The sequence below is a fragment of the Marivirga sp. genome, from assembly GCF_051117495.1.
Classification (GTDB): domain Bacteria; phylum Bacteroidota; class Bacteroidia; order Cytophagales; family Cyclobacteriaceae; genus Marivirga.
The window spans coordinates 1-111,735 of sequence record NZ_JBNPEF010000007.1 but is presented as its reverse complement, the minus strand read 5'-3'; the positions used below and the strand labels follow the sequence as shown (position 1 = coordinate 111,735).

The 111,735-nt window shown below is 35.1% G+C and carries 87 protein-coding genes; 49 read left to right on the top strand and 38 right to left on the bottom strand.

Annotated elements, in window-relative coordinates; genetic code table 11:
• The first annotated feature begins 299 nt into the window (after positions 1-299).
• Entirely contained in the window at positions 300-1,214 is a 915-nt protein-coding gene (locus ACFE0M_RS05260; protein ID WP_434544698.1) for a zinc-binding dehydrogenase, read from the top strand.
• Between the two features lie 24 nt (positions 1,215-1,238).
• Here the strand turns inward: ACFE0M_RS05260 and ACFE0M_RS05255 are convergent, their stop codons facing one another.
• Together ACFE0M_RS05255 and ACFE0M_RS05250 are read right to left on the bottom strand one after the other, a co-directional pair.
• Positions 1,239-1,397: a hypothetical protein gene (locus ACFE0M_RS05255; RefSeq protein WP_434544697.1), complete on the bottom strand. Its 159-nt coding sequence runs from the start codon at positions 1,395-1,397 to the stop codon at positions 1,239-1,241.
• A gap of 59 nt (positions 1,398-1,456) precedes the next feature.
• Positions 1,457-2,179, bottom strand: coding sequence for a tetratricopeptide repeat protein (locus ACFE0M_RS05250; RefSeq protein WP_434544696.1), 723 nt, complete (start codon positions 2,177-2,179; stop codon positions 1,457-1,459).
• A gap of 296 nt (positions 2,180-2,475) precedes the next feature.
• Here ACFE0M_RS05250 and ACFE0M_RS05245 point away from each other — a divergent pair, with 296 nt between their 5' ends.
• From ACFE0M_RS05245 to bshB1, 13 genes are all read left to right on the top strand, one after another.
• Complete coding sequence (locus tag ACFE0M_RS05245; protein ID WP_434544695.1) at positions 2,476-2,868, top strand: hypothetical protein; 393 nt, start codon at positions 2,476-2,478, stop codon at positions 2,866-2,868.
• A 58-nt stretch (positions 2,869-2,926) separates the two neighbouring features.
• Entirely contained in the window at positions 2,927-5,419 is a 2,493-nt protein-coding gene (locus ACFE0M_RS05240; protein ID WP_434544694.1) for a PIG-L family deacetylase, read from the top strand.
• Positions 5,420-5,572: 153 nt separating this feature from the next.
• The gene (locus tag ACFE0M_RS05235; RefSeq protein ID WP_434544693.1) at positions 5,573-6,022 is read left to right on the top strand and encodes a MarR family winged helix-turn-helix transcriptional regulator; all 450 of its coding nucleotides are present in this window, start codon (positions 5,573-5,575) and stop codon (positions 6,020-6,022) included.
• Between the two features lie 40 nt (positions 6,023-6,062).
• Positions 6,063-6,422 (top strand): DoxX family protein, encoded by a 360-nt coding sequence (locus tag ACFE0M_RS05230; protein ID WP_434544692.1) that lies wholly within the window; start codon positions 6,063-6,065, stop codon positions 6,420-6,422.
• A gap of 10 nt (positions 6,423-6,432) precedes the next feature.
• Complete coding sequence (locus tag ACFE0M_RS05225) at positions 6,433-7,434, top strand: alpha/beta hydrolase (protein ID WP_434544691.1); 1,002 nt, start codon at positions 6,433-6,435, stop codon at positions 7,432-7,434.
• Between the two features lie 74 nt (positions 7,435-7,508).
• Positions 7,509-8,813: an LVIVD repeat-containing protein gene (locus tag ACFE0M_RS05220; protein ID WP_434544690.1), complete on the top strand. Its 1,305-nt coding sequence runs from the start codon at positions 7,509-7,511 to the stop codon at positions 8,811-8,813.
• A complete protein-coding gene (locus tag ACFE0M_RS05215; RefSeq protein ID WP_434544689.1) occupies positions 8,800-9,399 on the top strand; it encodes a hypothetical protein in 600 nt (199 codons plus the stop codon). The genes ACFE0M_RS05220 and ACFE0M_RS05215 overlap by 14 nt, the downstream gene beginning before the upstream one ends.
• Positions 9,400-9,624: 225 nt before the next feature.
• On the top strand, positions 9,625-11,244 hold the full coding sequence (locus tag ACFE0M_RS05210) for an LptF/LptG family permease (protein ID WP_434544688.1): 1,620 nt from the start codon (positions 9,625-9,627) through the stop codon (positions 11,242-11,244).
• 72 nt (positions 11,245-11,316) lie between these two features.
• A complete protein-coding gene (gene rpsO / locus ACFE0M_RS05205) occupies positions 11,317-11,592 on the top strand; it encodes a 30S ribosomal protein S15 (protein ID WP_434544687.1) in 276 nt (91 codons plus the stop codon).
• A 146-nt stretch (positions 11,593-11,738) separates the two neighbouring features.
• On the top strand, positions 11,739-13,880 hold the full coding sequence (pnp, locus tag ACFE0M_RS05200; RefSeq protein ID WP_434544686.1) for a polyribonucleotide nucleotidyltransferase: 2,142 nt from the start codon (positions 11,739-11,741) through the stop codon (positions 13,878-13,880).
• Between the two features lie 103 nt (positions 13,881-13,983).
• A complete protein-coding gene (locus ACFE0M_RS05195; RefSeq protein ID WP_013452378.1) occupies positions 13,984-14,847 on the top strand; it encodes a sigma-70 family RNA polymerase sigma factor in 864 nt (287 codons plus the stop codon).
• A gap of 121 nt (positions 14,848-14,968) precedes the next feature.
• Positions 14,969-15,937, top strand: coding sequence for a thioredoxin-disulfide reductase (trxB, locus tag ACFE0M_RS05190; protein ID WP_434544700.1), 969 nt, complete (start codon positions 14,969-14,971; stop codon positions 15,935-15,937).
• Between the two features lie 96 nt (positions 15,938-16,033).
• Complete coding sequence (bshB1, locus tag ACFE0M_RS05185; protein ID WP_434544699.1) at positions 16,034-16,753, top strand: bacillithiol biosynthesis deacetylase BshB1; 720 nt, start codon at positions 16,034-16,036, stop codon at positions 16,751-16,753.
• A 298-nt stretch (positions 16,754-17,051) separates the two neighbouring features.
• Here the strand turns inward: bshB1 and ACFE0M_RS05180 are convergent, their stop codons facing one another.
• Complete coding sequence (locus ACFE0M_RS05180; protein ID WP_434544685.1) at positions 17,052-17,639, bottom strand: transposase; 588 nt, start codon at positions 17,637-17,639, stop codon at positions 17,052-17,054.
• A gap of 397 nt (positions 17,640-18,036) precedes the next feature.
• Here ACFE0M_RS05180 and ACFE0M_RS05175 point away from each other — a divergent pair, with 397 nt between their 5' ends.
• Positions 18,037-18,291, top strand: a complete 255-nt coding sequence (locus ACFE0M_RS05175; protein ID WP_434544684.1) for a hypothetical protein — start codon at positions 18,037-18,039, stop codon at positions 18,289-18,291.
• A 410-nt stretch (positions 18,292-18,701) separates the two neighbouring features.
• On the opposite strand, the gene ACFE0M_RS05170 is transcribed toward ACFE0M_RS05175, so the two are convergent.
• Both ACFE0M_RS05170 and ACFE0M_RS05165 read right to left on the bottom strand, forming a co-directional pair.
• Positions 18,702-20,732: a glutamine--tRNA ligase/YqeY domain fusion protein gene (locus tag ACFE0M_RS05170; RefSeq protein ID WP_434544683.1), complete on the bottom strand. Its 2,031-nt coding sequence runs from the start codon at positions 20,730-20,732 to the stop codon at positions 18,702-18,704.
• 158 nt (positions 20,733-20,890) lie between these two features.
• Positions 20,891-21,550: an NUDIX hydrolase gene (locus tag ACFE0M_RS05165; RefSeq protein ID WP_434544682.1), complete on the bottom strand. Its 660-nt coding sequence runs from the start codon at positions 21,548-21,550 to the stop codon at positions 20,891-20,893.
• Positions 21,551-21,756: 206 nt separating this feature from the next.
• Here ACFE0M_RS05165 and ACFE0M_RS05160 point away from each other — a divergent pair, with 206 nt between their 5' ends.
• The 10 genes from ACFE0M_RS05160 to ACFE0M_RS05115 all read left to right on the top strand — a co-directional run bounded on the left by ACFE0M_RS05160 (position 21,757) and on the right by ACFE0M_RS05115 (position 37,294).
• Entirely contained in the window at positions 21,757-24,210 is a 2,454-nt protein-coding gene (locus ACFE0M_RS05160) for a glycoside hydrolase family 3 N-terminal domain-containing protein (protein WP_434544681.1), read from the top strand.
• Positions 24,211-24,456: 246 nt separating this feature from the next.
• Positions 24,457-25,185, top strand: coding sequence for a hypothetical protein (locus tag ACFE0M_RS05155; protein ID WP_434544680.1), 729 nt, complete (start codon positions 24,457-24,459; stop codon positions 25,183-25,185).
• A gap of 193 nt (positions 25,186-25,378) precedes the next feature.
• Positions 25,379-29,209, top strand: coding sequence for an HYR domain-containing protein (locus ACFE0M_RS05150; protein ID WP_434544679.1), 3,831 nt, complete (start codon positions 25,379-25,381; stop codon positions 29,207-29,209).
• A gap of 71 nt (positions 29,210-29,280) precedes the next feature.
• Positions 29,281-30,210, top strand: coding sequence for a PorP/SprF family type IX secretion system membrane protein (locus ACFE0M_RS05145; RefSeq protein WP_434544678.1), 930 nt, complete (start codon positions 29,281-29,283; stop codon positions 30,208-30,210).
• 89 nt (positions 30,211-30,299) lie between these two features.
• Complete coding sequence (locus ACFE0M_RS05140) at positions 30,300-31,865, top strand: hypothetical protein (RefSeq protein ID WP_434544677.1); 1,566 nt, start codon at positions 30,300-30,302, stop codon at positions 31,863-31,865.
• Positions 31,858-33,942, top strand: a complete 2,085-nt coding sequence (locus ACFE0M_RS05135) for a sensor histidine kinase (RefSeq protein WP_434544676.1) — start codon at positions 31,858-31,860, stop codon at positions 33,940-33,942. Before ACFE0M_RS05140 ends, ACFE0M_RS05135 begins: the two co-directional genes overlap by 8 nt.
• A 148-nt stretch (positions 33,943-34,090) precedes the next feature.
• Positions 34,091-34,342 (top strand): hypothetical protein, encoded by a 252-nt coding sequence (locus ACFE0M_RS05130; RefSeq protein WP_434544675.1) that lies wholly within the window; start codon positions 34,091-34,093, stop codon positions 34,340-34,342.
• An 87-nt stretch (positions 34,343-34,429) separates the two neighbouring features.
• Complete coding sequence (locus ACFE0M_RS05125) at positions 34,430-35,320, top strand: hypothetical protein (RefSeq protein WP_434544674.1); 891 nt, start codon at positions 34,430-34,432, stop codon at positions 35,318-35,320.
• A gap of 106 nt (positions 35,321-35,426) precedes the next feature.
• Positions 35,427-36,665, top strand: a complete 1,239-nt coding sequence (locus ACFE0M_RS05120; protein ID WP_434544673.1) for an NAD(P)/FAD-dependent oxidoreductase — start codon at positions 35,427-35,429, stop codon at positions 36,663-36,665.
• 137 nt (positions 36,666-36,802) lie between these two features.
• A complete protein-coding gene (locus ACFE0M_RS05115) occupies positions 36,803-37,294 on the top strand; it encodes a ribonuclease HI (protein ID WP_434544672.1) in 492 nt (163 codons plus the stop codon).
• 58 nt (positions 37,295-37,352) lie between these two features.
• On the opposite strand, the gene ACFE0M_RS05110 is transcribed toward ACFE0M_RS05115, so the two are convergent.
• The 3 genes from ACFE0M_RS05110 to ACFE0M_RS05100 form a co-directional block, all read right to left on the bottom strand.
• Positions 37,353-37,928 carry a fasciclin domain-containing protein gene (locus ACFE0M_RS05110; protein ID WP_434544671.1) on the bottom strand — a complete coding sequence of 192 codons (576 nt, stop codon included), beginning with the start codon at positions 37,926-37,928 and terminating at the stop codon, positions 37,353-37,355.
• Between the two features lie 139 nt (positions 37,929-38,067).
• The gene (locus ACFE0M_RS05105) at positions 38,068-38,430 is read right to left on the bottom strand and encodes a response regulator (protein WP_434544670.1); all 363 of its coding nucleotides are present in this window, start codon (positions 38,428-38,430) and stop codon (positions 38,068-38,070) included.
• Positions 38,431-38,799: 369 nt separating this feature from the next.
• Complete coding sequence (locus ACFE0M_RS05100) at positions 38,800-39,351, bottom strand: DUF2911 domain-containing protein (RefSeq protein ID WP_434544669.1); 552 nt, start codon at positions 39,349-39,351, stop codon at positions 38,800-38,802.
• A 194-nt stretch (positions 39,352-39,545) separates the two neighbouring features.
• Between ACFE0M_RS05100 and ACFE0M_RS05095 the strand changes: the two genes are divergently transcribed.
• From ACFE0M_RS05095 to ACFE0M_RS05070, 6 genes are all read left to right on the top strand, one after another.
• A complete protein-coding gene (locus ACFE0M_RS05095) occupies positions 39,546-40,214 on the top strand; it encodes a TIGR02594 family protein (RefSeq protein ID WP_434544668.1) in 669 nt (222 codons plus the stop codon).
• 2 nt (positions 40,215-40,216) lie between these two features.
• Complete coding sequence (locus ACFE0M_RS05090; RefSeq protein ID WP_434544667.1) at positions 40,217-41,182, top strand: hypothetical protein; 966 nt, start codon at positions 40,217-40,219, stop codon at positions 41,180-41,182.
• A gap of 2 nt (positions 41,183-41,184) precedes the next feature.
• On the top strand, positions 41,185-41,637 hold the full coding sequence (locus ACFE0M_RS05085; RefSeq protein ID WP_434544666.1) for a hypothetical protein: 453 nt from the start codon (positions 41,185-41,187) through the stop codon (positions 41,635-41,637).
• Positions 41,638-41,645: 8 nt separating this feature from the next.
• Positions 41,646-41,975 (top strand): hypothetical protein, encoded by a 330-nt coding sequence (locus tag ACFE0M_RS05080; protein ID WP_434544665.1) that lies wholly within the window; start codon positions 41,646-41,648, stop codon positions 41,973-41,975.
• A 4-nt stretch (positions 41,976-41,979) separates the two neighbouring features.
• Positions 41,980-43,203 (top strand): patatin-like phospholipase family protein, encoded by a 1,224-nt coding sequence (locus tag ACFE0M_RS05075; protein ID WP_434544664.1) that lies wholly within the window; start codon positions 41,980-41,982, stop codon positions 43,201-43,203.
• A gap of 74 nt (positions 43,204-43,277) precedes the next feature.
• Positions 43,278-44,261, top strand: a complete 984-nt coding sequence (locus ACFE0M_RS05070) for a hypothetical protein (RefSeq protein WP_434544663.1) — start codon at positions 43,278-43,280, stop codon at positions 44,259-44,261.
• Positions 44,262-44,305: 44 nt separating this feature from the next.
• On the opposite strand, the gene ACFE0M_RS05065 is transcribed toward ACFE0M_RS05070, so the two are convergent.
• Positions 44,306-44,488 (bottom strand): hypothetical protein, encoded by a 183-nt coding sequence (locus ACFE0M_RS05065; RefSeq protein ID WP_434544662.1) that lies wholly within the window; start codon positions 44,486-44,488, stop codon positions 44,306-44,308.
• A 72-nt stretch (positions 44,489-44,560) separates the two neighbouring features.
• On the opposite strand from ACFE0M_RS05065, the gene ACFE0M_RS05060 reads away from it, so the two are divergent.
• The 12 genes from ACFE0M_RS05060 (at position 44,561) to ACFE0M_RS05005 (ending at position 57,484) form a co-directional block, all read left to right on the top strand.
• Complete coding sequence (locus ACFE0M_RS05060) at positions 44,561-44,908, top strand: helix-turn-helix domain-containing protein (RefSeq protein ID WP_434544661.1); 348 nt, start codon at positions 44,561-44,563, stop codon at positions 44,906-44,908.
• Positions 44,895-46,535: a DNA cytosine methyltransferase gene (locus tag ACFE0M_RS05055; RefSeq protein ID WP_434544660.1), complete on the top strand. Its 1,641-nt coding sequence runs from the start codon at positions 44,895-44,897 to the stop codon at positions 46,533-46,535. The genes ACFE0M_RS05060 and ACFE0M_RS05055 overlap by 14 nt, the downstream gene beginning before the upstream one ends.
• 117 nt (positions 46,536-46,652) lie before the next feature.
• The gene (locus ACFE0M_RS05050) at positions 46,653-47,264 is read left to right on the top strand and encodes a BglII/BstYI family type II restriction endonuclease (protein ID WP_434544659.1); all 612 of its coding nucleotides are present in this window, start codon (positions 46,653-46,655) and stop codon (positions 47,262-47,264) included.
• A 237-nt stretch (positions 47,265-47,501) separates the two neighbouring features.
• On the top strand, positions 47,502-47,933 hold the full coding sequence (locus tag ACFE0M_RS05045; protein WP_434544658.1) for a hypothetical protein: 432 nt from the start codon (positions 47,502-47,504) through the stop codon (positions 47,931-47,933).
• A 3-nt stretch (positions 47,934-47,936) separates the two neighbouring features.
• Positions 47,937-48,731, top strand: coding sequence for a hypothetical protein (locus ACFE0M_RS05040; RefSeq protein WP_434544657.1), 795 nt, complete (start codon positions 47,937-47,939; stop codon positions 48,729-48,731).
• Between the two features lie 15 nt (positions 48,732-48,746).
• Positions 48,747-49,094, top strand: a complete 348-nt coding sequence (locus ACFE0M_RS05035; RefSeq protein ID WP_434544656.1) for a hypothetical protein — start codon at positions 48,747-48,749, stop codon at positions 49,092-49,094.
• Positions 49,091-50,362: a hypothetical protein gene (locus ACFE0M_RS05030; RefSeq protein WP_434544655.1), complete on the top strand. Its 1,272-nt coding sequence runs from the start codon at positions 49,091-49,093 to the stop codon at positions 50,360-50,362. The genes ACFE0M_RS05035 and ACFE0M_RS05030 overlap by 4 nt, the downstream gene beginning before the upstream one ends.
• Before the next feature lie 55 nt (positions 50,363-50,417).
• On the top strand, positions 50,418-51,848 hold the full coding sequence (locus ACFE0M_RS05025; RefSeq protein WP_434544654.1) for an L-histidine N(alpha)-methyltransferase: 1,431 nt from the start codon (positions 50,418-50,420) through the stop codon (positions 51,846-51,848).
• A gap of 474 nt (positions 51,849-52,322) precedes the next feature.
• Positions 52,323-53,567, top strand: coding sequence for a DNA cytosine methyltransferase (locus ACFE0M_RS05020; protein WP_434544653.1), 1,245 nt, complete (start codon positions 52,323-52,325; stop codon positions 53,565-53,567).
• Positions 53,567-56,053, top strand: a complete 2,487-nt coding sequence (locus ACFE0M_RS05015) for an ATP-binding protein (protein ID WP_434544652.1) — start codon at positions 53,567-53,569, stop codon at positions 56,051-56,053. Before ACFE0M_RS05020 ends, ACFE0M_RS05015 begins: the two co-directional genes overlap by 1 nt.
• Positions 56,050-56,736 (top strand): hypothetical protein, encoded by a 687-nt coding sequence (locus ACFE0M_RS05010; protein WP_434544651.1) that lies wholly within the window; start codon positions 56,050-56,052, stop codon positions 56,734-56,736. The genes ACFE0M_RS05015 and ACFE0M_RS05010 overlap by 4 nt, the downstream gene beginning before the upstream one ends.
• Before the next feature lies 1 nt (position 56,737).
• Positions 56,738-57,484, top strand: coding sequence for a hypothetical protein (locus tag ACFE0M_RS05005; protein ID WP_434544650.1), 747 nt, complete (start codon positions 56,738-56,740; stop codon positions 57,482-57,484).
• A 263-nt stretch (positions 57,485-57,747) separates the two neighbouring features.
• Here the strand turns inward: ACFE0M_RS05005 and greB are convergent, their stop codons facing one another.
• Both greB and ACFE0M_RS04995 read right to left on the bottom strand, forming a co-directional pair.
• Positions 57,748-58,281: a transcription elongation factor GreB gene (gene greB / locus ACFE0M_RS05000; RefSeq protein ID WP_434544649.1), complete on the bottom strand. Its 534-nt coding sequence runs from the start codon at positions 58,279-58,281 to the stop codon at positions 57,748-57,750.
• 564 nt (positions 58,282-58,845) lie between these two features.
• Positions 58,846-59,469: a CatB-related O-acetyltransferase gene (locus ACFE0M_RS04995; RefSeq protein ID WP_434544648.1), complete on the bottom strand. Its 624-nt coding sequence runs from the start codon at positions 59,467-59,469 to the stop codon at positions 58,846-58,848.
• 301 nt (positions 59,470-59,770) lie between these two features.
• Between ACFE0M_RS04995 and ACFE0M_RS04990 the strand changes: the two genes are divergently transcribed.
• Both ACFE0M_RS04990 and ACFE0M_RS04985 read left to right on the top strand, forming a co-directional pair.
• Positions 59,771-61,228 carry an NAD(P)/FAD-dependent oxidoreductase gene (locus ACFE0M_RS04990; protein WP_434544647.1) on the top strand — a complete coding sequence of 486 codons (1,458 nt, stop codon included), beginning with the start codon at positions 59,771-59,773 and terminating at the stop codon, positions 61,226-61,228.
• A 13-nt stretch (positions 61,229-61,241) separates the two neighbouring features.
• Positions 61,242-61,388, top strand: coding sequence for a hypothetical protein (locus tag ACFE0M_RS04985; RefSeq protein WP_434544646.1), 147 nt, complete (start codon positions 61,242-61,244; stop codon positions 61,386-61,388).
• A gap of 227 nt (positions 61,389-61,615) precedes the next feature.
• Here the strand turns inward: ACFE0M_RS04985 and pbpC are convergent, their stop codons facing one another.
• The 4 genes from pbpC to ACFE0M_RS04965 all read right to left on the bottom strand — a co-directional run bounded on the left by pbpC (position 61,616) and on the right by ACFE0M_RS04965 (position 71,483).
• Positions 61,616-63,955 carry a penicillin-binding protein 1C gene (pbpC, locus tag ACFE0M_RS04980; protein WP_434544645.1) on the bottom strand — a complete coding sequence of 780 codons (2,340 nt, stop codon included), beginning with the start codon at positions 63,953-63,955 and terminating at the stop codon, positions 61,616-61,618.
• A gap of 795 nt (positions 63,956-64,750) precedes the next feature.
• Positions 64,751-65,353, bottom strand: coding sequence for a transposase (locus tag ACFE0M_RS04975; RefSeq protein ID WP_434544644.1), 603 nt, complete (start codon positions 65,351-65,353; stop codon positions 64,751-64,753).
• Positions 65,354-65,980: 627 nt separating this feature from the next.
• Complete coding sequence (locus ACFE0M_RS04970; protein WP_434544643.1) at positions 65,981-67,750, bottom strand: alpha-2-macroglobulin family protein; 1,770 nt, start codon at positions 67,748-67,750, stop codon at positions 65,981-65,983.
• The gene (locus ACFE0M_RS04965; protein WP_434544642.1) at positions 67,713-71,483 is read right to left on the bottom strand and encodes an alpha-2-macroglobulin family protein; all 3,771 of its coding nucleotides are present in this window, start codon (positions 71,481-71,483) and stop codon (positions 67,713-67,715) included. The genes ACFE0M_RS04970 and ACFE0M_RS04965 overlap by 38 nt, the downstream gene beginning before the upstream one ends.
• 169 nt (positions 71,484-71,652) lie before the next feature.
• On the opposite strand from ACFE0M_RS04965, the gene ACFE0M_RS04960 reads away from it, so the two are divergent.
• Positions 71,653-71,994: a phage holin family protein gene (locus tag ACFE0M_RS04960; protein WP_434544641.1), complete on the top strand. Its 342-nt coding sequence runs from the start codon at positions 71,653-71,655 to the stop codon at positions 71,992-71,994.
• A 77-nt stretch (positions 71,995-72,071) separates the two neighbouring features.
• Here ACFE0M_RS04960 and ACFE0M_RS04955 read toward each other — a convergent pair whose 3' ends face one another.
• Positions 72,072-74,108 (bottom strand): carboxy terminal-processing peptidase, encoded by a 2,037-nt coding sequence (locus ACFE0M_RS04955; protein WP_434544640.1) that lies wholly within the window; start codon positions 74,106-74,108, stop codon positions 72,072-72,074.
• Positions 74,109-74,178: 70 nt separating this feature from the next.
• Entirely contained in the window at positions 74,179-75,498 is a 1,320-nt protein-coding gene (locus ACFE0M_RS04950) for a serine hydrolase domain-containing protein (protein ID WP_434544639.1), read from the bottom strand.
• Positions 75,499-75,707: 209 nt separating this feature from the next.
• On the opposite strand from ACFE0M_RS04950, the gene ACFE0M_RS04945 reads away from it, so the two are divergent.
• Complete coding sequence (locus tag ACFE0M_RS04945; RefSeq protein ID WP_434544638.1) at positions 75,708-76,856, top strand: lycopene cyclase family protein; 1,149 nt, start codon at positions 75,708-75,710, stop codon at positions 76,854-76,856.
• 162 nt (positions 76,857-77,018) lie between these two features.
• Here ACFE0M_RS04945 and ACFE0M_RS04940 read toward each other — a convergent pair whose 3' ends face one another.
• From ACFE0M_RS04940 to ACFE0M_RS04905, 8 genes are all read right to left on the bottom strand, one after another.
• Entirely contained in the window at positions 77,019-78,191 is a 1,173-nt protein-coding gene (locus ACFE0M_RS04940) for an ATP-binding protein (RefSeq protein ID WP_434544637.1), read from the bottom strand.
• Positions 78,192-78,652: 461 nt separating this feature from the next.
• Positions 78,653-79,984: a signal recognition particle protein gene (gene ffh, locus ACFE0M_RS04935; protein WP_434544636.1), complete on the bottom strand. Its 1,332-nt coding sequence runs from the start codon at positions 79,982-79,984 to the stop codon at positions 78,653-78,655.
• Positions 79,985-80,174: 190 nt separating this feature from the next.
• The gene (locus tag ACFE0M_RS04930) at positions 80,175-81,194 is read right to left on the bottom strand and encodes a tetratricopeptide repeat protein (RefSeq protein WP_434544635.1); all 1,020 of its coding nucleotides are present in this window, start codon (positions 81,192-81,194) and stop codon (positions 80,175-80,177) included.
• A 642-nt stretch (positions 81,195-81,836) separates the two neighbouring features.
• A complete protein-coding gene (locus tag ACFE0M_RS04925; RefSeq protein WP_434544634.1) occupies positions 81,837-82,952 on the bottom strand; it encodes a DEAD/DEAH box helicase in 1,116 nt (371 codons plus the stop codon).
• 16 nt (positions 82,953-82,968) lie between these two features.
• A complete protein-coding gene (locus ACFE0M_RS04920; protein ID WP_434544633.1) occupies positions 82,969-84,186 on the bottom strand; it encodes a DEAD/DEAH box helicase in 1,218 nt (405 codons plus the stop codon).
• Positions 84,187-84,260: 74 nt separating this feature from the next.
• Positions 84,261-86,102 (bottom strand): PAS domain S-box protein, encoded by a 1,842-nt coding sequence (locus ACFE0M_RS04915; protein ID WP_434544632.1) that lies wholly within the window; start codon positions 86,100-86,102, stop codon positions 84,261-84,263.
• A 133-nt stretch (positions 86,103-86,235) separates the two neighbouring features.
• Positions 86,236-87,552 carry a TldD/PmbA family protein gene (locus ACFE0M_RS04910; RefSeq protein WP_434544631.1) on the bottom strand — a complete coding sequence of 439 codons (1,317 nt, stop codon included), beginning with the start codon at positions 87,550-87,552 and terminating at the stop codon, positions 86,236-86,238.
• Between the two features lie 70 nt (positions 87,553-87,622).
• The gene (locus ACFE0M_RS04905) at positions 87,623-89,263 is read right to left on the bottom strand and encodes a TldD/PmbA family protein (protein WP_434544630.1); all 1,641 of its coding nucleotides are present in this window, start codon (positions 89,261-89,263) and stop codon (positions 87,623-87,625) included.
• Between the two features lie 116 nt (positions 89,264-89,379).
• On the opposite strand from ACFE0M_RS04905, the gene dinB reads away from it, so the two are divergent.
• A complete protein-coding gene (gene dinB, locus ACFE0M_RS04900) occupies positions 89,380-90,459 on the top strand; it encodes a DNA polymerase IV (protein WP_434544629.1) in 1,080 nt (359 codons plus the stop codon).
• Positions 90,460-90,513: 54 nt separating this feature from the next.
• Here the strand turns inward: dinB and ACFE0M_RS04895 are convergent, their stop codons facing one another.
• The 10 genes from ACFE0M_RS04895 to ACFE0M_RS04850 all read right to left on the bottom strand — a co-directional run bounded on the left by ACFE0M_RS04895 (position 90,514) and on the right by ACFE0M_RS04850 (position 108,452).
• Entirely contained in the window at positions 90,514-91,416 is a 903-nt protein-coding gene (locus tag ACFE0M_RS04895; protein WP_434544628.1) for a caspase family protein, read from the bottom strand.
• 19 nt (positions 91,417-91,435) lie between these two features.
• Positions 91,436-99,409, bottom strand: a complete 7,974-nt coding sequence (locus ACFE0M_RS04890; RefSeq protein WP_434544627.1) for a LamG-like jellyroll fold domain-containing protein — start codon at positions 99,407-99,409, stop codon at positions 91,436-91,438.
• A gap of 17 nt (positions 99,410-99,426) precedes the next feature.
• Complete coding sequence (locus tag ACFE0M_RS04885; RefSeq protein ID WP_434544626.1) at positions 99,427-100,185, bottom strand: hypothetical protein; 759 nt, start codon at positions 100,183-100,185, stop codon at positions 99,427-99,429.
• A gap of 545 nt (positions 100,186-100,730) precedes the next feature.
• Entirely contained in the window at positions 100,731-101,276 is a 546-nt protein-coding gene (msrA, locus tag ACFE0M_RS04880; protein ID WP_434544625.1) for a peptide-methionine (S)-S-oxide reductase MsrA, read from the bottom strand.
• Positions 101,277-101,358: 82 nt separating this feature from the next.
• Complete coding sequence (locus ACFE0M_RS04875) at positions 101,359-102,519, bottom strand: tetratricopeptide repeat protein (RefSeq protein ID WP_434544624.1); 1,161 nt, start codon at positions 102,517-102,519, stop codon at positions 101,359-101,361.
• A 51-nt stretch (positions 102,520-102,570) separates the two neighbouring features.
• Positions 102,571-105,090: a DNA gyrase subunit A gene (gene gyrA, locus ACFE0M_RS04870; protein WP_434544623.1), complete on the bottom strand. Its 2,520-nt coding sequence runs from the start codon at positions 105,088-105,090 to the stop codon at positions 102,571-102,573.
• 75 nt (positions 105,091-105,165) lie between these two features.
• Positions 105,166-106,167 (bottom strand): hypothetical protein, encoded by a 1,002-nt coding sequence (locus ACFE0M_RS04865; RefSeq protein ID WP_434544622.1) that lies wholly within the window; start codon positions 106,165-106,167, stop codon positions 105,166-105,168.
• A 317-nt stretch (positions 106,168-106,484) separates the two neighbouring features.
• Positions 106,485-107,081: a hypothetical protein gene (locus tag ACFE0M_RS04860; RefSeq protein WP_434544621.1), complete on the bottom strand. Its 597-nt coding sequence runs from the start codon at positions 107,079-107,081 to the stop codon at positions 106,485-106,487.
• A gap of 91 nt (positions 107,082-107,172) precedes the next feature.
• Positions 107,173-107,838 (bottom strand): hypothetical protein, encoded by a 666-nt coding sequence (locus tag ACFE0M_RS04855; protein ID WP_434544620.1) that lies wholly within the window; start codon positions 107,836-107,838, stop codon positions 107,173-107,175.
• Complete coding sequence (locus ACFE0M_RS04850; RefSeq protein ID WP_434544619.1) at positions 107,835-108,452, bottom strand: TlpA family protein disulfide reductase; 618 nt, start codon at positions 108,450-108,452, stop codon at positions 107,835-107,837. Before ACFE0M_RS04850 ends, ACFE0M_RS04855 begins: the two co-directional genes overlap by 4 nt.
• A gap of 105 nt (positions 108,453-108,557) precedes the next feature.
• Between ACFE0M_RS04850 and ACFE0M_RS04845 the strand changes: the two genes are divergently transcribed.
• Positions 108,558-109,721, top strand: a complete 1,164-nt coding sequence (locus ACFE0M_RS04845) for an iron-containing alcohol dehydrogenase (protein WP_434544617.1) — start codon at positions 108,558-108,560, stop codon at positions 109,719-109,721.
• 268 nt (positions 109,722-109,989) lie between these two features.
• On the opposite strand, the gene ACFE0M_RS04840 is transcribed toward ACFE0M_RS04845, so the two are convergent.
• The 3 genes from ACFE0M_RS04840 to ACFE0M_RS04830 form a co-directional block, all read right to left on the bottom strand.
• Positions 109,990-110,838 (bottom strand): hypothetical protein, encoded by an 849-nt coding sequence (locus ACFE0M_RS04840; protein ID WP_434544616.1) that lies wholly within the window; start codon positions 110,836-110,838, stop codon positions 109,990-109,992.
• Between the two features lie 35 nt (positions 110,839-110,873).
• Positions 110,874-111,356 carry a hypothetical protein gene (locus tag ACFE0M_RS04835; protein WP_434544615.1) on the bottom strand — a complete coding sequence of 161 codons (483 nt, stop codon included), beginning with the start codon at positions 111,354-111,356 and terminating at the stop codon, positions 110,874-110,876.
• Positions 111,357-111,421: 65 nt separating this feature from the next.
• Positions 111,422-111,592: a hypothetical protein gene (locus tag ACFE0M_RS04830; RefSeq protein WP_434544614.1), complete on the bottom strand. Its 171-nt coding sequence runs from the start codon at positions 111,590-111,592 to the stop codon at positions 111,422-111,424.
• Between the last annotated feature and the right edge of the window lie 143 nt (positions 111,593-111,735).

The following is a 111,735-nucleotide window of genomic DNA, read 5'->3' as shown; positions in this document are numbered from 1 at the left end:
CGCCTGCCGCGGGCTCCTCGAAATTTAAGTAGCGATTTTTACAAAATCACTCCCTAAATTTCCGAGGTCATAAAACTGTTTCGTAAGCTCTATTTTAGAACTTACACAGTTTATGAGATACTCCCTTTTATTTCCTAAGAATGAAAATAAATTCCCCCATCGTTTCCTATTTTTGAAAAAAAATATCTCCAAATGCTTATCAGAAAATCCTATCGCACCAACAAAGCAGGTTCCATCAACAGACTAAAGTTAGTCGAAGAAAAACTAGGTGACCCCTAGAACATGAAGTCCAAATTAAAGTGAAAGCCATAGGGCTCAATTTTGCCGATGTTTTTGCCATTTTGGGCTTGTATGGAGCCACTCCAGAGGGAAGTTTTATTCCAGGCTTGGAGTATTCAGGAGAAATTATTGCTATTGGCAGTCAGGTACAAGATATTCAAATGGGCGATAGGGTTATGGGAGTAACACGCTTTGGAGCCTATACTTCTCACCTTAATATAGATTCGGATTATGTCAATAAAATACCTGAAAATTGGACTTTTGAAGAAGTTGCCTCATTTCTGGTTCAGGCTTTAACGGCCTATTACGGACTTTTCCATTTAGGAAATTTAAAAAAGGGAGATACCGTTTTGATTCATTCTGCAGCAGGAGGAGTGGGTTTGTTAGCTAACAGAATGGCACAAAAAATGGGAGCTTTTACTATTGGAAGCATTGGTTCTGCATCAAAAATTGATCTTTTGAAAAAAGAGGGATATCAAAAATACATAGTTCGTTCCAATCGCTTTAAATCGGATTTGGAACAGGCTTTGAAAGGCCGAGAATTAAATTTAATTATGGAATGTATAGGAGGGAAGATATTTAAAATCGGTTATGATATGTTGGCGCCTCAAGGCAGGGTGATCAATTATGGTTCAGCCCGATACGGTGATACTCATAACTCTCCTAATTGGCCAAGGTTGGCATGGCTGTACCTTACCCGACCTAAAATAGATCCACAAAAAATGATAGAGAGCAATAAGGGTGTTTTAGGCTTTAATTTAATTTGGTTATATGACAGAAAAGAATTGATGAAACAAATCCTGAAGGAATTGGAAGCCCTGAAAATGGATGCACCTTATATTGGTCATCAATTCAAGTTTGAAGAAATGCATAAAGCCTTAAAACTTTTCCAATCCGGTAAAACCATGGGAAAAGTGGTTTTATCCTTAAAATAGTGTTTTTTTTATGATAAGCAACTTTTACCCGTTTTTTAGAATAAATGTAAAGCCAAAGCCGTGCCTTGACTTTAAACAACCAAAACGGTCAATACTATTTACGGATCGACAAACTTCCAACTTCCAACTTCCAACTTCTAACTTCCAACTTCCATCTTCTAACTTCCATCTTCTAACTTCCATCTTCTAACTTCCATCTTCTAACTTCCATCTTCTAACTTCCATCTTCTAACTTATTACTTCTAACCACCAAAGATTTTCCCTTTCACAAACCCCCAAAATTCTTTTCTTTCATCGGCAGAGGTTATCAATGATTTTAAAGTATTGCCAAAAGTGGGCTTTTCTTGCTTGTTTTTATCATTTTTTATATTTGGTAGAGGAGCTGGTTCAGGCTTGGGTTGAGGGGTTACATCAGCCTTTTCTTCAGTGGATTTACTCATCCCAAAATTTTTAGGATCAATTTTTTCGGCATCTTTATAGTGCTGTTCCGCTTTTTTATGATTTCCCATTTTCCCCAAGACTAGACCAAGGTTATTATGGGAAATAGCATCTTCAGGATCCAATTCCAATGCTTTTTGATAGTCTTTTTTAGCACCTTCCAAATCATTTAGGTGATCTTTAATAAAAGCTCTGCTGGCATATCGAAAAGGGTTTTCAGGCTCCATTTCCACTGCTGTATTAAAATCTTGCATGGCGGCATCCTGCTGTTTGGCCATATAATATACCAAACCTCTTTCAGCATAGAGCTCGGCACTTTCAGGTTTTAATTTTATAGCTTTGCTCATATCTGATTGTGCTGCTTGATAATCCTTTATTTTAAAATAAGCTTTCCCTCTTTGATAAAATGCCACGGGATTTTGATTGTTTTGGGTGATATATTGAGAGTACAAATGAATCCCTTGTTTGAAATCTCCCTTTTGGCAGTAGGATGAAGCAGTTTCTAAAAGTATATTGATATTTTGCATGCTAAAATTCTATAATCTTTTTAAGGATGACAAAATTACTAACTATTTTACATCATGTCTGTTTCATTTTTCATAAAAGTCATTCCTTTTTCTAATTCTTTTAGCCCTACTTTGTCAAGTTGGTACTGATGCTACCGATTTGTGCCTGCCTGCAGACAGTTCCTCACAAATAGAATTTTTAGCTGTTTAGCGCTGTAATGACACATCTCTTGGCGATGATTGAGGAATATGACAAAATAGGATTAGGCTTTAATTCTTAATTCTTATATTTTTGATATTTATAAACTCATAAAGTAATGATACAAGCTTGGATGCGAGGAGTCTTATTGATTGCCTCAGTGTATAATGTAGCATGGTCTGTATTCCTTTTTTGGAGCCCCAATAGTTATATTAAATGGATGACAGAAGGCATACAAACTGAAAACCAATGGGTTTTTTATCAAGCTATCGGTATTTTGGTAGTTGCCATTATGCTATTTATGGGTTTTCTTAAGCCTCTAAAATTTAAATGGTTTATTTTATTTTCTTTTCTTGCCAAATTATTGGGAGGTTTTGCGGTTTATTTATTGATCATGGAATCAGAATTCACCAAAAAATTTATTTTTCATTTACTAATGAATGACTTAGTTTGGTTACTGCCTTTACTTGCGATTGTCAGGGCAGCATTCAAATCAGAAAAAAGCCGTTGAACTACAATGATTTGGTCTTCACTACTTTTTTAATTAAATCGCTTTAAAAATTAATTAAATGAGATTTATTTTATCAATTTTTCTACTGACTTCTTTTTTAGCCTCCTCAAAAGCACAATTAAAGGAACCCGTACCTGCTTCAGAGATTTTGCATCAGATGCAAAAATTACAGCATACCACCAGGGTTCTGTATGTGGCCGCTCACCCAGATGATGAAAACACCCGATTTATTGCCTATGTAGAAAATGGTAAAAAATTCGAAGCTGCTTATCTATCGCTCACCAGGGGAGATGGCGGACAAAATGTTATCGGGCCTGAATTAAGAGAAGGATTGGGCTTAATTCGTACTCAGGAATTATTGGCCGCCAGAAAAATCGATGGTGGAGAACAGTTTTTTACCCGTGCCAATGACTTTGGTTATTCTAAAAATCCGGATGAGACTTTTAATAAATGGGGCAAGGAAGAAGTTTTATCAGATGTGGTATGGACTATCCGCAATTTTCAACCAGATATTATTGTTACCCGATTTAATCAAACTCCTGGCATAACGCACGGACATCATACTGCCTCTGCTATATTGGCGGATGAAGCTTTTAAATTGGCAGGAGACAAAAATGCTTTTCCAGAGCAGTTGGAATATACTAATACATGGCAACCTAAAAAAATCTATTGGAACACTTCTTCATGGTTTTTTAGAAGGAATGAGGACTTTGATAGATCAAAATACGTAACCGAGAATGCTGGTGGCTATTCTCCGCTCTTGGGAATTTCTTATACAGAAATGGCCGCATTAAGTAGAAGCCGGCATAAATCACAGGCTTTTGGTACCGCTGGTAATAGGGGAGATGAAATAGAATATTTTGAATATTGGAACGGACCTGAAAATGAAAAGGCTATATTTTCGGGCATAGATCATTCTTGGAGTGAATTTAAAAATGGTAAGGCTATTCAAAAAGCCATTGCTCAATTACTCAATGAATTTCAAGCCACCGCACCTGAGAAATCCATTAATCAATTATTTGAGATAAAAGATTTAATTGAAAAACTTGAGGATTCAGCAGTTAAAAGGGATAAATTAGATGCTATTAATGAGTTAATTCTTAATTGCGCAGGCTTCTACCATTTACTTTTTCATGACAATCCTTATGCTGCACCAGGAGACCAAATTAATGTGAATTTAGAGTTGGTAAACCGATCAGATGCTACAATAGAGTTATTGTCCGCCAAAATTATAGAGTTGGAAAAAAATATACCTATTTCAGGGGATTTGAAAAATAATCAGGTAAAACTAGAAGGCTTTGCTTTAAACATTCCTGATGAATTTCCTTTTTCAAATCCATACTGGTTAAATAAATCATCAGCAAATGGACTTTATGAAGTTGAAAATCAGCAGCTAATCGGAAAAGCGGAGAATCCTCCTGCAATTGAAGCCCAAATAAATCTCAAGATCAATGGTAATGATTTTAGTTTTAGAAGCCCTTTAAAATATAAAACATCTGATCGTATTAATGGAGAGATTATTCAGCCATTATATATTTTACCTTCAGTATCAGTGGAATTTGGAGAAGAGGTATCTATTTTTACTTCAAATAACCAAGAAAAAGAGTTAACTGTTAAGGTAAAAGCACTAAAAGATAATGTGACGGGTGATCTTAACTTAAAATTACCTGAAGGTTGGGAAGTCATTGAACTGGAAAATAATCTAGTATTCGAAAATCTTCCGAAATCAAGTACAAAGGAATTTAAGATTAAAATAGCCTCAGGTGAAGAGAGTGGTAAATTTGATTTGATTGCTTCTGTAAGGATGAATCGAGTCATGTATTCGGCACATAAAGTACAGGAAATTCAATATGACCATATTCCCAATCAAGTTATTTTACGAAAAGCCCAACAGCAATTGGTATTGGCGGATGTAAAAATTAAAGGTGAAAAAATTGGATACATAGAAGGTGCTGGCGATGCTGTGGATGAAGCCTTAAAAGCTATGGGTTATGAAGTTGATTTTATTGATATAGAGAACATATCAATTGATGAATTAAAGCAATATGATGCTGTAATAGCGGGAATCAGGGCATATAATGTAAATGCTGGCTTGCAAATTCATTACAAAAAAATGAATGAGTATATGAATTCAGGAGGTGTTTATATGGTTCAGTATAATACGACCTATAGTTTACCTGACACCGATTTTTGGCCATATCCTTTAAACTTATCCAGAGATAGGATTACTGTGGAAGAATCTCCTATGGAATTTATTAATCCCGATCATCCTACTTTAAATTATCCCAATAAAATTTCTGAAGATGATTTTAATGGATGGGTACAGGAAAGAGGTCTTTATTTTCCTGACCAGTGGGATAAAGCTTATACACCTATCTTAGTGGGTAATGATCCAAATGAAACACCTAAAAAAGGAGCTTTATTGATAGCTGAATACGGAAAAGGAAAATTTGTATATACCGGTTTAAGTTTTTTCCGAGAGCTTCCAGCAGGTGTTCCGGGTGCTTATCGTTTGCTTGCTAACTTATTGGCTACAAACCCAAATCCTTAATTATATATACCCATTTATCAAAAATATTTGATAGTTGGTCGATTAAATGTTCAAACATGGAAACAAAAAGCATACATTCGTGTTTAATGTATTAACAATACACATAATAGTAATATTTAGTTAATGCAAATAAGGATTTAAATTAAAATTAAAATGAAGTTAGAAGAAGAAATTAAGCAGTCGAAATTTGAAAACGAAAGACAAAAAGCCATTTTAAACGTGATCTACACAGCCAATTGGATTGGCTCTGTTCAACACAAAATATTCAAAAAACATAAATTAACTTCTCCTCAATATAATGTTTTAAGAATATTAAGAGGGAAATTCCCTGAGCCACTTACTGTTTCATCTATACAAGAAAGAATGCTTGATAAGATGTCCAACGCATCTCGTTTGGTTGATAAATTAGTAGAAAAAGGCTGGGCAGAGCGTTCTACTTGCATGTACGATAGAAGACAAGTGGATGTGGTCATCACCACTGCCGGTCAAAAGCTATTAAAGGATATTGAACCAGAACTATCGGGCTTTCATAATGAGGAAATGGTTTTGTCTGAAGAAGATGCAGCTGCAGTTAATAAAGCATTAGATAAAATAAGAGGATAATATTTTTTATATTGGGTTGTTTTAATCAAATTCTATTAAGATGAACCTAATAGCAAATATTGGAAGATTTCTTTTTGCCATTCCTATGGTAATTTTTGGGGTATTTCATTTTGTAAACACAAGGTCTTTACAAAATGTGGTACCCTCTTTTATTCCCGGTCAAACTTTTTGGGTATATTTAACAGGAGCGGCTTTGATTGCAGCAGGTATCAGTATATTGATCAAGAAGCAAATTCAATTAATATCCAATCTTTTAGCCATTATGCTTTTAACCTTTGCTATATTCGTGCATGCTCCCATGGCTTTTGAAGGGGATCAACTAGCTGCTAGCTCCTTATTAAAGGACATCGCACTAGCCGGTGGAGCGTTTATATTAGGACATTATTTTAAAGATAAATAGGTAAATTCGTATGAAGGTATTCAAAAGGATTTTTATTGGCTTGATCATACTGCTTAATGCTATAGCTGTGATTTATTTCTTAGGGCCAAAACTGGAGAGACCTCAATTCGCGCAAGATTTGCCTGAAATTCCTGCAGATATTATCACCTTGGAAAGCTGGGTCAATGAAAGAGAGCAAAATAAACCAAATATAAAACCTAATAATCAAGCACAAGTAATCTGGTTTGATGACAAACTTAATCCAACTGAATATTCTGTGGTTTACCTTCACGGATTTGGGGCAAGTCATCAGGAAGGCTACCCAGTGCACAAAAACCTAGCGGACAGTTTAAAAGCAAATCTTTATTTAGCTCGTCAAATAGGTCACGGACTATCATCTGAGAACTCATTTAAGGGGATCACTGCCGAATCTTATATGATGTCTGCCATGGAAGCATTATCCATTGGTCGGATTCTAGGCGAAAAAATTATTTTAATAGGAACATCAACTGGCGCTGCCCAAGCAATATGGCTTGCGGCTCAATTTCCAGATGAAGTGGAAGCATTAATTTTGTATTCGCCCTATATTTCATTAAAAAATTCGTCAGATGAAAAATTGGTCTTGGGCCCCTGGGGTACTACATTCACCAAATGGGTAATGGGAGGTGAAGTGAACCAAGAAATCAGGCCGGATTCCGTGGCGGCCTATTGGTCAGAATATTACCATTTAGATGCATATTTCTCACTTTTTAGTATGATCCATGAGAGTATGAAAGCAGAAACCTTTGAAAAAGTAAATTGTCCTGTTTTTATGGCTTATTACTATAAAGATGAAGATAATCAGGATGAGGTAGTTTCAGTATCTGCTATGAAAGAGATGTTTGAACACTTACCTTCTGAACATAAAAAGGCCATTGCATTCCCCAATACTGGCAATCATGTTATTGCCTCTGATTTGCGTTCCAAAGATTGGCTTGGGGTGAGAGATAGTAGCTGGGTTTTCATTAAAGAAGTCATACTGGGTTCAAATTAATTTTATCATCTATTAATCCAACCGTTGAAGGAAAAGTAGTGTCTATGAATTAGGGATTTCTAAATATTATAGACATGAAAAAAACTATCAAACTACCGTTATTTTATTTTCTAGCATTCTTGGGCATCACATTTTTAAGTAGCTGCGAAGATCAATGTGAGCAGGAAAGTGTTTATTACTTATATCAGCCTATATTTGAAACAGTAGAAGTTATTCGTGAATCTGTTGAAATTAAAGAGCCAAGACCTATCAATAATCTTGGTAAAATTTACTTCAAAGACGGATATTTATATCTTAATGAAGTGGATAAAGGAATTCATGTAATTGATAACCGAGATCCGGCCAATCCTCAGAAAATAGCATTTATCAATATTCTGGGTAATTTTAGTTTAGCGGCAAAAGACCATGTGTTATATGCCAATAGCTACATGGATTTATTGAGCTTCGACATTAGTAATCCAAATGACATAAAAGAAATTGACAGACTAGAAGAAGTTTTTATGAACTATAGTTACTACTCTTCTTCTTTTTATCAAAATGAAAGACAGGTAGTGGTAGATTGGGAGTTTGTAGAGGAAAGAACTATAAGAGAACTTGACTGTAAAAATGCCTATGGTCATGACGGCATGGTGATTGATGGAATGTATGCATTTTCAAGTATGTCAGAAGCTCGTGTTTCCGGAAATGGAACGGGAACGGGTGTAGGCACGGGAGGCTCTATGGCCACATTTACTATATATGATGAATTTCTATATGGTATAGATAATGATAATATAATTCTTGCCAATATCTCAAATGTTGAAATGCCGGCTCTTCACAGTAAAATTAGAGTGGGGTGGGGAATTGAAACCCTGTTTCCTTATGGAGATAAGTTATTTATAGGAGCCAATGATGGAATGTATATTTATGACAATGAGGAACCTTCCAACCCTCAATTGATTAGTAAATATCAACATATCAATAGTTGCGACCCAGTTGTGGTGCAAGGTGATTATGCTTATGTAACATTAAGATCGAGTACTCAGTGTCAAGGTTTTTCTAATCAATTGGAGGTAGTTGATATTTCTGATTTACAGACCCCTACGCTCGTAAAAGAGTATCCGATGTATAATCCACATGGTTTGGGAATTGACGGCAATGCATTATTCATTTGTGACGGACAAGCCGGATTGAAAATTTACAATGCGGAGAATATTAATCAAATTTCAAACAATCTTATCAAGCAGTATCGAAATATCAATCCTATCGATGTTATCCCATTGGGAAATGTATTGATGATGATTAGTGAGCAGGGTTTGCATCAATATGATTATTCAAATTTAGAAGATATAAAGTTGATTAGCAGTATCTTAATTGAAGAGCCAAATGCTGAGCAGTAAAGTTCAATACATATTCCTCTTTTTGGCAGGATTCCTGTTTTGTTTTGACAGTAATGCCCAGCAAAATCGACCTGATTCATTAATTGATGTAAGTGATCAAATATCATTGCATAAAAGGATTTCTGTTGGGCTATCAGCCGGAAAAAGGACTGATGACTTATCATTGAATTTGGGTTTGCAATTTTTGACATACGTAAACTGGAAAAAAATTGATTTGGGGTTAGGAGTCAATTATGAAGATGAAAATTATTTTAATCTGATTCCTGCTTATGCCCACATTGCCTATAATCCTATTCCAGATGAAAACCATGCTAAAATGTTCTTTCAATCAGGTTTGGCTTTTAATATTCCAGGCACAGTGGATTATGATTATGGAAAACCCGGCATCTTATTGGGAGGTGGAATTGAGCAAGAATTCATGTTGTTTAAAAGATTGTCTTCTGTCTTTCAAATCATGTATAGGTATCAAGAAACCTCAACTGTAAGGGAATGGCCTTCCAATCAACAAGGCCAAGATGATATGAATTCAGAAAAAATCAAACACTCCATGCATCGGGTCATGATAGTATTCGGGCTAAATTTTTAATTGGATGTTATCGTCATTTGGATTTTGCTTATGCTTAATGCAGTTAATAATTTATTTCCGCTAGAAAACCTAATTTTATTGTTGATTATCAATTGATTAAGTAGAATTTCAGATTAATCACTTAATAGGTTTTATTTAAATTTAAAACTTTAGCATAATTCTTGTTTATTTGCATTTCGAATTTAAATTATTGTCGTTTAAACATTGAAATTCATAATTTTTTGAATGAAGAAAATAGATAAATTAATACTTAGGTCATTTATTGGGCCCTTCTTAATCACCTTTTTTGTAGTGGTTTTCATATTATTGACCCAATATATGCTCAAATATTTTGATGACTTTGTGGGGAAGGACTTAGGCTTTAATGTATTTGCCGAGTTAATTGCCTATTTCAGTATTAATATGACACCCATTGCATTCCCACTGGCAGTATTGCTTTCTTCGCTCATGACATTTGGTAATTTGGGAGAGCATTTTGAGCTTACTGCTATTAAAAGTGCTGGTATTTCTTTGGTTCGGGTACTACGGCCACTATTTGTATTTGTAGTCTGTTTAAGTGCGTTGGTATATTCTTCCAATAATTTTATTGTGCCTAAAGCAAATTTAGAGGCATATAGTTTACTTTATGATATCAAACAAAAGAAACCATCTATTGATATAAAAGAAGGAGCATTTTATGGCGGAATCCCGGGCTATAGTATTAAAGCAAACAAAAAGTATGAAGATGATAAATCCCTAGGCGACCTTATCATATATAATCATTCCGATAAAAAGGGGAATACCGAAATAATTCTAGCAGATTCAGCTCTGATGTACACCATTTTAGGTGACAAATATCTTGTAATGGAGCTCTTTGACGGCAAAAGTTACACAGAAGATGAAGCAAATAAACCTAATAAGCCAGCTAATTATGTCCGAAATATTTTCCAGCATAATAAAGTGGTATTTAGCTTGGCTTCATTTGAAATGGAAAGAACTGATAAAGAATTGTTCTCATCCAATCGTTTGATGAAAAACGAAAGAGAATTAAGGAATGATGTGGATTCAATGAAAAATGATATCATCAAGTCAAAAAGAACCATTTACAGATATACTCCTAGATTTTTCAATATGCATTTGCAAGATGTGGAAGAAATCAAGCCTCGCACTGTTGAAATGTGGGAAAAAATGAAAGAGGATACCGCATCAGTCAATTCCGATTCAACTGATCAAGAAGAGGAGCAATTAACAAGTTCGGATGCTATACCCATAAAAAATGCTAATAAAAGCCTTTCAGAAAAGAAGGCTAAAGGTGGCTTAAAAATTCAGGAACAAAAGCAACCAACTGAAATTGAAAAAATCACTACCTACGATTCGGCCATAATAGCTAGAGCGGACAGTGTCTATATGAATAGAAATAGAGGTAACAATAATATTGTGGATAAACCGAGGTTTGCCAAAAATAGGTTGAAAGGAGAAAATACCAGAATTGAAAGAAGAGAATTCGAGAGCAATGTTTATGGCATTGAGGCCAATTCGAAACTATCACAAGCCGTAGCCTGCATTGTCATGTTCCTTATTGGCGCACCTTTGGGGGCTATTATTAAAAAAGGTGGATTAGGTTTTCCTGTTATAGTTTCTATATTATTTTTCATTATTTCCTATGTAATCAATACTACAGGAATAAAATTAGGTAGGGCAGGGGATATTAATAATTTTTTGGCTGTTTGGGCTTCCAATTTTATTTTACTTCCTTTTGGCTTATTCTTTTTAAGACAAGCACGAAATGATTCCCGATTATTTGAAACAGATTACTATGCTGTCAAAATCGCCTCATTTTTCAAGTTATTTAAAAAGGAAAAATAAATAGGTTTTTTGTTCACAAAAAAATATGCGTATATTTGCGGCTGTTTTAAAATAATTTAATAAACGCTAACTATGTATTTAGACACAGAAAAGAAAAAAGAGCTGTTCAAAAATCATGGTCGGTCAAAAGCAGAAAATGATACAGGTTCGGCAGAATCTCAAATTGCGCTTTTTACTTACCGAATCGGTCATTTGACGCAGCATTTAAAAGTAAACAAAAAAGATCACTCATCAAGAACCGGTCTTTTGAAATTAGTAGGTAAAAGAAGAAGATTGTTGGACTATCTTTACAAAAACGATATTGAACGATATAGAGCAATTATTGCTGAATTAGGTTTAAGAAAATAATTACATTTCATTTATAAAAAGGGAATCTTATGGGTTCCCTTTTTCCATTATTATCACCTCATTACGAATACCACATCTTATATAGGACGTGTATAGCAAATGCGGAAAATTAACAACAAGACGAGAAAACAGTAAAAAAATTATTTATGGCTATACCAAAAGCGATTAAAAAAACATTCAACCTACCTGATGGCAGGGAAATTAGTATAGAAACAGGCAAATTAGCAAAACAAGCAGACGGAGCTGTAGAAGTAAGAATGGGTAATACCATCTTATTAGCCACAGTCGTTTCCAATAAGGAAGCAAGAGAAGGAGTTGATTTCCTTCCCATGTCAGTAGATTACCAAGAAAAATTTGCTTCATCAGGCAAAATACCTGGTGGGTTTTTGAAAAGAGAAGGGAAACTTTCTGATTATGAAGTATTGACTTCCCGCTTAGTGGACAGAGCTTTACGTCCATTATTCCCATCTGATTATCATGCTGAAACACAAGTAATGATTCAGTTATTTTCATTAGATGAAGATGATTTACCAGATGCTTTAGCTGCCTTAGCAGCATCTGCGGCCTTAACCGCATCCGATATTCCATTTGCTGGCCCTATCTCTGAAGTTAGAGTTGGACGAATCGATGGAAAAATGATGATCAACCCTACTTCAAAGCAATTAGCTGAGTCTGATATAGACATGATTGTTGCCGCCACCATGGATAATATCATGATGGTAGAAGGTGAAATGAAAGAAATTTCGGAAGCAGAAATGGTAGAAGCCATTAATTTTGCCCACGAATCCATTAAAATTCAATGCCAAGCTCAATTAGATTTAGCAAAAGAGGCTGGAAAAACTGAAAAGCGTGAATATAATCACAAAGAAGAGCCAGATGCTGAATTGGAGAAAGAAATCAACGATAAGTTTTACCAACAATTTTATGATATAGCTGCAAAAGGTTTAGCTGACAAGGCAGAGCGTGCTAGGTTGTTTTCTGAAATAAAGGACAGTTATATCGATTCTTTACCAGAAGATACTGAAATTAGTATTTCTTTAGCCAAAAACTACTTGAGTGCTACTCAAAAGAAAGCGGTAAGAAATGCCACGCTGGAGACTAGAAATAGATTAGACGGCAGAAAATTAGATGAAATCAGACCAATTTGGAGTGAAGTAGATTATTTGCCTTCTGCACATGGTTCAGCAGTATTTACAAGAGGAGAAACTCAATCACTGACTACCGTTACTTTAGGTACTAAGTTAGATGAGCAAATGGTAGATGGCGCTGTTCATTCTGGTTACAATAAATTTATATTACATTATAACTTCCCAGCATTCTCTACTGGTGAAGCTAGACCTAACAGAGGTCCAGGTAGAAGAGAAGTAGGGCATGGTAACTTAGCTTTAAGAGCATTAAAGCAAATTTTGCCAACTCCTGATGAATTGCCTTACACAATACGTGTTGTTTCCGATATTTTGGAATCAAATGGTTCATCATCCATGGCTACTGTTTGTGCAGGTTCATTAGCCTTGATGGATGCAGGTATTCCAATTAAAGCTCCAGTTTCAGGTATTGCAATGGGATTAATCTCGGATGCAGAAACAGGTAAATATGCTATTCTTTCCGATATTTTAGGGGATGAAGACCATATTGGTGATATGGACTTTAAAGTAACGGGTACTGAAAAAGGGATTACCGCTTGTCAAATGGACATCAAAGTGGATGGTCTTTCTTCTGAATTAATGATGGAAGCATTGAACCAGGCTAAAGCAGGTCGTGACCATATCAGAAATGAAATGTTAAAGACTATTGCTGCTCCAAGAGAAGATTATAAACCTAACGCTCCTAGAGTGGTTAATATCGAAATCGATAGGGAAATGATCGGTGCGGTAATTGGCCCTGGAGGAAAAGTAGTTCAGGAAATCCAAAAAACTACGGGTGCTACTGTGGTAATTGAAGAAACTGAAAAAGGTGGAAAAATCAATGTTTTTGCTGTAAACAAAGATTCTTTGGATCAGGCAGTGAAATGGATCAAAGGCATCGTGGCTAAACCGGAAGTAGGTGAAGTTTATGATGGAATCGTTAAAGCGATACAGCCTTATGGTGCATTCGTTGAAATTATGCCGGGCAAAGATGGATTATTGCACATTTCTGAAATCAAGCATGAGAAAATTGATAATTTAGAAGGTATATTGGAGATAGGAGAGGAAGTGAAAGTGAAGTTGATCGATATCGATAAAAAGACCGGAAAATTGAGGTTATCAAGGAAGGTATTATTGCCTAAACCAGAAAAAGAAGAGAAATAATTTCATTTTTAGAGAAATATTCACATTTTTGATATAAGGAAGGAACTGTTTGGTTCCTTCTCTATGTTAAGAGTTCGTTTAAATTTAAACCATATATTAATTAATGAGACAGCTCAAGATTAGCAAGCAAATCACCAATCGGGAGAGTCAATCCCTCGATAAATACTTACAAGAAATAGGGAAAGTAGATTTGTTGACTCCGGACGAAGAAGTAGATTTAGCCGTTAGGATCAAACAAGGTGACCAACTTGCACTTGAAAAATTGACAAAAGCTAATTTGCGTTTCGTAGTGTCTGTGGCCAAACAATATCAGAATCAAGGTTTATCCTTAGGAGACTTGATTAATGAAGGAAACTTAGGTTTGATCAAAGCAGCACAAAGATTTGACGAAACACGTGGTTTTAAATTCATTTCTTATGCAGTATGGTGGATCAGACAATCCATATTGCAAGCATTGGCGGAACAATCACGTATTGTACGTCTTCCATTGAACAGAGTAGGATCTTTAAATAAGATATCTAAAACCTTCTCTACCTTGGAGCAAAAGTTTGAAAGAGAGCCATCTCCGGATGAGCTAGCAGAGGTATTAGAGGTTACTTCAAATGAGGTAGTCGATACCATGAAAATTTCTGGTCGTCACGTATCCATGGATGCGCCATTTGTACAAGGGGAAGAAAATAGCCTTTTGGACGTATTGGAAAATGACGGTGAAGAATCTCCTGACGATGAATTGATGAATGATTCATTAAGAAGAGAGGTACAAAGGGCTTTATCTACTTTAACTCAAAGAGAGGCTGACGTCATTACCCTTTACTTTGGATTAAATGGTGAGCACTCAATGACACTTGAAGAGATTGGTGAGAAATTTAACTTAACTAGAGAAAGAGTACGTCAAATTAAAGAAAAAGCTATTAGAAGGCTTAGACATACTTCCAGAAGTAAAGCCTTAAAACCTTACTTAGGATAAATTTTTCGTAACAAATGATACATAAAAAGGTCTTTTTGAAGACCTTTTTTTATTTATTTAATTAAATTCACATCTGTTTTAGCAGACGTCCGTAAATTTAAGCAAGAAACTAATGAGCGTTATGACAGAAGAAAAAGTAAACGTATTAATCGTAGGTTCTGGACCTGCAGGATATACCGCTGCTATTTATGCGGCAAGAGCTGGTTTAAAACCTGTTTTATACCAAGGAGGCCAACCTGGAGGACAATTAACCATCACAAATGATGTTGAAAATTACCCAGGTTATCCTGATGGAGTAAACGGTCCTCAAATGATGGTTGATTTCCAAAAGCAGGCTGAAAGATTTGGAACCGATGTTCGCTTTGGTATGGCTACTAAGGTGGATTTTAGTGGCTATCCACATAAAGTGATTATAGATGATAAACATGAAATTACGGCTAATGCCGTCATAATATCCACTGGTGCTTCTGCAAAGTGGTTAGGATTGGAATCAGAACAAAGACTTAATGGAATGGGTGTTTCTGCCTGTGCGGTTTGTGATGGTTTCTTCTATAAAGGACAAAATGTAGTAGTGGTAGGAGCCGGGGATACCGCGGCTGAGGAAGCTACTTATTTATCCAATATCTGTAATAAAGTGACAATGTTGGTAAGAAGGGATGAAATGAGGGCATCTAAAATTATGCAGAGAAGAGTAGAGAAGGCTAAAAATATTGAAGTCTTGTGGAATACGGAAACGGAAGAGGTTTTAGGAAAAGATGCTGTGGAAGGAGTTAGGGTAGTCAATAATGTAACGGGTGAAAAATCTGAGATTAAAGCCACTGGATTCTTTGTGGCAATTGGACATAAACCTAATACAGAAATATTTAAAGATTATCTTGATCTAAATGAGGCAGGCTATATTATTACCAAAGCAGGTAGCACTAAGACGAAAGTAGAGGGTGTTTTTGCTTCAGGTGATGCCCAAGACTTTATATACAGACAAGCAGTAACCGCAGCCGGAACAGGTTGTATGGCCGCTTTGGATGCAGAGAGATTCTTAGCCGAGAAAGAAGATGAATTGGAAGAAGAAGCAATAGCTGAGAAGGCTTAAAATATTGAAGGAGAGATCACTCTCCTTTTTTTATGAATTTATAAATGTTAAAACACTAATTGTAAGTGTAGGCTTGTTAGTGATAATAGAATTATGATAAAGTTAAATATTTTGGCTTTTGCGGCCCATCCCGATGATGTTGAATTGGCCTGTGCAGGGACACTTGTGAAACATGCTGAAATGGGAGAAAACGTGGGGGTAATCGATTTTACAGAAGGTGAAATGGGAACCAGGGGAACCCCTCAAAAAAGATTGGAAGAGGCTGCTAAAAGTGCGGATATTCTAGGACTTAAAGTCCGTGAAAACTTAGGCTTTAAAGATGCTTACTTTAAAAATGACTTAATACATCAGACTGAAATCGTGAAGAAAATAAGACAATATCAGCCCGATATTGTTTTGGCTAATGCCGTTTCAGATCGCCATCCAGATCACGGAAGAGCTTCTGAGTTAATTTCCGAATCGGTTTTTTTAGCAGGTTTGAAAAAATTTGAAACCACAGATGACAATGGAAATGCTCAAGAAGCCTACAGACCTAATAAGGTGTATCATTATATCCAAAGCCTTCCCATTAAACCTGATTTTTTAGTGGACGTAAGCAATCAATGGGAGAAAAAAATGAATGCTATCAAAGCATTTGACTCTCAATTTTATAAAGCCGGATCTGAAGAACCAGAAACCTATATATCAAGCCCTAGATTTATGAAAATGATTGAGGCTAGAGCAATGGAATTTGGCCAAATCATTGGAGTGGATTATGCTGAAGGCTTTACGGTAGAAAGATATTTAGGAGTAAAGGATTTGAATGGTCTTGTTTAATGAAGGAAGAATTTTTTTTGGACTTTCTGGTCTGACTACTGTCTGACCTAGGTGGTTCTATTCCCTTTAGCACTCCAGTAGGTCAGTACCGAAGGTCAGACCGGATAAAAGGTTTGGGTAATCATCCATTTAAACCCTCTTTTTCAAACTAAATGAAGTAGTTGTCTGAGTAAATTCAGACTGTGTTTTTCGGGTTTGTCCGGTCTGACTATCGTCTCACCTATGTAGCACTCCATTAGGTCAGTACCGAAGGTCAGACCGGCTTAAATCTACATACATCACTTTTGATTATTTAATTTCAAAAAAGCTTATCAGATAAACGCTCATGAATAATCGAATAAGATGATTCATAAAAATCATCCCCATTAATATCAAATAATTGATTTGCCAAATCAAAATTACATAAAGTACCATTCCTAATTTTCATGTAATCTTGAAAAGAAGAATATCTCCAATCTTCCATTTTTTTGACCATGCCAGCTTTCAATGGATTTTGATGAATGTAATTAAAACAAATAAAAGGATAATCATTGTGAGCATCATCCAATAATTTATATTTGGTTTTTTGTCTAAAAAGAGAGCCGGATCTTCCGTATTTATTATTAAATTCATTAGAATAACCACTATTTAATAATCTAAAGTTATTTTTAAGTACCTGACTTTCTAATAATCCTAATTGAACGGTTTCAGTTGATTTTATTGAAGAGTAAATTAAAAAATGATAATGATTAGGCATTAGACAATAGGCAAGAATATCTGAAACAGGCAATATGTGTTTTCTAATTTTTTTTAAAAAATTAAGGTAATCATATTCATCCTTAAAAATATCTTCTTTATTATTCCCTTGATTATAGACATGATATAATTGGTCTGCTATTAACTTCATTAAATCGAAAATACAAAACACTTAGATTTCAAAAAATATATTTTTAGATTTTGTCTAGTGGGATTTTAGAACTGCATCAAATATCCAAAGTTTTCACTCTTTGGACTTTCTAGTCTGACTACCGTCTGACCTAGGTGGTTCTAGTCCCTTTAGCACTCCAGTAGGTCAGTACCGAAGGTCAGACCGGATAAAAGGTTTGGGTAATCATCCATTTAAACCCTCATTTTCAAACTAAATGAAGTAGTTGTCTGAGTAAATTCAGACTGTGTTTTTCGGGTTTGTCCGGTCTGACTATCGTCTGACCTAAGTAGCACTCCAATTGGTCAGACCTGCTCTTTGATTCTATTCCGGAAAACATACCTAACTTCTTTTTTGTTATTAAATAAAATTTAAGGTCATGACTAAAGAAGAAGTAGAAAAAATCATCGAAAATATTCCTATAGGAGCCAAAATACAAGTGATTAAGAAATCAGGTAATATTATGGATGTCCGTTTATCGAGTAATGAGGTAAATGAAACAACCCAAAAGAATTACGAAAATATCACAGTTCCGAAATTACCACCTGCTTTATTGGTTCATGGTCACATTCGACAAGGAAATTACAGAGTTGATATTGAGGATATAGTCAATATTGCTTGGGTAGAGGATTAGGACGTTAATTAAAGGATGTCTATTATAGATAATTGCAAAATCGGTCAGACTTTGGTGGTTCTTTTACTTTTAGCACTCCATAAGGTCAGCACCGAAGGTCAGACCGGATATAATAGAACCATTAACTTTATAATTCACTTCTTTAATCCAATGAAAATAGTCTATCTCAGAACAATCAGGCTGTTTTTTTTAATTCAGGCTGCGATATCTTGGGCTTCCCGGTCTGACTACCGTCTGACCTAGTAAGCAGGCCAATAGGTCAGCACCGAAGGTAAGACGGGATTCCATAATTGAGGTTGGACTGTCCAGTCTGATTGTTGATTGACCTAAGGCATTTTATAAATCAGACCGGACATAATTCAAATATTTTACGCTGTAATCGCAGTAAAAACCTGAAAGAATCATTGTTGTTAAATCTTCAAAGCCTTAGCCTCTTCTACTAAAAGCTCATTATCATCCTCTATACCAGCTTGGATGAAAGCTTCTATCGCTTCATTTCTTTCCAATCCTTTACTCAATAAAACCCCCAATGCAATGGTCACCCCAATCCTGGTACCTACTTTCTTTTTGGCAGTACCAAATAATGGTTCCAGCTCATCGTAACTCACATCCTCTGCTAATTTGGCAATATTGGCTCTGGCCGATTCCAGTTTAGCTCCAGACAGATTAGTATATTTCTTACTGATTTTCTGAATTTCATTGATAGGACTTCTACCTTGACCTTGTTGTGGTTTTTGCTGTTGTGTTTGAGGCTGTTCCTTTGTTTGTGCCTTAGCCCAAGAATCTTTCAAGCCTACCGTTTTATTAAAAATTAAATGATCTTTAATGGAATCTTGATCTAAAGTAAAATAACCAACTCTTTGAAATTGAAACTTATCCTCCAAATTAGCCCCTTGTAAAAAAGGTTCTAGATAGGCTTCCTTCGTGATTTTTAAAGATTCTGGATTAATAAATTCCATAAAACTTTTATCACCATGGGCATCTGGAGCCTCATCTAAAAACAAACGGTCATATTCTCTTACTTCAGCTTTTATGGCATGTTGGATGGATACCCAATGCAAAGTTCCTTTCACTTTACGCATACTGGCTTCGGTTCCGCTACCAGAACGTGAATCCAAATCAGCAGTACAATGAATCTCTGTAATATTGCCCTGAGCATCTTTTACAACGGATTCCCCTTTTATGATATAGGCATTTTTTAACCGGACTTCTTTACCGATAGTTAACCTAAAATATTTGCTTCCTGCTTCTTCTTTAAAGTCCTCTTTTTCAATGTATAATTCTCTTGAAAATGGGACTTGATGAGAACCGGAATTTTCCATTTCCGGATTATTCTCGGCCTCAAGCATTTCTGTTTTTCCTTCCGGATAATTAGTAATGATCAGTTTCACGGGATCTATTACCGCCATTGCGCGAGTGGCTCTTTTATTCAAATCTTCCCTTATGGCATATTCCAATAAGGAAACATCCGTAACACTATCTCTTTTGGATATGCCTGATAATTCACTGAATTTACGGATTGACTCCGGGGTATAACCTCTTCTTCTCAATCCGGATATTGTAGGCATGCGGGGATCGTCCCAGCCCGCTACCGTTTTGCTTTGAACCAATTCCAATAATTTTCGCTTACTCATCACCGTATAGCTCAAATTACGTCTAGCAAATTCTCTTTGCTTAGGTCTTATTTTATTTTCATCATAAATTTGATCCAAAAACCAGTCATATAACTCTCTGTGCGATTTGAATTCTAATGTACATAAGGAATGCGTAATCTGTTCAATATAATCAGATTGACCATGTGCCCAATCGTACATCGGATAGATACACCAATCATTTCCAGTTCTATGATGTGCTTTATTGAGAATTCTGTACATTAAAGGATCACGCATCAACATATTGGGAGAAGCCATATCTATTTTAGCTCTCAATACATAAGAACCAACTGGAAATTCCCCATTTTTCATTTTTTCGAATAGCTCAAGGTTTTCTTCAATGGGCCTATCTCTGTGTGGACTAGGTTTTCCCGGGGAAGTAGGAGTCCCTTTTTGTTCTGCTATCAGTTCAGGAGATTGTCCATCTACATAAGCTTTTCCTTTTTTAATAAGTTCAACGGCCCAATCATATAGCTGCTGAAAGTAATCAGAAGTATAGCATTCTTTTGCCCATTTAAATCCAAGCCATTCAATATTGTGTTTGATTGAATCTACAAATTCCTGCTCCTCTTTGATGGGGTTAGTGTCGTCAAAGCGAAGATTTACAGGGGCTTGATGATCTTCACCTAATCCAAAGTTAAGGCAAATAGAAGCGGCATGTCCGATATGCAAATATCCATTGGGTTCAGGTGGAAATCTAAAACGCAGACTGTCTTTTGCTAAGCCCGATTTTATATCTTCTTCTATGATATGTTCTAAAAAATTGAGTGATTCCGTTGCTTCCTTCATGGTGTATTTAATTGTCCTGCAAAATTAGCTGAAAAGCATTCATTTGCAATAGGGGGTGTGGGGTATTTGTTTATTGAATTTAGGTTAAATAAAATTATTCATAAGCAAAATATATAATGACATCAATGCTTACTAATTTTAACCTTCATCACTTTATCCTAAAACAAGTTTGCATGATAACCTTCCTCCAGTACTTGATAATATTTCTTTTTATCGAATTGATAAACAATAGGTGCACGATTACTTGAGCCCATTCTTTTTTCCTTAGTATCAATCAAGATATCTAAACTTAACATCTTCCTTCTGAAATTTCTTCTATCAATTTTTTTCTGGAGTATAGTTTCATACAAAGCCTGTAATTCAGGCATAGTAAATTTCTCAGGTAATAAGTTCAAACCAATAGGTTTCTCGTACAAATCCTTTTTAAGTCTTTGGTAGGCGTCTCTAATAATTATAGAATGATCCAACATTAATTGAGGTAAATCATTTATTGATATCCACTGACATTTTTCAGAAATGAAATCAGGCTGTGGTTTATTGACTTTTGAGTATTCCACTAAAGCATAAAACCCAATAGATATAAAGCGATTTTCAAACCAATCTAATGTAGAACTTTCTAATACTCCTTTATTTATCAGATGTTTGATATGCTCAGCATTAGTTCTTTTGGGGTCGGTAAATACTTGAAATTGCTGTTGATAAATATTATCAATAGTGGTTCTGTTTTTTAAGACCTCATCTGCAGCCTCTTCTGCAGTTTGATTGAGTTCTATAAAACCACCGGGTAAGGCCCAAGTATCCATACTTTTTAATTTCATAAGTAATACTTTCAATTGATTTTCATGAAAGCCGAAGACCACACAATCTATTGATACTGAAGACAAGTATTTAGAAAAATCCATTGGAGATATTTAATTATAGAAAATTTTTCTTACTATTGTGTAATATTGACACATTAGATTAAAGATTAAATTAATAATCCAAATTTATATAAATATTTGACAGTACTAGTAAACTTCACTCTATGAAAAAAAGAAACCTACTCAACAGACTTCTATCCAACTATTTTAAGTTATCAATGGTATTCATCATTGGTGGATTAATGATCTCATGTCAACAACAAGAAGAAGAAAAGAATGAATTTGATATCTCCTCAGTAATTGAGAAAATGTCAATTGAAGAGAAAGCTCAATTAGTAGTTGGGACCGGGATGTATTTGCCTTTACCTGATTCTGTTATGGCTATGATTCCTGAGGGTTTAAGAAAAGAATTAGATACCACTACTGCTTATGGAAAGATGGTCAGCAAAATTCGTCAATACCTTCCTGGGACTGCAGGAGTTACAGCTGAATTTCCTCATCACGGCATTACGAGCCAAACTTTAGCTGATGGACCTGCAGGATTAAGAATATCTCCAAAAAGGGAAGGAAAAGAAGGAACATATTATGCTACAGCCTTTCCCATTGCTACTTTGTTGGCTTCCACTTGGGATACTCAATTGATTGAGAAGGTAGGAAATGCTATGGGTGAAGAAGTTTTAGAATATGGAGCCGATATTTTATTGGCACCCGCTCTAAACTTACAACGCGATCCTCTGAACGGAAGAAACTTTGAATATTATTCTGAAGATCCATTGGTCACAGGAAAAATGGCGGCTGCGATGGTAAATGGTATTCAATCCAATAGGGTAGGAACATCTATTAAACACTTTGCAGTTAATAATCAGGAAACCAATCGTTTATCAGTCAATACTATCTTAAGTGAAAGAGCATTAAGAGAAACCTATTTAAAAGGTTTCGAAATTACAGTAAAAGAAAGTCATCCATGGACAGTAATGTCATCTTATAATAAAATAAATGGTTTATATACCTCAGAAGATCCCGATTTATTGACTACTATTTTGAGAGATGAATGGGGATTTGAAGGCTATGTAATGACGGATTGGGGTGGGGGAAGTGATATAGTAGCCCAACTAAAAGCTGGTAATGATATGATTCAACCAGGTTCACCTGAACAGATTCAAGAAGTAATTAATGCAGTTGAAAATGGTGAGCTTGAAGAAAGTATATTGAATAAGAATGTGGAGAGAATTCTTTCTGTAATGGAGAAAACACCTAGATTTAGAGAATATGAAAACACTAATAATCCTGATTTAGAAGCCCATGCGGCCATTACGCGTCAGGTTGCCTCTGATGGTATGGTTTTATTAGAGAATAAGGATAATGCGCTTCCATTTTCATCTTCAATTAAAAAAATAGCGGCCTTTGGTGCTAATTCTTATGGTTTTATTTCCGGTGGAACGGGAAGTGGGGATGTGAATGAGGCCTATACAATATCTTTAATTGAAGGTTTGCAAAATGCTCAATATGAGGTGAATGAAGAGCTACAAATTATCTATAATGATTATATAGCGAACGCAATTAAAAACCAGCCATCACCTGAAAATTTCCTGACCGCATTATTAGGTGGAAAACAACCTATTCCTGAAATGGATTTAGATCCATCTATTGCGCAAGAAATAGCAAAAAAATCAGATATTGGACTGATTACTATTGGAAGAAATGCTGGAGAAGGAGAAGATAGAAAAGCTATAGCTGGTGATTTTTATTTGAATGAAGCGGAAAAATCTTTAATTGAAAACGTAACTGAAGCCTTTCATTCAGAAGGTAAGAAGGTAGTTGTTATATTAAATATTGCCGGAATAATTGAAACAGAAAGTTGGAAAAATATTCCAGATGCTATTTTATGTTCTTGGTTGCCAGGCCAAGAGGCTGGGAATTCAGTAGTGGACGTACTAAATGGAAAAGTAAATCCTTCTGGTAAATTAGCAGCCTCTATACCAATTAATTATGATGATGCGTCAACAGCCGAAAATTTCCCGGGTGTAAGTGTAAAAGGCGAATCTGATGATAAGAAGGATGAATCAGGTTTTTCATTTATGAAAAGAGATCCTTGGGAAGTAGTATATGAAGAAGATATTTATGTGGGCTATCGGTATTATGAGACATTTGATGTACCAGTTTCCTATGAATTTGGATATGGAAAGTCCTACACCACTTTTGAATATGATAATCTGAACTTAAGTTCAGATTTTTATAAAGATGATATGCAAGTTACTGTCCAAATAAGTAATAAAGGTGAAGTTGCTGGTAAAGAAGTGGTTCAAATTTATGTATCCGCACCATCTGACAAAATTGAAAAGCCAGCATTACAATTGGTGGCATTTGCTAAAACATCCTTATTAAAGCCTAATGAAAAGGAAACGCTCAGCTTTACCATTTCAGCTAAGGATTTAGCTGCTTTTGACGAAAAGAATTCAAATTGGTTGGCAGAAGCCGGAGAATATACTATTAAAGTAGGAGCTTCTTCAAAGGATATAAAATTAACAGATACTTTTACAATAGAAGAAGACATCACAACCGATAAAGCACATAAAGTAATGACTCCCAATAGGGAAATCAAAATATTGAGACAATAGATTGTTTAGTTTTTCATAAGGTTGGTTTTAAGGCAGTTACTCTTCAGGGTGCTGCCTTTTTTAATAAGAATTATTTCCCCCATGAATTGATATTTTTACATTATCAACTGCATAATTGGTGTTTTTGTTAAATCTTTAGGAGGTACTCAATTTGATTTTAAGTAGTTGAACAAGAAATTATTTTTTCTGCTGGTTTATACTAAAACTATAATTGGATAGTTAGTTATTAAACTTAAATCTAATGACATGAAAGTATCAGCTTTATTATTATCCATAGGAATCATATTTTTTGCATTTAAAGGAAATGCACAGTCAAAATTTTATCTTGCTACAGAATCTAATTTTATCTATGATTTATATCAAGTTACAGATGAGGGAAATGCTGTTGGGCCATCCAATATCAGGACAATAGATGTACCCGGAGCCACTTTGATTGCAGGCTATGAATTAAATTCCATATTCAGTATTGAAACAGGAATGGCTATCCGACCAGTAAAAAGTGGCTTTTCATTAATGTTTAAAGAAGGGGGAAGGAAAAGTGAAGGCGGGGGTGCTTATTATCATATACCCGTCAGAACCAGGGCTAGAATCCCATTATACAGTGATTGGTTGTTTGCTACTGCAAGTGTTGGGGTTCATTTAAGTGTTACAGATCCTACAAGACTTGATATTACTGAAGCTAAAGGAAGCAGCAATGGCGGGAGCACGGTAAATGGTGCTGAATTCTATTCATATTCTGCTGAATATACTACCTACAATAAAATGTTCATTACTGCTGCGGCAGAAACAGGCTTTGATTTTCAACTCAGCCCAAAATTTAATATTTACTCCACCTTAACTTATAATAGAGGGTTCACAGATTTAAAAAGGACAGACATTCAATATCAATATAAAAATGAACCTGTGAGGAGCGCAAGTGTGCTTCATGAAGGCAGTTATTTAAGTGTTAATATTGGCCTGCGCTTTCATTTCTAATGCCAACTGATTAAGTATTATTAATATTTTCACTTTTCTAAACCGACAAATTATTTATAATCTACATTTTAAACGGATTTAATATGAATATTCATCGATATTAATAATAGATAACGCTTTTTTATTCATTTCCTTTTACATAAATTACTTTTTATAATAATTTTAACATTATTGAGCTGTAATTTTTTTTAAGGTGTATAAAAAAATAATTATTTTAATATTTTACTTTGTTTCTTTTAGTTTTCTAAGTACTAAAGGAGAGGAAGGTACTTTATTTTCAAAAAGTGAATATTTAGAAATAAATAATAGTATTAGAAAAGAGGAAGAAAAAGGGTTCTTTTTTTTAGTTTGCCCAGCTGACATTGAAGAAACTGTAACTGATGCATGTGAAACAGCTGTAAATTGGACTGAACCAACATCAAGTGATCCAAATGTAACTGACATCACTTCTACCCATACTCCAGGGGATATATTTCCTTTAGGGGAGACTACCGTAACTTACACTGGAAAAAATATTGATGGAGATATAATAGAACAATGCTCATTTGTTGTTACCGTAAAATTAGACGTTACTTCTAATTACGTATTTGCCGATGATAAGTGTGATACAGGAGATATCACTAGGATATTAACCGAATCATGTAATAGAGCGGTAACCTGGATTGAACCAGGAGTGCCTTGTGACGAAATTCAATTAATTAGGTCACATGATCCCGGTGATGAATTCTTAATTGGAACAACCACTGTGGAATACATTGCTTTTTATGACGGAAAAATATTAGATCAATGCAGTTTTGACATCACATTAGTAGATAATTTTGATCCTGTTTTCGATACTTGTCCAAGTAATATCACATTAGATGCTAACGAAAATTGTCAGGCTGTTGCTACTTGGACTGAACCGGAGGCAAGTGATAATTGCGGTTTTGTTCCTGAATTAACAAGCGATTTTGCTAATGGAAGCACTTTCCCAATTGGCACAACAACCGTAACTTATACTGCCACTGATGAGGGTGGAAATACAGCTCAATGCTCATTTGATGTAACTGTAGTTGATAATACGGGGCCGGAATTTCTAAATATTCCAGCAGAAGTAAAGGCGTCTGCTGATGAAAGTTGTGGAGCAATTGCTTCATGGGATGAAATTCAAGTAGAAGATAATTGCTCTGCTAATAATGATATCATTATTAATAGTGATGCTGCTTCAGGTGATCGATTTAATTTGGGGCAAACACTAGTGACTTATACTGCAACAGACCTAGCTGGAAATGAGACATTAGCCAGTTTTTTGGTAATTGTAGAAGATAATACTATACCAAGCACAGAAAATTGTCCGACCAATATCACGGTTTTTGCCAATGCTAATTGTGAATCTTCCGCTACTTGGGACATTCCCACTTTTACGGATAATTGTGATAGTAATCCGCAAGTGACTTCATCACATAATCCAGGGGACACTTTTCCATTTGGTGAGACAGAAGTAACTTATACTGCCACGGATGATGCTGGAAACGAAGCCATCTGTAGCTTTACGGTGTCAGTTCAGGACAACACACCCCCGGTTTTTTCTTCCATTCCGGATGATTTGATTGTATCTACTCAAGAAGATGCTTGTGAGGTGGTAGTAAATTGGGGAGAAATTCTAGCCGAAGATAATTGCGATAATAGTTTAGATATTGTGACAAATTTTAATTCTGGAGATGTTTTTCCTTTAGGGGAAACTACCGTGGAAATTACCGCAACAGATGATGCCGGAAATGAAACTTCTGCATCTTTCCTTATTACGGTGGAAGATCAAATCCCACCTCAAGCATTGGCTAATCCAACTGATATAACTATTTCATCATCAAGTGATTGTGACACTCTTGTTAATTGGGAAATCCCAACATTTTCGGACAATTGTGATGCTGATTTAGAAATTACTTCTACACATAATTCTGGCGATTTATTCCAATTAGGAACTACCACAGTTACTTATACTGCCACTGATAATGCAGGAAACGAAACGCTAAGTAGCTTTGATGTAATAGTAGTAGATGAAACTGCACCAGATTTTATCAGTTGTGTGCCCAATATTGAATTAACGGCTAATAATCAATGCCAGGCAACTGCCACATGGTCATTGCCGGCAATTTCAGATAATTGCAATGGTGAGATTAGCCTTGAAAGTGACTTCCAATCAGGGGATATTTTCCCATTGGGAAGTACAACCGTAACTTACACCGCCACAGATGAAACAGGTAACAGTAGTAATTGCAGTTTTGAAGTAATTGTTAGTGACCAAACTCCTCCTAACATTATCACTCAACTCAATGATTTAGTGGTAGCTGCTGACGAAGATGCATGTCAAACAGCCGTGAGTTGGAATACTATTACAGCTGAAGATAACTGTAGTGAAGAGGTTCAGATTACCAGTAGTTTTAATTCGGGAGATATTTTTCAAATAGGAGAATCTACTGTGGAAGTAACTGCAAGGGACAATTCAGGCAATGAAACAACAACTTCATTTAAAGTAACTGTTGAAGATAATACTGCTCCTACAGTAGTTAGTTGTCCAAATGATATAACCGTTTCAGCTAAGGGGAATTGTGAATCATTAGCAAACTGGGAAATTCCGGAGTTTACAGATAATTGTGATATTGATTTAAGTATTACTTCTAGCCATAATCCTAGAGAAATATTTCCTTTGGGTACTACGCTGGTGACCTACACCGCCACAGATGATGCAGGAAATGAAAAAAGCTGTAGTTTTAATGTAATAGTAGAAGATGATAAAATGCCGGATTTCACCACTTGTGTATCAGATATTAAACTAACAGCCAATGATCAATGTTCGGCAATTGCAGAGTGGACAACTCCTGAGGTGGTTGATAATTGTGATGCTAATATCACTTTAGAAAGTGATTTCCAATCCGGTGATAGTTTTTCTTTTGGCACTACTACCGTTACCTATTCTGCAACTGATGATGCAGGAAATACCAATACATGTAGCTTTAATGTCATTGTGGAAGACAAAAGTGCACCGGTACTTATTTCATGTCCCGATAAGCAAATAATCAACGCTAATGAGAATTGTATTGGAATTGCAGATTGGGAAGAGCCTGTTTTCGAGGATTGTTCCAATTTAACAATCAGCAGTAATTATCAAATTGGTGAAGAGCTTCCACTTGGAATAACTAATATTGAATATACTGCCACTGATGAAAATGGTGAAATTACGCTTTGTACTTTTGAAGTGGAAGTAATTGATCAAAGTGCACCGATCATATCGTTTTGTCCTGAAGACATAAGTGTTATTGCACCGGAAGATTGTGAGGCTATAGTTGAATGGGAAATACCCACTGCTACGGATAATTGCACAGAAGTAAGTATCAGTTCAAACTTTGAACCTGGTACAGTTTTTCCAATAGGTATCACAAATGTTGAATATGAATTCACGGATGAAAATGGAAATCGCAGTTTTTGTAGTTTTGAAGTAAATGTGCTAGATGATTTTGAGATAATTATTGACAATTGTCCTGAAGACATTATACTGAATGCAGAAAATAGCAGTGGAACTGCCAGTATAAATTGGGAGGAGCCAACAGCAACTTCAGCATGCTCTCAACTTAATGTTAGTTCAAGCCATAATCCTGGTGATACATTTGAAGTGGGTAGCACAATGGTAAGCTATACATTCAGTAAGGAAAACGGACAAAGTGAAATTTGCACATTTGAAGTAACCATCGAACCATTGGTATTGGATGTCCAAATCAGTAAACTAGTAAGTCCGAATGGGGATGGAAACAACGATTCATGGCTCATAGAAGGTATTGAACAATTTCCCGATAATCAAGTGATTATAGTGGACAGATGGGGTGCTGAAATTTTCCGTGCTAATGGCTATAATAATAGTGAAGTTATATGGAGAGGTGAAAATAAAAATGGTGAAATAGTGCCTAGAGGTACTTATTACTACTTTATCTCCGTCAGAAATGAGCAGGATGCGATCGAAAGAAAAGGCTTCTTGGAAATACTGAGATAAAGCATAAAATATGTTATAGTTTTATTTAATTGTATTATTATAACATATTAAATATCAATAAATTATGTAAAGTGAATAAACTTAAATACCATATTAAAGTCTTAATTGTATTGCTAATAATCATGGGTGGTTTTAGTCATGTAATCTGTGCGCAACAAGGAATGCAATACACTCAGTATATGTATGATGGTTCTTTAATTAATCCGGCCTATGCAGGAGCTGATGAGGCATTAAGCATATCGCTATTGCACCGAGACCAATGGAGCGGATTAGAAGGGGCACCACAATCTCAAACTTTTTCGGCACATTCATTATTTAAAAAGCCTCAGTTAGGTACGGGGCTTTTTATCCATAGAGAAAGTATTGGTGTGCATCAAAATATACAAGCGGCCACTAACTTAGCCTATCATTTGCCTGTTGGATATCATAAAACGTTGTCGTTCGGTATTAAAGCAGGTATGTTGAATGTACGTTCAGATTATCAGTCACTTCAAAACGGAAACCCAGACCCAAGCGTAAATGATGAAATTTTCTCAGGAACGGATTTTAATGCAGGCTTTGGTTTTTATTATCGCAGTAAAAGATTTGAAGCAGGATATTCGATTCCATCTATCATCAATAAAACCATAAATGTAAATGACTCCATTGTTTTAGATCCCATCAATCATAATCATTTGCTTTTTAGTCAATACCACATTCCACTTGGGAATAATTTCATTCTAAGTCCCGCTTTTCTTTTCAAGTATTTTCAAGGTACGCCATTAAGCTATGATCTAAATTTTCTTACCACTTATAAAGGTGTATTAACGGCAGGGGTTTCTTATAGAAAACAGGAATCTGTAGATTTTTTGATTAGATTTAATTTATCTCCACAATTTCAGGTAGCTTATGCCTATGATTATCCAATAGGAAATGTGAGCCGACTTGCACAAGCATCCAATGAAATCATGCTTCGGTATATTTTCAAGTTTAACTACGATAATGTCAACTCGCCTCAATGAAATTGATGAATCAACCATTTAACCATAGCATGCGGCATTATATATCAATTTTGTCCATTTTTATTTTAATTATATTCACCCAGGATTTAATGGCTCAGCAATCAGTTTTTGATGCCTTTAATCAATCCATTTCAGATGCTGATAAGGCATTTATTGCTAAAAATTATAATAAGGCCTTAACTATTTATGAGGAAATAGCACAAAAGGAGGGAGCACCGGAAAATATTGCCTTGAGATTGGCCAGGAGCTATTACTTCACTTATCAATACGAAAAGGCTGTAAATTTTTATGATCAACATGAGAAAACCAATCTGGAATTTCCCACAAAAGACTATTTTTACTTTGCAGAGTCTCTATCATCCATTGGCAATACGGAACGGGCTTTAAATTATTATCAAATATGTATGGACAAAAAACCAGATGATGAGTTGTTTGTGCATAAGATTTGGCGATTAAATAATTTGAAATATCTCTACGAAGATTCATTAAAAAATATGGCGCATTATGCAAGTATGAATTCTGATCACAGTGAACTTCAAATGTTGCCTGCCGGAAATAAAGAAGTTTATTTAATTTCTAATCGTCCTCAGGTGGAGATGATTCATAAGATTGATATTAAGGAAAATGCTTCTTTTTATAACTTGAGAAAATGGTCAACTTATGAAGATCCTTTTTCAATAGTTGCCTTGAACTACGAAAATCCCAGACCGGCCGGACAAAGTTTAAAAACCCCATTTCATTTATCGGCCATAAGTATGTTCAATGATGGCCAAGAAATGGTATATGCTGCTTCAGATAAAGAAAAGAATGATGCCGAAAATTACCCATTACAACTTTTTTTCGCCAAGCAGAAAAGAGGGAAATGGATTAAAACCGATGCATTTGAACACAATAACCCTAATTTTGATTTAACTGAGCCTGCCATTAGTCAAGATGGTAAAACCCTTATTTTTAGTGCTAATTTTAGCCAAGGATTAGGGGGGAAGGATTTATATATATCTGTAAAAACTGAGGAAGGTTGGAGCGAACCAGAGAACCTGGGAACTATGATCAATACCCAAACAGATGAGCGCTATCCTTTTATTCATAAATCAAATCTTTATTTTGCTTCTAATGGGCATCCGGGATTAGGTGGGTTCGATATATATAAAGCCAAGATGATAGAGGGTGACTTTCAGGATTTAGAAAATCTCGGATATCCAATCAATTCAACTTTTGATGAATTGTCGTTTAATATTGACAGTTTAGGTCAGCAAGGCTTTATGAGCTCCAATCGTAAAAACCAAGGCTTTGATTTTGACATTTATGAATTTGCTTTGGATTTACAAATCTATCCGCTTGAAGTAGAAGGTATAGTTAAGTTTATTGAACATAATTGGATGGATTCCTCTGAATTACAAATATTACCTAATGTTCAAATGGAATTAATTGATAGAACGGGAAATGTATTGAAAGTAATAACCAAAACCGATAATGAAGGAAGGTTTAAATTAAAAATCCCATATTACAGTAAATATAAAATCAGAATAAAAGGGGATGATTTGGATGGATTTGTTAGTTTTGAGGTGCCAAAATTTGCAAAACAAGATTTAAGTTACGAAATAGTGGTGGTGAATGATGACTTTAAAAACAGTTTGAGGGAAGAAAATGAATAAGTTGCAGTTTGGGATTTCTAAAGTTTTCCCCCGTTATATTCTTGTACTTACATTAATTGGGGTAACATGGCTCAATTTAATTGGTTTAAAAGCGATTGCACAAAATAACCAAGTTGTACAAGTAAAAGCCTTCTCTAAAAACCTTAATCCATACCCAAACTTAAGCCTTTCAATTAATAATGGTGATTATGTAGCGCTCAATGAAAACGGAATCGTTTTTGTTAATCTGGCTGCATCCGATATTCCAATTCAATCCATCAAACTAAAAGACGAAAGCTTGGAAGTCGCCTCATGGAATTTGAGCAAAGGTATATTGGAAGTCATTATTCGAAATAAAAGCTACATAGACAAAAAAATAAGAGTAGTCAATAAAAATGGGATGGTAGTACCCAATATTCAAGTACAGTTTTTAGGCACCAAAAATATCTCAAAAAGGACTGACAGCGATGGGGGAATTAATATTCCTTTAGGATTGAATGATAAAATTCAAGGACCTGATCAGTTCAAAATCCCTGGATATGAGATATTAGATCTGAAAACCCAAAACATCACCATTATTACAGTGGAAAAACTTCAGTCAAAAGTTCAAGAAAGTATAACGCCCATGGTTGATGAACAATCCAGTCAAAGAGAAAAGAATGATCAGACCGGATTATTGCTTCAACAATTGGATACAATGACTTCACTTAGAGCTTTTTATGACTTGTTAAATAAAGTAAATAAAGAACAATTAAGTGATGAAAATCAATTAAAATTTGATCAAAAATTTGATGAATTACTTAATCAATATCAGCTAGGTAACTTATCAGATTCCGAGGATTTACTGGGACAAATATCGGATAGCACTGGGGTAGAAAAAGACATTGATAAAATCTTCCAACAAGTAAAAAAAGACAATGCCAGTAAGTCCAAAAAGAGACTGGTTTTAGAGGAAAAAATTCAAATGGTGATAGATAAGCTTAATATTGGCTTTGATAATATGACAGAGGAATCTAAATCAAATTTATTGGCTGAAATAGAGGAACTTGAAAATATATTGGAAAACAATAAAAGTGAATTTAATGAAAGTTTGAATTCTTATCTAACGGTTATCAACGAATTGAAAAGAAGGTTTTATGATCTTCAAGAATTAGAAAACAGATTATCAGAAAGTGAGCGAGAGAGGCTAAAAGAAAGAAGAATCTATCAACAAAGACTAATATTAAGCATTGCGGTAGCTTTGATATTTGCAGTATTGATTCTGCTTTTATTCTATTTCCGTTCAAAATTGAAAAAACAACAAAAGGAATTGATCGAAGCCAATAAAGTAGTGAAGCTCACCAATGAGAATTTGGAGAATATTGTCATGGAACGCACCTATCTGTTGAATAAAACTTTTAAAGAGCTTGATACAGTGCTTTATAAAGCCTCTCATGACTTGCGCGCACCGCTTAGCTCCATTGCAGGTATAAGTGATTTAATCAGCCGTGAGACCAATAATAAAGAGCTTACAGGGCTTTTGGTTAAGACTAATAAGCGTATGGATAAGCTACTTAAAAAACTAAGCACCATTAGTGAAATCCATCAGCCAGGGGATTTTGAGAAAATTGACGTGGCCACTATTTGCGATGATGTAGTTTCTTCATTCAATACGATTATTTTAGATCGGAAAATTAAGCTTAAAGTAAATCTTGAAGTTGAAAACAAGGTACTCAGTATATATAAATTGGTAGAGGTTATAATATACCATTTATTGGAAAACGCATTCTTTTTCTGCTGGATAGATAATGATAAAAGTGGTGAAGTAGAAATGGAAGTACGTACTAAGAATAATGTACTTGAAATTAAGATCACTGACAATGGAGTAGGGGTTGAAAAAAATATTCAACATAAAATTTTTGAGATGTTTTACGTTGGAAACGAACTATCAAACGGAAATGGGTTAGGTCTTTATATAGTTCAAAAGTCAGTGGATTTATTAAATGGGAAAGTGTCCGTTACTTCAACTGCAGGAGTTAAAACTGTTTTTAATGTACAATTACCAATTAATGGAAAAGGAAGTAATACCTTAGAGTTTTTAAGCAGTCTGAAAGCATAATGCATTCTCAATCAGTGTTATATCTAATGGATTATCTACATTTGATGGAATTTGAATTGTTTCCATATTTTAAAATAAATTTATTTTTTCAAACTAATTACTCAACATATAGCATTAATTTTAGGTTTTAAGATGATGAAATAATAATATGTTTGAAGGATCCGATTTCCCCAAATCTTTAGAAGAAGATATGTTTGAAGCTTGGCTTGAGACAGGCAGAAACAGTAAAATAGGATATAAATACCTTTTGATTATCTGGGATAATTATGATGATGACTACCAACCCCTATATGTGGAAGAAAGGGAAAGCATCCATAAATATGAACGTTATGAAAGTTCTACTGGTAGAGAATCCTTAGTGGCGGCTTATGATTTGTATTCTGAAAGTAGGGTTGGTTAAATTTATTCTAACCTAATAATCTATTTTCATTTTAAATAATAATTTACTTATATTAAGAATTATATAAATTTTCTAATATAGGTTTAAATGAAAGAACTCAAAGTAAATTTTTTTGATAAGCATTCAGATTTTTTCATAACGATTATTTTTGGGATTTTATCAGCAGTTTTAGGGCTGATCACTATTGATACACCAGGCTTTGATGGTAGTTACAGTGATTTAAGGGAGGTGCCGCTTTTGATTGCTATATTTCACATAAGAAATCCTTTATATATTATCTTACTCTGCTTATTGACTTTATTGGGTTTGCCACTTGAATTAAGGTTATTTCCAATATTCTTAATGCATGTTATACCATTATTTATTTTTTGGTACATTTATCAACGGATCAAAAAATATGACTTTAAGGCCACTAAATTAGGATTTATATGGTTTGTTAATTCACTTGTCTATTATTGTATTTTGCTATATCCGCTTTTGATTCTTACTTATTGGATGTTTGGCTTCAATCAGGAATTTTCTTTTTGGCCTTCTTATAAATCCATATTTGTTTCCGGAACACTTGAAATGATGGCCACAGCTTTCGTAAGTTCTATTTATTTGGTCCAAATGAGTTACAGGAGAAAATTAGAAAATAATAATAAGGATCTTGAGAAAATAGTAAAAGAACGAACTCAAGAATTATCGGATGCAAATGATATGTTAAAAGAACTTAATTCCAATTTGGAAGGAATAGTTGAAGAAAGAACCCAAATAGCTCATGATCAACTCAATAGAATTATAAAATACGGACATATGAATTCACATGAAGTAAGGGCGCCCTTAGCTAGAATATTAGGGCTTCTTAACTTGATTGAAATGGAAGCATCTGAAGAAAAGAGAAAAGAATTACTGAAATTAGTCAATAGAAACTCCATGGAATTAGATATGATTGTCAAAAAAATGAATAGGGTATTAGAAAAAGAAAGAAATCTGTAAATTTAATCTTGGTTGAATAAACTAAACTTTTCCGTATTCAATTATTGAATCGATTGAAGATAATACTTGTTTAAGTATATCAAATATTCAAAACACCATAAGACATTTGAAAGAAAAAAGCCATGATTTCGATTTAATAATAGTGGGAGCTGGGCCGGCTGGTTTTGCATGTGCCTATCAACTTCGAAATCAGTATATAAACATTGCGATAATCGATCAAGCCACTTTTCCCAGAGATAAAATATGTGGGGACGCATTAAGTGCAGATGTTGTAAACCAACTCTATCGAATGGATCAAAAATTAGGAGAAGATTTTAATTCCTTCCATGAAAAGATAGATTCTCATGGTGTGAGATTTGTGGCGCCTAACCATTCTTTTATAGACATCAATTACCAAAATCCTAATCATGGAAATGCAGCGGGTTACATTAGCAAACGCATTGATTTTGACTATTTCCTTTTTCAGCAAATCGAAATTCAGCATAATATCCAAATTTTTATGGGCGAGAAAGCGCTGGAAGTTAAAAGGAATAAAGATGGAATTGATTTAAAAACTGATAAAAGAGACTTTAGTGCTAAAATGATTGTAGGTGCAGATGGTGCACAATCTATAGTCAATAAGAAATTAGGAAGTATAAAAATAGAAAAACAACATTATTGTGCAGGAATTAGGCAATATTTTGAAGGCGTCACTGGTTTTAATGATCAACAGGCAATAGAGCTTCATTTTTATAAAGAACTCTTGCCTGGCTATTTCTGGATTTTTCCTTTACCCAACGGACAAGCTAATGTAGGATTAGGTATGCTTTCCAGTGAAGTAAGTAAAAGAAAACTTAATTTAAAGGAGGAATTAAATCTTCTTATAGAATCAATTCCTAGTTTAAAAGAAAGGTTTCAAAATGCCACTTCTATTGAAAAACCGCAAGGATTTGGATTACCCATAGGTTCTAAAAAAAGACCTATTTCTGGTGATCGGTTTTTATTGTTGGGGGATGCCGCCAGCCTAATTGATCCCTTTACGGGTGAGGGGATAGGCAATGCATTGCGTAGTGGAAGAATAGCTTCGGAATATATCATTAAAGCATTTGAAAATCAAATCTTTACTTCTCATTCGCTCAAGCAATATGATAAGATGGTATATCACAAAATGTGGAACGAATTGCGAATAAGTCGTAAGCTCCAAATGCTTCTTCGATACCCAAAACTTTTTAATTTTGTGGTCAAAAAAGCCAATCATAACGCTTCAGTGCGAACACTCTTAACCTCTATGCTCGATAATGTGGATTTAAAAAAGGAATTGGTGAAGCCGGGCTTTTATTTGAAGTTGTTTTTTGGAGGGAAGTAATCGCATAATTAATTCTTATATTAATATTCAGTACAAAAATTGTTGAACTTAAATATTTACTACTCATTAAATTCATTGATAACTTTCTTTTTAATGAGATTTTAGGGGCTTTATTTGAGTAGTTAATGGGGTTATCTATGAAAAACAGACAATTACTATTTATAGACGGAAGCGTAAACAACCAACTCAAAGTGGGTTGTGGCGCTTATTTGGTGCTGCATGAATATGAAAAATTCAATCTTAGCCTGAAGGATAAAATCAGGACCAAAAGTTTTAGCAACACTTCTTCCACAAAACTAGAATTACAGACATTACTTTGGGCATTAGAGGAGTTGGGAGATACAAATGATGAAATAGTGGTTTATACTGATTCTCAAAGCATTATCGGACTCCTAAATAGACGTACTAATCTGGAACAAAATGATTATCATTCTTCAAATAATAAGCTTTTGAATCATCATAAGCTATATCGCGAATTCTTTAAAATCACCGATCATTTAAACTGTGAGTTTATAAAGATAGAAGGCCATCAGCCAAGTGCGAAAAAAAACCATTATGATGAAATATTTACTCTTGTCGATCGGACTGCTAGAAAAGGGTTGCGAAATTTAAAATATGATTCCAAGTAATAATTGAGCATAAAAAAAGCCCCTGAAAGGAGCTTTTTATTAATGATTGATTGTTGTATTACTCTGTTGGAGGTAAGATAACAGCATCAATAACATGAACTACTCCATTGGAAGATTCTACGTCAGCAGAAACAACATTGGCGCCATTCACTTTTGCTCCATCCGCAGTACTGATGGTAACTTCAGCACCATTTACCGTTTTGGCTTTCATTCCATCAGAAAGATCAGTTGACATTACTTTTCCTGCTACCACATGGTAAGTTAAAATAGAGGCTAATTTCTCTTTGTTTTCAGGTTTTAGTAAATCTTCCAATGTTCCTTCAGGTAATGCTTCAAAAGCTGCATTCGTAGGAGCAAAAACGGTGAAAGGACCATCTCCTTGCAAGGTTTCTACAAGGCCAGCGGCTTTAACGGCAGATACTAAGGTCGATAAAGATTCCGTTTCCATTGCTAAGGCTACAATGTCTTTTGCTGACTCATCTTCTTCCATGGCTTCCTCAACAGCTGGAGTTTCTTCCGTTACTGCTTCTTCCATGGAATTCTCTTCGGTTTGGTTAGATTTTGATTCCCCACCTCCGCAGGCTAGGAAAGTAAAAATTAACCCAATAGCGATTACATAATTTAATTTTTTCATAATGATTTAATTTAGTGAGCCATTAGAACACTATTTAAATCAATTTGTTTTAAGGAAAAAACATCATGTCAATGGGAATTATAAAGACCAAGTAAGACAACCCGTAAAGATGGATATTATTTATTCGCAACCCCATCAATCAAATAAGCTCACTACTTTTTAACATAGCCTTCAATTTATCCAAATCAACTGGCTTATCTATAAAACCGATTACATTGGGATATTCATCTAATTTCGATTGATCAATACTCTCAGATGAAATCATAATCGTTTTGGGTTGTTGCTTCATTAAATCCAGCACATCAAAACCGCTAAGACCATCAATGTATTGATCTAAGAAAACCAAATCCGGTGAATTTCTGTGGATATCAAGCAAGCCCCCAAGCGTATCTACTCGAGAACTGATATGTTCAAAATCGGGGAATAAATCTTCAATATTGGTTTTGAGCCATTTACTAAATATGTGGTCGTCATCTATAATGAGGTATTTTACTTTATCCATATAGTAGTTTTTTCTTCAATTTTTCAAAAGTACAAAATTCTATCTAAATATATGTTTTTAATGGGTAAACGAATATTTACTGAGGTAAATCCCAATCACGCTCAAAATAGATATTAAGTAATTGAAAGATTTTTACCCTATGTTATGATATTATGTCCTTTCAAGACTAAACTAAACAACAAAATATTTGTAGATACATTAGCAAATCCCTTTATTGAAAGCTGAAGTACTTCTTGAATAATAGAAATACTAAAGTCCTGAAGGGACGGAATATCTCAAAGTAGGGTAAAGCCCTACTGCAAAAATAATAGTTAAACCAAGCCCTGAAAGAGTGTAATAATTTCAAATGTTTAGCAATAAAATAAAGTCTTATTGAACCGATACAGGTACCTGAAACATCGTCTGATCCCAAGTGAAATTTATTATGGCTCCTTTGTCTGTTGAGCTAAAACCAATGGTAAAAGTCTCAACAGTGGAAGCAGGTTTTTGCACCGGAACTTCAATGGAAAGCACATCCAAATCATAATCCGGTTCAGCTACTCCGAAAAAAACATCAGTTTCACTGTTTAAAGTAATTTCAAATGTCTCTGGACCGGGTACGGCATACATTCTGTATGTTCCAGCATCAACTGGCTTGCCCCCAAACGTGACATCTTTATTAAAGCTGATTTCAGTGGCGGCATTGGCACCCAATCTCCAGTATTTTCCATAAGGCTGCAAAGCGCCTTCACTTTCCTCTCCAAAAATCAATCTGCCTTTCTTTGAGGGCTGACTGTAGTCAATGGTGATTTCCAATCCGGCTTCATTATAAGTAACCGTTGCGGGCGGACTAACAGGGGTAGCAAAGAATAATCCGTAAACTACCCAAATGATGAGTAGCAGGACTAATATTCCAGCTCCCATTATAATTTTCTTTTTCACGATGTTTAATTTTTAGTTATTAAGATACGAATTATTTATAACATCAAATCAATAATTCAACTTTTTAAAACTCCAAATAAAATCCAATCCATGTAATTAGAAATTAGGGAAATCGAAAAATACCCAATAATAGGTATTGCAATAGTAAAATAAAATTTAGAAATTAGTTACAATCAAAACCTCAACGCTTGTATATGGATAAAATAATTCAAATAGCTACTCAAGAACTTGGTCAAAAGGAAATTTCAGGAGACCAACACAATCAATCCATAGTTGACTATGCCAAAGAAAGCGGTTTTGAATGGGTAAATGATGATGAAACGCCCTGGTGCAGTATTTTTGTAAATTGGGTGGCGCAAAAATGTGGCTTAAAATCCAGTAAAAAGGCCAATGCGCGATCATGGTTGCTGATAGGACAAAAAGTTGACGAAGCACCAGAACCGGGGGATGTGGTAATATTCTGGCGTGAAAGTCCGCAATCATGGAAAGGCCATGTAGGTTTCTTTTTTGGTTATTCACAAGACGCTTCCCGAGTATATTGCCTAGGAGGCAATCAAGGCAATCAGGTTTCAATCTCCGCTTATGAAACAAATACCGTTTTAGGCTTTAGACGGTTATCACCCAGCAAATTATTAGTGCTGCCGGCACCCACTTTAGCTACAAGGGATCAAGGAGATAAGGTTAAAGCACTACAAAATGCACTAAAAATAGCAGGTTTTAACTGTGGTACATCTGATGGTGACTTTGGCCCTAAGACTGAAAATGCTATTAAAGATTTACAAGCGACCAGTGGGTTTTTAACGATTGATGGGAAGTACGGACCCAATACAAAGGACTATTTGAACAGTATTTTAAACGAGTGATCATGGCTGGTTTTGAATCATTAGAAATCATAATAGGACTGGTATTTGTTTATTTGCTCTTAAGCATATTGGTCACCTTGGTAGTGGAATATTGTTCGTCCATTTTACAGCTTAGGGCTAAAAATTTGAGAAAAATTATTGAACGAGCACTTGATGATGATTCGCAAAACATATCTGTCATTTTTTATAAGCACCCGCTAATAAAGTATTTGTCAAAGAAAAATGGAAAGCTACCATCATATTTGGGTAGTGATAAATTTGCCAAAACTGTTCTAGATATCATCAGAACAAAAGGTGAATTAAATGACTTAGGAAAAAGCTCTACATTAGATCACGGTTATAAAATTTCGGATGCTATTGATAATTTAGCTGTTCTAGGAGTTGAGACTAAAGCCCTATTGAAATCATTCGCAAAAGAAGCTAATGAGGATATCAATGATTTCGGAAAAAGACTGGAGGCTTGGTATAATGAAATTGCGGAAAGAGGTTCCGGCTGGTTTAACCGTAAAATAAAATTGATCACATTTATGATTAGCTTTTTAGTGGCGGTATGTTTAAATGCCAATTCCATTTCCATTTATCAACAACTGTCAAAAAACTCGGATCTGAGAACACAAATTGCCGATGGTGCAAGTCAATATTTGAATGATCATGAATCCCCTAATTTAAGCAGTGATTCCTATGATTCGGCCAAGTCTGCACTTGAAGATTTTTACACAAATGATCTTAAAGCCAATACAAATATGTTGCAAATTGGCTGGAATAAATCAGCTTGGAATTATTTGATTAGTAATTGCTGTAACTTTTTTATTTCATTATTAGGCTGGCTCATCACAAGTTTTGCTATTGCATTAGGTGCCCCTTTTTGGTTTGACCTATTGAATAAATTGGTAGCCTTAAGGGGTGCAGGTAAACAAAAAGAAAATGATTCCATCAAAAGAATCGGAAGTCAAATCAAACAATCATGAATATGAAACTCAATTTAAAAACCATCTATTTTCTATTATTAATAGGCTTATTTACCCAAGCTTGCCAAGTAAAATGGATTACTGACTATGATTCCAAAATGGTTAATGAAATCGTTGAGGTGGCGCAAGATGTTGATTCGTATTATGCTAAACTGCTCTCGCTGACTGATGACAATGGCGAAATACAATTTACAGAAGAATATCCTAGGAAATCTTTTGAAGCATTCTATCAAGATATTGATTCGGATCTCTATGGAATAATGTTGAAGAACCAATCGAAATCACTCAATACATTCTCCACAGAAATTTCCAAAAGTATTCTACAGGATTATTGGAGAAAATATAAGGGTGACCTTAATTCAAAGGAGACCATACTACAAATTCACAGAAATAATTTTACAAAAAACTTTGAAGCACTATTAAAAGCTGAAAAAGCAAAAAATGAAACCAATTAATTTTTATAATGATGGATATTGATTTTGATGCGCTAATTGATGGATTAACCAATGTTATTCAAGGATCATTGGAAAGCGACCTTCCCCATATAAGGGAATATGCGAAAAAAATAGTTGAAGAAGAGAAAGAAGCGCTTCAATTATTGGCAAATTTAAGGCTATCGGGAGAAATAACGGATGATGAGTTTAAGTCAGAAATTGAAGGTCAAAAAGGAGTGGTTAAGAACCAGCTTTTGGCAATAGGGGCGATGTCAACCGCTTCAGCGCAAAGAGCTACAAATGCTGCTCTAAAATTCTTAGGTGACACAGTATTAACAGCTGTTAAAGCATTATTATAGTCTCATGACATTAGCAAAATTTACTGAAACGGAAAATATTAAAGGGATTTTAGAAAGAATAGAACCTTTAAAAACTAAGCGCTTTTCCGATACTTTCGATGCCGATGGTCATCAATATGTGGATTTGGTCCAAGAAGGGGGAGGAGTATTGGGCATTGCATTAATAGGCTATACCTACGTACTTGAGTCTGCCGGAATTCGTTTCTTTTCACTGGCAGGAACCTCTGCAGGTGCCATCAATACCTTGATGCTGGCAAGCCTTGGGAAAATAAATGAAACAAAGTCAGAAAAAGTCCTAACTATTTTAAGTGAAAAGAATCTATTCGATCTGGTGGATGGCGATAAATCAATTAAAAAGCTCATTCAAAAAGCCATTAAAAAGGAAAATGGTTGGGCTTTATCATTAGTTTGGAATGCCTTAAAAATATATAGAATTCTGAAATCAAAATTTGGGCTTAACCCGGGAAATGATTTTGAGAATTGGATTACGGAAATCCTTAAAAAGGAAAAGATTTTCACATTAAAAGATCTTGAGGATTTAAGACAAATAGTCCCCGCATTGCATGATGAAACGGGTCAACCATTGGAGGCAAAGCCGAGATTGGCCATTATTACTTCCGATATAAGCACATGTACAAAAGTGGAATTTCCGAAAATGAAATCTCTGTATTGGAAAAATCCAGATCAAGAGAATCCTGCCAAGTTGGTACGGGCCTCTATGTCAATACCCTACTTTTTTGAGCCATACGAAGTTTCCGATTTACCCAATGCTGGGCAAGCCCATGATCCAAAATGGGATGAATTTGCTCGATATACCGGAAAAGTCCCTGAGAAGGTGAAATTTGTAGATGGCGGCATGCTTTCCAACTTTCCGATTAATGTATTTCACCGTTCCGATCATAAATTACCGAAAAGACCAACATTTGGGGCTCGCTTAAGTGCCTATCGGGATGAAGCAAGTGATACTTCCAGCTTCTTGAAAATGAGTGGTGCCATGATCAGTACCATGCGCCAAATCCACGATTATGATTTCCTATTGAAAAATCCTGACTACAAAAAGCTTATTTGTAGGATTGATGCAGACCAAGATTTTAATTGGTTGGATTTTAATATGACGGAAGAAGATAAGATCAAATTATTTGAACGAGGCGCAACCAAGGCTATTGAATTTTTAGAAACATTTGATTGGGAGGATTATAAAAAGCAACGTGCAAAGGAACAAAACTAGGATAAAAAATTCCGAGATTGTCTGTAATTAGATAAATTTAAAAGATATCCATTTAAACCAACAACTATTGTGTCATGCCAAATTTCGGAACATTATTAAATGAAGCTAAAAGGCTAACAAGTGGAAGTAATAAACAGATGAAAAAGCTGCTGGAAGCCATGTCCAATTTATCAGAAAAGCAAAACCTGAATGAAGAGGAAAAACTGCTCATTAATCTGATGAGAAATTCCTATCAGCAACATGAAAAACGTACTTCCATTCATTTTGCTGTAATTTATTCGTTTTTAATATTAAGCTTTTTGTTATTGGCATATAGCTATATTTACGATAGGAATTTAGAAGCGAAAAGGGCAACCATAGAAAGAATTCAAAAAGGCAATTTTCCGCTTTCGTTGGAACCTATTAAAGAAGCCAGAGGCTCAAAAGTAATATTTGGAGGCTTAATTGATGAAGAAGATGTTTCTATGGCTGAAAAAATAAAAGAGACTTTAAATTCAATAGGATATTTCAATAATATTGGTCCACAACAAAAATTAAAAAGAATCACCTCCCCAAAAGGAGACCATAAAAAGATTACCATACTTGCAGACAGGGATACACTGGGATATCTGGAATCGGATGTTAAAATACTTACTGCAAATTTGCCAGCTAATACGCTTGAATATGATCCTGATAAAAAGGAATCCAAAATTTTTGAGTACCAAGATGCCGCTGGTAATACGCATTTATATGGAAAAATAAAGAATATTAAATATAAAGAGAAAAAAAAGTGGAGTAATAAATATGAAGATGAAATTGACTATCCTGATATAAGGAATTGTGGGGATGTCAATGATGAGGATATCTTTAAATACACCCTTGTCATCAGCACAGACTCACTGATATGGACTTCAGGACAGGAATTTCAAAAAAGCATCAATGGAGAACGCAATAAATCTTTTAAAATAAGTCATGAGCGTTTTGATTTTCCATACCTGATTGAAATTGCGGCAGGTAAAGTATGTGATAATACTATTTTTAATTTTTCATCTTCCGGTTATAAAATTGTGGTGGAATAGATAAATTTTTGTAGATAGGGAAGGGGCTATTTTTTTCAATCCTCCTAACCACAAAGTGTTCTCTTAGATTCTTTAGCATCGGCTAAGGTAACTTTTACTACCTCTGCTTTACAAGCATTTAGACCCCTGCAATCTTTTTTGTAATGGTACTTTTTAGCGGATTTGCTGTCACAAATGTAAACATGATCAACAGCAGAATGGAAGGAAAAGGAACCTAAGTATATCATTTAAATCAATTTGATAAAAAATAACTTGATAAAATTTGTCAAGTTATTTTTTATCAATACATTTACGTTAGGATGAAATCACTGGGAGAATACATACGAGAATTACGGGAAGAAGCTGAATGGCCACAAAGAAAGCTAGCTTATGAGCTTGATGTTGATGTAGCAGTTTTAAGCCGAATTGAAAACGAAAACAAGTTCCCTAAGAAAAGAATACCGAAAATTATCAAAAGGGTGTCAGAACTTTTCAATATTACGGAAGAAGAGTTGAAGAAAATCTATCTTAGTGATGAGATTGCCGAGCTTTTATTGTACGAAAATAAATATGATGAAATATTAAAAGTGTCGGAAGCAAAAGTTCATTATGGACGTCAAAAAAATTCCATTCAGTCAAATTTAAATTTTAGTGATGAAAGCAATTGATCTTTACAGTGGAATAGGAGGTTGGACTCTCGGCTTGAAGATGGCTGGAATTGAGGTGATTTCATCCTACGAATGGTGGAAAGATGCCAATCATACCCATAATAAAAATTTCGGGACCAATCATAAAGAACGAGATATCAGAAAATTGGATTTAGTAAAGGATTTACCTGATCACTCTGAAGTTGATTTTGTAGTAGGTAGTCCTCCTTGCACTCAATTTTCTTATGCCAACAGAGGCGGAGGTGGAGATTTGGCTGATGGTCTGGTTGATATTTATAAATTTCTTGAAGTGGTTGATTATCTAAAGCCAAAATATTGGGCAATGGAGAATGTACCCAGAGTTGCCGGAATTCTGAGATTGGAAATTCAAGAAGGAGGTGGTTTAAATAAATTTAAGCATTTATTTGAAGGAGGATATGGTACAATAGAGGTTTATGATTCCAGTGAGTTTGGGGTGCCCCAAAATAGAAAGAGAATGATTGCAGGTAGGTTTCCAAGAGATTTATTTGAATCATATCGTGAAATGACTCAATTGAGACACCTTCGGGATGTAGTGGAGTCTTTAGCTAGCGATGAAGTTTGTGACCCTATTTATGGTCACACAGTAGCTAATCTTACGGATCATATTGAAGAAACTCCATTAACGCAGGAGGAAGAAAGGATCAATAAAGATTCGAAAACTTTTCATCCTGTTTATAATAAGATGTCTTTTCCGGATAAACTTGACAGACCCTCCAGAACAGTTACGGCACTTTGCACAAGAGTATCCAGGGAAAGCATCATTATTGAAGGAAATAAAGGCTTTAGAAGGTTAACCGTTAGAGAAAGAGGATGTATTCAATCATTCCCTGCAGATTTTCAATTTTATAGTAATTCTTATGGCGGAAAATTGAAAATGATAGGCAATGCTGTGCCACCATTACTTACTTATTATTTGGCTCAAAGTATGCTAGAAACTCCACAGGAGAAGCTTCCAAGCCCTAAGAGTGAAAATAAGATTGTAAATAATTCAGACAATCTACCTAAATTTTTCGAACCTGAATTTAAAGGAAATAAGTTTTCATGGAGTAGATCTTTTTGGTTAGCCATACCAGGCTTAAGATTTGGAAGTGGCGTTCGATTTGAATTAAGAAATGTTAGTAATAAAGAAATTCAAAAAGTTGATTGGTGGATAAATTTTCATTACGGTAATTCAAAAAAGAATAAGCAACTTCCACTAGAGGAAAATCTATTTAATGATGTATGGGAGTCTCTTTTAATAATGGATATCAACCTTGAAGATTATTTAAAGGAGTATATTGAATTCATTAAAAATATAGATGTCAATGGATTACAAGAGAATTGGACAAATAAGGATAGAAGTAAAAACGGCCCAATTTGGCTAGTGGATCAAATTGGCATTTTCTCAGAAAACTTAATCAATGAATTCAAAAAATATGATTTCATAAAGAAGAATAAATTGAAAGAATTAACTGAACATATCCTTCGAAATGGAAATGGGGCGCTAGATAATAAGAAACTAGCTGATTTTCCAGAGATTATAATTTCCGGTATTTTGATCGGTTCAATTTTTAATATAGTTATGATAAATAAAGAAGTTCGCTTACCAATTATAACCAACTCATGAAATAGTCATAAACCTAGCATACCAACCGAAATAAATTTAACAGGACGTTGAAGGTTGGTTAAATAATTTTTAAACCTTGACTATTCCATGTGGCAACTTAAAAACAATTATATACACATGAAAATAGGAGCAATGTATTCCCACTTAAATGGTTTTGAATGGATTCAATATCATCAGAAAGATTTATGGGATGAAATAATAGCCGTGATTGAAGGAATAGATGCAGAAGAATTTAGAACGAAGGTCAGCAAAGAAAAAACAATGAAGGGTAAAGAACTTTTTAGCCCCGTTGCCATCAACAAGAAATTTGCAATTGAACTGGAAAAAACGGGTTGGGCAGAAAGCCGAACATCCTATTGGGTTACGGATGACTATGATCTTATCACAAAGACATTGCATCTATCGGCAGATGACCAAAAATCCCTTATTGAAAAGGAGGGTAAATCGCCTATTCGTTCCTACAACCAAACGGATTTTATGAAAAACAGAATTGCCATTGAAGTTCAGTTTGGCAAGTACAGCTTTATAGCCTACGATCTTTTTGTAAAGCATTTGGCATTTTATGTTGGTAATTCCATTGAGGTTGGGGTAGAGATTCTTCCCATGAAATCAATGCAATCTCAAATGTCTTCTGGTCCTGGTTATTATGAAGGAGCCCTTTATGATTTAGCAAGGCAAGGAAGGGGAGTTCCGGCAGTTCCTTTGGTGGTTATTGGAATAGAGGCTTAATTACAATTACAAATCCACCAATCAAACAATTGAATTTTATTCTATTTTTTCAGCCCTGTTTTTACACAGGTCTGATTGCTTTAATTCGACCAAAGTTTCCTTCAAGTGATTAATGCAATTATTCCACTCTTACTAAATGATGGTTTTCAATTTTAGCAAAATACCTATTTATGGGTATTGCATTTATTTGAAGAACTTCAGAACTTTAATTATCAATCAAAACTTGTGCGCTTGTATATGGATAAATTAATACAAATAGCTACTCATGAACTTGATCAAAAGGAATATTCAGGAGACCGGCACAATAACTCACCAAAACCTAGAGATGTGGTAATATTCTGCCGTGAAAGTCCACAATCGTGGAAGGGTCATGTAGGTTTCTTTTTTGGTTATTCACAAGACGCTTCCCGAGTATATTGCCTAGGAGGCAATCAAGGCAATCAGGTATCAATCTCAGCTTTCGATACAAATACCGTTTTAGGCTTTAGACGGCTATCACCTAGCAAATTATTAGTGCTGCCGGCACCCACTTTTGCTACAAGGGATCAAGGAGATAAGGTTAAAGCACTACAAAATGCACTAAAAATAGCAGGTTTTAACTGTGGTACTTCTGATGGCGATTATGACCCTACAACTAAAGGATTTTTAAATAGTGCTTTGAATGGATAATATATGGCTTTAATAAAAACAGGCAACTCGGACTACAAGGACAAGAGCGCGAGAGAGAAAATTGCTCGCATCATCTCAATTTCAGTACCTATTGCTACTGGTATTTTGGGTATTTGTGGCCTCATAATAGCCACTCTTTACATATTAATAAACAATGATATTGATGAGGCTAAACAAGTCCTGCAATACGTTTACACCGCATTACTTCCAATTTTTGGTACTTGGATGGGCACAGTCTTGGCCTATTATTTTTCAAAGGAAAATTTTGAAGCTGCAAATAAGAGTGTAGAAAAACTAGTTTCAAAAATTACTTCTGATGGTAAATTAGAAAAAATAAAAGTGAAAGAGGTAATGATACCCTTTCAAAATTTCAAAGATTCTTCAATAGTAGAAAACTCACAAGAGGCCATAGATGCTTTAGTGGTAAAAGACCTAATAGAAAAAATGAATAAAGATGGCCGGCAGCGATTACCAATTTTACTTAACAAAAAGGCAGTGTATTTATTTCATAAGAGCACATTATTTGAATACTTATACAGTAACACTGATCCAGATAAAAATCCACCACCTACGAGCTCCATTTCCGATATGCTGCAGTCAGATATTACTTGGATACAACAGGTTATAAAAAATGGTATAAAATTTCTTGGTGCTGATGCTAATTTGCTTGAAGCTAAAAAACTAATGGAAAGTGAGAAGGCATGTAATGATGCAATGATCACTACTGATGGAACGTCATCTGGTGAAGTGACTGGCTGGATAACTGATAAAATAATAAGTGAAAAAAGTAAAATATAGATAAATTAAAAGCATATGGCAAAGCATGTAAAAAAAGATGTTAATTATTCAGTTGGATCAGGTGTAGTCAATTTAAGGCTAGTAATTGGCGAAGGTCAATTGGGGACAGCAACCGGTCTCTTAGATTCTAATTTGTTATTTATAGGTAGTTTGATTGATATGTCAATTGGTCATTCGGATATAATTAAAGGGAAGAAACTTTATATTGATTCCAGTATTAAAGACGTCCGACCAGATACAGATGAAACTATCGTTACAATAGAATTGACAGACGATGCCAACTCGCAAACAATAACTTCAGAAGGAAAAGCAGAGCAGAATGGTGGTACTGTAATTCATGACATTGAAATTTCTTTACTATGAGAAGATTTGTAATTATCGGCCTATTTTACCTTTTATCAGGTTCCGTATTTTCGCAAGTAAATAATGAAATTGTTCTTGATGACTTGAAGAGTCCGACCTTTCCTGCATCCATAATAATAGGTACGGAAGCAAATTCTATTGCACGACCAACGGATAGAAATGCTGTTACCACCTCATTATTATCTGCACTTAGTAAGGACGGAATTGCACCTAATGTTGCGATGGAGATTTCACCATTTTGGTTGAGTAAAAGACCCAATTTAACTTTTCAAGATTATATTGAACCAAGTAGTATTTCGGATGCCATAAGACAGACATTTGGTATTTCAATAGCTACAGATGAGATTGATGGAATTGCTGATGGGAGAAAATTAGGTCTTGGGTTAAGAGCACAACTGTTTCCAGGACGAACAAGTCAACTGGCAAGAAACATTATAGCTGGCATTCAATATGAAAATGTGGTAAATACACTTATAAATGGTGCTTTATCACTCCCAAATATAAATACCCCTGAAGATTTAGTTTCCGGTGTCAAGAACCTCATTAATCAAGCATTAAGTGGTAACGTGAGTCTTGGGCCTATTGCTGGCTTAACTCAAACACAAGTTTTGGACTTTTTATCAAATGATGCCTTGAATACAACAAAAGAAATTATAAAAAATAACAATCGGAATGCAGGAGAAAGCATGAATGACTACGTTCAGCGCCTCATTGATATAATAAGTAATTCTTCTATTACAAATGCTATAACGCTACAGGGTGAATTGAAGAATAGAGTTGGTTTAATAGTTGAAGGCGCTTTAGCTTCAAGGATTGATTTTCCAACAAATGAGTTCGATAATGAGAAGTTCAATCAGTTCGGAGGCTGGGGGACAGTTACCTACAGACCTGACAATCAATATGGGGATGCAACTTTTCTACTTCGATATATGAAGTCATACAGAGACTCAATTTCAACCAATCTTGATGTTGGGCTCAGAGTGGATCGGACCACGAAAGATTTTGTGTTAGGTTTCGAAGGAATTTTTAGAAGTGCTGAAATAGAATTTGAAGATTTCAATTTAAATAACGAACCAATAACACGTATTGAAAGTAATGATTCTTTTAGGTTTACCTTCAATTTAGATTATAAGTTAACCTCTTCAATCTTCTTGAATGCCACTATTGGAAAAGATTTTAGCAGCGCGTTAACTGGGTCAGGAGGACTATTAACCTTATTTGGTTTTAATTTTGGTATTCCTGCAAATAAAACCATGCTAATAAGATAAGAATTTTACTAAAAAAAATACTTATTAGAACTACTAAAATTTCTAAATGTAAAAAATGAAAAAGGTTTTTATTGCCTCATCCAGTGAAGCATTAGGCTACGCTACAGCTACAAAAGAATTATTAGAAGAGAAGGTTAATGAGAAAGAGATAATACGCGCCACAGTTTGGAAAGATGCCGAATGGGAAATAGGAAATAACATTCTTCAATCCTTAATTAATTTGAAAAATTACTATGATAAAGCCATTTTTATATTTCATCCTGATGACGATCTCAATTTCAGAAATAATGAATTGAAATCTGTTAGAGATAATGTAATATTTGAATTTGGTCTATTTGGAGGGATAATGGGTTTCGATAATTGTTATGCTTTAGTTCCGAAAAATATTAGAATAAAAAAGCCTAGCGATTTATTAGGGATTATAACAGCTCAATATGAATATGAAAAAAATACTGATCATTCAAATCAACTTAGACCTGCAATAAAAAAGCTAAAGGAAACAATCTGGAGCTCAGAAAAGAAAAGAAATGATTATTTAGTCAGAGGAGATTATAGAAAATCGATTGTTGATTATGCAATCCATACAAATTTGATCGATTTCACATTATATAATAATTGGGTAGAAGGTATCAAAAAAGGATCACGTGTTTTAGAAGATCTACTTTATTGGGATAGGGGAACCGCTGAAAAATGGCTGCGTTATGAAAAAATAACTGTCAAAGATCATAATCACATAATAGATTTATCTGCAGAAGTAGCCAAGATCTCAAAAAGTTCTGTTGATGTTATAAGTTTAGGTCCTGGTTCAGCAGACAAGGACAAAATAATTCTACAGAGTATTCGAAAAAATGGAAATATTAATTGGTATTATCCAGTAGATGTGAGTTCACATATTCTGAATAATGCTCTTAAAAACATTACTAGCTATTTTGATGATAGAGATGTAAAAGTAAAAGGATTAAGAGCAAATTTCTACTCACTGGAGAATTTAAAATTTGTATATCAATACAACAGAAGTAGAAATATTTTTCTTTTACTTGGAAATACCCTTGGTAACTATAATGAAAGTAGTCTATTAAACAATATAATAAACTCAATGATGAAACATGATTATCTAGTTATTGAGGTTAATAAAGATATGGGTGAGGATAAGAATTCCATTTTTCATGACAGTGAGTTATTACAAGAATTTATAGTGCAACCCTTAGTAGCATTTGGTATTAAACCTGAATTAAATCATCTGAAATTTGAAAAAAATATAAATGAAAGGTCACAGGTTGCTGATTCTATAAGATTTGGAGCAAATTACCATTTAAATGATAAGGAAAGAGAAATTTTACAATCCAATAATAATATGATTACAATAACCTATTCTACCCTTTACAAGCTTGATACTTTAAAAGATTTTTTTGTTCAGTCGGGATTTGAAATAATATATTCCAAAGAATATGAGAAGCACTTGGGTTTTGTCTTGCAAGTAAACTAAAAATTTTGGCACCTATATTAAGAACAAATCAGCCAAAAGATCTGACTAAATAGTCAAAAAAGGTTATGCGGTTGCTTTGAGGTGATCGCTGTAAAACACTTTATTGTACCTTGGATTATATTTACTAATTAGTTTAATTAATCCAAGTTTAATTAATGAAAGGAAGCAAAAATCTTCCAGTAGAAGTCAAGAATTTAATTTTCCATCTAAGGTTTTGGGTTGTTCATCTAAACCTATTTTTCTATGCGAACATAATGTTCTACATTAAATACAGTAAAATATCAACTAAAACCTATAAGATCATGCCTGTAAAACATACCCCATCTCAAGAAGTACATAAAGAAACAAAAGGTGGAACCAACCACTAAAATATATTTAGATCTATTTTTTTGAATACCAAAAATTGATAATAAATCATTAAAAGTTCTCTTAACACAAACTTTTTTCGTTTTTTTGTTCTAAATAATTTTATTTATGATCAAGTCTAAATCAAAAAGTGACAAATTAGTATATATTGATTTATTCGCAGGATGCGGTGGACTATCACTGGGACTGTATAATTCAGGATTATGGAAAGCAAAGTTTGCTATTGAAAAAAGTCCTGATGCCTTTGAAACTCTCAAATACAATTTAATAGAGAAGAAAAATCATTTTGAATGGCCAGATTGGTTGCCAAAAAGCAATCATGATATTAATGAAGTAATCAAGAATCATAAGGTTAATTTAAAATCATTAAGAGATGAAATTGACCTTGTAGCTGGTGGTCCACCTTGTCAGGGTTTTTCAACAGCAGGGCGAAGAGTAGAAGGAGACTCAAGGAATGAATTAATTAAATCCTATATTAAATTTATTAGGCTGGTTCAGCCAAAGGTCATCTTTTTTGAAAATGTAAAAGGGTTTACACAGAGATTTGACAAAAATAAAATAAAGGGAAAAATCTATTCTGAATACGTTACCAATGCCCTAGAGTACGATTCTCCAAAAGGTGATTTTCGAGGATATAAAGTTGAAGGCAAGCTAATTGACTTTTCAGAATTTGGGATTCCTCAAAAAAGGACAAGATTTATTTTAGTCGGTATAAGAAAGGATATTGCCACACAGGTTAAACCAAACAGCTTTTTTAAACAGATCCAAAGTCGAAGAGAAATATTTTTAATTAAAAAGGGTATCGGGTTAACAAATTCTTTAGAAGATGCAATTTCAGATTTGCTCAAAATTAATGAGGTTTTATCTCCTGATACAAAATCATTCTCAGCAGGTCTTTACAATTCAATTCAATCTAGTTATCAAAGATTACTTAGAGATAAAGTTGATTCTAAAATTCCCGACAGCCATAGGTTTGCTAAACATAGTGAAGAGACATTGAAGAAATTTGAATTTATTCTTCAAAATGCCGAAAAAAATAAAACACTTTCGAAGGAATTAAAGGAAAAATTTAATCTCAAGAAAAGAACGATAATTCCTTTATCAGGTAAAACTCCAACTCCAACAATAACAACATTACCAGACGACTACATACACTATTGTGAACCTAGAATTTTCACAGTTCGTGAATATGCGAGAATACAATCCTTTAATGATTGGTATGAGTTTAAAGGGAAATATACTACTGGTGGAAAAAGACGGACTCAAGAAGTTCCTAGATATTCACAAATTGGCAATGCAATACCTCCTTTGTTTGGTGAACAAGTAGGACTTACTCTAAACTCCATACTGTAATGGCAAAAGTTAGTTTTAGAACAAACATCCTCTTAAAAAGTATAATTGGTAAAGATTTAATTACAGATGATAATATAGCTGTATTAGAGTTAGTCAAAAACTCTTTTGATGCTGGCTCAAATGAAGCAAAACTAATTTTTAGAGATGTATTAACTGAACTATCTATAAAAGATTATAAAAAATATAATGAGTCTAAAATCATACTTCGTGATACAGGTTCAGGAATGTCAGAATATGACCTTATCAACAAATGGTTAAACATTGCTTATTCTGAAAAAAAATCGAAAAAAGAAGAGTTTAACAGGCAGTTAGCAGGTAATAAAGGAGTTGGAAGATTTTCCTGTGACAGATTGGGTAAATCTTTGGTCATTTATACGAAAAAAAAAGACGAGCCACTACTAAAACTTTCCATAGACTGGACTGAATTTGAAAAAATTGATGACATCAAAAAAAACATTCAAGATGTAGATTTCGAACTTGATGAGATTTCAATTGAACAATATGTCAAGGAGACTAAACTTGAAAAATTCGTTACAGGAACAACTTTGTTCATTAGTAGCTTAAGAGAGGTATGGGATTTATCAAAAATTCAATCGCTGAAAAGACAGCTTGAACGTTTTATTAATCCAAATCAAAACTTTGAAGCTGAATCTTTTAATGTAACAATTGAGGCTGATGAACTTAAAAAAGTTGAATTGGACTTACCGGAAAGTGAAAGAGTAAACGGTACTGTTAAAAATAGGATTTTTAACAAATTGAATTTCAAGGCAACCTACATTAAATCAAGTATTTCAGAAGGTGGGGAAACAATCACCACCACTTTAAGAGATAGAGGTAATGAAATATTTACGCTAGTTGAGCAAAATCCTTTCAATCTATTAAAGAATATAGAAATTCACGTTTATTACTTAAATCCATATTCAAAAGCCTATTTCAAAAAACAGACAGGAATAAGGTCTGTTGATTTCGGTTCTATTTTCTTGTTTATTAATGGATTTAGAATACCTCCATACGGTGACCAAGGAAATGACTGGCTGGGTATGGAACAGAGAAAGGCACAAGGATATAACAGATTTTTAGGTAGACGTGAAGTAATTGGAAGAATTGAAATAAGTGGAGTTGACTTTGATGAAGATGAGGATGATTTTTTTATTATTTCTAATCGTTCAGGAGTTGATAATAACAAACATTTCGAGCAACTCACTAAAAATGAATCCCCTTACGGCCTTTACTTTAAAACCTTTAGAAGGTTAGAAAGATTTGTAGTTGAAGGAATAAATTGGGACAGTGTCCCAAAAGAGATTGAAAACAAAATTGAAAATAAAGTTCTCAATGATAAAAACTGGAACGAATCCAAAGAAGAATATCGTGAAGATTTATTAACTAGAAATAAACGAGTAATCTCTGTTATTGAAAAAATAATAAATAGCAAAAGTGATGAAATAATTTCATTGTCTATCAATAAAGGTTTGGTTTCTGAATTAGCCGAAGAACAAACAAAAAAGGCCAAAGCTGAAATAGACTCAATTGTTGGTCAACTTAATAGCAAGACACTTTCATCTGAGCAGATCTCTAAACTGATAAATGACCTAAGTAGTTCAGAGAGGGAAATGGAAAATTTCCCCGGACAAGAGAATCAAATTGAACTCCTCAAAAAAGAACTAAGCACATTAAAATCGGAACTTCAGAAGAAATTTGGAGAAACTAAAGCACTTGAAGATGAAACTAAGAGATTAGAAGATGAAGCAAAAAAACTTAAAGAGGAATTAGAGTTAGAAAAAGAAAAAAACACTTATTTAAAAACTTCATCTAGAACTTTAACTGAAGACGCAAAAGGCCTCGTCCATAATATTAAAATTACTTCCAGAAAAATAAGTAGTAGTGTAGATAATTTATATGATAAAATATTAAATGACTCTTACACCAAAAATTCTCTACTTAAGTCTTTAGGAGCAATTAAGTTTCAATCTGAAAAGGCCAATAAGATTAGTAAAATAATTACGCGTTCGAATTTTAAATCAGATAGTAATGCTCAAATAGCAGATGTTGTTCTTTATGTAAAGCAGTATATTGAAATATATTCAGATATATATCCAAGAAGTGAACTTGAATTTCAAGTTGTTGATGATGACGCTAGCTTAATTAAAAAATTCAGTGTACTTGACATGTCAGTTGTATTGGATGATTTGATTTCGAATTCTGAAAAGGCAGGGGCTCACAGGATACAAATTAAAATGGTAAACCTATCCAAAGAAGAGTTGAAAATTCTCTTTTCTGATGATGGAAATGGAGTAGAAAAAAAATTCCTTACAAATGAAAAGTCTAAGAATAAAATTTTTGAATTGGGAGTAACAACAACAAATGGTGGTTCTGGTATTGGCTTAAATTCGGTAAGAGAAGGTCTTAAATCAATGAATGGCACGATAAAATTACTTGGTAATGATATCAAGCTGAAAGGTGCTTGTTTTGAAATAATAATTAAATGATAAAGAGAACTTGCCTAATAATAGATGACAACGACCAATCAGAAGAAATTGAGTCTTTGCAAAGACGTTCTAAAGAAATCCATGGAATTGAATTGATTTGTCATCAATTTAATATTGGAAATTCTTCGTTCACGGAAGTATTAACTAATGGATTAATAGACCAAGATAAAGTTGTTGCAGAATTCAAAAAAAGATTTGGAGGTATAAATTTTAATATAGTGGCGCTAGATTATGACTTAGAGGATACGGCTATTAAGGGAACAGATTTAATTAGAATATTCAACCACTATAATTTGCTTAAAAAATCCCCGAAAATGATTTATTCTGGGATTTTAGATGATGTTTTGAAAGATATAATTCGTGATCTAAGTTTAGATAAAGCTGTAACGAAAATTAAATCAATGGTAAGGAACAAGGTTATAGACTACCTAGACAGAAACCATCGAGATTCTCAAATTTTGAAGTTTCTATCTGAAGACCCTCTGTCATCTGAGTTGCTCATTTCCAATATTTTAAATTCACATCCCGATTTAGTCTTTGAAAATAATTTTGTGAGCGATAAATTTAAAGGAAAGACATTTGCTGAAATTGCCGAAATGTTAGACGAAAACATCACGTTGGATAATGAATTCAAAAAGGAGATAATTGAACAAGTTATATCTTACCTTACAGAAAAAATTTGATATGGATGGACAGGTTTTAATCATTCATCCATACGATAAATCAACCGCTTTTTTAGGAAGAATTAAAAATCACCTTCAAACTGAGTTTCCAGAGAACTTTCATTATTTTAGTATTAAACCAAACACTGCCTCTCACAATCAATGCTTAAAAACAATCAAAGACTTTTCACCAGATGGTTTGTTGCTATTTATGGGTCACGGAAAAAGTAATTGTTTGTATGGTGCAAAAGGTGATTATTATGGAACTTTAGAAAATGAACTTGTAAAAGCAGAAGAACCGGATAAGTATTTCTATGAAGACAACTTTATAAATGACCAAAATATTGGAGTTTTTCGTGGTAAGAAAATCATTTCATTGTCCTGCAATTCTAATGGTCAATTAGGAAGAAACTCCGTAGAAAATGGAGCAAAGGTTTTTTTAGGATTTGGCGATCTGCCAACTTCAATTGCAGAACTTAAAGAGCAAGGTGAGGAAAGTAAATCTGGTGTTTCATTAGGTAAGATTGAACAAGCTCTAAAAACAGAGATTAACGATATTGTCAAGAAGAGTATTGGAATTGGAATTAAAAGGAATTACACCTTTTCAGAGGTAGTTGACCTCATTCACTTTGTGACTAATCAAAAAATAAGTCACTACTTAGTCATTCAAAAAAAAATAAGTGAGAGAAAACTGATAGCAAATTATCTTTATACTTTTAAAAAAGAAATTAAAATTTTTGGAAATGGCAATGAACAGGTTATGGGATAATCATCGAAATGATTTATTGTTATTCTTAATTCTTAACCTTTTTAATAAAGAATAAAGCATTTTACTTAAACCTCTTTACCATCATGCTTTGCATACTGGTACGATCAACTAATTATAATCGGAATATTATTTCAAATCTTGACCGTTAGATAGAAAATCATTTACAATGATCCAAGCCATTTAATAGTTTTTGATCTGAAGGGTAGAATTCTACACAAAGAAGATATTGTGATTTTAGCCAAAATAATGGGAGAGAGGTGAGTTTAGAAATCAGATGCACCATCTTTTTCATACTCAATCTTAAGTATTCGCCAGTTGAATTCACCGGCAGGAGTTTTAACAATGACTTCATCACCTGCCATTTTGTTTAAAAGCGCTTGTGCCAGAGGTGAGTCCATTGAAATATAATCTTTATTGCCAATAAGCTCTTCGTATCCCACAATACGGAGCCGTTTTTTGAGTCCTCTATCAATGTTCTCAACTTCCACCCAGGCGCCAAACATTACTTTGCCTTCCTGATGAGGATGATAATGAATTACTTTAAAGTTATCTATGCATTTGCGTAGGTAACGAATACGACTATCAATTTCACATAAGCGTTTTTTATTGTAATGATAATCAGCATTTTCTGATCTGTCACCTAAACTGGCGGCCCATGAAACCTTTGCCGTAACATCTGGACGTTCAACTTTCCATAAATGATCATGCTCTTCATGCAATTTTTGAAATCCTTCAGCAGTAGTCATTTGCGAACGGTTAAGCTTAGGCAGTGTCGATTCTGGAATTTTACGTCTCATGTTTAGATGATCTTATTATAGCGCAGGCGAAAAATAATAGATTAATACCTGTTACAAAAGGAAGTCATGTGATAGTTTATATCAAACTATATGTATTGGAGTTATATAATTTATATTATGTTAAGTTACTCAATTTAACACTCACCTATTCTAAATTATCTTCTTATAAAAACGATATACTCTTAGCTACTCCTTCATTAGAATTTGCTCCATCCTATAACTTCCTGCTTAAATCTTCTAATTTATGGTCCTCTATTTTTAATTATATGTCCTATGGTAAAGAGTTCTCAATTATAAGCGCTGTATTTTGACTCTCAATTTTTGATTGGAATTCCTTGCTCATTCTAAGGGGTCTATTTTGCCGTAACTTGGACAATTGTCCAGCATCTTAATTCTATTGAAAAATACAGGCTTACAGAATTAAGATTTAGATCGGCTTGTATAGTCTAGCGATATACACACTTGCAATACTTTCTTATTTTCATACTATATTCCCCTGGCCTTTTGATATAGTATCTAAACCAAGTCTCAACTTAACATAATATATTCATGGATGGAAATCTGCTATGATGAGATGCTTTCAATATCATTTCCCGTAAGATGTTGTATATTTTTCGTGATCTTTTTGATGTCCCAGTTCCACCATTGTAATTTTAGGAGCTTATCAATGGTATCTTGCGGAAAACGCTTCTTGATCTCAGTTGCTGGGTTGCCGCCAACCACGCTATAAGGCGCTACATCCTTCACTACCGTAGCATTGGTAGCAATGATGGCACCATCGCCTATCCTTACGCCTGCCATAATGGTGGCATTATGCCCTATCCAAACGTCATTTCCTATCACTAAATCTCCTTTATGAGGATATTTTTTGCCTTCCATGGCATTTTCCCAACCATTACCGAAAATAGCGAAGGGAAAAGTGGATAAGGAATCGGTCAGGTGATTGGCGCCATTCATAATGAATTTTACACCAGAAGCAATCATACAAAATTTCCCGATGATCAGTTTATCACCGCTAAAGTCGAAATGATATTTTACATTTTTCTCAAAGTTCTCCACATTTTCGAAATCATCGTAATAAGTGTAATCCCCCACTATAATATTAGGATTCTTAATGATATTTTTAAGAAAACAGAGCTTATCGTAATGCGCTAGTGGGAACTTGATGTCTTTATTGGGTCCTGTCATGAGGTGTTTTTAGGGTGTTTGGCTATTATTTTTAGTAACTACGGCTTATTGTTTCAATTCTTAATTATTCGCAAATTAGACTACAAAATAAATATAAAGCATAAAATTTTATCGTTAGATCACAAAAATCTTTTATTAATCATAATCTACTGGATCGAAAAGACTCTCCTTTGCTAATAAGCAATTTTCAATTCCATCCTCACTCCCATTTCGATGATTAAAGTCATGTTTTTAGGTAATCAATGTTACGATTGTAATCATTGGTATTGCGTAATATTACAATATATCAAAGCTCAAAGCGATGTCCAAAATTGTCATATTAGGAGCAGGAATAGCAGGCCATACTGCCGCCTCTCATTTAAGGAGAAAACTTTCCAAAGAACATGAAGTATTGGTGGTCTCCCCTAATCATAATTACCAATGGATTCCATCCAATATATGGGTGGGAATCGGCAGAATGAAACCGGAACAAATCATTTTTCCCTTGCCTCCATTATATAAAAAGAAAGGTATTGGCTTTAAACAAGCTAAAGTGGTTTCTTTCCATCCTGAAGGAGATGCTTTAAATCCTCCTTTTGTTAAAGTTGAATATGTTTACGGTGAGCAAAAAGGCCAAACTGAAAATGTATCTTATGATTATCTCATTAATGCCACAGGCCCTAAATTAGCTTTTGATATGACGGATGGATTGGTACCGGGCACAAATGACGTTTATTCTGTCTGCACCTATAATCACGCCCAACATGCCACTGCAGGCTTGAACGAACTGGTTGAAAAAGCTAAATATTCAGCCACAAAATTAAAAGTGTTGATCGGAACAGGACATGCCAAAGCGACTTGTCAAGGGGCTGCTTTTGAATACATTCTTAATGTAGAACATGAACTTAGGAAAAGAAAAGTAAGGGATAAAGTAGATATTAAATGGATTTCCAATGAACCTTATCTAGGTGATTTCGGAATGGACGGCATGCTGCTCTCCTATGGTGGAAAAAGCATGAAGTCTAGTGATATGGTCGAAATGGTTTTTAAGGACAGAGGAATTGAATGGATTCTACAAGCCGGGGTGAATAAAGTAGAAAAAGGAATGGTACATTATGAAACCCTGGATGGTGAACAACATCAGGAAACCTTTGATTTTGCCATGTTGATTCCAGCATTTTCCGGTCATGGCTTTAAGGCTTTTGATAAAGAAGGTGTAGATATAACCGATAAACTCTTTAAAGGCTTTATGATAGTGGATGCAGATTATTCAGCCAAACCTTATGAGGAAAGGACTGTTCAAGATTGGCCGGAAACCTATCAAAATCCGACTTATTCCAACATTTTTGCTCCTGGCATTGCTTTTGCACCCCCACATAGTATTTCCAAACCAAGAAAGAGCCCAAATGGCACGGAGATTTTTCCAGCTCCGCCACGAACTGGCATGCCTTCTGGAATTACGGCTAAATTAGTGGCCGATAATATTATTGATTCCATCAACAGCGGAAAAGAAACTCGTGAGCATAAAGGCTCTATGGGAAATATGGGTGCGGCATGCATTGCTTCTGCAGGTTATGGACTGACTAGTGGAAGCGGTGTAAGCATCACCACCTTCCCTATTGTCCCCGACTATAAAAAGTATAAAACATCAGGTGGAAGGGATTTAAATAAGACATTTGGAGAAATCGGTTTGGCAGGACATTGGGTAAAACTGGCCCTGCATTATGGATTTATTTATAAAGCGAAAATGAGACCTTTCTGGTGGTTAATCCCAGAATAATAAGAAAACAGCTATGGAAAAGACAATCACAAAAGAACAGAAGCGTTATATGATGAATCCGATTATTCAATTTTTTCGGTTTATCTATTTGAATATTAAAATTATGCGTATTGTGGCCGGTGGTCATGGTGGAACTAGAAAAAAAGAAGATTTAGCTTAATAATCAACTTGTCAGAGACTCAAAATCAAACTAAACAAGACTTATAATTCTGTGCAACTCCCCCCTTGAGATGGGTGAAGAGAGGTGTTTTATTACCCATGACTGGATACAAAAAAGAATCAAGATAAATTTGGTCTGACGGTTGGAACCGTCTGACCGATTATTAAAGCCTTCATTTTTGTAAATATCAATAGGGAACTTTAGGCATTTAATCCATTTCCTGTGAATCAAGATGATTTATTATCCACTACTTCAAATGTAAAACTTAGATATTCTCCTTCACTATCAGCCAAGTACAGCTTGTGCTTGCCTTCTCGATTGCTATTGATTTCCATTTGGTGTGTGCCCTTGGTTTTACCCAAGTATTGATCATCCAAATACCAAAATACTGTGGCTTCTGAATTTTGGTGTGCAGCTTCAAATATGGCGCTTCCTATTTCACCTTCCAGTTCCATAGGAATTAAAATACTGGTGCTATGCCTTGGATACACCATTTGAATGGGATTCTTACGGTTCTGCAGACAGGCAGACAGCCATTCAGGTGCTTCCTTAAAATCAGTATTATATTTTTTATAATAGCGTGATTGTGCCGGTGGCAACAGTAAATAATTCTCCGATTTCATTCTGCTAACTGGATAGCAATTGCTGTTTACTCTTTTATCCCCATCATTCGTCACAAAAATTTGTTGATGAAATGGGCAAATTTCCAACATTTTGGGCGGCACGTTAACATAATATTTAGATTTCTTATTGCAGTAATCGCCTGCCAAATAGCCTGTTTCCACGCAGAAATCTCGTGTTTTCATCTCTCTAACCGGCATTGGGAAGTCTTCTTCGCCTCCATTAAGCAGTTTTAAAATCTGAAAAAGCAAAGGAGCGGCCGTTCTAACGCCTATTAAGCCCGGTCTGCCTTCTCCGTCTGCATTTCCTGTCCAAACTGCCACGGTATATTGCTGATTGATACCTACTGCCCAGGCATCTCTAAATCCAAAGCTAGTGCCTGTTTTCCAGGCAATATTCTGGGCCGAGCCAAATTGCTCCCAGCCGGTCTCCTCTCCCGGCCTTGCCAGGTCTTTCATGGCTTTCAACGTCAGCCAAGCCGCGCCCGCACTTACGGGATGTTTAGCTGTTTCACTTTCATCTGATTTCAATAAAGATATTTCCGCTTTGCTTTTTTGATTGGAGTTGATGCTTCGCGCAAGTTTTACATACATAGAGGCAATTTCCCATAGGCTAATATCCGCTCCGCCCAATATCATGCTGAGCCCGTAGTGTAAAGGTGGTTGTTGCATGCTGTAAAAACCCATTTGCTTCAGCTCATGGTAAAAAGCTTCATAACCATAGTCTTTTAATAAAGTCACAAAAGGAATATTGAGTGATCGGGCCAAAGCTTGGTCGGCTTTTACGGCCCCATAGTAGTTGTGGTCAAAGTTTTTAGGGCTGAATCCTTCGTAGAATAAAGGAATGTCCGGCAACATTTGCTGAGGGGAAATGATGCCTTTATCGATGGCATGTGCATAAAGAAAGGGTTTCAATAAACTTCCCGGGCTTCTTCTGGCCTGAATAATGTCCACATCCTGCTGATGCTCATCCCCTGTTGCCACATTGCCCACATAAGCGACAACTTCCTCCGTTCGCCAGTCCATCACCAAAACGGCCGCATTGTGTATTTCATTGGTTTTCATGTTTTGGCTATAGGCATCGGCCATTTCGCTGATTCTTTCCTGTAAATGCCGGTCGAGCGTACTCTTCATGATTTTGCCTGTATTTTTTGTTTGCAGCTCATGCAAAAGATGTTGCGTTTCCTTTGGGAAAATATATTGTCCTTGCGGGATTTTTTCGGATTTAGCCAGTCTGAATGTGGTACTATCGAAATAGCCTTCTTGCATTAATTTGGCCAGTAATTGGTTGCGTTTCCTTTCCAGAGATTGGGTATTTCGCCCCGGGTAAATAATAGAAGGCTGATTGGGTAAAACAGCTAAAGTGGCGGCCTCTCCCCAGGATAATTCTGATGATTTCCTTCCAAAATATCGCCATGAAGCAGCCGATAATCCTTCAATATTACTTCCAAATGGAGCATGGCTCACATATAAATTCAGTAATTCTTCTTTAGAGAAATGCCATTCATAGCGCAAAGCCATGCCGATTTCCTTTATTTTTTGTGGAATGGTTCGGGTTTGATTGCCATCTGCCATTCGGGCCAATTGCATGCTTAAGGTACTACCCCCGCGCACTACCCTGCCCTCCTGAATATTTTCAACTAGGGCTTTAAATATTGCAACTGGATTAATGCCAGGATGTTGGTAGAAATAGGCATCCTCATAAGTCAAAAGTGCGGTTTCAAAGCGTTTAGGAATGCTGTCGGTGACAGGAAACCGCCAAATCTCATCCTCAGCCAGCTTCACACCTAAAAGCTCATCTTTTTTATCGAATAATACGGTGGAATAGCTTTTATCAAATACAGGCGTGGAAATAGGCCAGCTTAAAAAAACCAGTAAAGCAATGATCAAAATCCCGAAAGAGAATTTGATTTTATGGGATGATATGGTGGTTAATATTTTTTTCATTTCAATATTCTAGCTATGTCATATGATAAACTGAAATCAGTGCTTATGTCAGACATTCCAAATGTCGGACATTAATCTCTAAGCTTATAGCTCATTTGTTTTTTATCGCCATTAAATGTCCGACATAGGCTATCATCATCTATAAACTTCTGCAAATGTAGCCAGATGATACACATAGCTGAAAATAATCAGCTTAAAATAATGTCTGACATAGGCGAGCTTCTGTGCTTATGTCAGACATTCCAAATGTCGGACATTGATCACTAGGCTTACTGCTCTCCTGATTTTCATTGCCATAAATGTCCGACATAGGCTATCATCATCTATAAACCTGAGCAAGTGTAGCCAGTTGATACACATAGCTGAAAATAATCAGTTTAAAATAATGTCTGACATAGGCGAGCTTCTGTGCTTGTGTCAGACATTCCAAATGTCGGACATTGATCACTAGGCTTACTGATCTCCTGATTTTCATTGCCACAAATGTCCGACATGGGCTATCATAATCTATAAACTTCTGCAAATGTAGCCAGATGATATAGAGATCGCTGAAAAAAACTAGTATCACATAATGTCTGACATATAGTGCAATCTGTGCTTTGTTCGATCTGTGCTTATGTCAGACATTCCCAATGTCGGACATTAATCTCTAAGCTTATAGCTCATTTGTTTTTCATTGCCAATAAATGTCCGACATGGCCAATCATCAATTATAAACCTTAACAAAGATAGCTAGAGGATACTAATAGCTGAAAGAAATCAACTCATTATAATGTCTGACATTAGTGCGTTCATTCAAAAATAAAGCTTCTTGATTTTATCTTCAGCTATGACTTTGTATGAATCTTGATATAAATCCTTTTCATTCAAATCTAAAATTCTAAAACCTAAATCTTTATTTACTAAAGTTCCATTTCTTAATCCTACATAGTCTTTAAAAGATGAATATTCCCAATCCTCTAATTTATCACACAAATTAGCAGTGTATGGATTTTGATGAATATAATTAAAACAGATATAATCATAATGTTGATCGGAATATTCATCTATGCATTTGAATTTCGTTTTTTGACGGAATAATGAACCTGTCCTATTATTTAATTTATTGAATGCCAATGTATAAGCACTTTGAAGCAGCCTAAAACCATTACTCAAATTGGAAATAGAAATATTACCTACTTCCTTTTCTTCAACAGATTTCTCATTAGTATAAATCATTATATGATAATGATTTGGCATTAGTGAATAAGCTATAATTTCAGAATTAGGTAATACAAATTTCCTAATCAGTTTTAGGAAAAACAGGTAATTATCTCGAGTATAAAATAGCTGTATTTTATTGTTTCCCTGATTATAGATATGATAGAGCTTATTTTCCAAAAGTTCCATATAACTCATTACAGATTTTCAATCAATATATTTTTCTTATTGCTTTCGATAGCCATTAAATGTCGGACATGTGATACTCTTCAATCTGTGCCTATGTCAGACATTCTTAATGTCGGACATTAATACCTTAGCTTACTGCTCTTTAGCTTTCCATAGTTAGTAAATGTCCGACATGGACAAATCTTATCAATACACCTTAACAAAATTAGCCAGAGAAAATGAAAAGCTTAAAAAAACTATTCTATAAAATGTCGGACATGTGATACTCTTCAATCTGTGCTTATGTCAGACATTCCAAATGTCGGACATTAATCACTAGGCTTACTGCTCTCCATAGCCAATAAATGTCCGACATAGGCTATCATGAATTATAAACCTCAGCAAAGGTAGCCAGAGAATACAGATAGCTGAAAATAATCAGCTTAAAATAATGTCCGACATAGACTAGCATCCGTGCTTATGTCAGACATTCCAAATGTCGGAAATTGATCTCTAAGCTTAAATCTCATTAGCTTTTCATCGCCAATAAATGTCCGACATAGGGTATCATCAACTATAAACCTGAGCAAGTGTAGCCAGAGGAAACATATACCTGAAAAAAAACTAATATTCAAAATGTCTGACATATGATAGGTCCTAATCCACGACCTGAACCCATTTACCTTCCAAATTCGCGTAAATGCTATTGTCATACATGGCCTCGACCTGAACGGAAGGCAAATAATACCTTCCTTTATAGGAAGCATTCAGTAAAACCGTAAAGGATTTCTGTTCACCGGCTTTCAAATCAAAATAGGTCAGTACTCTGTCATCACGGATATCTTTATACTTTGCTTTATCCTGATTGCCAGCTCCTGTGTCATTCAATCGGGTGTTGAGGATTTCCCAACCTGAAGGGAAAATCTGAGTCAATGCGAGCTCTTTCAACTCTCCTTTTGTTCCCGGATTTTTGACTGTGACAATGGCTTTAAAATCGGTGCCTTGTTTCATCTTTTTGATATCCACTTGCGCACCATCATTGTCATAGTAATTCATTGATATGGATAGGTTTTTAGCGTCACTTTTTTCGCCTCCTTCCAATGGAATTCCCTGCCGGATTAAACGGACATAAAGTGGTGCCCCGCTTTTATTGCTGGCTTCAATTTTCATGCTTTTATCTGCGTTCAATAGATTAACCTGAGTAAAATATCCTAATTGATTGATGTTAATCACTTTCCCATCAATCTTAACTGAGGCATTCAAATTTCCAGAAGCAGGAAATCCTTTGGTGTATTCCGCCACAGCGATGAGACAATAGGCAGTCGTTTGGGTACTCATCCAGTATTCGGAATCACCTAATTTTTCTGCTATTCTTTGCAGCATTTCAAAGGCATCTTTTTTCCTTCCGAGCTTCACCAATGTTTCCAAGATGATGGCTTCATCACGAGTGGAAGAACCAAAAGTACCGCTTAATTCCCTGTAGTCTTTTACCTCTTTGGTCAAATTCGTGATCATCTCCTCTCCTACATCCTGATAAGAAGATTGCGCATAAGCATTGGCCAATAACCACTTACTCAGTTCTGAAATTCCAGTGTTTTCCCGCATACGATTCATAGGTGCCATATCGGGTTCTCCAGCAAGGGCTAAAGTATATAATCGATAAGCCTGGTATAAATCTGATCGATATCGCGTGCTGGAATTCCAGTTGTTGGCCATTTCACTTTGGAATTTTTGGAAATTTCGCAGCATATCTTTTGGTACCGCATATCCCCTACTTTGTGCTTCCACTAAAAAGTGACCCGCATAACTGGTTCCCCATTCGTTAGCCGTTTGCATCCCAGGCCAATAGGAAAATCCGCCTGAAGGCAACTGGAAGTTTCGTAAGCGCTCAATGGCAGCTTCAATATTCCGTTGGATCTCATATTTCTTTTCCTCTTTCAGACTGATTAAATCAGATAAATACAGCTGCGCAAATACGGAAGAAGTCGTTTGTTCAATGCAGCCATGCGGATAACGAATCAGATAAGACGTACGCTGATCTAAGTTTAATGGTGGCAATGTAGAGAGTTCTAGTACACTTTCATTAGTACCCAGCATGCCTAAAGGTTGGTAATCTGCTGTCCATGTTTCCTGATCTTCCAAAAGCTTATCCTTCACCGAAATCATTCTCGGGTTGGATGGCCTAACGTCCATATTAACATCATAAATCGCTTTATTTTTACCTGAAGTAGCCGTAATGTGTACTTTGCCACTTCCCAAGGCTTTTTCCGCTTCTACATCCACATATACAATGGTTTCGCTATCAGGATTTAACTTCACCTGCATTTCCTTACTACTTTTCAGTTTTCCAGTCGATGATACTTTTACATTGGCCGTTTTAATGGATGGATCATTGGCAAATAGTAATTGGCATTTTGGTGGTTTCACCCGGCCCCATCACTCTTGGCAAAGTAGCCAACATCATCAGGGGTTGGTTAATGCTAATGGATTTTTCAGATGATCCATAAGTACCTGATTTATCGGCTGCGACCAGCATCATTCTCAATTCTCCAATATATTGAGGAATCGTAACAGTATGAGTTCTTTTATCTCCTTTATCCAAGTAAAAAGGCCCTAAATATTCTACTACAGGTTTAAATCTACTTTCGCTTTTTTCCTCCATAGGTCCCATTTCATCACCCCCAACAGCCAATAATCGACCGTATTTACCAGCAAAGGAGCCCAAAACATCTTCAAACATATCGTAAGTTCTTACACCCAATGCTTCCCGAGCGTAAAAGTGATCCCATGGTTGAGGCGTATTATAATTGGTTAAACCAAGCAGACCTTCATCCACCAAAGCGATGGTATAAGCCATAGGTTTTCCGTCTTTCTCATTAACAGTTAATTGGATGATCTCCTTAGGCTGTGCATTTTTAGGCGCTTGAACTTCAGGCTCTAAAAGAGTCGCCTTGTTTTCGACCATCACATTTCTCACGCCATACATCCTGAGCGGAAGGTCATTATATTGATTTCCGTGAGGTTGAATTAGGGAAACATGCACATAAATATTAGGCGCCATTTCTTCACTTAAAGTGAACTTATAGATCGTCTCCTGGTCTTCCAAGGGGATATATTCTTTCTGAATTAGTGCTTTCCCCGTTTCCACTGTAACATAGGCATGACCTACACCACTTGAAGGGATTTTTACAGCCACTTCTTCACCCACTTGTGCTTCTTCCTTGCTCAGTGAAAAATTCAAAACATTGGCACCGCCCATTTCTTTGGCCATGGTGCCGTACCAATCCGATCTTCTGAAATAAACTACCTCACCTGTGCTGTGTCCAGAACTATTATCCTTAATCCTTATGAAATAACGACCCCAATCATCATTGTCGATATTAAGATTCCAATCCTTTTGCCCGTTTTCCAAATTAACGGTATAGGTTTTTTTAGGATTATTATATCGGCTACTTACATAATTGCTGATATTATCATCTCCGTAATCCCACCACCATCTCCATTCTAATTTGTAAAGCTCAACCGTTACCGACTTATTGTTAGTCTTATTCCCTTCTTCATCCACATTTACCAGCTGAATCGTATTGTTTTTGCCCGTGTAAAGTACAGGTTTCTGACTATTTTCCTCTACAGAAGGAACATTGATCCCTACATAACTTTTATAGGGAGAATACAGAACGCTACTAGTGTGAATACTAAAGTCCCCTCCTTCTTCAAATACTTTTCCGTTAAGCACCAATTTTAACATTCCAGGAGCTTCGGATTTATTTTCCACCCTAATAGGAAAGCTAGCCTCTCCTTTTTCATTAATTCGGCTTTCAAATATCTTCTTGCTATCCGTATAAAACTCCTTTCCAGGATCATCGAAATTATAACCGTAGAAATCCTTAAAGGAAGTTTTAGTGGCTTTAGTAAATATATCAAAATCTGCTTTTAGGTTTCTGGCAACAGCTCCATGCATCCACCTAACGGTAAGATTGGCATAATTTCCTTCAGATTGCTTTAAGATCTCTTTTCCAAAGTCCACATCAATTTTCAGTCTATTGGGTTTGATGGTTTCTATTTTAATGTTCTTGGTAAACTCGGCACTTCCAGCACGAACTTTACAGAACCAGTTACCTGTTGGAGATTCGGAAGAAGTAGAAGGTCTAAAGCTGTAAATAGGCCCTTCTTTTTTATAAGGCAAGTAACTTTTATAAAGCTGTCCTTGCGGATTGAATAAATCCAACATTACCTTTTGTCCTTCAGGAACGCGCTGATAGGTATCCTCTAAAATGAAGCTTAAGTTTAAAGTATCTCCTGGTCTCCAGACCCCTCTTTCTCCATAAATAAAACCTTTTAGGCCTTCTTTCGCAGTGGCACCGCTTACATCAAAATTACTTAATGATAAGGCATCTCCATCTTCTAATTTTAAATAGGCAAACTCATTTTCCTTTTCCGCAACCAATAAAAATGGCTGACGATGAAGGGGTAGTTCCGCCATACCACTTGCATCGGTTTTACCTTCACTAATCAGCTGATTTTGATAATCATATAGTTTTAAGTTTACACTCTCGACCGCATCAGTAGTCGGGATGTTTGTACTTAAAATATGCAATTTATTGTTCTCGGCTTTTTTTGCAGTTAATCCAATGTCGGAAGCAAAAAGCATCTTAGAAACAGAAGTATTTCTTCTATAGTACATATCATGGCAAGGATTATCTCTTTCATTCCAATCATATTCCCCATAATATTGAGTTCTATTATTGTCCCAATCCACCGTTTTAGGATCGTAAGTAAATTCCTCTATATCGGCTTCATCAGACATGCCTTCGCAATTATAGACGGCCATATCCTTGGTGAAATCAATATTCACTTGATAGAAAGCTCCTTTTTCCGCTTCGAATAAGTCTTTTAAATCCAGTGAGATTTTTGACCAATCGTAATAATCCGTGATTCCCGCCTTCACTAATGGAATAATCTTTCTTACGACCGGGCGGCCTACCCTTCTTAGTCTATAAGTGCCTCCCAACTCATTATCTTGAAAATACTGCCCCATGTTGTTGGGAAAAATCTTCACTACCTCAACTTCAATGGCTTTTAAGCCCACTACTCGGATAGGTAAAACCAGTTCATTGGTGCTCGGCAGAATATTTCCCTGACCAGCCATTAGTTTGACTTGTGGCTTAAAGGTAGAAACCTGAAGGGAATATTGGCTTTCATTGTCGAGCCCTAAACCTTTAGAGTTTTTTAGGTTTTTATGGACCGTTATATCTAATTCACCATGCAATGATCCATTTTTACCAAAAATCTTGAGCTCATTATTATCGACTGTGAAGCTGATATCAAATCGTTTGACCTCTACATAAGTGTTAAAATCTTGATTATTGAGAATTGGATCCGAAAAAACTAAAGAGATATAGGCCTCGCCATCCCTTTTCACATTGGCACTCATAATTTTGAAGCTGTCCACAGAAGGGATTTGGTAGTTTGTACTTCCACTCTCTTTTATCCCAATAGGCGTTCCATCCCATTCAATTATCAGATCCTTATCCTCTTTTACTCTGGTAATATTTTGAATAACAAATTCATGTTCTTTTGAATTGGCACCATGCGTCCAGCTAATATCCAGGTCTTTACCGTTAAAATTGGCTTTTACCACCTCATTTACTTTTTCTTTATCAATCCAATCGGAGGTATTCAAAGAACCCTTTAAAGCTACTTTCGAGAAGTCATTTTCATCTGTATTGCTTAAGTGATGAAGTTCAACAGCATAACTTAAAGGGATGGTTTTTACATTAAAAATAAAGTTAGCAAGCTCCTCAGGAACAGTTATCAGCTTAGCTAATTCAAGCGCAATCGTGTATTCTTTATTACTTTCTAAATGGTTTTCAGGTGTAATAACGATGCTTGAAGGACTAGTCCAAATTGCTTTAGCATCAACAGATGGAGAAATGTCATAATAGGAAGAAGATAACTCATCACCCGCTTTTATGCCTTCCACTTCTGATTTTAACTCTATCACGAAAGGATCAGTCTTGGAAATGATACCGGACGAGATGCTGCTAATGTACTCAGCATAAGGTCCAAGGCTGGAAATTAAATCTGATTTTTCTTCTTTTTTGCTACAGGCTGTCAACAATAAGACAAATGGAATTAGGGGGAGTAAAAGTCTTCGCATATCTGTACATTTGGATTTAAAAAGGAAAGTTAATTGAATTTTTACAAATGAGCTTGTTAGTTTTATTTTTTTGAAAATTTTTTCAAGGTATTTCAGTATGGTTGGTATTGAGTTGATTTTAAATCTTAACAAAATCAGCTATATTGTTATTGAATTTAACTTTTACACTATGGATTTAACAGAATTTATTATTCGCTTACTCCTTTCAGCTGGGGCAGTATTTTTAAGTGCCAAATTACTTTCCGGAGTAAAAGTGGAAAGCTACGGACAGGCAATAGTTGTGGCTATAGTGCTAGGACTAATCAATGCGGTGGTCAAACCCATTTTAGTATTTCTTACTATCCCGATCACCATCATTACCTTAGGATTGTTTCTATTGGTAATCAATGCGTTGATGATTATGCTAGTAGATAAAATCCTGAAAGGGTTTTCTGTAAAGAGTTTTTGGTGGGCTTTTTTCTTTAGTATAATATTATCGGTATTGAATGCTATTTTGCAGTCATTATTCTAGGATAATAAAAAAGGCTACAAAAAATGTGATAAACATCTGATTTGCAACCTTTTAAATATAATTAATGAAAGTGAATTTTAGCCAATTCCCATCGCAATCAAATCTGCTAATACCAATATACCTTCTCTAAGGTAAGGATCCTTGATTTCGCCATCGGTATTGATTTTATCAATCAATTCGGGATCAGCCGAAATCCTCTCATTCAATTCGTTTGCCGCATTTCTTCTTTCCATTGCAGCCTCATTTTCAGCTTTTCGTTTGTCAATATTTAAGCTAATCCTGTACATACTCTGTTGATTAACCGCTTCATCTACCTCATTTTTAAGATTTCGTAGGTATTGCTCCTCTTTTAATCTTTTCTCATGCTTCTCATTAAGCTTGGCGAGAATATTTTCGTCTATATCATTTGAAGGAGTGAAATTTGAGCTTTCAATTTGATCCCATTCTAAAGCACGTTGATATGAGCTTTCCCCAAAAGTTTTGGCAGTATATGGAGAAGGCATCTTAATGTCCGGTCTAACGCCCTTATGCTGGGTACTGCTTCCGTTCACTCTATAGTATTTTGCCAATGTTAATTTAACTTGACCAAGTGTATCTTTCACCTTAGGTACAAATTGATTTAAAGAAATCAGATTTTGGACTGTACCCTTTCCGAAGGTATTTTCCCCTATCACTACTCCCCTTTTGTAATCTTGGATGGCTCCTGAGAATATTTCTGATGCTGAGGCGCTAAATCTGTTAGTTAATATGGTTAATGGGCCACCATAATATATCTCTTCATCCTCATCTTCCCCTAATTCTATACTACCATCAGAATCTCTTATTTGAACCACAGGTCCTTCTTTAATAAATAACCCACTCAATTCAATGGCTTCTTGAAGTGAGCCTCCCCCATTGGATCTCAAATCAACTACAATGCCATCTACCTTTCCTTTGATAGTATCTAAAATTGTTTTCACATCTCTGGTGGTACTTCCGTAATCCTTTACTCCTGCTCTCATGTCTTCAAAATTCATATAGAAAGCTGGAATTGTGATAATACCTACATTGTATTGATTACCATCACGATACACCTCTTTTATTTCAGCATAAGGAGTTTGGCTATCTAATTTAATTTTGTCTCTCACGATAGTGATTTCCTGAGGCATGCCAGATGAAACAGGGGTACCAGCTTCAATTATTTTTAATCTTACTATGGTTCCTTTAGGTCCTCTTATTTTTTGAACCACATCATCTAGCCTCCAACCCGTGATATCCACAAACTCGCCTTCTGAGCCCTGGGCAACTGCCAGTATTTTATCATCAGTATTGATCATTTTACTTTCGAAAGCAGGACCTCCCGGTACCACTGAGGCAACACGAGTATAGTTTCCATCGGTGGTTAATGTAGCGCCAATTCCTTCTAAGGACTGACTCATTCTTATTTTGAAATTTTCTGAAGTTATAGGTGAAAAATAGCTACTATGCGGATCAAAACTTTCTGCAAAAGTATTCATGTAAAGCTGAAATACATCTCTGCTTTCGTAATCACCAATTGTTTTCTTTAATCTTGAATATCTTTCTTTAATAAGTCTTTCAATGGTCGTATCGGCTTTCTCGTCCAGCTTAAAATCCAAGGCTTGACTTTTGATTAATTTTCTCCATCTATCGTTTAACTCATCAGTTGAATTGACATAATCCAAGGAATCAGCATTAATGGTAAGATATTCTTCTTTATTGTAATCAAAATCAAAAGAAAGTTCATTTTCAACAAAGTCTATTCTTTCCATAAACCTTTCACGGAAAACATTGAATATTTCATAAGGAGGTAATAAATAACCTAATTTGATATGGTCATCCAAACGATCTCTATATTTTTGAAAGCCTTCAATATCTTCCTTCAGGAAATAATGTTTGTTGACATCAAGTGAAGATAAATAATCATCAAAAATCACAGTTGAAAGCTCATCATCAATCGGAATTTTCTCATAATGATATTGGGTCAATAAACCTGCTACCAACCTAGCTTCCATTGATTGGTCTTGCGTAGGGCTTAATTTTGAAAACTTCTCGGTTTGAGCTATTCCTGCATAGTTGAACAGGAAAATAAATATGATTATGAGTATTCTCTTCATGTTGAAATTGTTGTAGTTCAGGATATTGAACGGAAAAATTTAATTTTATTTTACTGAATTTGATAAACGGTCAAATTGCGATTGGTAATATACTAAATGAATTATGATTTTGATAAAATAAATTGAGTTGATCATGATCCAACTTAGTAATAGACTTGTCCATCATCCATTTGATATATCGGTTAAATCTATGCCCCATCCACACGCTGGAATTTAATATCACGGCATAAGTGTATCCATCGTCTTTTCTATTGATAAAACATGCAGACCCCGCCAATGTTCCCGTTCTCCAATAATTTTCACCTCTAGCGCCTTTCCAACCAAAGGCATCAGTGTAGCGGTTACCGCTTACCATCATTTCACGGCTCTCTTCAGAAAGCAATTGGTATGCATTATTGGGATCAACAAGACTCACTAATTTCACTAATTGAGAAGCATTGGCTATCCAACCTCCTGCAGCGCCCAATGTGTTGATATCACTTCCACCATAAGGTTTTTCCACTGATTGGTAATTCCCATCATAAGACTCGAATTGATAAGCACCAGGATGATTATAATAGTGTACCTCAAAAGGCCTTCTCTCCCATTCGTAATTGCCCGAAATTCTCATGCCATATATCCCATTTGGTTCCAAAATATTATTAACTACATAATTTTCATAGGTAGTTCCGGTTTTCTGTTCAATAATCTTGCCCAAAAGCATATATCCGAAATTAGAATAGGCATATTGTGTTCCCGGTCTATATCTGAGTCTTCTATGCTTCAATACAAATTCTATGATATCATCATCGGTTGGCGGGCCTTCAAGATTCATAATCCTTTTGATTTTTGAAGCTTGAAACATGAAATCTCCATCTCGCCAGCTCCAGCCACCTTTGTGGTTTAGAAGATGCTTAACCTTTATTTGACTGTGTTTGCTGTCTTTTATTTCATTGAAATGAGCAAAAATCCCATCTTCTCCAAAAACATTTTCCTCTAAATCAATAATTCCATCATCTACCATTTTCATAATAGTGATGGCCGTTACTAATTTCGAGGCACTGGCTATTCTAAATAAATGCTGGGTTTTGACAGCTTCTTGTGTTTTAATATTAGTAAGCCCGTATCCTTTTGAATAAATCAATTTATTATCCTTCATTACAGCAACCGAAGCACCTTTTATATCCCATCTTTTCAGGAATTTTTGGATATTGTCATCAAATGCTTGATTGTAATCTGCAGTGTCCATTATGGGAGCTGGACTGACTACATTAAAATTAAGATAATTCAGTTGGCTTTGATTGTCTTCATCTACAGATCGAGTGAAAGCTACCTCTGAAGTGGTGTAAAAGGCAAAACTAATTGCAGTTACCCCTAATACTATTGCAATTATTAATGTACTCTTCTTCAATTTAAATTGGGAAATGGTTCTTTTAATAAAAAATATCTTATTAATATTAACTTAATAGTGCAAATATATAATATTTTGGATGAAATCCACATTTTTAAACATTCGGGTAAATAACGCACTAGCTATAAAATAATTCATTTTTCTTAATATTTCTTTTAACATTAAGCTTAATTTTATATTTAGGCTATACTGTAAAAGAATAATAAATAATGAAATATGATTACATCATAGGAGGTGCTGGCTTGGCAGGCCTGACTTTGGCTTGGCAAATGATTGAAAACAAACTGCTTGACAATAAACAGTTATTACTAATCGATGCGGACAAAAAGGAAAGTAATGACAGAACATGGAGCTTTTGGTCAGAACCTAAGATGTGGATTACCCAACTGCCTATCAGGAATTCATGGGACGCTGCCATTGTAAAAGGACAAGATTTTGATTTAAGTCAGTCTTTGTCCCCTTACCGCTATTATAATATAAGAGGTATTGATTATTATCAATTTATAATTAATAAATTAAACATGCATCCTCAAGTTACTTTAATTCAGGATGTTATAAAATCGGAAGATGAAACAAAAAAATGTGTAAAAACTGAGGAAACCATCTTCTATTATGAATCCTATTTTTTTAAATCCTATTTTTTTCCTGATGAATTAATGTTGATGACAGAAGGAGCTAAAAACTTTATATGGCAACATTTTTATGGTTGGAAAATACGCACCAATGAAGAGCTTTTTAATCCAAATGAAATCACTTATATGGATATGCAGATTCCAGAGGTTCAGGGAGGCCTAAGCTTTGCCTATATTTTACCCAACACAAAAAATGAGGCATTGGTGGAATACACCTTGTTTTCTGCTGATCTCTGGAAGAAAGCTGATTATGAAAAAGCTTTGAAAGATTATATTCATCAGAATTTGGGGCTTTCGCAATATGAAATCATGGAAGAAGAGTTTAATAAAATCCCAATGACAACTGAAATTTTTGCTAAAAGGAATAAAAGCATTATCCCAATCGGTACTTTAGCAGGAACTGTCAAGCCCAGTACAGGTTATAGCTTTGTTCGGAATTTCAATCATGTGCAACAAATAATCAACGCTTTAAAACATAAAACGGATAACTTTGAATTGAAGAGCTCAAAAAGATTTAAATTTTATGATGAAGTGTTATTGAATGTATTGATAACTGAAAAAAGTTCGGGTCATAAAGTGTTTGGCAATCTTTACAAGAATAATAAGTTGCCAATATTGCTCAAGTTTTTAAATGAGGATACAAATCTGTGGGAGGAAATAAAAATTATGAACACTGTGCCAAAATGGTCTTTTATTAAAGCGGTGGCAGAAGAGCTAACCTCATAAATATTTTTAGACCTAAGTTCGATTAATATAAGTACTGTTCCCGCAATGCAGGAAAGGCTATAGTAAGATTTCGGATAATTTTCTTTTTTTGAAATTATAATCCCGAGCTATCAGGACAGAGATGACGCCTTGAAGATGTTTTGAAGGTATTTAAAATCGAACTCATGTTATAGGGATAGAGGTTTTAAACTCAGTTTCTTTTTCAACTTCGGAATAATTCAAATTAATATCCCCATTGAGCTTATTGGTAATGATTTTACAGATATATAAGCCTAAACCTGGTCCTTTTGGCAATTCAGACCCCACATAGAAAAGATTGAAAATATTGTCCTTCTGATCTTTTTTAATTCCAATACCGTTATCTTTCACGCTTATTATCAAGTTTTTATCAAGTATTTCAATATTTACTTTAACCCATTTTTTCAATTTTAGTGGATCAGAAAACCGCACAGCATTTCCAATAAGGTTTTTAAGGATTAAATGCAGTAGGCTAGGATCGATTTGCACCAGATTTTTCACTTGATTATTTACGTCAATAGCAACACTATCCAAATTTTCTTCCTCCCCTTTCAACCTTTCAAAAACAGTTTCCAAAATCATATCTATATTGATTTTTTGTACACTTATGGGTCTAGCACTGATTTCATAAACATTGCTTAATCTTTTAAGCATGTCGTCCATGTGGTTAGCCGAATGGCTGAGGTGTTTTAAATGATCTGTAATATCGTTATCTTGCTCATATTCCATTTGAATTAGCTGACTTAGACCTTTAAACCTTGCAATTGGCCCTCTTAAATCATGTGCTGATTTGTAAATAAATTCATCCAGCTCCTTATTCTTCTCTAATAATAAATTATTCGACCTTGATAGTTCTTTTGTTCGGTCCTGAACTTGCTGATCTAAGTTTCTGGCTATGTTTAAAAGTTTCTTGTTTTGTCCCTGTATTATTCTCTTAGCCTGCTCTAGTTTATTCCGCTCATGATCCAATTTTTCATTTTGAGATTGAATCTCTTCAAATGCATCGGTTATATCTTTGTTTTTCTGAAGTAAATCCTGTTGAGCAGTCTCAATTTCCTCTTTCTGATCTTGAATAAGGGCTAAGGCCTCTCTGTAGGCCTCATTTTGAGCTTTTAATTGATTGTGTTGATATTCTAAGGTTTTTGTCCGGTCTTTTACAAGACTTTCTAAATAATTATTATGTCTTTTTATTCTTTTGGAACCTAGGTTTATGAAGCTAAATGCGATACCAAATATCCCAATACTTAAAATTGTAAGTGATATTGTTCGAATCGTGCTTGTAAGTTTTATTGAGTCAATTGAAATTAAATTGCTCATCAGAATGGTATCTTCTCTTATTGCATTTGATATGCCAAGTGATGCTTGCAATTGCGGTAAAGATACCAAAAGCAAAAGGCTCAATAGTGTTAAAAAAATTGAATAGTTGAAATATTTTTTCACGTACACCTGTCTTATTAAAGTACTATTAATGATAAAAAGTTTAATAGATTTTTAAATTTACTTAAATCACTTAATAATCAATGATTTATACTTATTTGATTCAAGTGTCAATTTAATAAAATAATATACTTAAAAACAAGAAATGATTATATTTAATTTTAAGATTTTTGAATTGATTAAATTAGATAAACAAGAAATAACCGTAAGATTATAGGCTATTTTATTGAATATAAGCTTATTACATTTTAAAACACACAAAAAAAGCCTGTTAATAAATTTTAATTATCAACAGGCTTTTCAAATTAAATGAATGTAATAAATTCAGATTTTTTTAAATGTTATTTGCCAAAGGGGTTGAATCCTGCCAAGCCTCTCTTACTTCCGCTCATTTTATTCATGGTTTTCATCATCTTTCTCATATCCTTAAATTGTTTTAAGAGATTATTGATCTCTTGAACAGATGTTCCGCTTCCACTTGCTATTCTCTGTTTTCTACTGGCATTCATCAATTCAGGATTTGTCCTTTCTTCTGTAGTCATAGAACGAATAATGGCTTCAACAGGCTTAAAAGCATCATCATCAATGTCTAAATCCTTAATTTGTTTCCCCATACCCGGCAACATTCCTAAAAGATCTTTTACATTCCCCATCTTCTTAATCTGTTGTAATTGGGAAAGGAAGTCCTCAAAGTCAAATTGGTTTTTTCGAATTTTCTTGGAAAGTCGGTTGGTTTCCTCTTGATCGAAGGTTTCCTGCGCCTTCTCAACCAAGGACACAACATCCCCCATTCCCAAAATCCTTTGTGCCATCCTATCTGGGTAGAATAGGTCGATAGCATCCATTTTTTCACCGCTACTGACAAACTTAATCGGTTTTTCAACCACATTTCGGATAGATAAAGCCGCACCACCGCGAGTATCACCATCTAATTTTGTCAGAACCACACCGTCAAAATCCAGTTGCTCATTAAAAGTTTTTGCTGTATTGACGGCATCTTGACCTGTCATGGAATCCACCACAAATAATGTTTCTGAAGGTTTCAGCTCTTTTTTCAAGCTAGAAATCTCTTTCATCATCGTTTCATCCACTGCCAAACGTCCCGCAGTATCGACTATAACTATACTTTTACCATTCTCTTTGGCATATTTAATAGCATTGTTGGCAATTTTTACCGCATCCTTATTCTCAGGCTCCGCATAAACTTCCACACCTATTTGCTCACCCAATACTTTCAGCTGATCAATAGCGGCAGGTCTATAGATATCACAAGCCGCCAACAGCACTTGCTTACCCTGCTTCTTAAGTCTGTTAGCTAACTTTCCAGAAAATGTAGTTTTACCAGAACCTTGAAGACCAGAGATCAATATGGTGGCAGGAGAACCCTCAATACTGATGTCCTCTTGCTTCTCTCCCATCATCTTGGCTAATTCCTCTTGGGTAATTTTAACCAAAAGCTGACCTGGGGAAACAGAAATCAATACATCTCTTCCTAAGGCTTCTTCTTTAATTCTGTCAGTAACCTCTTTGGCCACTTTGAAATTCACATCGGCATCAACCAAGGCCCTTCTGATTTCTTTAACAGTAGTAGCTACATTTACTTCTGTAATTTGACCCTGACCTTTCAGGGTTTTAAAAGCGCGATCTAACTTATAACTGAGATTATCGAACATATCTTAAATGGAATCTAATATTGAATGACAAAAATATTTATTATTTAAAGAGGAATAACAATCCTGATAAAAAAAAAAAAGGATTAAAATTCTTCATCTAATTATCTAATTGGCTTTTTCTAATTGAAAAAATTTTGGGCAAAAGTAATTAATTTATTGTAGTTATCCGAAGAAATAATAGTATTGAATATCATTCATTACAATATTTCTGTAATGCTTGAATTCCTTTTTCATCTCCTAATTCGGATGACTTTACATATGCATTACAAGCATCAGAAAGTTGATCGTTTAACCTTAAAGCCTCCCCTAAATAATAATGAGCAGATGGTAAATCTTTTTTTCTTTCCAGGGCATTATTCAGTTGCCTAATAGCTTCATTATACTCTTCATTTTTTAATGCTAAAATACCCAAATTTCTATATACGAAAGGATTTTTTTCATCTCTCACAATACTTTTTCTTAAATCGGCATAAGCCTTATCTAATTCACCTATAAAAGTATAGATGTAGCCTCTGTTGTTTAAAAAATAAGGTTGGTTGGCCTGAATTTCCAAGGCCTTATTTACCGATTCCAAGGCTTGCTCATAATTTTCTTGCTCAGATTGGATTAATGCCAATAAGTTCCAAGCATTGGCTTCCTTTGGATTTAATTCCAATGCATCATTCAAAAATGGTAAGGCTTTATCATATTCCTTTTTGTAGTAGTAAACAGCTGCTAAATTGGTTTGTATTTCTGCATTCTGATTATCAAGCTTTAAAGCTGTATGAAAAGATTTTTCGGCATCTTCATAATTTTTCAAACCTACTAAAGCTAATCCCTTAGCCAAATGAGCAAAGGCCGAATCTTGATAAACCTCTAATACAGGTTCTAGATCATCCAAAGCTCGGTAATATTCACCCGTTTGGTAAAAGGCGTTACTTCTGTTGTAATAAGCCCTGGTATATTCTGGTTTATTTTGTAATGCTTTCCCAAAAGCTTGAATGGCTTCATAAGGATGACCATCTTGATAATGGGCAACACCAATCCCATTCCATGCAGAAGGATTTTCATTATTGAGATCAGTGGCACTTTCAAAATAATTCAATGCTTGCTTGGTTTGTCCTTTATCTAATGATTGATATCCTTTTTGAATTAGACTTTCTTGTCTTTGTTCTTTATTTGAACAGGAAAAAATTATTAATATAAAAATTAAGAAATGGATTTTCTTCATTTTAATGAATTTTGAATACATTATTTTTGAACTATTCAATCGCCAATACCTGAGATTTCCTTAAGCTTCACTATGTCAGACATTGGAAATGTCGGACATTCATTTGAAAAGCTAGCAGTCAAAATTAAATATACCAATTATAACTCTAAGTATCTTAATTGGTTAAAATGTCTGTTATGTTTCATTTATCCCAGTGTCTGACATTTTCAATGTGCCGACACTTCTTGTTGCGTAACCAATTCAAACAATTATTTGAAATTCAGTTTTGATCCGTCTAGTTGCTATAATCTCAGTTCTGGGTTTATCGGTCAGACGGTAAACCAACAAAAGCCACCAAAGTATTTTAACTAATGGCTTCAGCAATATTATAACAACTATTAATAACAATCAAACCGTCAGACCGAAGCGAAATCTATCTCCCAAGCGGTTTGACGGTTTTAATCCGTCTAATCGCTACAATCTCAATATTAGGTCTATCTGTCAGACGGTAAACCACCAAAGGCCACCAAAGTATTTTAAGTGATAGATTCAGTAATGTTATAATAACTAATGAAATTAATCAAACCGTCAGACCGAAGCGAAATCTATCTCCCAAGCTGTTATAGCCAACAACTTTAATCAAATTCTAATTAACATCAATTATCAACCAAATGGGACTTGTTTTATTTTTAGTCCTAACTCTTGTTGTATTTTTTTGATTTGAGTTACTTCATTTTTCGTACACAATGCCATGCTTATTCCAGTTTTACCTGCTCTGGCCGTTCTTCCGCTTCTGTGGATATAATAATCAATTTGTTTTGGGATTTCATAATGTACTACAAATGCCAAATTCGCCACATCAATTCCTCTGGCCGCCACATCTGTAGCAATTAATAAATCGAGCTTTTTACTTTTAAAAGCTCTCATTTCTTTATCTCTGTCTTTTTGGTGCATATCGCCCTCCAAAATACCGGTCTCAATTTTTCTTGCTTTCAATTGCTCATGAAGTGCTCTTGCAGAATTTTTAGTATTACAGAAGATGATACCCCGCTCATTTTTTTGGGTTTTCAGAAAATAATCCAAAACCATGAATTTCTCATCCGTATCGCAAGGGACAAATTGATGCATGATTTTTTCATTTACCAACTCATTTCCAGAAGCTTGAATTTGCTTTGCCTTGGGATCCAAATATTGTTTGATGATATACTTAATATCTGTAGGTATTGTAGCAGAAAAAAGCCAAATATTTTTTTGGTGTTTCATAGTGGTCAAAATAAATTCCAAATCCTTTTTAAATCCCATGCTTAACATTTCGTCTGCTTCATCCAAAACCATTAATCGAGCCTGACGGATATCAACTGCCTTTCTTCTAATCAAATCTGCCAATCTTCCGGGAGTTGCTACCAATATATGGGTAGGTCTTTTTAGATTTTGTATTTGCCTTTCAATCTTTTCACCACCAAACACTACCTCCATAAAAACTTTGTCCGAGTATTTGGTAAACTTAAAAAGCTGGTGTTTAATTTGTTGTGCCAATTCTCTAGTAGGTGATAAAATAACTGCTTGAATCTTATCATCCTTGGTATTGATTCGTTCCAAAATGGGCAAACCAAAGGCTGCAGTTTTTCCAGTACCGGTTTGCGCCTGTGCCACTAAATCACCGGTATTTTGCATCAAATGACCAATAACCAGCTCTTGGATTTTTGTTGGGTTGTTTATATTCAATTCTGATAAACCTTTAATAAGCTTATCGGATATCCCTAATTCTTTAAATGTCATTTTTGTACGCTATATTTTACTTATTTCTTTTTTTGAATGGCTTTTTCTTTTTAAACCCACCGGGCTTTTGCCTTCTAGCATTTTCTTGATAATCAGGACCTTGCCCTATTTGGTTTGGTAAACTATTGGTTTTCATAATAGATTTTTCAATCAAGGCTTCAATACGGTTGAATTTCTCCATATCCATATTATTAATGAAGGTTATGGCCTCACCTTTAGTAGCAGCCCTGGCTGTTCTACCAATTCTATGTACGTAATCTTCAGGATCTCCCGGTACGTCATAATTAACCACCAAACTTATATTTTCAACATCAATCCCTCTTGAAATGATATCAGTTCCTATTAAAACTTGAACCTTTTTTGAGCGGAAGTCACGCATGATAATTTCGCGTTCAGATTGATCCAAATCACTTGAGAATGCTTTCACTGACATTCCTATATTTTTCAGTTCTCGCTCCAAAGATTTAACCTTATCCTTTTTACCTGCAAATACAATGGCTGTTTCAAAAATTCCTGATCCTAAAATAAATTTTAAAAGAGGAGTTTTTTGATCATCAAAAGTTAAAAAAGCTTTTTGTGAAATTCCTGCCGCTGGTTTTGATATGGATAAGCTGATTTCTTCTGGATTATTTAAAATGGCTCCGGCCAATTTTTTTATTTTAGGAGGCATAGTAGCAGAAAACAGTAGTGTTTGTCTCTTTTCTGGAAGTTGCTTGACTATTCGCATGATGTCGTCATGGAAGCCCATATCCAGCATTCTATCCGCTTCATCTAAAATCAAATGTTGCACATTATCCAATTGTGTTTCATTTGAATTTAACAATGCAATTAGCCGTCCAGGCGTGGCCACTAAAATATCAACCCCGGCTCTAATGGCCTTTTTCTGTTGTTCCCACGCAGCCCCGTCCCCACCACCATAAATAGCTATGCTACTTGCATTGGTGAAATAGGAAAATCCCTCAATTTGTTGGTCAATTTGTTGTACAAGTTCTCTTGTTGGTGCAATAATCAAGGTATTTACTCCCTTTGTTTCACCACCGGAAGCAATTTTATGTAAAATAGGCAGTACAAAGGCAGCGGTTTTACCGGTACCTGTTTGTGCACATGCAATTAAATCTTTGCCTTCAAGTATTTTGGGGATAGCTTCAGTTTGAATGGGTGTTGCTTTTTGAAAGCCCATCATTTCCAAACCTTCACTCAGTGTAGGATGAAAATCTAATTCTTTAAATTCCAATTTCTTAATATTTTATATTTCTGACTTTTCAGTTTCCTCAAAGGTAATGAATAGCAGGGATATATAGCCAATTATCATATATATTCATTTTTGGGTGTTATGATTTCAGCCAATTCGGTTCTTTTCACAACATCCCTAATTATGACATCAAGTTCCAAAGCACTATCTCTAATAGAATTGATAATTTTTAATTTTTCTGCTTGATTAATGCTATCATATTTTTCTAAAAAGTCTAAAAGTCCTAAGAGTCTGGCCAAAGGCGCACGTACCTCATGGCTTTGAACCCAAGCAATCTCTTTTAGTTTTTCATTTTGTTTTCGGATTGATTTAATAAAATTATTTCTTGCACTTATATCTCTAATAATTCCGTGTATCTGCTTTTCAGATGTCTTTTTACAGTTTATTTCGACCGGAATAATCTTATTATCAAGAGAAATTAAGGCAACTTCTTCTAAAAAATGTCCTTCTTCATTGATTTTATCTATAAAAGATTGTGACTTATCAGAATCAAATTCAATAATATCCGACAGTTTTATTTCTTCAATATGATCTAAAGGAATGGCAGTTAATTCCATTCCTTTTTGGTTTAATTCCAAAAGCTTGCCTTTTTCATCAGCAAGAAAAATGGCGTCAGAAGCTTGCGAGACAAGATTTCGATATTTTTGCTCACTTTTCTCCAGTTTCTGAGCTGATAATTTACTTTCCGTCACTTCTCTTACAACTGCCAATACCTTTTCAGAATTGATAGCTTTGTATCTAGATTCGAAATATTTTCTACCTTCTTTAAAATCAAGATAATAGGAATTTTGAATAATTTTGGAAGTATTAAGAGCCTCTTGTATGGCATTAAAAACATCTTGAGCGAAGCTTTTTTCAAATAATTGAAAAGTACTTTTACCTATAAAATCTTTTGGCTTATAAAACAAAAGGTTGTTTTGATAGGCGTGAAAATCAAGATATTTAGCATCTTTATCATAAATAAAAATTAAATCAGGGATGGCCTCAACCATGGAAGTTAAGTATTCATTTTTCTCTTCAATTTCTTTTGTTTTTTGTGATAATTGCGACTCTAGTATCTGAGGTTTTCTTAATAATTGATAAGTATAAAGAGCACTGCCTACTGAAGAAAATAGTGTTAATAAAACAATTACGGTTAGTAAAATATATATAAAAGAATCTTGTTTATAAAAGGCTGAAATCCTCCAACCGGATTCCTCAAAAGTATATTCAAGAAATATATCTTCATCTGTATGACTAGCAGTAAAAAATTCTTCCACTCCAGTGTTAGGGTTTACTTTAGAAAATATAAAGTTAATATCATTCGTTTCTGAATTCTGGATTCCAGTGGCTTTTAAAAAGTCATCCATTCTAATCAGAACTGCTGAAAAACCCCAGAACTCTCCTTCATGAAAAATGGGTAATCTTCCAATTATACCTCTACCCTCTTGTCGAAAATCTAAAGGTCCAGCATAATAAATTTTTTTATTATTAATAGCTATTTCAGCTTCAATTTTAGTGGCAGGATTTTGCAATATATCATAACCAATAACTGATTTATGTATATCGTAAGGGTAAACATATTGTATTTCTCCTTTGCGAAGAATTTGAACACCGTATAAATAAGGGTGTTGATTCATTATCTCTTTTGCTACATATTCAAAATTCCTTATGGTGTCTTGATTAGGATCTACGGTTAAACCAACTGAAAAAGCAGCTAAATTACTATTAGACATAATTTTTCTAATATTATCAGTAACTAGGCTGAGTTCAGATTGCAATTGCTGTATTTTAATTTTTTTATAATATTGATAGCTGATAATTATTGTTACTGAGAAAATAGTAGCTACAATTAGTCCAACAGTCAATGCCCATAATGTTGTTTTATCGATTTGCTTAAAGATTGGATTTTGGTTCATTATTATTAAAGATAATTAATAATAATAAAACTATTCTAACAATATCTTATATTATTTAATTGAAATATTATAAAAAAAAAGAGCTTAAGGTCATAACCCAAAGCTCTTCATTATTTTACATAATTTATGATCTCTACACTGCATCCGACAAACTAGTGAAGGTAAAGTCACGAATTTTCATAACTGGGATTAAATTTCCGTTTATTCGTTGTTGCTGCCCTAATTCTTCCAAATTATTCAACATAATAATCGGACTTTCATTGAAACGCATATTCTTGATAGGATGCTTAATTTTTCCATTTTCAATATAGAAAGTACCATCACGGGTCAATCCTGTGTAAAGTAATGTTTGAGGATCAACAGTTCTTATATACCATAAACGGGTTACCAATATCCCTCTTTTGGTGCTTTTAATTAAGTCTTCAGTTGTAGCATCTCCTCCAACCATAATACCATTTGCAGGACCAGGAACTGGTTCAACACCTTGTTTATCAGCCCAAAATCGACTATATGACATGTTTTTGACAACGCCATCTTCAATCCAACTAGTTCTTTCCCTTGGTAAACCATCACCATTCCAAGCATTCGCAGGAACTATTTCATTAAAAGGGTCTGAGTAAATTTGAACTCTCTCATCTACCAATTTTTCTCCGAGTTTCGTCCCCCCTCCTTTTTTTGAAAGGAAACTCCTTCCTTCATCCGCTTGTCGGGCGCCCATATTGAATAACATATTCCCCAATAGCTGAACAGAAGCGGCCGGTTCCATGATGACTGTATATTTTCCAGGTTCAATTGCCTTTGCTTCCCTACTCATAATAGCCTTTTCAAGCGCTATGGCTGAAGCTTCTTCTCCATTGAAAAGGTTTACATCATTGAAGTCTCTCGATACCCAGCCTGAACCAGTACCATCATTAGTCCTCATGGTAACTGTAAACTCCAATTCCGACTCTTGAGAATAGGCAAAAAGTCCTTTGGAATTCATGATACTGGAAAAACCAGCAGTATCTTCCAAATACCCAGCGGCAGTAACATCTTTAGCCTTGGCAGGTTGAATGCTTTTATTAGCCAAATCTGCCCTGTATTCTGGGCTGATATCAGCCGTACTTTTATAAAAAGTTTTAGATTCCTTATAATCTTGAGGCCCTAGAGGCTCCATAAATTCCGGATTCTCAGGTGCAAGTTTGGCCAATTCTTCTGCTCTTTTCACCACTTTTTTAAGTGATTCATCATCAAATTCATTGATGGTGGACGATGCGGATCTTTTACCAAAATTTGCGGTTACACCCAAACTTACGTCATCATTAAATCCACTGGTCGTAACTGTATTCCTAGCATATCGGATATTGCCTCTACCACTGCCCGAAAGGCCTGCTTCCAAGCTATCAGCAGTAGAAAAGCTCATCACCTTTTCCAATATTTGCTTTGCTTCTTCTTTAGATAATATTGCCATTTTTAAAGATTTTAAATTTTAGACTAATAGATTTATGTTATTTTATATGACATAAATCTTTCAATTAGTGTTAAATATTTCGTGCGGTATTGATCACATTCACGCCATCGAAACGGGTAGTGGCACTGCCGTGAGATACTGCACTAATTTGTGAGGGTTGTCCTTTTCCATCAAAGAAAGACCCAAAGGTTTTATAATCATTTTCATCACAAATTTTAGAGCATGAATTCCAAAACTCTTGTGTATTAGACTGATAAGCAACATCATTTACAGGTCCTTTTATTTTTCCATTTTCAATCTCGAAAAATAAAGTACCTCCAAATTGGAAATTATAGCGTTGCTGGTCAATAGAATAAGAACCACGTCCTACAATATAAATCCCTTTTTCAACATCCTTAATCATATCATCTGGGCTATATTTTTCTTTACCAGGTGCTAATGATACATTTGGCATTCGTTGGAATTGAACGTCATTCCAACTTTGAGAATAACAACACCCATGAGACTCATCCTCATTAATGATGTGAGCCTGATCTCTTATGGCTTGATAGTTTACCAAAATTCCATCCTTTATCAAATCCCATCTTTTGGTCTTCACTCCTTCATCATCATAACCTACCGCGCCCAATGAACCTTCTTGGGTTTTATCTGCAAAAACATTTACAATATCACTGCCATATTTGAAATCCTTGCTCTTCCATTTATCCAAAGTAGCAAAACTGGTTCCTGCATAATTGGCTTCATAGCCCAATACACGATCCAATTCGGTGGCATGCCCAATACTTTCATGAATCGTTAATCCAAGATGATTAGGGTCTAATACTAAATCATATTTGCCAGCTTTAATGGAATCAGCTTTGAGCATTTCCTTAGTTTGCTTACCCGCTAGTCCGGCATCCTCTATCATGTCATATCTGTCATAATAGTGCATAGTGCCACCAGGGCCTTCTTTTTTACTACCAGGTCTAGGATCCATATATTCAAATCCCATTCCCATAGGTGAGCTTAAAGCTTGTCTTGATTTGTACTTACCAGAATCCGGATCAATAGCAGTAACATTAAAATTCGGCCAAATTCTATGAACATCTTGATCGATATAAGAACCTTCTGTGCTGGCAAAATATTTTTGTTCGTTAATCATAAACAGCGCACTGTTTACAAAATTAGCCCCATTATTGATAGCTTCTGCATTCGCGGAAAGCAGAAGATCGACTTTTTCTTTCAGCGGTACAGCAACAGCATTTTTCTCAAGGGGTGTTTTCCAGCTTACCTCACCATAAGATTGAACCGGTGCCAACTTTACAGGTTCGGTTTGAATTTTACCATTCGCCTTTGCAATAGCTGTAGCGGTTTCAGCAGCTTTTTGAATACCGGCCTCACTTACATCTCGGGTTGAAGCAAAGCCCCAAGTACCGTTTGCTATTACCCTGATTCCAACTCCAAAAGACTCGGTGTTCACCGCATTTTGCAGTTTGTCCTCACGTGTAAAAATATATTGATTAAGATATCTTCCTATACGCAAATCAGCGTAAGTAGCTCCATTGGCTTTGGCCGCATTTAATCCTATATCGGCTAACCTTTTTTTCTCTAAAACATCTAATGGGTTTTCCAATAGTCTGTCCATGTCCACAGCATTACCTATTAAAGGCACCGTTAACAAAGCACCGCCTACTCCCATTCCTGCTAGTTGTAAAAACTCTCTTCTCTTCATTTGGTTAATATTAAAAATGAATTGATTTATTTTATGAAGAATAATATCCGTTATATTTAATTATTTCACTAATACAAAAGGATAAGCGGTATAAGAAAACTTTAAGCGGATAAGCTTTGGAAAAGAATAGAGAACGCAAAATAATTCACATCGACATGGATGCATTTTTCGCCTCCGTTGAGCAAATGGATCAGCCTAATTTAAAAGGAAAACCCGTTGCCGTTGGTGGAAACCGACAAAGAGGGGTTGTAGCGGCCGCTAGTTATGAGGCCAGAAAATTCGGAATCCATTCCGCCATGCCTTCTAAAATTGCAGCTTCCAAATGTAATGATTTAATATTTGTGAAACCCAGATTTGAAAGGTATAGAGAATTAAGCCAACAAATCCGAGATATATTTTTTAGATATACCGATTTGGTTGAGCCACTATCATTGGATGAGGCATATTTGGATGTTACTGAAAATAAACTCGGGATTGAGACCGCTACCGAAATAGCTATTCAAATAAAGGAGCAAATTAAAAGTGAAATTGGTCTTACGGCTTCCGCTGGAGTATCCATTAATAAATTTCTGGCAAAAATAGCTTCTGACTACAGAAAACCGGATGGATTATTTATAATAAAACCTCATCAGGTTATTCCTTTTATTGAGCAATTGCCTATTGAGAAATTTTTTGGTGTCGGTAAAAAGACTGCCGAAAAAATGCATAAACTAAGCATTAAAACAGGCGCTGATCTAAAGTCAAAATCCTATAAAGAATTAATCAAGCACTTTGGTAAACAAGGAAGGTACTTCTATTCGGTAAGCCATGGAGAGGATAATAGAAAAGTAAATCCGAACAGAATTAGGAAATCTGTGGGAGCAGAAAATACTTTTTCAGTTAGCCTAAAAAACAAATCGGCAATATGGGAAGCCCTTCAACCCATTGCGGAAAAATGCTGGAAAAGATATAAACAAAGTGATGCCACTGCTCATACCATAACGCTAAAAATTAAATTCGATGACTTTCAGCAAATAACCAGAAGTAAAACCTACGAAGAGGCTATTGATTCAGCGAACATTTTTGACCAGGGATTGGAAAGTTTGATGGAATCCTTTGAATTGAATCAATCGGTCAGGTTAGTAGGTTGTTCCTTATCAAATTTTGAAATTGAAGAGAAACCAAATGAAGACGGTCAACTAACCTTAAGATTTTAAAATATATTGAAAAAGGGAGATTTGACCCTCTCTTTAATATGCATAACAATGATTTTATTTTCTTCTGATAAATATAAAATCTCCGCCTTCGTCACCTGCACCTTGAATTACACCAAACTGCGGAACGGTAGGTGCATTGTTCATAACAGGCTCATATATTCTTGAGAAAACAGTGGAAGCAGGCAAATAATCAAATTCATTTTCATCCAATGTTTTAATTAACATATATACAAAGAAACTTTCATCCGGAACCTCAGTTAAACTCCCGCTTGTAATAGCCTTTCTACTTCTGTCTTTGTAGAGTTCATGTACTTTCATTTGACTCATTCCTCCAACAGCCCTAGTCTTAAAGATACTACCCCCAAAACAGGCGTCCGTGATCAATAATGTATGTTTGGAAGGAATCGCACTAATATAATCTTTAATCGTACTGTTGGGAATCCAATTTGCAGTACTTTCTGCCTTGGCATCAGAAGGTAACCAATAGCCGAAGTCTTTTGGTTTATCATAATATCCGTGACCCGCATAAAAGATCATCAAATTATCTTTTTCTGTTACTATATCAGCCAAGCCATGAAAAGTATCAATCACAGTGGCTCTATCTGGATCTTTCAATAAAGTGACATTTTTAGGTTCAAAATTATATTTTGTAGTGAGAACTGAATATAATTCTTCCGCATCTTTAGTAGGTTTATCCAAATTTGGGAGATTTGCCCCGGCATATTCATAATTAGAGACTCCTATGATCAAAGCATGATAAGTAGGTTCTGAAGATGATCTTAAGGCTTCTTTAATAGTTTCTTCCTTTTCAGAAGTAGCTATTTTGGCTTCTCCTCCCCGCTTTTCAGTAGAATAATCCACTGCTACACTGTTACTCCTACCCGAATATGTTTGGGCTAATCCTATATGACCGATTAAAGTCATCAAAAGGATTAATATTTGAACCTTCTTGTACATAAAAATTTTCTATTCAAATTTACTTCATAACAATCTTCTTGTTTATACTATTTTTACTACTCGAAATACGTAGCATGTAAACACCCGATAGATTCCCTACAGATGTCTCAGTGACATTCCACTCAACTGTTTGTTGTCCTGAATTATTTATTTTTACCTTATTTGTATTTACTAAACTTCCTTTTAAGTCAATTAATTCCAACAAAAGTTCTGAATCAGCCTCATCTTTCGGTACAAATAATTGAATATTTAAAATCCCTGAAGTAGGATTTGGGTAAGGGTCTGATACATGTAAACTACTTACTTCAATAAGCTCATCTATATAATCACTAGAACCATAAATAATTTTCATGTTTTTACCATCACTATTCCTTAACCGATACTGATTTGTAGATTTCATATCAATTAAATTAGAAGATGAAGGATCCCATAACATCAACTTATTAAGAGCATTGAAATTATGTGAGTTCGGTAGTTCCCATTGAATGTTCATACCATCAATTAATAAATTAGATTCAATATCAAAGGTCCATTGAAATTCTTTATGCATGGCTACCACGTTCTTGGCCACATAATATCCATTTGCCATTATATTGTGTTTCAAATCGATATAATCTAGAAATCTAGGTAAGTTAAATTCATCCTTACTGTCCAAATCATCTTTGGCATTAGTATGCATGCCAATTCCAGTAAGAGTATTAACTACTCCATCCTTTTCAAGTATTAGATTTAATTCCCAACCTTCTCCATCCTTTAGTTGACGGTTAGGATTGGCACTCACTGGAATTTTTGGAATTTGAAGAGTGAATTCATTAGAACCTGACCAATTAACAAATCCCCCTGAAAAGGCTGGCAAAGTATTTCCGTTTGTAAAAGAGCCATTGAAAACTTTTAATTGTAATTCTTCCTCATTCAGCTCTTCTACATCACTCCAAGCAACATCATACGGATAGGGGTTACCTATTTGATTCCAGCCAGGAGAAAGAACGATTTCATAAGGTTCTTCCACACTTGCATCAACATTTTTTCCAGCACCGGTAAAGAATGAAAATCCATTATTATCCCTAACAATTAACCAGTATCCTCTACCTGGAATTAAGGAAGAAGTCCCTGATAACTCTGTTGTGCTTTCACCACTGTATCTAAACATCCTCCATTGTGTTTTATCTCCATAGTCTCCTAATTCTTTACCGAATACATCATTAATGGTATTACTATTTAAATCGATTGGTACTGAAACGATCCTATAATTTGATTGCTCCGTACCAAAAGAGCTAAAAGGTATTGGTAAGCCATCTCCTGAATAAACCGTAGTTACTGAAGATGCAGTAGAAACGGCCTCAAGCCCCAGTACATTTCTAGCGACAATCCTAAACTCTACTCCGGCCTCCGTAATGTCAGATATTTCATAGGTGTAATCGTCACCTGATTGGTTCATTTCAGCTATTGTTGGCGTATTGACGGAATTTGAGCCAGGAATAACATATTGAACTTCCACTTCATCAACACCGGATTCAGCATCAATTACGGTGACAGAAATATTGACAGCATCACCTAATCCTACTTCCTCATTAAATTGTAAATTCTGAAGTATAGGAGCAGTATTATCTTGTAAAACACTTCCAGTACCTGTAAGAGGATTAATAGTATTGTAATTAATAAAATCACTTTCCCCGCTATAAGAATAAACAGCGTATGAATAAGTATCGGCTGTTAAATCAGATTCCTTGAATTGGTCTATTGCACCAATTGCTACTACTTTTTCACCTTCGATTAGTTCCTCACCTACTTCATATATAATCCCCCCTTCAGGGACGCTGATAGGTGGAGTTTCCCCTTCTTTTCTAATTACAATATAACCATCCGAATCATCAAAATTAGTATTAAAAGATACGGTATAGGAAGTAAAAGACGGGTTGACAATAGTAAAATCAGTGGCTTGTGAATTAGGCGGACTGGTTAATGTAGTTATTTGTTCCGATAAAGGAGAAGTTTGTAAATAATTGATTTGATCGCCAACTCCATTAAATGCATATATTTTAAAATTATAAATAGTTTCAGGCAATAAACTAGCTTCTGTCCAACTATTATTTTCACCTACATAAGAGATGAGAGTATTTCCAAATTGATTGCCAGCATTGTAGGTAATACCGTCAGCAGGATTGAAAAATGAATTGTTAGCCGTAAACCTCACCACCAAATAACCTTCTGCATTGCTCTCAGTAAATGACAATTCGGCTCCATTTTCACTTTTAGAAATTACTGTGAAATCGGTTGGCTGAGCCTGAGGCTGATTAGCCAAATTTGGTAATTCTGTGGTAGTTAAATTTCCAGTCAAAGGGTTACTTGGAAGGTAATTAATTAAATCTCCCGATCCGTTGTAAGCAAAAACCGAATAAAAATACTGGGTTTGTGGATTCAAATTATTATCAATAATTGAGGTCGATGAACCTGCATATATGACTACATCCTCATTAATTTGATCGGCATATTGATAACTAGTGAAATCCTCGGGGACATTGGCAGGAATTTGATTTTCATTTCTCAGTACCAAAAAGCCTGAAACATTTTCAGTTGAAGTAAAACTAAAATTAACGGAATTAGGACCAATACTGTTGACCGTGAAATTTGTAGGTTGACTAGTAGGTTGTGTCGCTGGTACATTAAAACTACCGTTTAAAGGACTATTTTGTAAATAGTTAATGGTTCCCTCACTCCCATTATAACTAAATATCAAATATTGGTATTCATTATCAGAAATAATATTTTCTTCCAAAAATTGCGTGTTGGAATCAATATATACAATAGAATCAGTATTATTGACTGCTCCTAATCCATAACTTTGACCATCAGAAGGAACAAATATTGGTTTATTATTAAGTCTTCTTACAACTAAATAACCATCAACTGTTGTAGAAGGCTCAAGATAGTTTACTTGAAAAGACTTATTCACCTCATCAAAGTTTGTAACCTCAAAATTAGTGGGTTGTGCTGTGGGCTCGGTAACCAATCCTTCTAACGGCATTGTAATTTCATCCCCTGTTAAAGGGCTTTCTTTAAGATACAATGAAATTTTACCTGAACCATTAAACGCAAATACACTGTAGTAATATCTGGTATCTTGATTTAAAAGAGAATCAACAAATGTAGTTTGGGAACCAACATAAACTACTCTATCTTGCTCTATTATATCATTTAATTGATAACCTATTCCATCTTCTGGTTGTAATACTGGGCTATTCTCATTATTTCTCAATACTAAATAATTACCATTGTGATTTGTAGCAGCATCAAAATTGATTGTTAAACTGTTTGAGGTGATATTTGTGAAGCTCAAATTGGTCGGTTGGTTTTCCGGGATAGCTATTTCATCAGCGCTCTGTAGGTTATTTCGGTAAATAACTAAATCAGATGTAATTACATCCACTTTACCATCATTATTAAAATCACCAGTTATTATATCATAACCATTTAGATTGTCATCATAATTTTTTCTTTCAGCAAATTTTAAATCGCCAATTTGAGTGGTAAGATTTTGAAAAACAGATAATTTGGATTCTGAAAGATCCACCGTAGCTATATCAATTAATCCGTCTCCGTCAAAATCAGCACTTTTGATGGTTGTCGGAATCAAGCCAGTATTTAAAGTATCCGGTCCTAAAAAGTTTACTTCACCAGAAGTTGGATTTGTAGTGGCATTGGTAAATACTCCTATTATTTGTCCGCCATTATCTTCTACAACCGAAAAATCTGTTTTGCCGTCATTGTCATAATCAGCAGTGCTCACCTCAACTGTAGTACCTATATCTGTATATTGTACTGGATTATACAACGCAAAATTATTCGTTTGAAAACTAGTTAAATTAATAAAAACTTGTGCATTTGTAGTCACAATATCAGTTTTTCGATCGCCATTAAGGTCTCTCAATTTAAGTCCAAAATTAAAATCGACATCTGTACTATTGACAATAGAGAAATCGAAAACGCCATCTTGAGTTAAATTTGCTATTGTATTTAGAGTATATGTTGTTTGACCAAATTCTTCTTGAGGTGGAATACTTTCTATAACAACCAAATCTTGAACACCATCGCCATTCATGTCAGTAACCTCTAAATCTCTAATGAAATCACCATTTACAGTAATTTCATATACGTTTTGAAAATTAATATTTCCGGCTCCATTACTAATATTTTGAAAAATGGATATAATGCCACCATGAGCAACTGCCATATCCCATTTACCATCCCCATCAAAGTCTCCTTTGCTAATTTTTAAGATATCTGAACTCACATTATATGCAATTGGGCTATCAAATGAAATTTCCCCATTGGGAGTACTTAAATTTCTTAATACTGAAAATTGATTATTAGCTGAAATAACTTCCAAATCAACCAGACCATCCTGATCAAAATCAGCAGACACTAATGCACCCTGTGTAAAAGAAGAAATCCCCAAATCTAAATTTGTACTTTCAAACAGAGTGGAATCCAATGGCAATCCATTTCCATCATAAACAACATTAAAGTCTATATGGGACTGAGCTACCAAGCCTTTTGAAATCACGTAAACAGGGCCGTGTGAAGTCCCAATTGGAACCTCAACTTTAATTTCAGTACTAGTGTTAGAAAGGATATTGGCTCTTACCCCATTAAATGAAACAACGATATCATCCACGTTAGTTGAGAAATTAATTCCAGTAATGCTTACTTCTTCCCCTATTTTTGCTGTTCTTGGTGAAATATTTCCAACTCTAGGTGTTCCCGTAATGGGCCATCCCCCCTCGGAATATAAGGATTGAATTTCTTCTAGGCTCAGTGTTTGATTAAAAATCTGAAAATCATCTTGAAGGCCTATGAAAAAGCCATTTAAATCAGCATTATCAACTCCTCCGGCTACGCCAATTAAAAAATCCTCCGCCATATCAGGATTTATACCATCAGTTGCCACTTCATTAATGGATTCTAGTTCACCATCAATGAATATTTCCATACTTGAAGTTCTATCAATTTGTATTACATAGTGATGCCAAGCACCGTCATCATAAGTGTTATTAGTTAAAATTTGCTCGGAACCACCCCCTTCTTCTACCATTAAGAATTGTAATTTTCCATCTCCATCAATCTGAGCAAAGTAACCTGAAAGGAAATTTGATTTATCAAAAAGCACTCCAGAGCTATTTGTTCTAAACCAACCTGAAATGACAATATTTTCTGAAGTTCCAAAGTTGAAAGCCGAGGCATCAGGTACAGAAACATAGGCGTCAGAACCATTGAATGTAACGGCCTGATTTGCAATACCAAATCTGTCGTTACCAAACATAGCGTTCACTCCTGTTCCGTTATTACCGTTGCCACTATCATCATTAAAGTTATCATTAAAAAAATAATTAGCTTGCAAACCACTATCGGGCTCCGCAGCTGTCACCGAATAAACCTTATTTATCACATCAACGGTAATATCATAAGTACCTGCACTAATCGGTATATCATCTCCAAATAAAAATAAATCCCCGGGATTTTCAGAAGAAGAACCCCAATTAGCGAAATTCCAATCATCATTGGCCCTAATTTTCCAAAAGCCATCAAATAATTCAATACTTTTCAATTCAAATACACCGTCTCCAATATATTCCATATCAGTATCCTCACCTTGCCATCCGGTTTCATCACCTGTTCTAGCACTTCCGAGGAACCCCACTGAATTAATTGTTTCTGAACTATATTCTCTAGACTCATCCACTAATCTTACAAAATTCAATCCGTTTGGTGGTAAAATTGGATCTCCCAGCAAATCAATAAAGCCATCATTATCCGAATCCCCGTAAGGTTTATCAGCCACTCCATTTAATACAAATTGAAATTCACTTTCACTAAAATCGAAAGCATTACCCCACTCATCCATATTATTTGGTGAAAACGGACTTAAAGTTTGACTTTCCGTGGCTTGATCAATTTTAATTTGTACTTGTCCTAAAATAGGCCAGGCATTTTTACTGTATAAATTTGCAATTTCCTCATCTGTCAATAAAGAGTTGAAAATTTTAAAATCATCTAATCCCCCATTAAAAAATGTATTCAAGCCCGCATTATCGACTTCGCCTGCAACTCCAATTAGAAAGTCTTCTCCAGTATCCGGATTAAAGCCATCGGACAATGCGCCAGTATTCTCTACATCCAAAACCCCATCAATATAAATAGACATTCCTCCATCTCTATCCATTTGCATGACAAAATGATGCCATTGACCATCATTATATCCAGGATTAGACAATACTTGACTACTTCCGACTCCATCTTCTATAGCGAAAAATATAATTTGATTAGAACCATCATCTGGAAAAAAAGCAAGGTAACCCGATGATCCATCAGATTTATCAAACAAAACCCCATTAGAGGCAGTAGTATTAAACCAGCCGGATACTGCCAAATCTGTACTAAGACCTAAATCAAATAGTGGATCATCTGTAACTGAAATATATGAGCTTGTCCCATTAAAATTATAAGCACGATTACTTACTCCAAATCTATCATTTGTTAAACTAGCTTCAATTACAGAGCCGTCAAGATAATTTCCACTTTCATCATAGGCATTACCATTAAATGGATATGAAGCTATTGGGGCAGTATTGGGCCAGTTATTTTCACTATATAATTCGATGACTTCAGAGCGGGATATTCCATAATTATAGTAATTAATATCATCCACCTCTCCTGTATAATATCTAATATTTCCAGGTTCGAAAATAAATCCCACATTTAAAAATGTTGAAAGTGAAGTTTGATATAAAGGTCCGCTAAAATCAGAATTAGTATCTATTAATTCATTATCCAAATATAATCTTGCAGTTGATCCATCATAAGTTAGGACTGCATGATGCCAAAGACCGTCATTTACTGGAATATCACTACTTAATATTAGAAAATCTTGATCACCAAATCTTAAAGAACCTTCCAGAAAATTATTAGAGCCAATTGAAAGTGCACTTAAGCCAAATAAATCAACAAAACTTCTATATCCGTTTGAGAAATCAGTCGAGGTTTTAAACCATGCCGAAATAGAAATATTATCATAAATGGGTACTCCGGATGTTTCACAAAACTGCTCAATACCATCTAGACCTAGTGCATTTGAAGGTGTATTAAATCTATCGAGCACTGAATTTGCGGAAACATTTATGAAATCATACCCAAATCCCCCTAAGTCCTGCACAATGCCATCATTAAAATCATAATTCAGTACCAATGAATTTTCAGGCACATCCCAACCAGTTGCATGGTACAAAGTGTTCACTTCATTTGGAAAGATATTTCCAACATAAAGAAAGACATTATCAATTCTTCCATCAATTGCAGGCCCAATTTCCATGCCCAAACTATTGATACCCGCCCATAAAATACCATCTTCAGCTATTAGATCGGTTCCAATTATTTCATTATCGATATAAAATGTAAATATCTCATTGGTTTCATCAATATCAATTACCAAATGATGCCAGTTCCCATCATTTAAGTCTGCTTTGGTCACTCCTGTAAAAGTACTTCCATCTTCAATTCCATCCCCTGAGTTGTAAACGAATTCTATCCCAGAAGGAAGCACATTGACGGTGTACCCGTAAACTCCTTCGGTACCTGAACCCCAAGAAAGTAAAGTTCCTGATTCAGCAGTTGTTTGAAACCATAGGGATATTGCATTCGGTTGTTCCACAAGGGGAGTCTGAATACCACCATTTGTGGATGTAAACTGATAGGCTTGGTCTGTTTGTCCAAATCTATCAGAAGTTAATGTTTGGCCATCTACGGTTCCATTAAATCCATTTGCTGAAACATCATTGGCATTTCCGTTGAAAGGGTAACCTGCCAAAACACTTTCCACTAAGGAATTGGATGTTTTATCTTCATCAGAACTGATAGATATTCCTTGACTAAATGAAATACTAATTGATATTCCAATTAGAAAGAGGCTTGATAAAAAGAAGTTATAAATTATTCTCATAATTGAATTATTATAAACTAATTAGGATCAGGTGCAATCGGTAAATCATTTCCTTCATCGCCACCAAATGGATCCAGAATAATGATGGCTGCAGTAATACCACCAACTAATAATGCGCCTCCCCCTACTAATAAACCTGGGAATCCCTTCTTAATTTGAAAACTATTACTGGCTACAATACCCGTTTCACCTTTTAATTGAATTTGGTATGAGGAAGACTTATTTCCTTTTGGTATTTTCCAAAGATATCTCCCTTCATTATTTATAGTAGAAATTTTATACTTCTCGTTGCCATCTTCAAATAGCATTATATCAATTTTTTCGTTCTCTTTTCCACCTTTCCACTGTAATCGATAACTTTTTCCGCTTTTAATTTCTTTTAAATCAAAATTTACAAATTCCAAGGGGTCAAAAGCGGGCTCAGGTAAAAAAGCCCTCACTTCAAATATTAAGTTTCCTTTATAATCTTGAAGCTCATTCTTAGCCAACCATTCTATCCGTTTCCCTTTTCCAGCTGTTATATTAATCCCGACATCTCCGGTAACCAATGTTAAAGGCTGTTGAAAATTATCTTTAGAGGAATATAAATTCACATTGAAAGTTTCATCCGTTTCAGCAATTAAATCATAAGATACAATGATGATATCACCACTGATTGAAGCCTTCACATTATCTACTCTTTGAGCTTTTGTTTGGAAGCATAGGAAGACAAAACATAAGACTAAAATCCTTAGAGGTAAGACAGTGCTATTATTTGATGGATAATTTAAATTCATCAATCTAAACTTTTTAAGTGTGTATTATTTAAGGTGAATATTTCAACTTCACTATGAATAATATAATTATAATGAAATAATATCTTAATAACACAATAAATATAATTATTATAATTTGATTAATGAAATAATTATATTCAATTTCATATTTTTCGATAAAACAAGAATTATGTAAGATTAAAATTATCATACAACTAATTTATTAGAAAAATAAGTCAGGATTTATTGAATTGATCTTGAGAATTGTAATCCGAGGAGTCTAATTTACAGACATGGATCATTTGTAATGAGAAGATTATTGATCCCTCATATGTACCTACAAAAAACATGAGTCTAGTACCCAAAAATATTTTGTAGCTTTTCACCTTTCATTTTCTGACTATATTACCATAAATCAAATCAGAAAAAATGTTTAATTAAGCAAAAAGAAGCCAGCTAAATCTAGGATTTAGTCACCACATTTATCCCATACTGAAAATCAGGAAGAAGTGAAACCTACCGGCAGGCAGGTAAAACAAAAAATTAGTCAAAGTTTAGAAAGGGATTTATTTCAATTTATCTGAAAAAAGTCTTTTAAGCTTATCCACTTTAGGTTTGATGACAAAGGAACAATAAGGCATACCTTCGTTTCTGGTGTAGAAATCTTGATGTACCTCTTCGGCAGGATAAAAAGCTTCGAAGGGCTTAATTTCAGTCACTATGGGATCGTCAAAAATTCCGGAAGCATCAAGTTTTTGCTTCATTTCCTTAGCTGTGTTTTCTTGATTTGAATTATGGGTTAAGATAATAGAACGATAATGCTCCCCTACATCTGCACCTTGTCTATTTAAGGTAGTGGGATCGTGCACCTGCCAGAAAACTTCTAAAATATCTTTATAAGAAATAATTTTAGGATCAAATGATATTTGGGCAACTTCGGCATGACCTGTTCTTCCCTGTACTACTTCTCTGTAGGCAGGATTTTTGATATGCCCTCCTGAGAAACCGGATTCTACTTTCTCAACCCCCTTTAATTTTCTTAAAACAGCATCTATACACCAGAAGCATCCTGCTCCAAAAGTTGCTTTTTCCATATTTGTATTGCTCATCATAAATGAATCTGAATTTAAATTAGAAAACACAAAAAAAGGCTATCTGTTCAGATAACCTTTTAAAATATATTTATTCAATGGATTATTGATCGCTTATCTCAGCTTTACCAGAACCACCACCTAGCTCCTCTGCTTTCTTCATCATTTTTTCTGCCTTTTCCTTTTCTCCTAATTGTGCGTAAACAGTTTGTAATGTTTCAATAACCGCCAGTTCCTCAGGAGCAATTTCCAATGCCTTTTCAAAATATGGCTTAGACTTTTCCAAATATCCTAATGCTTCTTTCTCTATCTTCTTACCTTCCTTTTTATAAGTTTGTAAGTCCATATCTCTTGCCTTTGCCAATAAATCAGCCGCTTTATTGTAGTAATAAACAGCATAGTTAAAATTGGCATCCAAGTAATCAGGATCAATCTCAATAGCTTTTAAATAAGCTTCTTCTGCTTTTTCTGGTTCTTCCAATTGCTCATATAAATAACCTAAATTGAAGTAAAGATTGGCATTGTCTGGTTCTTTTTCAATGGCTTCATTAATTCGATCTTTTGCAACATCCACTTGCTTAGTTTCAATCAACAAATTGATTTCTGATTTTTGAAAAGTATCATTTTCAGGAAACTTTTCTTTTGCCATTCTAGCTACTTCCAATGCTTTTTCAAGATCTTCATTTGCATATCGTTCAATGGAAATAATACTACCATAGATATCCTCAGAATGATAATCTAAGTCTAACAATCTGTAATAATATTTCAATGCATCTTGATTTTTTTGCATTTGTTGAGATGCTACCCCTGCATATAAATTTGCGGTGGTGTCATCCGGCAAAACCAATAAAGCTTTTTCAAACGCAGTTACTGCATCTTCATAATTTTGGGCTGAATAAGCTTCAGACCCTTCATTGATGAATCCTCCCCAAAGTTCTTGTATTTTAAGATCAGTCAGGGTAAAGTATTTATCTCCTTCCTCAACCAATTCAAAAACCTTATCATAACTTTCTGATGCTTTTTTCACTAATTCCTCAGAATAACCTTCACTATTAAGAATGGCCTGATATATAGTCCCTCTTGTGTACCAAGTTTTCGGGTCATCCATTGTTTTTTCGTGCTCAGTTGCTTCATTTATAAGCTCTTTTGCTTCTTGTAAATCGCCACTTTCTAAAGCCCGGTCTGCCTTACGAACATTTGAATTCTGCGCAAATACCTGCCCTATTGCTAAAAAAAAGGCGAAAACTAATGCGATTCTTTTCATTTCTATCTTATTTTGTTTAAACAATTATTCTATTATACTTAATTTAATTTATTATGATTCACTTTTGTTGTCTTCATTAGTATCGGACTGCTGATCTTCCGTAGTTTCATCTTCTACAATATCATCTATTTTCTCTACTTTCTCTACTGAAGAGATACTATCATTTTCATTTACTTTAATTAATCTAACACCTTGGGTAGCACGACCCATAACCCTCAAGCTTTCCACTGCCATTCGGATTGTGATACCGGATTTATTTATGATCATCAAATCATCTGAATCAATAACCTCTTTTATGGCCACTAACTCTCCTGTTTTTTCAGTTACATTTAAAGTTTTAACCCCTTTACCACCTCTTTTCGTGATTCGATAATCTTCGATATCAGATCGCTTTCCGTAACCTTTTTCAGAAACCACCAATAAGTTGGCATTATCCCTGGTGATGGCTACCATCTCCACCACAATATCCTTGTCATCTTTCAAGCTAATACCCCTCACTCCGGCTGCTGTTCTTCCCATTGGTCGAACGTTGCTTTCGTGGAATCGGATAGCCCTGCCTGAACGTGCCGCAATAATGATGTCGTTATCACCATTGGTTAATTTTACGTTCAACAATCTATCGCCTTCATTTATTGAAATAGCATTGATACCATTAGCTCTTGGTCTGGAATAAGCTTCTAAGGTCGTTTTCTTAATAGTACCTTTTTCAGTACACATTACTAAAAAGTTATTGTTGATATAATCTGCATCATCCAGATTTTCAACATTAATAACCGCTCTTACTGAATCCTCTGATTCAATATTAATTAGGTTCTGAATGGCTCGACCTTTTGAAGTTTTTAATCCTTCAGGTAATCTGTAAACTTTGATCCAATAAACTTTCCCTAATTCCGTGAATATTAATAGATAGTTATGGGTTTTGGCCACAAAAAGCAACTCCGTGAAGTCATCATCTTTACTTCCGGCTCCTTTTGAACCAACTCCACCCCTACCTTGGGTTTTGTATTCGTTCAATAAGGTCCTTTTGATATACCCTTGGTGAGATAAAGTAATGACCACATCCTCATTAGGGATCATGTCTTCATCCGTAAATTCCTCGGCACTGTGGATGATTTCAGTCCTTCTTTCATCACCATATCTATCTTTCATCTCCTGCATTTCATCCTTGATGATTTTCATCCTTAAAGATTCATCTGCTAGAATGGATTCTAAATATTCTATGAGTTTTTTGATCTCCTCATATTCTTGAACGATTTTTTCTCTTTCAAGACCCGTCAACCTTTGAAGCCTCATGTCCAAAATAGCCTTAGCCTGAATTTCGGATAATTCGAACTTCTCCATTAAACCATTTCTGGCAATTTCAGGATCTCTGGATTCACGAATTAACTTAATTACCTCATCAAGATTATCCAATGCAATTAAGTACCCTTCTAAGATATGTGCTCTTTTTTGCGCTTCTTCTAATTCATATTTTGTCCTTCTGACAATTACATCATGTCTGTGATTGACATAATGTTTGATCATATCCTTCAAGTTTAGTGTTTCAGGTCGGCCTTTTACCAAAGCGACATTATTTACACTAAAGGATGTTTGAAGTTGTGTGTATTTATAAAGGTTATTTAAAACCACATTAGGAATTGCATCTTTACGTATTTCGTAAACAATTCTTAAGCCGTTTCTATCAGATTCATCCCTGATATCGGAAATACCTTCAATTTTCTTTTCGTTTACCAGGCCGGCAGTCTTTTCAATCATATTGGCTTTGTTCACCAAATATGGAATTTCAGTCACGATAATTCTTTCCCTGCCTGATTTTAGTACTTCAATTTCAGCTTTTGCACGCATTACAATACGTCCACGGCCTGTTTCGAAAGCCGCTTTAACGCCTTGGTATCCATATATTGCAGCACCAGTAGGAAAATCCGGAGCCGAAATATGCTCCATGAGCTCTGGTATGGTGATGTCATTATTATCTATGTAGGCATTTATTCCATTGACCACCTCTGTTAAGTTGTGAGGTGCCATATTGGTAGCCATCCCTACCGCAATACCCGAAGCTCCATTTAACAATAGGTTCGGCACTTTGGCAGGCAATACAGTAGGCTCCTTTAAGGAATCATCAAAGTTAAATTGAAAGTCAACCGTATTTTTATTGATATCGGTCAACATTTCTTCCGCAATTCTTTTCAGCCTTGCCTCCGTATAACGCATGGCCGCTGGAGAATCCCCATCAATAGAACCGAAGTTTCCTTGCCCGTCCACCATTTGATAACGCAGTGACCAAGGCTGTGCCATACGCACCATGGTATCGTAAACAGCGGAATCACCATGCGGGTGATACTTACCTAAAACTTCACCCACGATTCTGGCTGATTTTTTATAAGGTCTGTTATGGGCCAAGCCCAACTCCTGCATACCAAAAAGTATTCTTCTGTGTACGGGTTTAAGACCATCCCTAACGTCAGGTAAAGCCCTTGAAACTATAACCGACATTGAATAATCAATGTAGGCGCCTCTCATTTCATCCTCTATATTAATTGGGATGATTTTTTCATTTTCTCCTTCAGCCATAGATTTGTTTACTATCTAAAAATAAATAAAGTGCAATTTAAAGAATTTTATTAAGCGGTGACAAAAATAATCATTTCATTTGCGTTTTAAAAACGGAAACGCTTCTCTTTTTTCATTCAGATTATAAGGATCATTTTCACCTACTTTTGGGTTTTGCCATTTATAAATGGGTTGGCCCCTAAATTTTTTATCAATATGATGATGTTCTTTCTGTGCCTCACAATTACTGATGGGACATTTTTTGAAAAGTGGAAAACTTACCCTCACTCCTACTTGAAATTGTAAATTCCACATATTGGTCTTTATGGATTGGACGGTCGGCAAAAAAGTATTGATTGATTTTAAATCTACGGAAGGTCTCATGACAAGCCTGAAATATTCCGAAAAATTCTTCTCGATAGGAAAACTTATATTCCAATAATTACTAGTGCTGACATTACTTCCGGGAAATGCGCTTTCAGATAATCGGAAGTTACCATACTCAATATCAGCGAAATAAGAAAAATCCCAAAAATCATAATAATGAACTCCAGCGGTTAAATAATACTTTCGTGTAAAGAATCTAGAAAAATCTGATTCATAATTGGCTATGTAATCAGGGAATCCTTTTAAACGTAAATTGGCTTTGGAATTGATCTCAAATGTTGCTCCTGCGCCTAGTCGAAACCTTGAATAATTAAAATGAACTTTTAAATGTACGGGTATTGCGTTTCCGCCACCAACGAGTCGTTTTTCCAAGCTATCAATCACATAATTTCTGTTCTGATCGGATTCATTTGAATTGGATTGGTAAAGGATGGCAGAAGAAGTGTTCAAGGTATCTGTAGTAAATGGTCTGTTTAACCAATTACTTATTCCTACTGTGTATCCTAAAGAGTCTTCAGCTAATAAATACAAATCACTGCTGTTACTGTAAATTCGATATTCATCTAGATTTTGTCTGTAACGAGTAGAACCATAGCCGATGGCTACTTCAGCGGAGAAGTGACTTGCTATTTTGCGAAAAAAATTAGCCTCAATATCAGGATCATTGGGCGGAGGCCCCCAAGGATTAAATACCTGTCCCTTTGATGGCATTATAACAAAAACGCCCAAGAACAGCATTAAAAAAGTAAAAAGTTTTATATTAAATCGGTTTCTCCCCAACGAATGATAGTTTTATATAGCGCCCTTTAGGCAATTTTTCGAATTAATTACTCCCAGATTTATATCGAGACAGATAGTAAGCATTCCATCCCAATGTTTTTAATTATTAAGCCTAGTTTGTCATATCAATACTTATGCCCAAATCTGTCAAGTTTCAACTTTTTAATCAAATTGAATAAGTAAGATTAATTACTAAACCCTTTAATTTCACAAAAATACAAAAAATATGCTAATTGATGTTATGACATTCATTTTACCTCAAATGACTCAATAAATTCATTGAATAAATTGAGATCCGATAGTCCGGTTTTGTCCCCAATAGATTTGATTTTCTCCCATTCTATTTTTCTGAGCCTTCCCGGGTTCAAAATATCTTCCTCTCTTTCCAAAAAGAGGGATGAAATAAAACGAATTAAAATGTAAGGAGCTTCCATCACTCTAATATTGTATGGGGTTGCCTTATTATTCGCTTTTTGGAGTGTTGCTTCCTCAAATAAGACATGAAAAATCTTTTTAATAGACTCGTAAAACTGGTCTTCCCATTCATTAAAGTTCTTGATGAGAAATTTCATACAGTCTGCCACAGGATCTTTTGAAAGGAAAAAACCTCCCTTGGATAGTTTTCTAGCCTTTTTCTGCAAAGACATTTCCTCTTTAAAACTGATGTTATTATTCGCCATGGCTTTGCCCACAACCGGACTCAATAAGATCAATGACAAAAAATCATGATTACTTATTTCAAAATATGGGGCTGTTTTTTCAAGAAAATCCTTTCTTAAAGTATCCACGATTTTATCAATTTCTTGATTATCAATGATTACGGCTATTTCTGCTTCTGTGAACATATTTTTGATTCATTTTATAAAAGGAAAAATACATTAAATAATTGCAGAATACAATTTTTATAGAGACAGCATTAAATAATTTAGACGGAAATTATAAAAACGGTTGATGAGCACTTTGATTTTGTTGTTTAAACCCCTTTTCCAATATTGTGAAATCAGATTTAGCCATGTAATCAAAAGCCCATTTTCTGCTGTAAGTATTAGGGGATTTCACTGCATACTGATATTCTATTTCTGAAATTCTCTCTTGATCTTCATTCCAAACCAGAATCAATTGATCTGGCTTATTGCGCAATTCAAAAGTCCATTTTATAAATTTATCATCAATTTTTTGCTTGGATACCTTAACAGAATCTTGTTCGATTTGTAAAAGTACATCAGGATTAAGCAAAACAGGGCTGTGAAGGCTATCCGTTATGAGGTCTGCATCTTCCAAACCATACCGTGGACTTTGGAGATTATAAATCCACTGATGATTCAAAAACATGCTATGCAAATAATGAGGTTGTTGATTTCGGTCAAGACCAAAATAAGCTGATGAAATACCGCTATCAGAATTTCTATTTAAAGCTACCATGCCATATAGATTGTCTATTGCTGCACCACTGGAATTACAAATGCTGTATTCCACATTATAGAAAAGGTGCTTTTGTTCAGCCAAGGATTGATAGATGGCATCAATGTCAGCTTCACTTTCAGGTTGTGAGCATGAAACCCCTGCTATAAGAAAGAAAATGAAGATAAATGACTTGTTCATGGCTGTGTTTCTGAGTCTATACTTTCAATAAAATTAACAATAAATTGATAAGAATTTTTACTCCAAAGCGGAGCAGATATATTTTCTTTTACAATTCTATCTACTAAAAACATATGTGTTGGTGCTGTTACTATGTGAAAATATTGCTTATAAGTTTCTTCATCAATGGGCACCGAGATATATCCTTTCTCACCAAATCTGTTCAAATACCATTTAATTCTCCATGGCGCACTTTTTATGAAGTTAATAAATACAATATCATCTCTTTCAGCATACATTTTGGTGATTTTCTCTAAGGTGAATTGCTCCATTTTGCAGCCAGAGCAACCCACAAAAGTGAAGTTCAATAAAGCGATTTTACCTTCCATCATTTCAGAAGTAATGGAATCGCCATTGATATCAACAAAAGCAAAAGAGGGAAACTCACTTCCTATTGGTGGTTCATCCATTCGGAAATCCTCTGGAAAAAGTAATTGCTGTTTTTCTTTATCTATGTATATTTCTACCCATCCATTTGGGACAAATCCTTCAGTTCGCCCCTCTATTCCACTTTGTCCATAGGATTGAATTTTAATCAAAAAAAGAAAAATAAGGCTGATCCATAATTTATGCATACTATAATCAGTTCGTTAAACTCAAATATAAGAATTTGCTAATTATAAAGAAATTAAAAAACCCTCTTCAAACTATGGCGTTATGTTTGGGAAACAAATTTTACTATGAACACATTCGAATTTAAGAATCCTACAAAAATCATATTTGGAGAAGGTGAAATCAAAAAACTGGCAGACAATATTCCAGCCGGAAGCCATATTTTATTAGCCTATGGTGGTGGAAGTATCAAGAAAAATGGTGTTTATGATCAGGTGATTGATGCCACTAAGGATTTCAAAATCACGGAATTTGCGGGTATAGAGCCTAATCCGCATTTTGAAACGCTCATGAAAGCAGTGAAAATTATTAGGGATAAAAAAATTGATTTTATTTTGGCTGTTGGTGGTGGCTCTGTGATAGATGGATGCAAATTCCTTTCAGCTGCTGCTTATTATGAAGGAGATGAATGGGATTTAGTGGCCAAAGGTTTAGCCAGAAAACAAGAAAAGGTATTGCCTTTTGGAACAGTACTAACTTTACCTGCAACAGGCTCTGAAATGAATTCTGGGGCGGTGGTCACCAAAGCTTCCACTCAAGAAAAACGTACATTTGGAGGTCCACAATACTTCCCAGTATTTTCAGTCTGTGACCCAACCGTGATTCAATCACTTCCCAAAAGACAAATTGCCAACGGCATAGTGGATGCCTATACGCATACTTTAGAACAGTACTTAACCTATCAGCATGATGCTTTATTGCAAGACCGCATTGCCGAAGGGATTTTGCAAACGCTGATTGAAATAGGACCAAAAGTAATGGAAGATCCTGCTGATTATAAATCAGCCTCTAATTTTATGTGGTCTGCCACTATGGCTTTAAACGGAATATTGAGACTTGGAGTACCCACCGATTGGGCCACTCATATGATAGCGCACGAACTTACTGCCTTGCACGGAATTGACCACGCCAGAACCTTGGCCATTATTGCTCCTAATCTATACAGAAAACTATTTGATGATAAGAAAGAGAAATTAGTACAGTATGGGAAAAGAGTTTGGGGACTGACGGGGGAATCAGATATTGAGATAGCGGAGAAAGCCATTGAAATGACAGTTTCATTCTTTGAGTCCTTAGGAATTGAAACAAAACTATCAAAATACACCACTGATTACCGCAATACTCCGCAAACGGTTTATGATCGTTTTAAAGAAAGAAAATGGGTCGGTTTAGGAGAAAGACAAAAAGTAGGGCCTGAATTGGCTAAAGAAATAGTGGAGATGAGTATTTAAGGCTTAGTCACGCCTTGAATTGGTCTTGAAATGGTCTTAGGGTCTTGAACTGGTCTTAGGGTCTCCCTAAGATCAGTGAAGATTTGCGTTTTTATTAGCAAGAATTGTACAGTTATAGAGGATTAATTTTCTTTGCTAATGGACGCACTAATCAATGTGGGATTTTAGATTTTAGGAAACGTTTCCGGAAATAAGCTCTTTTGTAGTTTTAGCATTACAAATGCTTTGATCTAGGCATCCTCGTTACAAACGAGGACCTTGAGTTTGGCTATTTACGACTGTACATTAGAACAGATTGGGCATGATTCGGTCTAATTTTACGACTTTGCATATTTAGATGAAGATTCACGAAGTCGGAGAAATTGATTTCTGCGCTTTTAGCCCACATTTGTGAACGGCAATTATTTATAATGTCCCCTGTGGTTTTTTTGGTTTTGGCTTTGACGGGATACCATTTAGCCCTTGGCAAACTTAAATTTTCCATTGCCTTGCTGGTATGATAGTCTGCCAACTGGATCATGGAATAAACGGCCGTTACAAAAGCCGGTACTTTTTCCACTGCCTTGGAGTTCCTTACCTGTGCCTGGCCGCAACCAAGCAGTGTTTTCTCTTCTCTAAAGTTTACCTCGATACCCCACCGCCATAGATAGGCCTGCAACAGTTCCCCAATATCAAAATTGGGATCTGTGCATATTAAATAGGCGGGTTGGCGGTAGAGCATTTTAGAGTTTTTGGTCAAGCGATAGCCCAGAGGACGTATGACCACTAGTTGAAGGTTTTTAGTGCTTGATTTTCTCCACCTGATATCTTTGACCACTTTAACTTTAAAACAATGTGTTTTTCCGGTGGCAAATGCCCTGACCTCTTGCCAGAGATATTCTTTTGATTGACGTATTTCTTCAGGGGTTGGAAGCGGTTGGCCGTAGACCCTGTTTCTGCCAGCCCCTTTATTTAATTCCGGTAGTTTGTTGAGTTTGGCGTCTTTTCTGATCCTGCCAATTAATGTGGTTCTTTCTGGTAATCCCTTTAGGACAGTTTCATTGGAATAACTGCCGTCAACACTCATGATCAATGGCCTTTCTTGAGCACCTTCCCTGTCCAGGTTTTCCCTAAGCAAGGTAATTCTTTTAGAACCTTGCACGCTTAGCTTTGCTATTTTTTGCTTCTCTTTATATTCTTTCCATGCTGAACCGGAATCTTTCTTCTTGGGTTTTTGAACAGTGGTGAATGAAAGAAATCAACGGGTATGCTTCTGTTGGCACAGGGCATAGGGCCGTCCGGAAGGGAAAGGGATATTTGGATAAATCGCTGCGCCCAGATAAAATTGGTATGGAACGGAGGGCCCAGAGGATCCCGCTTCCAAGAAGTACCCGCTACCTTCTTTCCTGTTTTCTTGAGAAGGGTATCATCCATGTGGCCGTAAATAGGGGTGTTGCCACTATTGGGCTGATAGTCCAATACTTTCTTTCTTACCACATCAAAAATTTTTGACAACTCCATTCTCTGTCCGTAGAAAAGCCTGTACTCCGCACTCCAATCTTCAAAAATCTTGCCGCAGGAAGTCAATAGCCCTGATATGATCCTCCTGCCAAGACAATTGATCAGGCCGACCGCTAGGTCTTTTGCCCTGAGCAATGTCCTGTTTTGTTTAAAGGCGCCACTGCATTCCAGAAACATCTCTTCAAATGCGTTAAAAGTGGTTATGGTTTTTTTTTATCCTCTTTCACCACTTTGCTTTTTCTTTTTAGTACCATCTTCTTTTTGTCCTCTATCACCCACTCCACAATCTCCCCCTTATCAAATTCCATTGCCTGTGCAACAGCGGCAGGAAAATTGATATACCACTGCTCGCTTTTCTGCCTTTTGATCAATTGTATCTTAGTTGGAAACCCACTAATTAAAATCTAGTTATATAACTAGATATAAAAAACATAAAAAAATGTCTCAAAAGCAAATTTTCGAGACATTTTTATAAAAATCTAGTTAAAAGCCAAAGTCGAGATCCTCGTTACAA

Coding starts and splice junctions, on each gene's coding strand:
- ACFE0M_RS05255 (WP_434544697.1), bottom strand. CDS start 1,397: ATGGAAGTTAGAAGATGGAAGTTAGAAGATGGAAGTTGGAAGTTAGAA.
- ACFE0M_RS05250 (WP_434544696.1), bottom strand. CDS start 2,179: ATGCAAAATATCAATATACTTTTAGAAACTGCTTCATCCTACTGCCAA.
- ACFE0M_RS05245 (WP_434544695.1), top strand. CDS start 2,476: ATGATACAAGCTTGGATGCGAGGAGTCTTATTGATTGCCTCAGTGTAT.
- ACFE0M_RS05240 (WP_434544694.1), top strand. CDS start 2,927: ATGAGATTTATTTTATCAATTTTTCTACTGACTTCTTTTTTAGCCTCC.
- ACFE0M_RS05235 (WP_434544693.1), top strand. CDS start 5,573: ATGAAGTTAGAAGAAGAAATTAAGCAGTCGAAATTTGAAAACGAAAGA.
- ACFE0M_RS05230 (WP_434544692.1), top strand. CDS start 6,063: ATGAACCTAATAGCAAATATTGGAAGATTTCTTTTTGCCATTCCTATG.
- ACFE0M_RS05225 (WP_434544691.1), top strand. CDS start 6,433: ATGAAGGTATTCAAAAGGATTTTTATTGGCTTGATCATACTGCTTAAT.
- ACFE0M_RS05220 (WP_434544690.1), top strand. CDS start 7,509: ATGAAAAAAACTATCAAACTACCGTTATTTTATTTTCTAGCATTCTTG.
- ACFE0M_RS05215 (WP_434544689.1), top strand. CDS start 8,800: ATGCTGAGCAGTAAAGTTCAATACATATTCCTCTTTTTGGCAGGATTC.
- ACFE0M_RS05210 (WP_434544688.1), top strand. CDS start 9,625: ATGAAGAAAATAGATAAATTAATACTTAGGTCATTTATTGGGCCCTTC.
- rpsO (WP_434544687.1), top strand. CDS start 11,317: ATGTATTTAGACACAGAAAAGAAAAAAGAGCTGTTCAAAAATCATGGT.
- pnp (WP_434544686.1), top strand. CDS start 11,739: ATGGCTATACCAAAAGCGATTAAAAAAACATTCAACCTACCTGATGGC.
- ACFE0M_RS05195 (WP_013452378.1), top strand. CDS start 13,984: ATGAGACAGCTCAAGATTAGCAAGCAAATCACCAATCGGGAGAGTCAA.
- trxB (WP_434544700.1), top strand. CDS start 14,969: ATGACAGAAGAAAAAGTAAACGTATTAATCGTAGGTTCTGGACCTGCA.
- ACFE0M_RS05180 (WP_434544685.1), bottom strand. CDS start 17,639: ATGAAGTTAATAGCAGACCAATTATATCATGTCTATAATCAAGGGAAT.
- ACFE0M_RS05175 (WP_434544684.1), top strand. CDS start 18,037: ATGACTAAAGAAGAAGTAGAAAAAATCATCGAAAATATTCCTATAGGA.
- ACFE0M_RS05170 (WP_434544683.1), bottom strand. CDS start 20,732: ATGAAGGAAGCAACGGAATCACTCAATTTTTTAGAACATATCATAGAA.
- ACFE0M_RS05165 (WP_434544682.1), bottom strand. CDS start 21,550: ATGAAATTAAAAAGTATGGATACTTGGGCCTTACCCGGTGGTTTTATA.
- ACFE0M_RS05160 (WP_434544681.1), top strand. CDS start 21,757: ATGAAAAAAAGAAACCTACTCAACAGACTTCTATCCAACTATTTTAAG.
- ACFE0M_RS05155 (WP_434544680.1), top strand. CDS start 24,457: ATGAAAGTATCAGCTTTATTATTATCCATAGGAATCATATTTTTTGCA.
- ACFE0M_RS05140 (WP_434544677.1), top strand. CDS start 30,300: ATGGCTCAGCAATCAGTTTTTGATGCCTTTAATCAATCCATTTCAGAT.
- ACFE0M_RS05135 (WP_434544676.1), top strand. CDS start 31,858: ATGAATAAGTTGCAGTTTGGGATTTCTAAAGTTTTCCCCCGTTATATT.
- ACFE0M_RS05130 (WP_434544675.1), top strand. CDS start 34,091: ATGTTTGAAGGATCCGATTTCCCCAAATCTTTAGAAGAAGATATGTTT.
- ACFE0M_RS05125 (WP_434544674.1), top strand. CDS start 34,430: ATGAAAGAACTCAAAGTAAATTTTTTTGATAAGCATTCAGATTTTTTC.
- ACFE0M_RS05115 (WP_434544672.1), top strand. CDS start 36,803: ATGAAAAACAGACAATTACTATTTATAGACGGAAGCGTAAACAACCAA.
- ACFE0M_RS05110 (WP_434544671.1), bottom strand. CDS start 37,928: ATGAAAAAATTAAATTATGTAATCGCTATTGGGTTAATTTTTACTTTC.
- ACFE0M_RS05105 (WP_434544670.1), bottom strand. CDS start 38,430: ATGGATAAAGTAAAATACCTCATTATAGATGACGACCACATATTTAGT.
- ACFE0M_RS05095 (WP_434544668.1), top strand. CDS start 39,546: ATGGATAAAATAATTCAAATAGCTACTCAAGAACTTGGTCAAAAGGAA.
- ACFE0M_RS05090 (WP_434544667.1), top strand. CDS start 40,217: ATGGCTGGTTTTGAATCATTAGAAATCATAATAGGACTGGTATTTGTT.
- ACFE0M_RS05085 (WP_434544666.1), top strand. CDS start 41,185: ATGAAACTCAATTTAAAAACCATCTATTTTCTATTATTAATAGGCTTA.
- ACFE0M_RS05080 (WP_434544665.1), top strand. CDS start 41,646: ATGATGGATATTGATTTTGATGCGCTAATTGATGGATTAACCAATGTT.
- ACFE0M_RS05075 (WP_434544664.1), top strand. CDS start 41,980: ATGACATTAGCAAAATTTACTGAAACGGAAAATATTAAAGGGATTTTA.
- ACFE0M_RS05070 (WP_434544663.1), top strand. CDS start 43,278: ATGCCAAATTTCGGAACATTATTAAATGAAGCTAAAAGGCTAACAAGT.
- ACFE0M_RS05065 (WP_434544662.1), bottom strand. CDS start 44,488: ATGATATACTTAGGTTCCTTTTCCTTCCATTCTGCTGTTGATCATGTT.
- ACFE0M_RS05060 (WP_434544661.1), top strand. CDS start 44,561: ATGAAATCACTGGGAGAATACATACGAGAATTACGGGAAGAAGCTGAA.
- ACFE0M_RS05055 (WP_434544660.1), top strand. CDS start 44,895: ATGAAAGCAATTGATCTTTACAGTGGAATAGGAGGTTGGACTCTCGGC.
- ACFE0M_RS05050 (WP_434544659.1), top strand. CDS start 46,653: ATGAAAATAGGAGCAATGTATTCCCACTTAAATGGTTTTGAATGGATT.
- ACFE0M_RS05045 (WP_434544658.1), top strand. CDS start 47,502: ATGGATAAATTAATACAAATAGCTACTCATGAACTTGATCAAAAGGAA.
- ACFE0M_RS05040 (WP_434544657.1), top strand. CDS start 47,937: ATGGCTTTAATAAAAACAGGCAACTCGGACTACAAGGACAAGAGCGCG.
- ACFE0M_RS05035 (WP_434544656.1), top strand. CDS start 48,747: ATGGCAAAGCATGTAAAAAAAGATGTTAATTATTCAGTTGGATCAGGT.
- ACFE0M_RS05030 (WP_434544655.1), top strand. CDS start 49,091: ATGAGAAGATTTGTAATTATCGGCCTATTTTACCTTTTATCAGGTTCC.
- ACFE0M_RS05025 (WP_434544654.1), top strand. CDS start 50,418: ATGAAAAAGGTTTTTATTGCCTCATCCAGTGAAGCATTAGGCTACGCT.
- ACFE0M_RS05020 (WP_434544653.1), top strand. CDS start 52,323: ATGATCAAGTCTAAATCAAAAAGTGACAAATTAGTATATATTGATTTA.
- ACFE0M_RS05015 (WP_434544652.1), top strand. CDS start 53,567: ATGGCAAAAGTTAGTTTTAGAACAAACATCCTCTTAAAAAGTATAATT.
- ACFE0M_RS05010 (WP_434544651.1), top strand. CDS start 56,050: ATGATAAAGAGAACTTGCCTAATAATAGATGACAACGACCAATCAGAA.
- ACFE0M_RS05005 (WP_434544650.1), top strand. CDS start 56,738: ATGGATGGACAGGTTTTAATCATTCATCCATACGATAAATCAACCGCT.
- greB (WP_434544649.1), bottom strand. CDS start 58,281: ATGAGACGTAAAATTCCAGAATCGACACTGCCTAAGCTTAACCGTTCG.
- ACFE0M_RS04995 (WP_434544648.1), bottom strand. CDS start 59,469: ATGACAGGACCCAATAAAGACATCAAGTTCCCACTAGCGCATTACGAT.
- ACFE0M_RS04990 (WP_434544647.1), top strand. CDS start 59,771: ATGTCCAAAATTGTCATATTAGGAGCAGGAATAGCAGGCCATACTGCC.
- ACFE0M_RS04985 (WP_434544646.1), top strand. CDS start 61,242: ATGGAAAAGACAATCACAAAAGAACAGAAGCGTTATATGATGAATCCG.
- pbpC (WP_434544645.1), bottom strand. CDS start 63,955: ATGAAAAAAATATTAACCACCATATCATCCCATAAAATCAAATTCTCT.
- ACFE0M_RS04975 (WP_434544644.1), bottom strand. CDS start 65,353: ATGAGTTATATGGAACTTTTGGAAAATAAGCTCTATCATATCTATAAT.
- ACFE0M_RS04965 (WP_434544642.1), bottom strand. CDS start 71,483: ATGCGAAGACTTTTACTCCCCCTAATTCCATTTGTCTTATTGTTGACA.
- ACFE0M_RS04960 (WP_434544641.1), top strand. CDS start 71,653: ATGGATTTAACAGAATTTATTATTCGCTTACTCCTTTCAGCTGGGGCA.
- ACFE0M_RS04955 (WP_434544640.1), bottom strand. CDS start 74,108: ATGAAGAGAATACTCATAATCATATTTATTTTCCTGTTCAACTATGCA.
- ACFE0M_RS04945 (WP_434544638.1), top strand. CDS start 75,708: ATGAAATATGATTACATCATAGGAGGTGCTGGCTTGGCAGGCCTGACT.
- ACFE0M_RS04940 (WP_434544637.1), bottom strand. CDS start 78,191: ATGAGCAATTTAATTTCAATTGACTCAATAAAACTTACAAGCACGATT.
- ffh (WP_434544636.1), bottom strand. CDS start 79,984: ATGTTCGATAATCTCAGTTATAAGTTAGATCGCGCTTTTAAAACCCTG.
- ACFE0M_RS04930 (WP_434544635.1), bottom strand. CDS start 81,194: ATGAAGAAAATCCATTTCTTAATTTTTATATTAATAATTTTTTCCTGT.
- ACFE0M_RS04925 (WP_434544634.1), bottom strand. CDS start 82,952: ATGACATTTAAAGAATTAGGGATATCCGATAAGCTTATTAAAGGTTTA.
- ACFE0M_RS04915 (WP_434544632.1), bottom strand. CDS start 86,102: ATGAACCAAAATCCAATCTTTAAGCAAATCGATAAAACAACATTATGG.
- ACFE0M_RS04910 (WP_434544631.1), bottom strand. CDS start 87,552: ATGGCAATATTATCTAAAGAAGAAGCAAAGCAAATATTGGAAAAGGTG.
- ACFE0M_RS04905 (WP_434544630.1), bottom strand. CDS start 89,263: ATGAAGAGAAGAGAGTTTTTACAACTAGCAGGAATGGGAGTAGGCGGT.
- ACFE0M_RS04895 (WP_434544628.1), bottom strand. CDS start 91,416: ATGTACAAGAAGGTTCAAATATTAATCCTTTTGATGACTTTAATCGGT.
- ACFE0M_RS04890 (WP_434544627.1), bottom strand. CDS start 99,409: ATGAGAATAATTTATAACTTCTTTTTATCAAGCCTCTTTCTAATTGGA.
- ACFE0M_RS04885 (WP_434544626.1), bottom strand. CDS start 100,185: ATGAATTTAAATTATCCATCAAATAATAGCACTGTCTTACCTCTAAGG.
- msrA (WP_434544625.1), bottom strand. CDS start 101,276: ATGATGAGCAATACAAATATGGAAAAAGCAACTTTTGGAGCAGGATGC.
- ACFE0M_RS04875 (WP_434544624.1), bottom strand. CDS start 102,519: ATGAAAAGAATCGCATTAGTTTTCGCCTTTTTTTTAGCAATAGGGCAG.
- gyrA (WP_434544623.1), bottom strand. CDS start 105,090: ATGGCTGAAGGAGAAAATGAAAAAATCATCCCAATTAATATAGAGGAT.
- ACFE0M_RS04865 (WP_434544622.1), bottom strand. CDS start 106,167: ATGCCATCAAAGGGACAGGTATTTAATCCTTGGGGGCCTCCGCCCAAT.
- ACFE0M_RS04860 (WP_434544621.1), bottom strand. CDS start 107,081: ATGTTCACAGAAGCAGAAATAGCCGTAATCATTGATAATCAAGAAATT.
- ACFE0M_RS04855 (WP_434544620.1), bottom strand. CDS start 107,838: ATGAACAAGTCATTTATCTTCATTTTCTTTCTTATAGCAGGGGTTTCA.
- ACFE0M_RS04850 (WP_434544619.1), bottom strand. CDS start 108,452: ATGCATAAATTATGGATCAGCCTTATTTTTCTTTTTTTGATTAAAATT.
- ACFE0M_RS04845 (WP_434544617.1), top strand. CDS start 108,558: ATGAACACATTCGAATTTAAGAATCCTACAAAAATCATATTTGGAGAA.